The sequence below is a fragment of the Pseudomonas sp. TREG-RG-20F-10-E-6-01 genome, from assembly GCF_022662455.1.
Taxonomy (GTDB): domain Bacteria; phylum Pseudomonadota; class Gammaproteobacteria; order Pseudomonadales; family Pseudomonadaceae; genus Aquipseudomonas.
The window spans coordinates 1-114110 of the sequence record NZ_JAKNQP010000013.1; the positions used below are offsets into that span (position 1 = coordinate 1).

The 114110-nt window shown below is 59.6% G+C and carries 102 protein-coding genes, 1 tRNA gene and 7 pseudogenes; 44 read left to right on the plus strand and 66 right to left on the minus strand.

From position 1 onward, the window contains the following. Window positions 1-111 precede the first annotated feature (111 nt). From L8K08_RS25610 to L8K08_RS25635, 6 genes are all read left to right on the plus strand, one after another. Window positions 112-762: a response regulator transcription factor gene (locus L8K08_RS25610; RefSeq protein ID WP_242200756.1), complete on the plus strand. Its 651-nt coding sequence runs from the start codon at window positions 112-114 to the stop codon at window positions 760-762. Continuing rightward, on the plus strand, window positions 759-4472 hold the full coding sequence (locus L8K08_RS25615; protein ID WP_003419140.1) for a transporter substrate-binding domain-containing protein: 3714 nt from the start codon (window positions 759-761) through the stop codon (window positions 4470-4472). The genes L8K08_RS25610 and L8K08_RS25615 overlap by 4 nt, the downstream gene beginning before the upstream one ends. Before the next feature lie 185 nt (window positions 4473-4657). Then, the gene (locus L8K08_RS25620; RefSeq protein WP_242200759.1) at window positions 4658-5353 is read left to right on the plus strand and encodes a DUF1120 domain-containing protein; all 696 of its coding nucleotides are present in this window, start codon (window positions 4658-4660) and stop codon (window positions 5351-5353) included. Between the two features lie 52 nt (window positions 5354-5405). After that, entirely contained in the window at window positions 5406-7808 is a 2403-nt protein-coding gene (locus L8K08_RS25625) for a fimbria/pilus outer membrane usher protein (RefSeq protein ID WP_242200762.1), read from the plus strand. After that, entirely contained in the window at window positions 7744-8454 is a 711-nt protein-coding gene (locus L8K08_RS25630) for a fimbria/pilus periplasmic chaperone (protein ID WP_242200764.1), read from the plus strand. Before L8K08_RS25625 ends, L8K08_RS25630 begins: the two co-directional genes overlap by 65 nt. 200 nt (window positions 8455-8654) lie before the next feature. After that, window positions 8655-8801, plus strand: coding sequence for a hypothetical protein (locus L8K08_RS25635; RefSeq protein WP_242201038.1), 147 nt, complete (start codon window positions 8655-8657; stop codon window positions 8799-8801). Between the two features lie 218 nt (window positions 8802-9019). On the opposite strand, the pseudogene L8K08_RS25640 reads toward L8K08_RS25635, so the two are convergent. Both L8K08_RS25640 and L8K08_RS25645 read right to left on the minus strand, forming a co-directional pair. Continuing rightward, a pseudogene (locus tag L8K08_RS25640) lies at window positions 9020-9166 on the minus strand (IS3 family transposase); the annotation flags it as partial. Between the two features lie 61 nt (window positions 9167-9227). After that, complete coding sequence (locus tag L8K08_RS25645) at window positions 9228-9446, minus strand: hypothetical protein (RefSeq protein ID WP_242200766.1); 219 nt, start codon at window positions 9444-9446, stop codon at window positions 9228-9230. Between the two features lie 11 nt (window positions 9447-9457). On the opposite strand from L8K08_RS25645, the pseudogene L8K08_RS25650 reads away from it, so the two are divergent. Both L8K08_RS25650 and istB read left to right on the plus strand, forming a co-directional pair. Continuing rightward, a pseudogene (locus L8K08_RS25650) lies at window positions 9458-10024 on the plus strand (IS21 family transposase); the annotation flags it as partial. Window positions 10025-10044: 20 nt separating this feature from the next. Beyond that, window positions 10045-10800, plus strand: a complete 756-nt coding sequence (gene istB, locus L8K08_RS25655; RefSeq protein WP_242200767.1) for an IS21-like element ISPsy14 family helper ATPase IstB — start codon at window positions 10045-10047, stop codon at window positions 10798-10800. A 375-nt stretch (window positions 10801-11175) separates the two neighbouring features. On the opposite strand, the gene L8K08_RS25660 is transcribed toward istB, so the two are convergent. The 6 genes from L8K08_RS25660 to L8K08_RS25685 all read right to left on the minus strand — a co-directional run bounded on the left by L8K08_RS25660 (window position 11176) and on the right by L8K08_RS25685 (window position 16955). Further along, window positions 11176-13017: an integrase arm-type DNA-binding domain-containing protein gene (locus tag L8K08_RS25660; protein WP_242200769.1), complete on the minus strand. Its 1842-nt coding sequence runs from the start codon at window positions 13015-13017 to the stop codon at window positions 11176-11178. Window positions 13018-13239: 222 nt separating this feature from the next. Beyond that, window positions 13240-13315: transfer RNA gene (locus L8K08_RS25665), tRNA-Gly, on the minus strand. Between the two features lie 63 nt (window positions 13316-13378). Next, window positions 13379-13939, minus strand: a complete 561-nt coding sequence (gene pgsA / locus L8K08_RS25670; protein WP_003232771.1) for a CDP-diacylglycerol--glycerol-3-phosphate 3-phosphatidyltransferase — start codon at window positions 13937-13939, stop codon at window positions 13379-13381. A gap of 32 nt (window positions 13940-13971) precedes the next feature. After that, entirely contained in the window at window positions 13972-15795 is a 1824-nt protein-coding gene (gene uvrC, locus L8K08_RS25675) for an excinuclease ABC subunit UvrC (RefSeq protein ID WP_145163457.1), read from the minus strand. A gap of 1 nt (window position 15796) precedes the next feature. Continuing rightward, entirely contained in the window at window positions 15797-16438 is a 642-nt protein-coding gene (gene uvrY / locus L8K08_RS25680; protein ID WP_003190387.1) for a UvrY/SirA/GacA family response regulator transcription factor, read from the minus strand. A gap of 151 nt (window positions 16439-16589) precedes the next feature. Then, entirely contained in the window at window positions 16590-16955 is a 366-nt protein-coding gene (locus L8K08_RS25685; protein WP_242200771.1) for a helix-turn-helix transcriptional regulator, read from the minus strand. Window positions 16956-17036: 81 nt separating this feature from the next. On the opposite strand from L8K08_RS25685, the gene L8K08_RS25690 reads away from it, so the two are divergent. Then, on the plus strand, window positions 17037-17276 hold the full coding sequence (locus L8K08_RS25690; protein ID WP_106579986.1) for a DNA-binding protein: 240 nt from the start codon (window positions 17037-17039) through the stop codon (window positions 17274-17276). Window positions 17277-17310: 34 nt separating this feature from the next. On the opposite strand, the gene L8K08_RS25695 is transcribed toward L8K08_RS25690, so the two are convergent. Both L8K08_RS25695 and L8K08_RS25700 read right to left on the minus strand, forming a co-directional pair. Further along, complete coding sequence (locus tag L8K08_RS25695) at window positions 17311-17757, minus strand: GNAT family N-acetyltransferase (RefSeq protein ID WP_242200773.1); 447 nt, start codon at window positions 17755-17757, stop codon at window positions 17311-17313. Continuing rightward, window positions 17758-18507, minus strand: coding sequence for a carbon-nitrogen hydrolase family protein (locus L8K08_RS25700; protein WP_242200774.1), 750 nt, complete (start codon window positions 18505-18507; stop codon window positions 17758-17760). 619 nt (window positions 18508-19126) lie between these two features. On the opposite strand from L8K08_RS25700, the gene L8K08_RS25705 reads away from it, so the two are divergent. After that, a complete protein-coding gene (locus L8K08_RS25705) occupies window positions 19127-20206 on the plus strand; it encodes a 3-deoxy-7-phosphoheptulonate synthase (RefSeq protein WP_242200776.1) in 1080 nt (359 codons plus the stop codon). 53 nt (window positions 20207-20259) lie between these two features. Here the strand turns inward: L8K08_RS25705 and L8K08_RS25710 are convergent. From L8K08_RS25710 to L8K08_RS25725, 4 genes and pseudogenes are all read right to left on the minus strand, one after another. Then, a pseudogene (locus L8K08_RS25710) lies at window positions 20260-20569 on the minus strand (hypothetical protein); the annotation flags it as partial. Then, window positions 20536-20769, minus strand: a pseudogene (locus tag L8K08_RS25715) (ABC transporter); the annotation flags it as partial. The pseudogenes L8K08_RS25710 and L8K08_RS25715, both read right to left, overlap by 34 nt. Before the next feature lie 23 nt (window positions 20770-20792). Next, window positions 20793-21680: pseudogene (locus L8K08_RS25720) on the minus strand (ABC transporter substrate-binding protein). 30 nt (window positions 21681-21710) lie between these two features. Next, on the minus strand, window positions 21711-22106 hold the full coding sequence (locus L8K08_RS25725) for a carboxymuconolactone decarboxylase family protein (RefSeq protein WP_106579962.1): 396 nt from the start codon (window positions 22104-22106) through the stop codon (window positions 21711-21713). A 195-nt stretch (window positions 22107-22301) separates the two neighbouring features. Between L8K08_RS25725 and dkgB the strand changes: the two genes are divergently transcribed. Next, window positions 22302-23120 (plus strand): 2,5-didehydrogluconate reductase DkgB, encoded by an 819-nt coding sequence (dkgB, locus tag L8K08_RS25730; protein ID WP_242200779.1) that lies wholly within the window; start codon window positions 22302-22304, stop codon window positions 23118-23120. On the opposite strand, the gene L8K08_RS25735 is transcribed toward dkgB, so the two are convergent. The 11 genes from L8K08_RS25735 to L8K08_RS25785 form a co-directional block, all read right to left on the minus strand. After that, window positions 23117-23539, minus strand: coding sequence for a chemotaxis protein CheY (locus L8K08_RS25735; protein ID WP_242200782.1), 423 nt, complete (start codon window positions 23537-23539; stop codon window positions 23117-23119). The two genes, dkgB and L8K08_RS25735, sit on opposite strands and share 4 nt — an antisense overlap. Before the next feature lie 124 nt (window positions 23540-23663). Further along, window positions 23664-27293 carry a transporter substrate-binding domain-containing protein gene (locus L8K08_RS25740; RefSeq protein ID WP_242200785.1) on the minus strand — a complete coding sequence of 1210 codons (3630 nt, stop codon included), beginning with the start codon at window positions 27291-27293 and terminating at the stop codon, window positions 23664-23666. 6 nt (window positions 27294-27299) lie between these two features. Then, complete coding sequence (locus L8K08_RS25745) at window positions 27300-27926, minus strand: response regulator transcription factor (protein WP_106579958.1); 627 nt, start codon at window positions 27924-27926, stop codon at window positions 27300-27302. Between the two features lie 301 nt (window positions 27927-28227). After that, entirely contained in the window at window positions 28228-28944 is a 717-nt protein-coding gene (locus L8K08_RS25750) for an MgtC/SapB family protein (RefSeq protein WP_119735498.1), read from the minus strand. A gap of 472 nt (window positions 28945-29416) precedes the next feature. Continuing rightward, window positions 29417-30019: a GNAT family N-acetyltransferase gene (locus L8K08_RS25755; RefSeq protein WP_242200786.1), complete on the minus strand. Its 603-nt coding sequence runs from the start codon at window positions 30017-30019 to the stop codon at window positions 29417-29419. Window positions 30020-30031: 12 nt separating this feature from the next. Beyond that, a complete protein-coding gene (locus L8K08_RS25760) occupies window positions 30032-30376 on the minus strand; it encodes an FKBP-type peptidyl-prolyl cis-trans isomerase (RefSeq protein WP_145163437.1) in 345 nt (114 codons plus the stop codon). A 120-nt stretch (window positions 30377-30496) separates the two neighbouring features. Further along, on the minus strand, window positions 30497-36196 hold the full coding sequence (locus L8K08_RS25765; RefSeq protein ID WP_242200788.1) for a membrane-targeted effector domain-containing toxin: 5700 nt from the start codon (window positions 36194-36196) through the stop codon (window positions 30497-30499). Window positions 36197-36342: 146 nt separating this feature from the next. Beyond that, the gene (locus tag L8K08_RS25770; RefSeq protein ID WP_242200790.1) at window positions 36343-36963 is read right to left on the minus strand and encodes a hypothetical protein; all 621 of its coding nucleotides are present in this window, start codon (window positions 36961-36963) and stop codon (window positions 36343-36345) included. Window positions 36964-37287: 324 nt separating this feature from the next. Beyond that, window positions 37288-37398 carry an AraC family transcriptional regulator gene (locus L8K08_RS25775; protein WP_242200792.1) on the minus strand — a complete coding sequence of 37 codons (111 nt, stop codon included), beginning with the start codon at window positions 37396-37398 and terminating at the stop codon, window positions 37288-37290. After that, entirely contained in the window at window positions 37361-37564 is a 204-nt protein-coding gene (locus L8K08_RS25780) for a hypothetical protein (protein WP_242201039.1), read from the minus strand. The genes L8K08_RS25775 and L8K08_RS25780 overlap by 38 nt, the downstream gene beginning before the upstream one ends. A 42-nt stretch (window positions 37565-37606) precedes the next feature. Beyond that, window positions 37607-38575: a hypothetical protein gene (locus L8K08_RS25785; protein ID WP_106579945.1), complete on the minus strand. Its 969-nt coding sequence runs from the start codon at window positions 38573-38575 to the stop codon at window positions 37607-37609. A 172-nt stretch (window positions 38576-38747) separates the two neighbouring features. Between L8K08_RS25785 and L8K08_RS25790 the strand changes: the two genes are divergently transcribed. The 3 genes from L8K08_RS25790 to L8K08_RS25800 all read left to right on the plus strand — a co-directional run bounded on the left by L8K08_RS25790 (window position 38748) and on the right by L8K08_RS25800 (window position 40914). Further along, on the plus strand, window positions 38748-40244 hold the full coding sequence (locus tag L8K08_RS25790; RefSeq protein WP_242200794.1) for a helix-turn-helix transcriptional regulator: 1497 nt from the start codon (window positions 38748-38750) through the stop codon (window positions 40242-40244). A gap of 131 nt (window positions 40245-40375) precedes the next feature. Beyond that, window positions 40376-40627, plus strand: a complete 252-nt coding sequence (locus L8K08_RS25795) for a CsbD family protein (protein WP_242200796.1) — start codon at window positions 40376-40378, stop codon at window positions 40625-40627. A gap of 14 nt (window positions 40628-40641) precedes the next feature. Beyond that, a complete protein-coding gene (locus tag L8K08_RS25800; RefSeq protein ID WP_145163427.1) occupies window positions 40642-40914 on the plus strand; it encodes a DUF1652 domain-containing protein in 273 nt (90 codons plus the stop codon). Here the strand turns inward: L8K08_RS25800 and L8K08_RS25805 are convergent. The 3 genes from L8K08_RS25805 to L8K08_RS25815 form a co-directional block, all read right to left on the minus strand. After that, a complete protein-coding gene (locus tag L8K08_RS25805) occupies window positions 40877-42070 on the minus strand; it encodes an MFS transporter (RefSeq protein ID WP_242200798.1) in 1194 nt (397 codons plus the stop codon). The genes L8K08_RS25800 and L8K08_RS25805 overlap by 38 nt on opposite strands. 76 nt (window positions 42071-42146) lie before the next feature. Further along, window positions 42147-42455: an RcnB family protein gene (locus L8K08_RS25810; RefSeq protein ID WP_106579940.1), complete on the minus strand. Its 309-nt coding sequence runs from the start codon at window positions 42453-42455 to the stop codon at window positions 42147-42149. A gap of 90 nt (window positions 42456-42545) precedes the next feature. Continuing rightward, on the minus strand, window positions 42546-42953 hold the full coding sequence (locus tag L8K08_RS25815) for a DUF4440 domain-containing protein (protein WP_242200800.1): 408 nt from the start codon (window positions 42951-42953) through the stop codon (window positions 42546-42548). Between L8K08_RS25815 and L8K08_RS25820 the strand changes: the two genes are divergently transcribed. The 4 genes from L8K08_RS25820 (at window position 42952) to L8K08_RS25835 (ending at window position 47991) form a co-directional block, all read left to right on the plus strand. Next, window positions 42952-43509 carry an XRE family transcriptional regulator gene (locus tag L8K08_RS25820; RefSeq protein WP_242200801.1) on the plus strand — a complete coding sequence of 186 codons (558 nt, stop codon included), beginning with the start codon at window positions 42952-42954 and terminating at the stop codon, window positions 43507-43509. The genes L8K08_RS25815 and L8K08_RS25820 overlap by 2 nt on opposite strands. An 11-nt stretch (window positions 43510-43520) precedes the next feature. Beyond that, window positions 43521-44867, plus strand: coding sequence for a glutamine synthetase family protein (locus tag L8K08_RS25825; RefSeq protein WP_242200804.1), 1347 nt, complete (start codon window positions 43521-43523; stop codon window positions 44865-44867). A gap of 16 nt (window positions 44868-44883) precedes the next feature. Beyond that, complete coding sequence (locus tag L8K08_RS25830; RefSeq protein WP_242200806.1) at window positions 44884-45984, plus strand: DNA alkylation repair protein; 1101 nt, start codon at window positions 44884-44886, stop codon at window positions 45982-45984. A gap of 147 nt (window positions 45985-46131) precedes the next feature. Next, window positions 46132-47991 (plus strand): DUF3857 domain-containing transglutaminase family protein, encoded by a 1860-nt coding sequence (locus tag L8K08_RS25835; RefSeq protein ID WP_242200809.1) that lies wholly within the window; start codon window positions 46132-46134, stop codon window positions 47989-47991. Window positions 47992-48169: 178 nt separating this feature from the next. Here L8K08_RS25835 and L8K08_RS25840 read toward each other — a convergent pair whose 3' ends face one another. Beyond that, window positions 48170-49063, minus strand: coding sequence for a LysR family transcriptional regulator (locus L8K08_RS25840; protein ID WP_145163415.1), 894 nt, complete (start codon window positions 49061-49063; stop codon window positions 48170-48172). Between the two features lie 155 nt (window positions 49064-49218). Here L8K08_RS25840 and L8K08_RS25845 point away from each other — a divergent pair, with 155 nt between their 5' ends. From L8K08_RS25845 to L8K08_RS25870, 6 genes are all read left to right on the plus strand, one after another. Further along, on the plus strand, window positions 49219-50865 hold the full coding sequence (locus L8K08_RS25845) for a GMC family oxidoreductase N-terminal domain-containing protein (protein ID WP_242200812.1): 1647 nt from the start codon (window positions 49219-49221) through the stop codon (window positions 50863-50865). A 102-nt stretch (window positions 50866-50967) separates the two neighbouring features. Beyond that, complete coding sequence (locus tag L8K08_RS25850; protein WP_242200813.1) at window positions 50968-52590, plus strand: MFS transporter; 1623 nt, start codon at window positions 50968-50970, stop codon at window positions 52588-52590. A 224-nt stretch (window positions 52591-52814) separates the two neighbouring features. Continuing rightward, entirely contained in the window at window positions 52815-54764 is a 1950-nt protein-coding gene (locus L8K08_RS25855) for a DNA topoisomerase III (RefSeq protein WP_242200815.1), read from the plus strand. A 132-nt stretch (window positions 54765-54896) separates the two neighbouring features. Continuing rightward, complete coding sequence (locus L8K08_RS25860; protein ID WP_145163407.1) at window positions 54897-55337, plus strand: CBS domain-containing protein; 441 nt, start codon at window positions 54897-54899, stop codon at window positions 55335-55337. Window positions 55338-55345: 8 nt separating this feature from the next. Continuing rightward, entirely contained in the window at window positions 55346-56194 is an 849-nt protein-coding gene (locus tag L8K08_RS25865) for an NAD-dependent protein deacetylase (RefSeq protein WP_242200817.1), read from the plus strand. Window positions 56195-56805: 611 nt separating this feature from the next. Next, a complete protein-coding gene (locus L8K08_RS25870) occupies window positions 56806-57135 on the plus strand; it encodes a hypothetical protein (protein ID WP_242200819.1) in 330 nt (109 codons plus the stop codon). A 122-nt stretch (window positions 57136-57257) separates the two neighbouring features. On the opposite strand, the gene L8K08_RS25875 is transcribed toward L8K08_RS25870, so the two are convergent. Beyond that, window positions 57258-58160 carry a LysR family transcriptional regulator gene (locus L8K08_RS25875; protein ID WP_242200821.1) on the minus strand — a complete coding sequence of 301 codons (903 nt, stop codon included), beginning with the start codon at window positions 58158-58160 and terminating at the stop codon, window positions 57258-57260. Window positions 58161-58348: 188 nt separating this feature from the next. Here L8K08_RS25875 and L8K08_RS25880 point away from each other — a divergent pair, with 188 nt between their 5' ends. The 3 genes from L8K08_RS25880 to L8K08_RS25890 are packed head-to-tail and all read left to right on the plus strand — an operon-like array spanning window position 58349 to window position 60931. Beyond that, window positions 58349-59047, plus strand: a complete 699-nt coding sequence (locus tag L8K08_RS25880) for a CoA transferase subunit A (RefSeq protein ID WP_058425579.1) — start codon at window positions 58349-58351, stop codon at window positions 59045-59047. Between the two features lie 31 nt (window positions 59048-59078). Further along, the gene (locus L8K08_RS25885) at window positions 59079-59738 is read left to right on the plus strand and encodes a CoA transferase subunit B (protein WP_017135011.1); all 660 of its coding nucleotides are present in this window, start codon (window positions 59079-59081) and stop codon (window positions 59736-59738) included. Window positions 59739-59749: 11 nt separating this feature from the next. Further along, the gene (locus tag L8K08_RS25890) at window positions 59750-60931 is read left to right on the plus strand and encodes an acetyl-CoA C-acetyltransferase (protein WP_242200825.1); all 1182 of its coding nucleotides are present in this window, start codon (window positions 59750-59752) and stop codon (window positions 60929-60931) included. Between the two features lie 239 nt (window positions 60932-61170). Here the strand turns inward: L8K08_RS25890 and L8K08_RS25895 are convergent, their stop codons facing one another. Beyond that, entirely contained in the window at window positions 61171-62256 is a 1086-nt protein-coding gene (locus L8K08_RS25895; protein ID WP_242200827.1) for a DUF1615 domain-containing protein, read from the minus strand. Window positions 62257-62402: 146 nt separating this feature from the next. Between L8K08_RS25895 and L8K08_RS25900 the strand changes: the two genes are divergently transcribed. From L8K08_RS25900 to L8K08_RS25910, 3 genes are all read left to right on the plus strand, one after another. Continuing rightward, a complete protein-coding gene (locus tag L8K08_RS25900; protein WP_242200829.1) occupies window positions 62403-63017 on the plus strand; it encodes a LysE family translocator in 615 nt (204 codons plus the stop codon). Window positions 63018-63201: 184 nt separating this feature from the next. Continuing rightward, complete coding sequence (locus tag L8K08_RS25905; RefSeq protein WP_242200831.1) at window positions 63202-67992, plus strand: RHS repeat-associated core domain-containing protein; 4791 nt, start codon at window positions 63202-63204, stop codon at window positions 67990-67992. A gap of 16 nt (window positions 67993-68008) precedes the next feature. Continuing rightward, window positions 68009-68356 carry a hypothetical protein gene (locus tag L8K08_RS25910; protein WP_242201031.1) on the plus strand — a complete coding sequence of 116 codons (348 nt, stop codon included), beginning with the start codon at window positions 68009-68011 and terminating at the stop codon, window positions 68354-68356. 127 nt (window positions 68357-68483) lie between these two features. On the opposite strand, the gene hemB is transcribed toward L8K08_RS25910, so the two are convergent. The 3 genes from hemB to L8K08_RS25925 form a co-directional block, all read right to left on the minus strand. Beyond that, window positions 68484-69458 (minus strand): porphobilinogen synthase, encoded by a 975-nt coding sequence (gene hemB / locus L8K08_RS25915; RefSeq protein WP_242200833.1) that lies wholly within the window; start codon window positions 69456-69458, stop codon window positions 68484-68486. A 116-nt stretch (window positions 69459-69574) separates the two neighbouring features. Then, window positions 69575-70417: a PhzF family phenazine biosynthesis protein gene (locus L8K08_RS25920; RefSeq protein WP_242200911.1), complete on the minus strand. Its 843-nt coding sequence runs from the start codon at window positions 70415-70417 to the stop codon at window positions 69575-69577. A gap of 17 nt (window positions 70418-70434) precedes the next feature. Beyond that, window positions 70435-71133 carry a glutathione S-transferase N-terminal domain-containing protein gene (locus tag L8K08_RS25925; protein ID WP_242200913.1) on the minus strand — a complete coding sequence of 233 codons (699 nt, stop codon included), beginning with the start codon at window positions 71131-71133 and terminating at the stop codon, window positions 70435-70437. A 251-nt stretch (window positions 71134-71384) separates the two neighbouring features. On the opposite strand from L8K08_RS25925, the gene L8K08_RS25930 reads away from it, so the two are divergent. Beyond that, entirely contained in the window at window positions 71385-72086 is a 702-nt protein-coding gene (locus L8K08_RS25930) for a histidine phosphatase family protein (protein WP_242200915.1), read from the plus strand. Between the two features lie 58 nt (window positions 72087-72144). Further along, window positions 72145-73200 (plus strand): permease, encoded by a 1056-nt coding sequence (locus L8K08_RS25935; protein ID WP_106580111.1) that lies wholly within the window; start codon window positions 72145-72147, stop codon window positions 73198-73200. Between the two features lie 129 nt (window positions 73201-73329). Here the strand turns inward: L8K08_RS25935 and mnmH are convergent, their stop codons facing one another. The 4 genes from mnmH to L8K08_RS25955 form a co-directional block, all read right to left on the minus strand. Beyond that, window positions 73330-74433 carry a tRNA 2-selenouridine(34) synthase MnmH gene (gene mnmH / locus L8K08_RS25940; protein ID WP_242200917.1) on the minus strand — a complete coding sequence of 368 codons (1104 nt, stop codon included), beginning with the start codon at window positions 74431-74433 and terminating at the stop codon, window positions 73330-73332. Continuing rightward, window positions 74433-75467, minus strand: coding sequence for a selenide, water dikinase SelD (gene selD, locus L8K08_RS25945; protein ID WP_242200920.1), 1035 nt, complete (start codon window positions 75465-75467; stop codon window positions 74433-74435). Before selD ends, mnmH begins: the two co-directional genes overlap by 1 nt. A 95-nt stretch (window positions 75468-75562) precedes the next feature. After that, window positions 75563-76312: a TerC family protein gene (locus L8K08_RS25950; RefSeq protein WP_242200921.1), complete on the minus strand. Its 750-nt coding sequence runs from the start codon at window positions 76310-76312 to the stop codon at window positions 75563-75565. A 27-nt stretch (window positions 76313-76339) separates the two neighbouring features. Continuing rightward, on the minus strand, window positions 76340-76591 hold the full coding sequence (locus tag L8K08_RS25955) for a hypothetical protein (RefSeq protein ID WP_145163375.1): 252 nt from the start codon (window positions 76589-76591) through the stop codon (window positions 76340-76342). Between the two features lie 134 nt (window positions 76592-76725). Between L8K08_RS25955 and nhaR the strand changes: the two genes are divergently transcribed. Continuing rightward, window positions 76726-77628: a transcriptional activator NhaR gene (gene nhaR, locus L8K08_RS25960; RefSeq protein WP_145163373.1), complete on the plus strand. Its 903-nt coding sequence runs from the start codon at window positions 76726-76728 to the stop codon at window positions 77626-77628. Window positions 77629-77632: 4 nt separating this feature from the next. On the opposite strand, the gene L8K08_RS25965 is transcribed toward nhaR, so the two are convergent. Continuing rightward, complete coding sequence (locus L8K08_RS25965; RefSeq protein ID WP_242200924.1) at window positions 77633-78790, minus strand: MFS transporter; 1158 nt, start codon at window positions 78788-78790, stop codon at window positions 77633-77635. Window positions 78791-79029: 239 nt separating this feature from the next. Here L8K08_RS25965 and sstT point away from each other — a divergent pair, with 239 nt between their 5' ends. Then, window positions 79030-80250, plus strand: a complete 1221-nt coding sequence (sstT, locus tag L8K08_RS25970; protein WP_242200926.1) for a serine/threonine transporter SstT — start codon at window positions 79030-79032, stop codon at window positions 80248-80250. 63 nt (window positions 80251-80313) lie between these two features. Here sstT and L8K08_RS25975 read toward each other — a convergent pair whose 3' ends face one another. Continuing rightward, entirely contained in the window at window positions 80314-80823 is a 510-nt protein-coding gene (locus L8K08_RS25975; protein ID WP_053255427.1) for a DUF1993 domain-containing protein, read from the minus strand. A 125-nt stretch (window positions 80824-80948) separates the two neighbouring features. Here L8K08_RS25975 and L8K08_RS25980 point away from each other — a divergent pair, with 125 nt between their 5' ends. Next, window positions 80949-81599, plus strand: coding sequence for a DUF480 domain-containing protein (locus L8K08_RS25980; RefSeq protein ID WP_145163367.1), 651 nt, complete (start codon window positions 80949-80951; stop codon window positions 81597-81599). Between the two features lie 28 nt (window positions 81600-81627). On the opposite strand, the gene L8K08_RS25985 is transcribed toward L8K08_RS25980, so the two are convergent. Beyond that, complete coding sequence (locus L8K08_RS25985) at window positions 81628-82446, minus strand: shikimate 5-dehydrogenase (protein WP_145163365.1); 819 nt, start codon at window positions 82444-82446, stop codon at window positions 81628-81630. Window positions 82447-82602: 156 nt separating this feature from the next. On the opposite strand from L8K08_RS25985, the gene L8K08_RS25990 reads away from it, so the two are divergent. The 3 genes from L8K08_RS25990 (at window position 82603) to L8K08_RS26000 (ending at window position 83659) form a co-directional block, all read left to right on the plus strand. After that, a complete protein-coding gene (locus L8K08_RS25990; protein ID WP_053255424.1) occupies window positions 82603-82956 on the plus strand; it encodes a hypothetical protein in 354 nt (117 codons plus the stop codon). A 234-nt stretch (window positions 82957-83190) separates the two neighbouring features. Then, entirely contained in the window at window positions 83191-83385 is a 195-nt protein-coding gene (locus L8K08_RS25995) for a hypothetical protein (RefSeq protein ID WP_145163363.1), read from the plus strand. Window positions 83386-83476: 91 nt separating this feature from the next. Continuing rightward, window positions 83477-83659, plus strand: a complete 183-nt coding sequence (locus L8K08_RS26000; protein WP_106580093.1) for a hypothetical protein — start codon at window positions 83477-83479, stop codon at window positions 83657-83659. 19 nt (window positions 83660-83678) lie between these two features. Here the strand turns inward: L8K08_RS26000 and L8K08_RS26005 are convergent, their stop codons facing one another. Further along, window positions 83679-84746, minus strand: coding sequence for an AI-2E family transporter (locus L8K08_RS26005; protein ID WP_145163361.1), 1068 nt, complete (start codon window positions 84744-84746; stop codon window positions 83679-83681). Window positions 84747-85097: 351 nt separating this feature from the next. Here L8K08_RS26005 and yegQ point away from each other — a divergent pair, with 351 nt between their 5' ends. Further along, a complete protein-coding gene (yegQ, locus tag L8K08_RS26010) occupies window positions 85098-86411 on the plus strand; it encodes a tRNA 5-hydroxyuridine modification protein YegQ (protein WP_242200929.1) in 1314 nt (437 codons plus the stop codon). A gap of 18 nt (window positions 86412-86429) precedes the next feature. Here the strand turns inward: yegQ and L8K08_RS30375 are convergent. The 3 genes and pseudogenes from L8K08_RS30375 to L8K08_RS26025 all read right to left on the minus strand — a co-directional run. Next, window positions 86430-86588 (minus strand): annotated as a pseudogene (locus L8K08_RS30375) (hypothetical protein); the annotation flags it as partial. Beyond that, window positions 86585-88264, minus strand: coding sequence for a methyl-accepting chemotaxis protein (locus tag L8K08_RS26020; RefSeq protein ID WP_145163356.1), 1680 nt, complete (start codon window positions 88262-88264; stop codon window positions 86585-86587). The gene L8K08_RS26020 and the pseudogene L8K08_RS30375, both read right to left, overlap by 4 nt. 102 nt (window positions 88265-88366) lie before the next feature. After that, on the minus strand, window positions 88367-89686 hold the full coding sequence (locus L8K08_RS26025) for a Na+/H+ antiporter NhaC family protein (RefSeq protein WP_242201034.1): 1320 nt from the start codon (window positions 89684-89686) through the stop codon (window positions 88367-88369). A 245-nt stretch (window positions 89687-89931) separates the two neighbouring features. On the opposite strand from L8K08_RS26025, the gene L8K08_RS26030 reads away from it, so the two are divergent. Beyond that, window positions 89932-92079, plus strand: a complete 2148-nt coding sequence (locus L8K08_RS26030; protein WP_242200932.1) for a methyl-accepting chemotaxis protein — start codon at window positions 89932-89934, stop codon at window positions 92077-92079. A 146-nt stretch (window positions 92080-92225) separates the two neighbouring features. Here the strand turns inward: L8K08_RS26030 and L8K08_RS26035 are convergent, their stop codons facing one another. From L8K08_RS26035 to L8K08_RS26050, 4 genes are read right to left on the minus strand one after another with little or no spacing between them, the layout of a single operon-like run. Beyond that, window positions 92226-93545 (minus strand): sensor histidine kinase, encoded by a 1320-nt coding sequence (locus tag L8K08_RS26035; protein ID WP_242200933.1) that lies wholly within the window; start codon window positions 93543-93545, stop codon window positions 92226-92228. Then, complete coding sequence (locus L8K08_RS26040; protein ID WP_106580083.1) at window positions 93542-94210, minus strand: response regulator transcription factor; 669 nt, start codon at window positions 94208-94210, stop codon at window positions 93542-93544. Before L8K08_RS26040 ends, L8K08_RS26035 begins: the two co-directional genes overlap by 4 nt. Further along, window positions 94210-94524, minus strand: coding sequence for a PepSY domain-containing protein (locus L8K08_RS26045; RefSeq protein ID WP_242200936.1), 315 nt, complete (start codon window positions 94522-94524; stop codon window positions 94210-94212). Before L8K08_RS26045 ends, L8K08_RS26040 begins: the two co-directional genes overlap by 1 nt. Then, window positions 94524-94826: a PepSY domain-containing protein gene (locus tag L8K08_RS26050; protein ID WP_145163346.1), complete on the minus strand. Its 303-nt coding sequence runs from the start codon at window positions 94824-94826 to the stop codon at window positions 94524-94526. The genes L8K08_RS26045 and L8K08_RS26050 overlap by 1 nt, the downstream gene beginning before the upstream one ends. Window positions 94827-94985: 159 nt before the next feature. Between L8K08_RS26050 and L8K08_RS26055 the strand changes: the two genes are divergently transcribed. The 3 genes from L8K08_RS26055 to L8K08_RS26065 all read left to right on the plus strand — a co-directional run bounded on the left by L8K08_RS26055 (window position 94986) and on the right by L8K08_RS26065 (window position 97966). Beyond that, complete coding sequence (locus L8K08_RS26055) at window positions 94986-96065, plus strand: patatin-like phospholipase family protein (RefSeq protein WP_242200939.1); 1080 nt, start codon at window positions 94986-94988, stop codon at window positions 96063-96065. A 258-nt stretch (window positions 96066-96323) separates the two neighbouring features. Beyond that, a complete protein-coding gene (locus tag L8K08_RS26060) occupies window positions 96324-97508 on the plus strand; it encodes an integrase arm-type DNA-binding domain-containing protein (protein ID WP_242200941.1) in 1185 nt (394 codons plus the stop codon). Window positions 97509-97588: 80 nt separating this feature from the next. Next, complete coding sequence (locus tag L8K08_RS26065; RefSeq protein WP_242200943.1) at window positions 97589-97966, plus strand: hypothetical protein; 378 nt, start codon at window positions 97589-97591, stop codon at window positions 97964-97966. Here L8K08_RS26065 and L8K08_RS26070 read toward each other — a convergent pair. Both L8K08_RS26070 and L8K08_RS26075 read right to left on the minus strand, forming a co-directional pair. Then, complete coding sequence (locus L8K08_RS26070) at window positions 97947-98174, minus strand: hypothetical protein (RefSeq protein WP_242200945.1); 228 nt, start codon at window positions 98172-98174, stop codon at window positions 97947-97949. The genes L8K08_RS26065 and L8K08_RS26070 overlap by 20 nt on opposite strands. A gap of 36 nt (window positions 98175-98210) precedes the next feature. Beyond that, window positions 98211-98420, minus strand: coding sequence for a hypothetical protein (locus tag L8K08_RS26075; RefSeq protein ID WP_242200947.1), 210 nt, complete (start codon window positions 98418-98420; stop codon window positions 98211-98213). 83 nt (window positions 98421-98503) lie between these two features. Between L8K08_RS26075 and L8K08_RS26080 the strand changes: the two genes are divergently transcribed. Beyond that, window positions 98504-99181, plus strand: coding sequence for an SOS response-associated peptidase family protein (locus L8K08_RS26080; protein ID WP_242200950.1), 678 nt, complete (start codon window positions 98504-98506; stop codon window positions 99179-99181). 187 nt (window positions 99182-99368) lie between these two features. Here L8K08_RS26080 and L8K08_RS26085 read toward each other — a convergent pair whose 3' ends face one another. The 15 genes and pseudogenes from L8K08_RS26085 to L8K08_RS26155 all read right to left on the minus strand — a co-directional run bounded on the left by L8K08_RS26085 (window position 99369) and on the right by L8K08_RS26155 (window position 114081). Next, window positions 99369-99884: a lysis system i-spanin subunit Rz gene (locus L8K08_RS26085; protein ID WP_242200953.1), complete on the minus strand. Its 516-nt coding sequence runs from the start codon at window positions 99882-99884 to the stop codon at window positions 99369-99371. Continuing rightward, window positions 99881-100168 (minus strand): hypothetical protein, encoded by a 288-nt coding sequence (locus L8K08_RS26090; RefSeq protein ID WP_242200955.1) that lies wholly within the window; start codon window positions 100166-100168, stop codon window positions 99881-99883. Before L8K08_RS26090 ends, L8K08_RS26085 begins: the two co-directional genes overlap by 4 nt. 68 nt (window positions 100169-100236) lie before the next feature. Further along, window positions 100237-100938: pseudogene (locus tag L8K08_RS26095) on the minus strand (tail fiber domain-containing protein); the annotation flags it as partial. A 237-nt stretch (window positions 100939-101175) separates the two neighbouring features. After that, complete coding sequence (locus L8K08_RS26100) at window positions 101176-101865, minus strand: hypothetical protein (RefSeq protein ID WP_242200958.1); 690 nt, start codon at window positions 101863-101865, stop codon at window positions 101176-101178. Beyond that, window positions 101866-102201: a hypothetical protein gene (locus tag L8K08_RS26105; protein WP_242200960.1), complete on the minus strand. Its 336-nt coding sequence runs from the start codon at window positions 102199-102201 to the stop codon at window positions 101866-101868. Then, on the minus strand, window positions 102198-105896 hold the full coding sequence (locus tag L8K08_RS26110) for a phage tail protein (RefSeq protein ID WP_242200962.1): 3699 nt from the start codon (window positions 105894-105896) through the stop codon (window positions 102198-102200). Before L8K08_RS26110 ends, L8K08_RS26105 begins: the two co-directional genes overlap by 4 nt. A 57-nt stretch (window positions 105897-105953) precedes the next feature. Next, complete coding sequence (locus tag L8K08_RS26115) at window positions 105954-106532, minus strand: tail assembly protein (protein ID WP_242200964.1); 579 nt, start codon at window positions 106530-106532, stop codon at window positions 105954-105956. Further along, on the minus strand, window positions 106529-107284 hold the full coding sequence (locus tag L8K08_RS26120) for a C40 family peptidase (protein WP_242200966.1): 756 nt from the start codon (window positions 107282-107284) through the stop codon (window positions 106529-106531). The genes L8K08_RS26115 and L8K08_RS26120 overlap by 4 nt, the downstream gene beginning before the upstream one ends. Before the next feature lie 2 nt (window positions 107285-107286). Further along, on the minus strand, window positions 107287-108036 hold the full coding sequence (locus tag L8K08_RS26125) for a phage minor tail protein L (RefSeq protein ID WP_242200968.1): 750 nt from the start codon (window positions 108034-108036) through the stop codon (window positions 107287-107289). Between the two features lie 10 nt (window positions 108037-108046). Continuing rightward, window positions 108047-108385: a phage tail protein gene (locus L8K08_RS26130; RefSeq protein ID WP_242200969.1), complete on the minus strand. Its 339-nt coding sequence runs from the start codon at window positions 108383-108385 to the stop codon at window positions 108047-108049. 2 nt (window positions 108386-108387) lie between these two features. Beyond that, window positions 108388-111639, minus strand: a complete 3252-nt coding sequence (locus L8K08_RS26135) for a phage tail tape measure protein (protein WP_242200972.1) — start codon at window positions 111637-111639, stop codon at window positions 108388-108390. A gap of 105 nt (window positions 111640-111744) precedes the next feature. Further along, window positions 111745-112185 (minus strand): superinfection immunity protein, encoded by a 441-nt coding sequence (locus L8K08_RS26140; protein ID WP_242200974.1) that lies wholly within the window; start codon window positions 112183-112185, stop codon window positions 111745-111747. A 117-nt stretch (window positions 112186-112302) separates the two neighbouring features. Continuing rightward, window positions 112303-113028, minus strand: a complete 726-nt coding sequence (locus L8K08_RS26145; RefSeq protein WP_242200976.1) for a phage antirepressor N-terminal domain-containing protein — start codon at window positions 113026-113028, stop codon at window positions 112303-112305. After that, complete coding sequence (locus tag L8K08_RS26150; protein WP_242200978.1) at window positions 113025-113942, minus strand: Bro-N domain-containing protein; 918 nt, start codon at window positions 113940-113942, stop codon at window positions 113025-113027. Before L8K08_RS26150 ends, L8K08_RS26145 begins: the two co-directional genes overlap by 4 nt. After that, window positions 113920-114081 carry a hypothetical protein gene (locus tag L8K08_RS26155; RefSeq protein ID WP_242200980.1) on the minus strand — a complete coding sequence of 54 codons (162 nt, stop codon included), beginning with the start codon at window positions 114079-114081 and terminating at the stop codon, window positions 113920-113922. The genes L8K08_RS26150 and L8K08_RS26155 overlap by 23 nt, the downstream gene beginning before the upstream one ends. Between the last annotated feature and the right edge of the window lie 29 nt (window positions 114082-114110).

Consider the following 114110-nt stretch of genomic DNA (forward strand, 5'->3'; position numbering starts at 1 on the left):
GGCACTCAAGACGGTGGCGCTCAGGACGGTACTCAAGCTAAACTTTTTGAGTACTGAGAAGTCGGGCGCCAGTGATAGGCCAATTTGGACAGTTCCTCAGGAGCAGCGCTTATGATTCCTCGTATCATCATCGCCGACGATCACCCTGCCATCCTGCACGGTTGCCAGGTTGTACTGTTGAATGAAAGCGGTTTTGCCAAAATCCAGGCAACCGCCACCAGCGTTCCGGAGCTCTTCACTGCGCTGGAAAACCATGAATGCGACGTACTGATCGTCGACTATTCGATGCCCGGCGCCGACTTGGATGGCCTACACATGCTGGGTTTACTCAACAGACGCTACCCGAATCTGCCGGTGCTGGTGCTGACGGGTGAAGAGAACCTCGGCATTCTGAGGCTGATTCTTGAGGCGAAAGTGCGTGGCATCATTCAAAAAAACAGCGACATTCTCTGCCTGCCAAAAGCCGTGCGCACCGTGCTGCGTCGGGGCATCTATTTGAATGAAGCCTTGAAAAAGGCGCTGGCTGAATCGCCCCGCTGCCCGGCAGGAGAAGCGCAGCTGAGCCCCAGAGAGCTGGAAATTGTGCGGCTGCTGGCGTCAGGCAAGTCGCCCGAAGATATTGCAGAGACCCTGCATCGCAGCGTCAAGACGGTAAGCTGGGGCAAGAACTCGGCCAAGCGCAAGTTGGGTATACAGTCCGACGCGCAGCTGTATCAGTATTACGCCTCACTGACTAAATCCACCGTCGAGCACACCGAGTGATAAACGCCCTGCGCAGGCTGTTGTGGCTGACGCTGCTGGTGTCGAGCCTGTGCACGGCGTCAACACAAGCCCCGGCGGCGTCGGGTAACCCTGTGGTAGTGGTCGGCCTGCCCGCGCAGACCACCCCTCCCCTCGGCTACTGGGTCGGCGACAGCGCTGCCGGGTTCAGTATCGACTACCTGCGTTACCTGGCAGACCAATTGAATCTGAAACTGGAGTTTCGCCCATTCGCCACATTTGAAGAAGCCACCACCGCTCTGTGCGAAGGCCGCATCGACGTAGTGCCGGATTTGCAGACCAACGCCGAGCGGCAACGCTGCATGGACTTTTCCAGCCCCTATCTGCTCTCCCCGCTTGTGTTGGTTGTACGTCACGGCAGCGCGGCGATCACATCTGCCGACTTATCGTCACATTCATTCGTTGCAGAGCAAGGCTATACAACCGCTCAATGGCTGAGCCAACGCCTGCCGCCCTCTCATTTGCGAATCTACGCAGACACCAAGTCAGCCCTGGACGCCTTGCAGAATGGCGAAGGTGACGCGTACCTGGGCGAGCCTTACCAGCTCGAAGCTCTGTTCAGCAGCGGACACTACAAGTCCCTTGAGGTCAGGCAGCAGGATCTGTACGACAACGCCGGTCTGCACTTCGGTATCAGTTCACTGCGGCCCGACTTGCGCGACGTCCTTGCCGCGACCATGGCCCGCACGCCGTCCGACTTTCTCAACGACCTGCAACTGCGCTGGCTGGACAAGCATTCGATCAATCAACGCATGCAGCCCTCCTCCCACCTGACTACCGCGCAGCGCCAATGGGTGGATGACTTGCCGATGCTGCGCGTGAGCTATGAAACTACCTTTCGTCCCATGTCGTTCCTCGACGAAAACGGTCGCCCCAATGGCCTGAGCTACAGCTATCTGAAATACCTGGTAAATGCGCTACGGCTCAAAGTGATTGAAATACCCGCGCCAAGCGGCACAGCTGCGCCTTCCGACGAGATTGACCTGCGTATTCCGGTGGACGCGTCCACCGAACACTTGCCCGGTTGGCGCTACACGCAGCCCTTCGTGAAAATTCCAAACGTGTTGGTGACACGCCTCGGAGAACCCGCGAAAACCTCCATCGAAGAACTCAATGGCGCAACCCTGGTCGTGCCGGATAATCCGAACTTCGCGCAACGCCTCCAGCAACGGGTGCCCGACAGCTTGCTGCTGCGGGTAACCGACCCGGCAGATGGCTTTGAGCTGGTGCGCACCGGCAAGGCCGATGGTTACGTGGGCAACCTGATAACCGTGGACCGCTTACTGGAGAAAGGCTGGTCGGACAGCCTCAAGATTGCCGCAGCCACTGATCTGCCGCTGGAGTTGTCTATCGCGGTGACCGAGCGTCATGCGCAACTGGCGGCCCTGCTGGATCAGTTGATCCAGAGCATTCCGATAGAACAGCGCGACCTGTTTGCCCAACAATGGCTGCGCAATACCTATGAAATCGGCGTCTCCCCGCAACGCCTCTGGCGTATCGTCGGCAGCATAGGGTCCGCAGCCCTGCTGATCATTGGCGTATTGCTCTACGCACACCTGTCGCTCAAAACCCGTCAGCGCGCCTTGAGGGAAACGCAACAGCGGCTGTCCGCGCAATTGCGCTTCAGCCGCGAACTGCTTGAATCGTATCCGTACCCGGTGGCAATCAAGGACCGTCAGCGCCGATACCTGATGCTCAATAAAGCCTATGAGCGAACCTTCAACGTCGAAGCGGCCCAGGTGCTGGGGCGCTCCGTTGACGAAATCAGATACTACCCTGCGCAAGTGCGCCAGCGCATCTCGAAGATGGTCGACACGGCGCTGCGCGACGATGAACGCCAACAAGGCGAACATATCCTGGTGGGCGAGGATGGCAGCGACCAGCACTGGCTGTACATCGTCACACCCTATCGGCTTGACGGCGCCGAACCCCAGGGCGTGCTCACCACGTTTATCGACGTCACCAGCATTCGCGCCGCCGAACAGTTGGCTGAACAGGCGGCCGAGGCCAAGGCGGCGTTTCTGGCCACCATGAGCCATGAAATTCGCACGCCGATGAATGGCATTCTCGGCCTGCTCGAATTGATGAGCGACCTGCACCTGCCCACCGATGCGCAGGAAATGCTGACGATGGTCAACGAATCGACCCGCTCGCTCCTGCAGGTACTTGACGACACCCTGGATTTTTCACGCATCGACTCCGGCATGCTCGTCGTGGCGCCCGAGCCTACCGATCTGCGTCAATTGCTCGACGGGGTGCTGCGCCTGATCGGTCATCAGGCTCACGGGAAGGGCCTCGGGCTGCACAGCCTGATTGATCATCGCATCGCCAGGCTGCTGGAGGTCGACGGCAGCCGCCTGCGCCAGGTGCTGCTCAACCTGCTCAGCAACGCCACCAAGTTCACACAAAGCGGTCATGTGCGGCTAGAGCTGAGCCTCAAGCACGATGATGGCGAGCAGCACTTGGAATTCCTGGTCGCGGACACCGGCATCGGCATCAGTCAGGAGCAGCAGGAGCGTCTATTTCAACCCTTCATGCAGGCGGACAGCTCCATTACCCGCCGCTACGGAGGCTCGGGCCTGGGCCTGATGATTTCGCGTCGACTCGTGCAATTGATGGGCGGTGAACTGTACCTGCACAGCTGCCTCAATGAAGGCACGCGCATCACTTTCACCCTCAGCCTGCCCGTCGCCGCCGCTCTTGAAAAACCTTTCGCATCACGCTCGGTAAAGCTCGCGTCCGATCTCGCGTCCTACCGGAAAGCATTGGCACAGCACCTGCTGGCGCTTGGGTTTCACTTCACGTCGGATCAGCAGGACCTGCTGATCACCACCGACGAGGCATCCGCCGGCAATCCCGGGACGCTGCTGATTACCGCCGAAGACTTGCCTGCCGGCTATGCGGTCGGCCCCTCGTCCACCCGGCTGAGTGTTAACCCGCTGACCTGGAGCGGTTTGCAGGCGGCGCTTGAGCAACTGCTGCTGGGGCGCAACAGCAGCCGCCGAGTTCCGTTGCCCCGTTCCAGTTACCCCAAGGGCCATAAAGTGCTGATCGTGGAGGATCACCCCACCAATCGACTGCTGCTGAAAAGGCAGATGGAGCATTTGCATTGCGCCTTCGACCTAGTGGAAAACGGCCTGCAGGCGATCGAGCGTCTGCAAACGCAGCAGTACACGCTGATCCTGACCGATTGCTATATGCCGGAACTCGACGGCTACGCCATGACCCGCCAGGTACGCGACTCACAGCTCGAGGCCGCGACGATCCCCATCATCGGCATGACGGCGAGCATTCACCCGCAGGAACAGCAGCGTGCCCGAGCGGCCGGCATGGACGAACTCATCCTCAAGCCCATCGTCCTCAGTGCGTTGATTACCCTGTTCGAGCGTTATCTGTGCGCATCGCCTGGAGACTCGGCAGTCACCAGCATGGGCGATCTGAAGGCCGTGATGTGGGACAGTTTTTGCGCAGAGAGTCGCAAGGACCTGCAGGCCATAGAGGCCGCACTGATCAGTGACGATGCCGAAATCCTCGGCCATCTGCTGCACAAACTCTCCGGAGCGCTGCAACTGGTCGAACTGACCGAACTGTCCCGTCAGGCGCAGCATTTGCACCGTGAAGCACAGCGCCACTCGGTGGTGCACGCGGCGGTACGCGACTTCATTTACCAAGTTCGCGCAGCCGGTGTTTGACGGTTCGCATATAATTACAGTACGCACGTCCAGTTCGAACTTTCCTCGCCAACAACAGAACTAGAATATTCTAGGCAATCATCACTTTTTACACTCCTATAATTTCGCCGCTCTTGAATGGTGCCGATTTCACTATCGACCTTCCAATCTCGACGCGTCTTTTTATCATTCATAGGAGTATGACCGTGAAATTTTTAAAACTGGGTGCCACGTTATCCGTTGCGGGCTTTGCTGCCCTCGCCCCCTTTATTGCGCACGCCGCCAGCGACATCAACGTTAAAGGCGTGATTGGCCCGAGCGCCTGTGTTGTTGATATTCCAAGTGGTAATGACCTGGACTGGGGTACCATCAACTGGGATTCACTTAACAAAACTGACTTCACCACACTCAGCGCAAAAACAGCCACGATCACTATCAACTGCCCGGAAGGTACCACTACGAAAACCGCCATGTGGATTGTGGACGCAGACCCTTCCAGCGCCTTGACCGGCAAGAACAACAGCGGGCGCATTGACCACGGTGATACGGGCCGTATCTTCGGCATCGGTATTGATCCGGTGACTAAGAACAAGATTGGTAACTTTGTACTCAATCCAGTCAGCACCACTGTCGACGGCACTACCAACACCACCAACTTCGGTTATAACCGCGACGCGGCCACCCACTCGACGACGCCGAGCAGTGTTGCGGCGATGTCCAAATGGGCTTATTACACTGCAGAAGAATGGAGCCCGCTAGATGCCAGCAATAAGCCGGCCTCCGGTACGTCGTTTACCTGGACCTTTGATGTTGAGCCGCAAATAAACAAAGCCAGCCAAATCAGCGCGACTACGCAAGTTCCATGGAACGGAACGGCGCAAGTCAACGTTCGTTACTTCTAATTTATTGTGGGTTCGCAAATGTCCTGCCTGAGGGTGGGACATTTCTATTGCCATGAAGCCTGTTCACTTACTACTGCTGATTTTTTTCATTTCCATGAACGCTCAAGCACAGCTCAAGTTTGATAACAAGTTGCTCGGTATCAGTGGTATCAGTGATCAGCAAGTTGAGGACGCCCTTCACGACAAGGAACTTTATGCCGGCGAGAACTCGGTACATCTCTACGTCAATGATCGCTTCATTGCCAAAACCGTGGTTTATAGCACGACGGAAGGACAGGTGGCCTATACGGCCCATGACCTGCAAACGTTCGGACTGAAGAAAGAAGCCTGGGGTCAGCGCATTAAAAACGGCGCTGCGGCCTACGTGCAACTGACTGATCGGATCAAGCTCAATTTTAGCCGCAGCGACCGCAGCCTGAAGCTCACTGTACCGCGCGCGCTGCTGGAAAACCCCGACTTCATTCAACAACAAAAAGGCGGCACCGGCGCCTTCGTCAACTACAACACTTACTATTCGACGTTCACATCCACCGGTTCGAGCAGCAACTCACTGAGCACAACCTATCAAGTGGGCGCCAATGCCGATAACGCTTTGCTGCGTGCCAACGGCACCTTCAGCAGCTTCACCTCAAAGACCCAGCGCTACTCCAACAACAACGTCCAGTCGTTTTATCTGGATCGCGATTTCGACTTTGGCCGCCTCAAAGCCGGTCGCCTGAACTCGCCCGACGGCGGTTTCGGCGTGGGTTATGTGGATGGCGTGGTATACAGCACCAAAGACGCACCCTCAGGCATCGGCAGCGTTGCCTTCACATACGACAGCGATGCGCCGGCGGTGATTGAATTCTACCAGCGAGACCAACTTGTCTACACCTTAAACGTCAACCGAGGCCACAACAACCTTGCCGCAATACCCGTGACATCACTCACGTCGGATGTGGTGGTGGTGATCAAACGCGATGGACGGGTCATCGATACCCGTCAAATTTCCCGTGCCCGCATCAGCCGAGCTACCACTCAAAGCAGTGGGCTTTACGCCTTTGCGGGGCGCTCGAACACAGACGCGCACGCTGTGACTGCAGGCGCGGGTTATTCAAAACGCTACAGCGATGCCGTGAACCCCACCGTCGCGGTCGTCACCCAACAACGCTATCAAGGCGTTTCTCTGAGCAACACCTTCGATAAAGGCGGCCTGCAGATGACCACGTACGGCCTGTTATCGAGGAATGAGCGCAATCAACTGGGTGTCAACTTTAACGCCACGATCAGTTATGGCGGCACTGATCTTACGTACCAGGCTATCAGCCGCAATTTCTCCTACGTCGGCCAGGCTCTTTATGATAATCAGGCGGATATAAAAAGTACCTTGGGGATCACACACAGTTTTGTGGTGGGTGACCATAATGCGCTCAGCCTCTCGCTCAACCGTTATAATCTTTATAACCGTAGCAGTTATTCGACCTGGTCGGCAGGTTACTCCACAAACATCAAACAAGCCTTGTTCACCCTGAGTGCCGGGTATGCCCCGCAAGCGCCCGGAGACACCTCCCGCGATAAAATGACCTTGAATGCCAGCCTGTCGATTCCATTTGAAGTCGGCGGCCGCCATGTTTACTACCGATCGCAATACAACGCTTACAGTAATAGCCAACGCTTGGATAACTATCTGACCACTCGGGTCAACAGCGATTACAGCGTGACTGCTGGCCATGTTCAGCGAACTGCCAAACGCACCGAGACCACGGAAAACTATATAAGTAACGACTTCAATACACCGTATACCCATGCCGGCCTGACTGTATCCAGATCCGAAAGCGACAGCCGCAGCGCAGCGTCAAACAGCCTGAGTCTGTCGGGTTCAATAGCTGCCAATCGCAAAGGCGTGGTATTTACACCCGAACAACTCAAAGAAACCTATGCCATTGTCGACACTCACCTCAAGGGCTTCGTCAAGGTCAGCAGCCAGCGCAGCTCGGCTAGAACAAATTATAACGGCAAAGTAGTGCTCGCCAATATTTCCGATAACAAGCCTGACTTTGTGAAAGTCAATCCCAAGGGGCTAAACGATGGCGTCTATTTCCAAAACAACCAGGTGGACTTTATCAGTGACCGTGGCGCGGTTTCCTATTTCGACTTCGAGCCCACCAGTAACAAGAACGTGCTGCTGCATTGGACAAACAGGCCTGAAGCGCTAAGCGCTCGCACAGTTTTTTATGACAAAGACGGGAATTTGATTGCTAACTTCATCGACCAAGACGTATTACTGGTTAAACAGGACAACGTTAAGCAACTGCAAACGTTAGGCATGTTCGATGCGAACGACAGCACCTTGATGTGCAAACTTCCCACTCAACTAGAGATCTCCAATGAACAGATTATCGATACAACCTTTGACTGCTCTCGGCAAAAAATGCCTTTGGCTGGCCTGCCTGGCAGCCATGCCCCTGCTGGCTGAAGCCCAGGTGCAACCCAGCGCCTCTGCGGTGCTTATTGAAAAAGGACAGAAAGAAGCCACTATCGACCTTAAAAACAACAGTGACGAGGCCGTGCTGCTCTATAGCAAAGTAAGCAAACTGCCGGATGACGACCTGGACGGAGGCGTGCTTTACACCGTGCCGCAAACCGTGGTGGTCGCGCCCGGAAAGAACCAGACCGTGCGGGTGATCTACCGTGGCAACAAGCCCCTCGACAGAGAACATATCGCACGAGTGCTGTTTTCAGGGCTGCCCCCACAAGAGCAAGCCGCAGGCAAGGTGAAATTCGTCATAGGCCAGGATCTGCCTGTGGTCATCGGCGTCGACCCCAACGTGTCCGAAGTCGATACCTGGAAGCTGATCACCTTCAAGCAAGCGCAGGGCAAGCTCTGTATGAGCAACCCGTCACGCAAGGTATTTCGTTTTGATCCGAACATGTCGAGCGCGCAGACCAAGACGGACATTACCTTCAACAAGGCTTACGTCTTACCGGGCGAAACGCTGTGCCAAGCGCTGAAATCACCGCTGGCCGCCAACGCTTCGTTGACTTTCAACAGCGTGTCCAGCTTCAACTTCATGCTGCAAACCCATGTCATCCAGTTATCCAGTCAGGCATCAAACAATTGACTATCCAACTGAGCGAGCCGCCCCAGGCGTATCCACTTTTCAGCGCTCGCAACTGTTTGCGCAGGGTGCGAGCCCACCGTCTCGGCGTTCGGTTCCACAAGACGATATTGCAAGAGTTTTACCGGATCGCGTAACGGAAAAAGGTCTACCAAAGCCTGGACAGTTAGAGGCCGATCTTGACTGCTGGATGATCCACTATAATGATGAGCGAATCCATCAAGGAAAAGCCCGCTTACACCAGCAAGCTGTATTCAAAAGAGTGCTATCTCCACGACCATGCCTCCTCAGCCCGCAAGGCTCGCATCATCGCCGAAGCGCAGCAGCGCAGCAGCGCAGCAGCGCGGTGAGGTTCGGCCTGGCGGCCCGAGCCTGTACGCTTTTTCAGTGCTGGGCCCAATTGTTGCCAGCGGACTATTTCAAGAGATGTTCGGTTTATCCAGTCCTTATGCCCACGACCTCCAGGCGCTTGCAAAGCAGCATGGGGATACAGTTGTCGGAGGAATGCTGGTATCAGTCGACTGAAGCTAATAGTCGCTGATACGCAATGTGTATTCAGCGGACGCTTACGAGCATCTTGTCGCGAGGTGTAGATTTTCCGCCTGATCTGTGCCCGTTTCAGAAGCTGGAAAAAGCTCGCGGCCACGGCGTTGTTATGACAGTTGCCTCGGCGACTCATGCTGACAACCAAATTGTTTGCCTTCAAAAAACTGCGTAACCGTCCGGCCACACACCTTCCTGACATCGTCGCATGAGGCGATGGTGTCCACCTGCATTTAAGTGCACACCATGTCTTGGCTTTGCGGGGCCAGGTAGATGACTGGGCCGGCCGCATACAAATAGGGGATAGATTGTACCTTTTCGTCGCCGGTGAACGCACCAAGACTGGATTTTGAGGCAGGTGTCCTCTCCAGATGCTTACGGAAAAGAACCATGGCAACCACCTTCAAAAAGAACCTCCGCAAGAGCAGGAGCGGACTTTTCAGCGAGGTCATAAAATAGGCATCCTTATGTCTACGCCGAATGGAAAAAGGTACGAGTACACATCGACTATCACGTCGAGGTCGACGGCCATTACTACTCGGTGCCGTATCAGTTGGTGAAGCACCAACTCGAAGTGCGGCTGACTGCGCAGACCGGCGAGTGCTTCCACGCCAACCAGCGCGTGGCCAGCCATCTGCGCTCGGCACATAAAGGCCGCCACACGACTCAAACCGAGCACATGCCCAAGAGCCACCGCGAACATGCCGAGTGGACGCCGCAACGGCTGATCCGCTGGGCCGAGCAGACAGGGCCGAACACCGCTGGCGTTATAGCCTACATCCTCGAACGCCGAATCCATCCGCAGCACGGCTTCCGTGCCTGCCTGGGCATCCTGCGCCTGAGCAAGCAGCACGGCGAAGAGCGGCTGGAAGCCGCTTGCCAGCGTGCGCTGGCACTGGGCGCGTGCAGCTACAAAAGCCTCGAATCGATCCTACGCCAAGGACTGGAACGGCTACCGCTGGCCCAGCAAAACCTGCCGTTACTGCCCGACGGGCACATCAACCTACGTGGCCCCGGCTACTACCACTGACCTGAAAAAGGAGCACGAACATGCTGCCCAACCCGACACTCGACAAGCTACAAACCCTGCGCCTGCACGGCATGATCAAGGCGCTTGGCGAACAACACGCAACGCCTGACATCAACGATCTCAGCTTCGACGAACGCCTCGGTCTGATGATCGACCGCGAGCTGACCGAGCGCGAAGATGCACGCCTGACGACTCGCCTCAAAGCCGCACGACTGCGCCATAACGCCTGCCTGGAAGACATCGACTATCGCAGCCCGCGTGGCCTGGACAAGGCGCTGATCCTGCAACTGGGCAGCGGCCAGTGGCTGCGCGACGGCCTGAACCTGATCATCGGCGGCCCAACTGGCGTAGGCAAAACCTGGCTCGCCTGCGCGCTCGCTCACAAGGCCTGCCGCGACGGTTACAGCGTGCGTTATCTGCGCCTGCCGCGCTTGATGGAGGAACTGGGCCTGGCCCACGGCGACGGCCGCTTCGCCAAGCTGATGGCGGGTTATGCCAAGACCGACTTGCTGATCCTGGACGACTGGGGGCTGGCACCGTTTACCGCTGCGCAACGGCGCGACATGCTTGAACTGCTGGACGACCGTTACGGCAACCGCTCGACGCTAGTGACCAGCCAAATGCCGGTGGACAAATGGCATGCGCTGATCGGCGATCCAACCTTGGGCGATGCGATCCTCGACCGGCGGGTGCACAACGCTTATCGGATCGAACTGAAGGGCGAATCGATGCGCAGGCGCGCAATGAAATTGACGGCGGCAGAGACTTCAGACTAACAATGCAAACCTGCGTCGCTGCGCTCCGACTGCCTGTCCGAATGAGCGTGGAATAGGTGTCCGGATGTTGGTGGGCTGAGTGTCCGGATGCCGTGGAATCCGCAGCCTGCCGAACGAATAAAAAACCCGGCACGAGGCCGGGTGGTTACCCGCCGTCCCCAAGACGCAGCCCCCAAATGAGAGGGATGGAGAGCTGACAAGAGAGGGCGGGAGCGAGATGATGCCAAAGGGTGTCTTCCTGTGCAATAGAAGCCTCTTGCCGAACATCTCCGCCGCACCTCAGGCAACGCGTGAAGTTCACGCATTTACGGCAGCCCGAGCTAGATGGACCCAAGCAAGCAGCGACATCCATTATCACAGCAAAACGACAGTACCTCAGCTTGAACCCAGCGCACTGCAAAAGATTTGTGCGGTCACATCGAAATTCTCCGTAGTAAGCACATCGATTGGCGCGCGACCTTTAAATCGCTCATGAGGTTTACAAAGGGCGCCATAAAGCCTCCATGCATCGACATCCGGAAACCGCGCTAACGCAGCAAGTACCAACTTGTGCCGCAGTGGATCAAGCTGCCAATCGGGAATACGCTGACCGCGATTCCCCAGACTCAGGGATAGCAGGCGCCGAGCCTTGATATCTCGGTTGATCTGATCTCTGGATTTGCCTGCCAGTTTGGCGAAGACAAACAGTGCCAAATTACTCGAAGCTTCATAGGTAGCTAGCATCTCGGCGCGCTGGCGTTGTATTTCAGATACTTGGGGGTCGCGCAGCTGTTCAGTCTGCGTAGGAGCAGGTAGGACTGGTGAATACTGAGCAGCGTTAAGGACCGGTTCGTTGCTGACGGACGTTTTGGAGGCTGGGACAGTCGTCTCTGGGAAGCCACCGCTGTACAGAACGGCGTTTGCATTCGCGCTTTCCAACGAAGGTAATGAAGCTGCGCCCTCTAAACGAATGGTCAGCGGAGAACTTGCCGCTTTCAGCTGTCCCTGCCCCCAAAGGTCCAGACGATTCGCCCAGTCCTGCATCATGGTCCGGCGCTGCTCGACATATTCCGCGTGATTGTAGGCCGCACTCACCTTGTCCGGATCCGCATGAGAAAGCTGAGCATCCACCCACACCTTCGGGTATCCGATCTCGTTCAGCGCCGTCGAGATCGTCGCCCTCATGCCATGACCGGTGAGTTGATCGGCGTACCCCATTCGGCGTAGCGCGCCATTCAGAGTGTTCTCACTGATGCGCTTGCTCAGGTCGCTTCGATGCGCAAACAAGTAGCGTTGCGCAGGGACAACCTGATCCAGCAAGTGACGCACGATCTCCAGCGCCTGAACCGACAGCGGCACTATATAAGGCGGTACATTTTGAGTCTGCTTACCAGGCTTCCGCATCGCTAGCTGAAGTTGTTTCACCACTTCCGCCGGTATGACCCACAAGCGCTTCTCCAGATCGAACTGGTCGGGTGTCGCCAACCGCAACTCGCCCGTGCGGACACCGGTCAGCAACAACAACAGAAGGCCAAGCCGAGTTTGGTTGGCGCCACCGTAATTTCGAAGAGCAACCATCAATCCCGGGAGCTCGTCCATTCGGAGAAATGGATTGTGCGTAACAGGAGGTTTGGGTAGCGCGACGACATCAAGGTCTGATGCTGGGTTGTGTTCCAACCCCTCAATCTTCACCAGCGCATAGCGGAACAATTGGTTGAACCAGGTCCGGCATTTTTCGGCGGTAGTTAAGGCTTTGCGCTGTTCGATCCTGCTCAGTAAATCCAGCAGATCGTGACGATTGATGTCGTAGATAGACCTCCCACCCAGTACGGGCAAGACGTCTTTGTTAAAGATTCGCAAGATCTGCGAGAGCGTGCTCTGGCGCCCTTCCTTCAGGCTTAGCCTGCGGAACTCCACCCACTGATTGAACACGGCCTCGAAGGTGTGCTCCTTCGCAGCATGAACAGCAAGTCGCTGTTGTTTGCGATGCTCATAGGGATTGATGCCTTGCGCAACCAAGGCGCGCGCATCGTCACGTCGTGTACGCGCTTCTTTGAGGGAGATTTGTGGGTAACAACCCAAGGACATGCGCTTCTGCTTGCCTGCCCAGTAGTAACGGAAGAGCCAGACTTTTCCGCCTCTGGCCGTCACATTGAGTGTGAGACCATCACTGTCGCCGAGGGTGTAGTCATTACCGGTGATTCGGGCATGCCGAACTGTCATTTCTGAGAGTGCCATCGCGAGCTCCTGAACAGAGTCAGGGCCAGATGCTCATCTCGCTACGCAAACTGCTCCAGCATCAAACCGATTCGGTACGCGTCAGGATTCTGGACTTAATCCTGGACTTAAACGCACCGGATAGTGCTGGATTTCAGTGGTTCCCGCTGGAACGAAAAAAGGGCCTAAAGGCCCTGATTTCAATCACTTACAGAGTTCAGTGGAACTCTGTAGCGCAATATTTGGAGCGGGAAACGAGACTCGAACTCGCGACCCCGACCTTGGCAAGGTCGTGCTCTACCAACTGAGCTATTCCCGCGTCTTGGTGGTGTGCATTCTATAGAATCCAGAACCCCCGTCAACCCCTTGATTCAAAAAAGTTTTATTTCTTTTCAACGGTGGTGCGCAGATGCGGCCAGGCAGCACGCAAATACTGAAGCATGGACCACAACGTCAGGCCCGCGGCGATCAGCAGCAAGGCGTAGCCGGTGAGCACCCAGAAGGAGAAGTCCGACGGATTGGCCAGCAGGATCACCAACGCGAGCATTTGCGCAGCGGTTTTCCATTTGCCCATGTTGGAGACCGCCACGTGGGCGCGCGCGCCGATTTCGGCCATCCATTCGCGCAGGGCCGAGACGACGATCTCGCGGCCGATGATCACGGCGGCCGGCAGCGTCAGCCACAGGTTGCCGTGCTCCTGCACCAACAGGACCAAGGCCACGGCCACCATCAGTTTGTCGGCCACCGGATCAAGGAATGCGCCAAAGGGCGTGCTCTGTTCCAGGCGACGCGCCAGGTAGCCGTCAAGCCAGTCGGTTGCGGCTGCAAACGCAAACACTGAACTAGAGGCGGCATAGCTCCATTCGTACGGCAAATAGAACAACAAAATGAAAATCGGAATGAGCAGGACGCGTAGAACGGTAATCAGATTAGGGATATTCATCGGCACAACTGGCTACGAGGTGAGAAGGCATTCTATTCGCTGTGCAGGTTTGCATAAATCAACTCAGCGAGCTTTTTACTGATACCGGGTGCTTTGGCTATTTCGTCAATGCTGGCACGGGACAGCTCCTGCAAGCCACCAAAATGTTTAAGCAGGTCGCGCCGGCGTGTCGGGCCAACGCCCGCCACCCCTTCCAGGGTTGAGGTTCGACGGGTTTTGCCGCGACGGGCACGGTGGCCAGTAATGGCAAAACGGTGGGCCTCGTCACGGATCTGTTGAATCAGGTGCAGCGCGGGTGAGTCGCCCTTCAAAGTGAACTCATGGGCGGCATCATTCAAGTACAACGTCTCGAAACCGGCCTTGCGCGTGGCGCCCTTGGCCACGCCGAGCAGGATCAGGTCGGGCACGGCCAGTTCGTTGAGCACGTCACGGGCCATGGACAACTGGCCCTTGCCGCCGTCCACCAGAAGGATATCCGGCAGTTTGCCCTCGCCGTCCTTCAACTTGCTGAAGCGTCGCGTCAGGGCTTGGTGCATCGCGGCGTAGTCATCGCCGGCGGTAACGCCTTCGATGTTGTAGCGCCGGTAATCGGATTTGATCGGCCCTTCCGGCCCGAACACCACACAGGACGCCACGGTGGCTTCGCCGCTGGAGTGGCTGATGTCGTAGCACTCCAGCCGTTGCGGCGGCTCGTCCAGGTTAAGCACTTCAGCCAAGGCATCGAAGCGTGCGGCCACATGCTGCCGATTGGCCAGACGCGCACTCAGGGCTTGCTCGGCGTTTGTGACTGCCAATTGCTGCCAACGGGCACGGGTACCGCGCACGCGGTGGCTGATGTCCAGCTCACGGCCACGCAGCTCGTGGATGGCCTCGATCAGTGTGGGGAAGTCTTCATGCACCACGTTGACGATCAACTCCGAGGGCAAATCGCGCTCGGGGCTGCTGACGTAGTACTGACCAAGAAAGGCGGCCATGACTTCAGCCACTTCCTCGTCGATCCCGGTTTGCGGGAAGAAGTTCTTGCTGCCCAGCACTCGCCCGCCACGCACGCTGATCAGGTGCACACAGGCGCCGCCCGGGTTGACGAACGCGGCGATGACATCGACGTCGCCGTTGCCGCCCTCCATGCTTTGCTGGTCCTGAACACGGCGCAACAGAGAGATCTGGTCGCGCAATTCAGCGGCCCGCTCGAAATCCAGCGTGCTGGCAGCCTGCTCCATGGCGCCGGAGAGCTCATCGGTGAGCGCATTGCTGCGCCCTTCGAGGAACATCACCGAATGGCGCACATCTTCGGCGTACTCCGCCGGATCAACCAGGCCGACACAGGGCGCCTTGCAGCGCTTGATCTGGTACTGCAGGCAAGGCCGTGTGCGGTTCTTGTAGAAGCTGTCTTCGCACTGGCGCACAAAAAAGGTCTTTTGCAGCAGGCTCAGGCTTTCGCGGATTGCACCGGCGCTGGGGTACGGCCCGAAATACTTGCCCTTTTGCTTCTTCGCGCCGCGGTGAATGCTCAGCCGCGGGAAGTCGCCGTCGGATAAAAACACGTAGGGGTAGGATTTATCGTCGCGCAGCAGAATGTTGTAGGGCGGCCGCCACTCCTTGATCAGCGTCTGCTCAAGCAGCAGCGCTTCGGTTTCATTGGCGGTGATGGTGGTTTCAACCTGGGCGATGCGCGCCACCAAGGCAGCGGTTTTCGTCGCCAGGCCGGTCTTGCGAAAGTAGCTCGCCAGACGGTTTTTCAGGTTCTTGGCTTTGCCCACATAAAGCAGGCGCGCCTCGCTGTCGAACATGCGGTACACGCCGGGGCGGCCACTGCAGGTTGAGAGAAAGGCACTTGGATCAAACGGTGTGGTCATGTCAGGCGCTGGCGTCCACCATGCCGTGGCGCACCGCGAGCAGGGTCAATTCAACATCACTGCTGATGGCGAGCTTCTCGAAAATGCGATAGCGGTAGGTGTTAACGGTTTTGGGCGACAGGCAGAGCTTGTCGGAAATCGTCTGCACTTTCTGGCAGCCGACGATCATCAAGGCAATCTGGATTTCCCGCTCCGACAGCGCATCAAACGGCGAGTCGCTGGTGGGCTGGAACGATTTGATAGCCAACTGTTGGGCAATCTGCGGGCTGATATAACGCTGGCCGGCAAATACCAGGCGAATGGCTTGCACCATCTCCGCCAGGCCTGCGCCTTTGGTCAGGTAACCGGCCGCGCCGGCCTGTAGCAGACGTGTAGGAAAAGGGTCTTCCTCGCACACGGTCACCACCACGACTTTAATGTCCGGATGGCTGCGCAACAATTTGGTAGTGGCACCAAGACCGCCGATCCCAGGCATCTTGACGTCCATCAAAACCACATCGGGTTTCAACTCCCGGGCCTTGATCAGGGACTCCTCCCCTGACTCGGCCTGACCGACTACTTGCAGGCCATCGATGTCAGCCAGCATTCGTGTAATGCCTGTACGAACGAGATCATGGTCATCGACTACTAGCACCCTAATCAAGCAGACACCTCGCGATATGGTCTTATAGGTTGCTGAACACCTTAGCAAAAAACCATGGCGCAGACCTAGCTGCAAGCGTCATATATATAGAGTTTACGCACGCTATCGGTGCCCGACTTGCGCCGGACAGCCGATTTTACTGAGCAAAAGGTCAGCTTTGCGTGAGAGCCGACTTGTGTTTTCCGTTCTGCGACACGGAGTGTTCCGCCAGTGTGGCGGTCAGTCGGCGGATAGCGTCCTGATCTTCCTTGAGCATGACCCGGTAGTTTTCCAGGATTTTTTCTTCCAGCTGACTGAGGTTTTCCAGCTGCATAGGCGTCGGGCTTCCCGTCAGCACATATAAAACATCTACACCACGCTGAGCCACGCGTGACAGGTAGTCCGCCTTGGGTGCGCGGCCGCCGCTTTCGTATTTGCCTTGGGCATTTGCCTCGACGCCGCCGATTTCACCAAAAACTTTCTGCGACAGGCCAAGACGTTCTCTTTCCTGTCTTAAACGCGAACCGATTCCACTCATTTGGATGTATGATCCTGTCTGGCACACCCCAAGAGGTGACACACTCATCTCGTTTTAAACAAACTTGAACGGTTTTGAACTATGCCCGGTATTCGCACTGCTGCACAAGCCAAGGCCTGGCTGGAACATCAAGGGAAGTCAGTTCAAGCGTTTGCCCGTGAGCACGGCGTTGATCCGGCCACAACCTATCAAGTGCTCGCCGGGCGTAAAAAAGGACGGCGTGGGGAAGCCCACAAGGTGGCGGTCCTGTTGGGCATGAAAGAAGGGATTATCGTGGATGAGCCGGTAGCCCTGAACCGCGACCCGGAAATCGTTTCCTGACCGCAGTCTGCGCCTAGTGGCAAGACGTGCCTGTTTAGTCCGATGGACCTGCCCGACACTCGCGCTCCATGCGCCAGAAGCAACCCTCTTCCCCAACGATGCTCAACCCCAGGCGCTGATACAACCTGCGCGCCGGATTGGTTTTGAACACCGTCAAGCGTAAAAGACCCAGCCCCTGCGCGCGCGCCTTGAGCGCCATCTGCTCGAGTACCCAGCTGCCTGCGCCCTGCTTGCGGTAGTTTTCGGATAAGTGCAATTCGCGAATGTACAGAGCACTGTTGTCACGGCTCAGGCTGATAAACCCCAACACCGCGTCGCCCTTGCAGATCATCCAGTTCTCGCGGCTGCCCCAGCCCACGTCAAAGCCATGGTCAGACCACACAAGACCGTATTGCAGGTAGTAACCCCCCATGGCTTGGTGGGTCAGCCTCCGCGCGAATGGCAAGTCATCGACAGTCGCGGTGCGCAAGTGAAACGTCACTTACAGCGCAACCACGTGGCCAGACCAGTGGCCGCCATCGCGGCGGGCAAGCACCAACGCGTCGCCAGTGCCCGGTGCGGCGGCCAGCACGCTGCCGTCCGCGGCCCAGATGGCGCTGCGCCCTGCGCAGGCCCAGCCGCCTGAAGGCCCGCCATAGTTGGCCATCAACACCAGCATGCGATGCTCGGCGGCATAACCCTGGAGCAGCGCGCTGTCCGCGGCGTAGCCACCCTCGCTGATCAATACGCCGGCGGCGTACACATTGGCGCCGGCCTGCGCGGCCTCACGTGGATGGCTGGCGTGGGAAAAGTCTGCGCAAACCGCCAGCGCAATACGGTCATCCGCCCATTCGAGGGCGGCCCCGCCCTGCCCTGCGACAAACGCCACGTCTTCACCCGGATGCAAATGCTGCTTGGTGTACACCGCCAGCGACCCGTCCGCCGCCAACACCAGCGCGGCGATCAACACGCCCGCCTCGGGCGCCAAACGGATCGGCATCCCCACCACCGCCGTCAACTGCAGCGCCTGCGCCTTCTCACGCAGTGGCGCCAGCCGTGCATCCTCTGGCGCAATCGCCAGTTCAGCGGCCAGCGCCGGCTCATAGCCGGTCAGTGACAGCTCTGGAAACACCAGCAACTGCACACCGTGCTCCGCCGCCGCCTGCATAAACGCCAGGTGCCGCTGGATATTGGCCGGCACATCGCCTGCGATTGAAGTGGTCTGAGCAGCAGCAAGGGTCAAGGCAGTCATGGTCGCGTCCAAGCCATCAATATCTAAGTGTCAGCAGCATATCGACACTCACCCCATAGCCGTAAGTACCTCAAGCGATAGAAATTACTGATTGAATCCACCCGCGTGCCTCTAGTAAGCTCCCCGCATCATTTGGAGACACACCATGTTGCAACTCACCCACACTCAGGTTTGCCCTGTTGCCAGCGCCTCGCGCTCGGTGTCGGCTACCCGCGTGAACGGTTTGAGCGCACTGGTCAGCTTTTATTTTGGGTATTGGTTTAGCCACTGGCGCGCCTGATACCTGAAATCGGCGCCCACTACTCAAGGGGTCGCCTGCCAGAGAAATCTAACCCCCGGTCGGCTCCCCGACCGGGGGTTTTGTTTTTTCAGCCCTTACTCATTTTGCTTCACACCGAACACTAAAAGGACTCACGACATGAACTACGCCACCTATTACCGCTACGACACCTCCACTGCATGGCGATTTAGCAAGCTCCGTTCGGGACAGCCTGCCGCCTCCGATCGGTCACCTATTGGTGGCAAGCCAACACACGTAGCCAATACGGCCAATTGTCGAACACCCCAGTAGGGCAGAGCGCGCGGGAATCGCCCGCCGCTTGCCCAGGAAGCCTTGAATATGAACTCTGCCACCGCCGCCTTGCCTGTTGCCAACCTGTCCAGCGCCAATGAAGCCCTGACCCAGCGCCTGCCCAGCTCGCTTGAACTCAAGCACCAGTTGCCCCTCAGCCCGTTCCTCAACGAACAGATCCACGCCCATCGCCAAGCCGTGCGCGCCATCCTCAACGGTGAAGACACCCGTTTGCTGGTGATTGTCGGCCCGTGCTCGATCCACGACCCCGAATCGGCCATGGAATACGCACGCAACCTGAAGAAGCTCGCGCTTGAAGTCAGCGACCAGATGCTGCTGGTGATCCGCGCCTACGTGGAAAAACCGCGCACCACCATCGGCTGGAAAGGCCTGGCCTACGACCCGCACCTGGACGGCAGCGATGACATGGCCGCAGGCCTGACCCTGTCGCGCGAACTGATGCGTGAAATGCTGCGTCTGGGCCTGCCGGTCGCCACCGAGCTGCTGCAACCCATGGCCGCCGGCTACTTCGATGACCTGCTCAGCTGGGTCGCCATTGGCGCTCGCACTACCGAATCGCAGATCCACCGCGAAATGGCCAGCGGCCTGGGCATGCCGGTCGGCTTCAAGAACGGCACCGACGGCGGCGTCGCGATTGCCTGTGACGCGATGCGCTCGGCGTCACACCCGCACCGCCACTTCGGCGTCGACAGCCAGGGCCATCCGGCAATCATCCAGACCCCAGGCAACCCCGACACGCACCTGGTGCTGCGCGGCGGCCACCGTGGGCCAAACTACGATGCGCAAAGTGTGGCGCAGGTAAAACACGATTTGGCCAAGTCCAAAGTCGCGGCGCGGATCATGGTCGATTGCAGCCACGCCAACAGCGGCAAAGACCCGTTGCGTCAGCCGGCAGTGTTCAACGACGTGCTGGAACAACGCCTGCAAGGCGACACCTCGCTGATCGGCATGATGCTCGAAAGCCATCTGTTCGAAGGTTGCCAGCCGTTGAGCGCGTCGATGAAATACGGCGTATCGGTGACCGATGGTTGCCTGGGCTGGAGTGGCACCGAGCAGCTGTTGCGTGGTGCGGCTGAGCGGTTGCGGGAACACCACAAAGCTGACTGACGGATGGAGATCAAAATGTGGGAGCTGGCTTGCCTGCGATAGCGGTGGATCAGTCAGAAAACCTGGCGCTGATAGACCGCATTCGGGGGCAAGCCCCCTCCCACATGTGTACGGTGTTTGGGTCGGGAAAGTGGATACAACGCCTCATCAAACTGCGCCAGTTTCGCAAACACCAAGGGCTGCTCACTCGCCAGCCGTTGCAGTTTCTGCGCATACCCCAGCAGAAAATCCCGCCGCTGCAATCGATTGCTTCTTCACCCCCAGCCGTTGCTCCAGGGCATACACCAGATAGTCAGGGTTCTCCCGCGTGGAAAAATCCGCCGCCGACGCTACCGGGTTCCACTGCATGGCGTACAAGTCACTGAAATGATCGAGCCGTCCGGGTCCATTTCCGGTTCCGATGAAAACAGCAGGCCGGTGTAGTCGTGGAGGCTGGGTAAAAATCGCGCTGCGGCGGCCCTGGTCAACCACCCTGCCCCGCTGCATCACCACCACCTCATCGGCAATCGCGCGCACCGTGGCGACGTCGTGGGTGATGAACAGGCAAGCCAGCTCCCACACTGGATGTTCATTGGCTGGTCGATCCCTAGGCCTGCCACCACCGCTCGATCAGCCGCAGCCCATCCAACTCACCATAAGGCGCGGTCAGCGGCCCGTGGCTGACGCGGTTCGAACGCGCCGCCACAGAGCTGGCGAACAGCGGCACAATCGCGCCGCCATCGTCCCGGCACAGGGCCTGCATTGCGTTGTACATCTCTTGGCGCAGCGGCGCGTTCATCTCGCCACTGGCCGCCGTGAGCAGTTGGTTAAAGCGCGCGTTGTCCCAGAGGGTTTCGTTCCAGGCTTTGGCGTAGCCGATGCTGAACATGCGGTCGGCGGTCAGGCTGCTGTACCAGAACGAGGTGGTGAACGGCTGCTTCATCCACACATTGGAGAAGTAGCCGTCGGCCGGCTCGCGCACCACGTCAATGTCGATACCGGCCTGGCGCGCCTGTTCCTTGAACAGTACCGAGGCGTCCACCGCGCCGGTGTAAGCAGCGTCGCAAGCTTGCAGGCGCACCTTGAACGACTCCACCCCGGCCTCGCGCAAGTAGAAGCGCGACTTGTCCGGGTCGTAGCGGCGCTGCTCCAGCGCAGCGTTGATAAAGCGGCTGCCCGGCTGGATAGGGTGGTCGTTGCCCACCAGGCCATAACCGTGCAGCACCTACGCCAGCAGGGTTTCGCGGTTGATCGCGTGCTTCATGGCCATGCGAATGTCGTTGTCGTTGAACTCGTTGCTGTCGCACAGCATCGGGAAGGTGTAGTGCTGGGCGCCCTTGGCTTCTTCAATCACCAAGCCTGGGTTGCGCTTGAGCAACGCCACGGTTTTCAGGTCGACTTTATCGATCACATCGACTTGCCCGAACCCGGGCAAGGTAGAGACGCGAGTCATCTGGGTGATTACGCCGCCAACGTTTTGAGCCGCTTGCGCCAGTGGATGGCGTGGTTCGACCGCTGAGCGATGTCACGGCCACTTGAATACCTCATCGACCGGCACGCGATAACCGGTGGCCAGGCGGTTGGTTTGATTGGCCATGCCGACCACCGCCTGCAACTCGCCGAACATCGCATCAGTCATACCGGCCTTGCGCGCGGCGGCCGTGTGGGAGGCGATGCAATACGGGCAATTGTTGGTCACGCTGACGGCCACGTAGAGCAACTCCTTGGTCAGCGGATCCAGTGCGCCGGGGGCCATGATTTCCTTGAGGCTTTCCCAGGTGCGGCGCAGGGTCGGCGGGTGGGCGGCCAGGCATTTCCAGAAGTTATTCACCTGGTCAACCTTGCGCGTCTGCATGATGTCGTCATACACCGCGCGCACCTCGGGGCTGGCGTCGGCGTATTCGGTCAAGTGTTGGGTCATGGCATGTTCCGGGCTGACAGTGGGTGTTCTGGAATACCGTGCGGCAGCTGTCTGTGGCAAGTGAAGCCGCATTTTTTATTGCGGGCGAGACTCGTGACTTCTGGTAATAGAGTCCTTTTCGGGTTCGACGGTTTTTCCGAAGGAACGTCGAGGGGATACTCGACTCCATTGTTCACACCCCTTCAGGAGTTACAGATGTCTATCCCTACGCAAAACGTTCCCGCCTTCGGCCTTGGCACCTTCCGCCTGCAAGGCCAAGTGGTAATCGACTCAGTGAGCACGGGCCTGGAACTGGGCTACCGCGTCATCGATACCGCGCAGATCTACGAGAACGAAGCGGATGTCGGCCAAGCCATTGCCGACAGCGGCGTGCCGCGTGACGAACTGTTCATCACCAGCAAGATCTGGATTGCCAATTTCGCCGAAGGCCAGTTGATTCCCAGCCTGCGTGAAAGCCTGCGCAAACTGAAGACCGACTACCTGGACCTGACCCTGATCCACTGGCCGTCGCCGGAAGACCAGGTGCCCGTCGCCCAATTCATGGGCCAGTTGCTGGAAGCCAAGCGCCTGGGCCTGACGCGCCAAATCGGTATTTCCAACTTCACCATCGACCTGATGAAGCAGGCGATTGCCGCGGTGGGCGCCGAAAACATCGCCACCAACCAGGTAGAACTGCACCCCTACCTGCAAAACCAGAAGGTGGTGGATTTCGCCACCGCCCACGGTATTCAGATTACGTCGTACATGACCCTGGCCTACGGCGAAGTGCTCAAAGACCCGGTAATCCAGCAGATCGCCGAACGCCACCAGGCCACGGCGGCGCAAGTGACCCTCGCGTGGGCCATGCAATTGGGCTATGCGGTGATTCCGTCGTCCACCAAACGTGCCAATCTGGACAGCAACCTCAAGGCCCTGCAACTCACTTTGAGCGCTGCCGACATGGCGCAGATCGCCGACCTGGAGCGCGGCCATCGCCTGACCAGCCCTAAAGGCATCGCCCCGAAGTGGGACTAAACCCCGGCCGCCGGCGTGCGGGATAACTCCCGCAGCCACGGCAATACCCGCAGGCCCCGGTGGGCCTCGGGTGGGTCGATGATGTCCATGAAGTGCTCGAGGTTGACGGTGTCCGGCATGCCGGGCAGCCTGACCAGCAGCGTCGGCGGTACACCGCCTGGAATATCCAGGTCCTGGTGGTCATAGACCAGTACATGATGCACCTCGGGCTGCGGCCCGTCGGCCTGGGCGGCCAACCCCGCATTAATGATCAGTACGTCGAATGGCTCGGCCGGGATGGCGGTAAGAATCTGGACTTCTTCAAGGGTTTGCACCGGAACAATCCGGTGGTACCCCAGCTGGTTGAGCATTTTTTCGATGTACAGCCGCTGCAGGTGCTGTTCATCGGCAATCAGGATGGTCAGTGCTTTGTTCGGCATGGCAAACCCCTGGGCAGGCTGTGCTCGTCAGTGAGCGTGGCCCATTTTCCAGACATATCCCGAAGACAAAATCAGGTATGTTCCTCCTTCATGTAGGAGTTCTCCCAAATCCACTGAACGGCGCTCAACCGCGCTCAGCACCGAGCGTAAAGCTGCTCAAGCGCCGATGCAGATCGTCGAGGGCTTCGATTACCGCTTCAATCGCCGTGCCCAGTGCGTCGCGCTCCTGGCGCTGACACACCTCCTCAAGCCTTTCACAACGGGTTATCAGCGTCTGCGCCTTGACCAGCCGTGCGCCGCCCTTGGCGCGGTGGGCGAGGTCATGCAGTTCGTGAAAATTCAACTGGCGGTGCAGCACCGGCAGCAGCGCGCGGTCTGCCTCAAGGCTTTCAAGCAACGGTATCAACAGTTCATTGAGCGCCACGTCATCGTCACCCGTCAGCGTGATCAGGGCGCTCACATCAAATGTCTGCTCAACCTCAGATACCCCAGGGCTGGTCGCAAGCGCGGCCAGTGCCGAGCGCAAGTCCTCAAGGCCGGCAGGTTTGAACAAACAGGTATCCATGCCTGCCTGTCGGCAGCGCTCGGTTTCCTCCGGTTGCGCGTTAGCGGTAAAGCCCAGCAGCAAGCACGGTACCAAGCCTTGCGCACGCTCCTGCGCGCGGATATCACGCGCCAGGGCGTAGCCATTCTTGAGGGGCATGTTGCAATCGGTGATCACCACATCCGGTTGCTCGGCTTGCCAGCATTCAAGCCCTTGCACACCGTCTTCGGCCAGCGTGATGCGATGCCCCAGAAAGCGCAGTTGGCGCGCCAGCAGCAAGCGATTGGCCGGGTAGTCGTCCACCACCAAAATGCTCAATACACGGCCCGGCCGGACCACAGGCGCCGGCCCAGCACGCTCGACCGGCACTGCGGTGGCCCTGGCCAACGTCAACGTCATGTCCACTCGCGTGCCCTGCCCGGGCGCACTGCTCAACTGCAGCGTGCCGCCCAGCATTTCACACAGACTGCGGCTGATCACCAGCCCCAGCCCCGAGCCGCTGCGCGCTGATTGTTCGGTGTTGCTGCCCTGGAAAAACGGGTTGAACAGACGCTGCTGGTCTTCACTGCTGATGCCGATGCCGGTGTCTTCCACCCACAACACCAGTTCCAGATGGCCAGTGTCAGACCCCGGTGCACTGCGCCCGCCCAGACGTACCTGGCCCTGGGCCGTGAACTTGATTGCATTGCTCAGCAGGTTGGACACCACCTGCTTGAACCGCAAGGAGTCGATCAGCACCGGATAATCAATCAGCGGGTCGAGTTCCACCTGCAACGCCAGGCCTTTGGTCCGCGCCAGCCCCTCGAACACCCGCGCCACCGAGGTGAGCAATTCATGCAGATTGGCCGGCGCCAGGGTCAGGGACAAGTGACCGGATTCGATCCGGGAAATATCCAGAATATCGCCAATCAGCTCGAGCATGCCGCGCGACGCAACCGAGGCGACCTCCAGGGCATCGCGGTCGACGCGCCCCTGCTCGGCATTGGCGAGCGCCAGTTCAATCATGCCGATCACCGCGTTCATCGGCGTGCGAATCTCATGGCTCATGGTGGCCAGAAACGTGGTCTTGGCGCGGTTGGCGGCATCGGCGTCTTCCTTGGCTTCCTGCAACTGGCCCAATAACCGTTGGCGTTCGCTCACATCCACCCAACCGGCAATCATGCCCACCACGTTTTCGTCCCCATCGCGGTAGGGCAGCATCCAGTGGTAAATGGTCAGCACCTTGCCACCCGGCAACGTGAGTAGCCGGTCATTGATCTGCGGCTCGCCGCGTTCCATCAACCGCAGGTAATCCTCATGGAAGGACCGCGACTGCACAGGGTTGCCGCTGTCGGCTTCTATCACGGTCTTGCCGATCACTGCCTCGGACTTGAAGCCGAACACGTCCAGATAAGCGCTGTTGCACGCCATCAGCCGGCCCTGGCGGTCGCGCACGTAAATCGGATAAGGCGTGCCGTCGATCAATACACCCATAAAACGCATCTGGTCGCTCAAGGCCCGTTCCGCCTGCGCGCGTTTGCGGATCAGGCTGCGCAGGTAAATAGCCCAGCCGGAAGTGATCAACAGCAACAACGCCGCCAGCCCAAAGCCTTGAATGATCGCACTGCGGTGACGCAACCAATGGTCCTCAATGATCACATCCGTGCGCCATTGGCTGACCAGCTCATCCATCTCCTGCGGAGGGATACTCAGCAACGCTTTGTCGAGTATCGAGTACAACTCCAACTGGCCGCGATTGACCCCGAACGTCATGCGTGCCGGCTCGGCGCCGACGGTACTGGTCACGCGCAAGCGGTCGCGGTACTGCTGGGCGATCAGGTAACGCGCATTGATCAATGAGTTGACTGCTCCTTCGGCAGCCCCGCTGGCCACCAGCGCCATGGCTTCGGTGGGGTTGCGCGCCGCCACAAAGTTAATCCCTGGGTAATCGCGGTGGATGACGTCGCGCACGGCATTGCCACTGCTGATCGCGAGGCGCTTGCCGACCATGTCCTCCAGGGTCATCGTGCCGGGGTCGTCATTGCGGGTGACCAGCACCACCGGGTTGGTCAGGTAAGGTCGAGTAAAGCGCACCTGATCAGAGCCTTCGATACTGGGGGTCACCACCGCCATCATGTCGGCCCGGCCTGTACTGACCGCGTCAATTTGCTGAGGCATCGAGCCGCCGGAAACGACATCGAACTTCAAGCCGGTACGCAAGCTGATCCGCGACAGAACATCGGCACTCAAGCCCTCCAGTCGCCCTTGCGCCGTAAAGGACGCCAACGGCAGCATCTGCTCGGACGCCACCACCCTGACCCGCGGGTGTTTCTCCAGCCAACGCTGCTCACTGGTGCTCAAGTGCAACCGCTCGGCACCGAGCAGGCCCAGGTTGTCACCGTTCCAACGACGCAATATTTCCATCTGTTCGTTCGCCGGGATCGCCCTCAGCGCAGTGTTGATGATGCGCAGCAAGCGGGTGTTGTCCCTGAGCACGGCAAAGGCGAAGGAATTGGATTCCAACGTGGAAAAATCCGCCATTTGCACATTGTTCAAGTGGTTGCGGTTGATCTGGTAATTGGCAGAGATGGCGTCGCCCAGGTAGACATCGGCGCGACCGAACGCGACGGCGCCAATGGCTTCGAAAATAGACGGAAACAACTCCACGTGAGCCTTGGGGTAAAAAGCCTCTACCACGTCGGGCGGCATGTAGTGATAGAGCATGGCGATGCGTTTGCCAGCGAGGCCGACACTCAACGATTGGCTGTCGCCGGTGCGGGTAACCAGCACCGGCTGGTCATTGGCGTAGGAACGCGAAAGCACCAATTGCGGGTCGCCCGCCTCAAAACCATTGGACGTCCCAAGCAGGTCAATGGCGCCTTGCTTGAGGGCTTCGAGCACTTCATCGCGGGTATCGTAGCGCCGCACCTCAACGCTGATGTTCAGCGCTTGGGCGAGCAACCCGGCATAGTCCGCCGTGATGCCTTCGATTTCGTCGTTGTTGTTGGTCAGTTCGAAGGGCCCGTAGTCGGGCGCGGAAACCCCCATCAGCAACACACGCCGCCCCCGCAACCACTGCCAGTCAGCCTCGCCCAGCGTTACGGAGTGACCATTGAGGCTGGAGTGCCCCAGCAGGCGCAGATTTTGCGGCTGATCAAGGGCACTGGCCATCATCGGCAGCAAGCCCATCAACAGCGTGATGATGAACCGTCGCATCGGCGCAAGGATCATGTCTGATCAGATCAGATGATTACGCTGTGCAAACTTGGCCATGTGGACCACAGACGACATGCGCAGCTTCTCCTTGAGTCGCGTCTTGTAGGTGCTGATGGTCTTGTGGCTGAGTAACATCTGATTGGCAATTTCGTTATTGCCCAAGCCCAGGGCCAGCATCTGCAACACTGCCAACTCGCGATCTGACAGGGCTTGCACCAGTTCCTGCTCCGTGGACTGCAGATCGTCACGGCGCACCGAACTGCTCGGCAAGCTGGGAAAGCAACTGTAGTTGGACATCACCGCTTTGATAGCCTTTTGCAGCTCATCCAGCTCACCGGTCTTGGCCACGAACCCCATGGCGCCGGCACGCATGCAACGCGCCGAAAAAAACTCCGGAAGGTACGAGGTCAGTACCAGAATCTTGCACGGCAGGCCCAACGCCTTGACCCGGCTGATCACCTCAAGCCCCCCCAGCTTCGGGATCGCCAAATCAAGAATAATCAACGCCGGACGCCCCTCTCTGGCCTTCTGCACAGCGTCCGCACCGTTGCCCGCTTCATCGATTTCGGTGAAACCTTCCAGCGTCAGCAGATGCCGGACGGTTTTACGGATAAACGGATGATCATCAACTATTAGCGCTTTAGTCATAAAACTCCCCTGAGAGGATAAGTACCCTTACACATCACACGGGACACAGGTACCTGTGAGAAATGACAGTGCCGACCAGCGGTGCTGCACCTACTCAGGACAATAACCAGGCTGTTCCTGGTCCCTTCGATTGAAACCGGCCGAACACGTACAGCCAAACCGATGCCGCCGGCTAGCTGCAAGCGCGCAACCTTAGCAACGAAATGACGTTTCATCCGAAGGGATAGTCCCAAGCGTATGTAGGACTTTTCCTCACAAAACATGACCAAGCCAGCGCCTGGTCATGCGTGAGGCGCGCCGGTTAATCAGTGGTGCTCGGGCTCCAGAAGGCCTGCACCACCAGGGTCGATGTGGAAATACGCGCTACCAGCGCATCCAGTTCATCGCCGTCTACCGAGGTCGCGACCAGGGTGGCCTCGATCTCCACCTCTTCACTGCCAAACGGCCGGACGTCAACGTCGCTCGCCGGGTAGTTGCAGCGCGCCAGCTCGGCTTCGAGCAACACCATCACCGCCTGTTGCTGGCTGCGCCGCGCGATGACATAGAGGATGTTGGTCACCTCCGCCGACACCACGTCCAGAGGCTGGCGGTTGATGTTGTTGACGATCGGCCGCAGCAGCGTGTTGGCCGCCAGTACAAACAGCGTGCCCAGCAGCGCTTCGAGGATCAGGTCGGCGCCCGCACAAGCGCCCACGGCTGCCGAGGCCCACAGGGTGGCGGCAGTGTTGAGCCCGCGCACGTTGCCCTCTTCGCGCATGATCACGCCAGCCCCCAGAAAGCCGATGCCCGAGACCACGTACGCGACCACCCGAACCGCGCCTTCAGCGCCGCCCAGCCGGTTGGCCATGTCGACAAAAATCGCCGCGCCCACGGCCACCAGCACATTGGTGCGCAAACCCGCCGTGCGCTGGCGGTACTGACGCTCGAAGCCGATCAAGCCGCCGAGGATAAACGCCGCGCTGAGGCTGACGACAGTATCGACCAAAGAATTGAGGTTGATGTTGTTGATTGCTTGCATAGGAAATCCTCCCTGTTTATTGCCAGCCAAACTGACGGATATAGATACCCTTGGCCCGCCCACCGTAAAAGGCAGGCGCGTCCGTAGCAGCCTGAATGCTTTCAGGTGCTGGTCAGCGTCGATGAGAGGGATGCAGGCAGGTGCCAGGACTGGCCGCTGCCGGAATGCCGCTTCTCGCTTTTTTCAGGCGAGACAACGGCACAGGAAGAATGCGCGTTATCTTGCCAAGGATGTGCCGGTTACTGAAACCGGCCGACAACTGTCACTCGAACAAGTACCCACTGAGGGTCTCCGCTATTGATGAAAACGCGCGGAGTTTACGCCGCGTTTTCGCGTGAGTAAACCGTAGGAAAGTTTACCGATGACCAACAGGCCGCTTCTTCAGCGCGAGTTCAGGAAGCGTTTTCCAGGCGTCATCCCGATCAAAGGTGGGAGGGAAATGGTCACTGCAGATCAGGTCTATGTACATCGGTTATGACAGCGTACCCGGCCGATCACGCTCGACCTTTTCCAGGTACTCATCCATCCGCCCACCCGCCAACGCCTTGAGCTGAATCGACACCGTATTCACCTGCCGCCCCATCGTAATTCCCTCGCGGGTGCGCACCGGCACATACCCAAGCTTGGGCCAGAACCGCTCGGCCTTGGTGTTGCCGACCACCACCGTCAGACGCAGCCATTGGGCGCCTTTGCTCGCAGCCCAGGATTCGAGATCGGCATGCAACTGTCGCGCAAGCCCGGTGCCGTGCAAACGCGTATGCACCAGCAGCAATCCGATATGCCAAACCCCGGCGGCGAGCAAATCCGCGGCAATGTTCACCACGGCGACCAACTGATCCTGCGCATCGCGGTAACCCAGCCAGTACATCCGGCTGCAGCGCCACCCTGCCGGCAAATAGCCCTGCAGTTCTTCGCGCGCTTCAGTCGGCCCGGCCGGCTCGCCATTGACCGCGATGAAATAGGCCGGCGCCTGTTCGAAAAAATGCTGCAGCTCAGCCGCATCGCTGCCATGCAATTCAACCACCCGGATGCCCGCGACGGAGCAGCCCGGCAACGCCTCAACATCAACGTCCATGTTCACTTTCCTTCAGTCATCGCGCGTCAGCACTTCCAGCAACTCGATTTCAAACCGCAGGTTGCTGTTGGGTTTGATGTGCGCGCCCATCGAACGCTCGCCATACGCCAGGTGCGCCGGTACACACAATGTGCGTACACCGCCGACGCGCATGCCCATCAAGCCCTGGTCCCAGCCTTTGATCACGCGCCCGGTGCCGATCACACACTGAAACGGCTTGCCGCGTTCCCAGGACGAATCGAACACCGTACCGTCTTCCAGGGTGCCGGTGTATTGAGTGGTGATCAGTGCGCCCTTGACCACGGTTTTACCGTCGCCCAGGCGGATGTCAGTGATCTGAAGGTCTTGGTTGCTCATGGGATGCTCGTTGAATACCAGAAGGTGGGCGTTTTCCCAGAATCACCGGCGTTTGGCAAGCACCCGCGCACGGCCCAACGGAGTGCGGACAGCAATGCCCCCCTGCCCGCTCGCAGCCATTCAAGGCGCCGGGCGCAAGCCCATGTGGAGTTGCAGCGCCTCGATCAAATGAAATTGATAGAGATAGCGCTCGTGTTGGAGCGGCTCCCACCGATCAATAAAAAAGTGCCCGCGCTCGTCCACTTGAATCGGCGTGGTGACAATGTCGCCGCTGCGCGAACGATGCACCAGCAGCGTCTGGTCGGGCGCCGGGCGCTCGATCAAAAAATGCCCGGCGTGCGTGAGGCGTGAGCGGTCGGCGGGCTTGAACGCCTCCGGCGGCTTGCGGCCGGCCACCGCCACATCAAGGGCAAAGTCACTGCGCATCGCCACCCATTCATCGGGGCGCAGGGGCCTGTTGGCCGCCTCCCATTTTCCCGCCCGCAAGCCGATAGGCTGGCCGGGCGCCACATCGTTGACATGCAGGCTGATGGCGCCCTGCAACTTTGCCAGGCCAGGCACGCCCAGGAACGTGTCGGTGTGGGTGTTGCCCATCAACGCCACCCAGCGATGCGGACCATGTGCAGCTTGATCCTGAGTGATGACCTCATTGGCAAAATAGCTGAACATCGCCGTGCGCGACGTTCCTTTATCCGGCATGCCATCGACGCAGTAACTGGCGAAGCAATCCAGCGCACGCACGCGAATCTTGTACTTGGCGGCAGTTTCGATCACCGCGGTGTAAGTGTGCGGCCCTTTATAGCCCAACATGTGCCCACGGTCCTGTATCCGCAGATAGTCCTTGAGCGCCTTGGACATCGGACTGCCTTGGTACAAGGCATCAAGGTCCGCCTGGTGCAGGTCCGTCAGCAGGTGCTCAACATAGAGCGTCTTGACCTTCATGGTCTTCAATTCCTTGATCAACAGCGCCTTGCTCGATTGCATGCTGTGCGCCTCGCCGATCAATACCCCGTTTGAATGGGCATAGGCGCGCTCGAAGAACTCACGCGCGGTGAGGCCGGGTGACAGCTGTGGCTGCGGCGCCGCAGCGGGTGGCACGTGGTCTTTGAAATGCGCGCCGGCCGCCGCGTCGAGACGTTCGCGAGTCCGCTGGAAGGCCGTGTAGGCCGGTCGAAGCGCCGGGTTGCCGGGGAAATACCGCGAATCCAGACCCTTTGGCGAATCTTTCAGCGTGCGCAATGCTTCACGCAGCGCAGAGGGCATCTCGAACACGCTGTAGCGGTGCTGCGACGGGGGCGGCAACGCCTGCGCCTGGGGTTGGGTGTAAGCGGTCTGCAGGGTGATCTTGAAATCAGCCTTGGCCAGCGCATCATCGGGAATCGAGCCGGGCGTGTCTTTCCACACCCCGACCGGCGTGCCGACGCTGACATCCTCGACACGCAGGCTCACGGCGCCGTGCAGGTCGGCCAGGCCGGGGACTTGCTCATGGGTATTCATGCGTCGGTGATCCACCAGTGCCACCCAAGCGTCGTCAGGGTTGGCCGCCACGTCGGCGGCGATCACCTTGTGGGAGTAGAAGTTGCGCAGACGGTTCTCGCGAGGCGTGAGCACCGAGGTGGTGCCCCCCGCCAATGCATCGTCCAGATAGTAGGAGGTGGACGCATCCAGCGCCCTCACCTCAATGCCGTGATCAGACGCCGCCTGCACCAGCGCCTGATAGGAATAGGCGCTGTCCTTGGGCATGCCCAACGCTTTATCGACGCTCTTGAGGTGCGTGTCGATGCTCTTCGACGCCTTGGCGGTGTGGCGTGTTTCCAGCTTGGCCCTAAACACATCGGCGGGCAGGTACTCGATGTACAGACGCCGCACGCCGTGGTCATGCAAGGCTTGCAGGGTGTCGATCAGGAACTGCTTGCTGGCAATCGAATCCACGCTCGCGCCGATCACCAGCCCTTTGCTTTCACTGAGCAGCTTATGCAGGATGACTTCATGCAGGGCGTCAGGCTCAACACTCAGTACATCGGCCCGGGGAACAATCGGGGCCAAGGCATCAAAGTAAGCGTTGGCGTCACGGGTCAGGTTGTCCACTGCCGTGCCATACGGCGCGCGCAGGTGGAACAGCTGCTTGCCCATGATGTCCCTGGCGATCTGCTCGCCATACGGGTCGGCGATGCGCGCGAAGGCCGCCTCCACGGCGCCAGGGGTCACCACATGCTCCAGGTCTTTCAACAACGCCTGCGGGGTTTCGTAACGCTCCAGCGGGCTGACGGCGACGGGCAGTTTTTCATATTTGGGTGCGCCACCCGCAACACCGGCACGCATCCACTGGCCTTGAGTATTACGATGGACCAGCCGGCCGGTGGACTGCAATTTCCCGGTTGCAGCATCCTGCCTGAGCAGCAGGAAGCGCCCCAGAGCGTCGGGCGTTTTGCGGGTCCATAACGCCTGGCCTTGGAACATCACCGCTTGCAGATCATCGAAGGCCGGCGTTGGCGCCTCCAGTTGTTTGATCAACGACAACGCTTGTTCCTGCGGCGCGGTATGCAGCAGCGGACGTATCGGCTTGCCCAACGGGCTGATCAGCGCCGGGCGCAAATCAGTGAATACCGCGCCGGCGCTATTGAGCAGGTAGCCAAGGTAGTGCCCGAAGGCTTCACCCATCTGCCCCTGGTTGTACGCGTGCAGGGCGAGCATCCCATCCTTGAAAGCCAGCGACATGCCCAGGCTCAGGCTCAGCACCGGGTAAGGCGCGGTGGCGATGGCAACGAGGGGTTCGATAACGCTCCACACCAGGTCCATGATCATGTGCGCACGGTTGACGGAGGTTGCCTCGACGTCGTCTATCTTGCGCTGCAGCTTGGCGTCGTACAGCGCCTGGCGCAGGTTGAGCACTACCGTCTCGCGACTGATCGGGTCATACCGGCCAGGGCTGGGATGGCTGCGGTCAAGGGTCTGCGGCAGCTGCTTTCTGGCGGTTTCCAGAAACCCATGCACGCGGGCCTTTGCCTGCGCGCCCACCCGCTCGGCGAGGTAACCGACCATGCCATCCACGTGTTTCAACACATAGTTGAACAGCCGCGCGTGGCGAAAGGTGACGCCATCCGGCGCATTCGGCGTGTAGAGCAGCACCGGGTCATGCCCGCGCTTGAACAGGAAGGTGTCGATCACCCATTCGCCGTCCACAAACAGCCGGTGCACCTGGTAACTTTCGCGCACCTGGTCGGAGGTATTGCCCAGGCTCTGCAGGCAGGTGTTCAGCCAGTCCAGGTCAGCCTGGGAGATGTGGCCTTGCAAGCGTGATTCGAGTGCAGCGTTGCGCATCTGCAATTGGCTGATGGCCAGCGTTGCGTTACGTCGGAACACATAGCCGGGGCTGCTGGGGCTTTGCAGGGTGTTGCGCACGTGGTCGACATAGCGCTGGCCGATCCACACGCCCCGCACCGAGCGCGACACCGCTTCAGGCGTCAAGCGGCTGAGGTCGACGCCGGCTGGGCCGGTAAAGGTCGCCGAGGTTTCAAACTTGGGGTCCAGAAACCCCACGCTGTCGTGATAACCGTCGCGCAACAATCGGGTGTACGTGACAGAGTCCGGCGTCGTAAGCCCGGGAAACGCCTGGGGGTAATGGACGTGGACCGTATTGGGGTCGACGTCCTGCGCGGCACGCCCGAGCAGCGCGTTCAGGCGAATTTTGGCCTGTTCATGCACAAAGCTCGCAAAGGTCGGGAACAGCGCCTGGCCGTGCGGATCGGCATGGTAAGTGCGCAAGGCGCCCTCGGTGTCCTGCGCCAGGCCGGTGAGCGTCTGGCGCTGCGCCTGGCTGGCCGAACTGAACCACAGCGGCGTGGCGAACGTGAGATCGTCGCCCATCGTAGCCAGCATGTGTTGCGCCAGGGCTTTGAGACCGGCGGCGTAATCGGCAACAAAGGTGAACCTGACCTCGTGGTACTCCTGCGCATGCGGTTTGAGGCTCAGGCCGGTGAGAATCCGTTGCATGGAGGGGCGAAAACGCAGCGACAGTGTACTGAGGACATACCCCTTCATGGCGGGCTGGGTGCACCAGCCAAGCAGGTGCGCCTTGCAACTGGCCTCGGTGTCAAACGCCTGGAACTGCGTCGCGCTGGGGGCCTCGGGCGTGCACAGCAACAGGCGTTTGACCTCACCCTTGGCGTCCGTCTGACGCAGCAGCCACAACCCATTGAGCTGTGCCTCATGCAGCGACACGGTAGCGGCGCTGAGGTTTTCGCCGCGGCCCTCACGCAGAGCCTGAATCAATGCGTAGTCGGCCTCGCTCAAATGGTGTTGCAACACTGCCGTGTACGCCAGGGCGTTGAGCCGGTGGTCGAACATCGATTCGATCGCCTGCTTGACCACCGGGCTGCTGTGGCTTTCGTTTAGCACCGTGGCAAACGCCAGGCGCGGTTGCAGGCGGCCCAGCAAACTCGCCAGGTAGGCCGGCGTCAGGTCCTGATACTCAGCGTCCAGCGGCGTCTGGTCATAGGTCAGCGTGGTTCTGGTGAGGAAGTCCGACCCTGGCGCCTCATCGCCCTTGTGCAACCCGCGCAAGGCCAGCAGGGTCAGGCTTTGTTGCTGCTCGTAGTCGCCCACACCCGCCACGCTACGCCCGGTGCTGACCTGCAGCAGATCGGGGTCCAGGTCGTGGATTTGCAGCTCGGCGGCCAAGTGCTCGACCACCTGATAACGCGCCAGCGCCGGCGGCGTGGCGGCCGGGCCCAGCAGGTCGAGCATCGTCGCGCGCGCCTGGTTATAGCTGGCCAGCAATTGGGCCAGCAGGGTTCGTTGCGCAGTATTGGCGCTGCGATACCAATCCGGGGCGCTGTAGCGCAAGCAGCGGTCAAGCAAGCGCTGGGCGTGCAATGCCAGGCGCGGACCGAGGTCGGGCAGCGTCGTCTGGATCGCCAGATCGAGGTCAGCCACCACCTCGCGTGCCGTGCGCCCCGGGTTCCCCACCAGGTCGAGCGCCCAGTCGATCTCCTGCTCACGCTTGGCCGTCAACGCGTCAACCGTGTGCTCGAACAGCGGCTCAGCGTCGATCGGTTCCAGCGCCAGCGACCAGATGCCGGCCGGGCCCAAGGCTTGGTAGCGTCTGGGCAGCAACGCCATGATTTCGCTGCGCCACGCCGCGTTGTCCATGGCGTTCAGCAGGTAACGGTCGAGTTCTTCCAGCGAGTTGAAGGATTCGATCCCGCGCAGCGGGTTGAACATCAGCACGTTACCCACCGATTCGCCGCCGGTCAGCGTGCTCACCTGGGGATGCTTGAGCGTGGTCAGCACAAACGCCCCGGCGAACTCAATGCGCCGCGCCTGGTAGGTAAAAGTCAGCGCATACAGGCCGGGACGAAACGCCGGACCCAGCGAGATTTGCGTGATCTGGCGCGCCATCTCCGGGTGCAGCAGCCGGTCGTTGAGGTCACGCTGTGCCTCCTGTTCCAACGCGGTAATGCCCGCTTCGTTGCTGAGGAAACTGCGCAGCCCCTTGCCGTTGATCACGCTGTGCCCTTGCATCGCTTGCACTTGAGCGTTCAACTCGCGCCGCAGACGCGCCAGCAATGCCTTGCCGTCGGCATGCTGCAGGTCGGCGGTTTCCAGGGGCTGGTACAGCGCACGCAGCGTGGCGGCGAGCGCCTCGCAGTGGCTTCGTAGCGTGCGGTGCAAACGCTGCAAATAAGCCTGCTCGGCGCCGACAGGTTGCTCGGGCAACAGCGGCGCCGGCTGCTCGAACACGTGATGGCCGATCTGGTTGAGGTAACCCTTGATCTCGCTGAAAGAAGGAACGGGTGTGGCAGAAATGGCGGTGCTCATTGGTCGTGGCTCCATGCGATGAAAGAGTCATCAGCATGGAGAACGGCCGGTACGCGCGGTGTTAGATAGATAGTGGCGAGGGCGCGTGTTCCCGCGCCACGGTTATATCGTTGAGCCTTGTCTGAGTGGCAGGGCCGCGGCAGGCTTTACAGCCAATGCCAGAACCGGCTCCAGAAGCCCCGCCCCAAATCATCCTTGCAGCCTGCATATTGCGCCGCATACATCTGCGAGCGCGCCTGCACTTTGCTGGCCACTGGCGGCAGCCAGGCTTTGGCGGCGTAAGTGCGCTGGCGGTAACCGCCCCAGCCTTCGTGATAGTTCAGGTACTGGCCGTAGGCGTCGTATTTGTACACGCCGTTGATGGTGTAGGTCTTGTCCATGTACCAGCCGACAAAATCGATAGCGTCGTCGAAGTCCTGGCGACTGGCGCCGCTGCGGCCCGTGCTTTTGCGGTAGTCGTTCCACACTTCATCCTTGGCCTGGGCATAGCCGGCGGCAGTAGAGACGCGGCCCCAGGGGATGATCCACAGCAGGTATTTGCGCGGCGCCAGGGCGTCCTGATGGAAACCGGACTCCTGGTACAGGATCGCGAACGGCACCTGGATCGGCACACCCCAGCGCTTTTGCGTGACTTTGGCGGCGTCGTACCAGTCGCCCTTTTCACGGAAGATGCCGCACAGGTCATTCGGCGTGCGTGGCGGCGAGGTGCCGCACGCCGCCAGCATTGAGGTGAGGAGTAACAGTCCGACGGCTTTGCCTGCGCTCAAGGGGCACCTTTGCGTGATTCGCGTAAAAGGCCGCTATTTTACGCATTCATTCAGGCACATAGGTTATCGGCTTCGCTCTGTGACCTGTGGGAGCGGACTACACCTGGCCCACAGCAGTGATGTTGTCGCGAATGTTCATGAATGCGCCTCGGCAAATTCCACCGGCCCACCCAGCCAGCACCCTTGAACCTACCCCGCCGCGTCCCGGCGAAACCGCAGGGAAATCTGCGACGGCCGGATCATGCGCAGAATCGGGCCATGAAAGATTGGCAATCGAACTGAAGGAACCCAATCAACTGTGGGGGCAAGTGTGACCCAGGCATGTCAGCCGCGCCGCCACTCATCCGGCGACCTACCCAGCACACACCGAAACACATGGGCCAGGTGCGACGGTGATTCATAGCCGACGCTGTTGGCGGTCTCCAGAACCGACATGCGCGTATGCCGCAGCAGTGAGTGATGAGGAAGAATGGCTGCGTTGCGGCGGCACGCACACGAACTGGCGGTCGAGCACCGACGTGCTGCGCCCGCTGTCTTCGTCCTTGAAGCCCAACACGCCATGCTCAGGCACTGCACGGGAATGGAGCGCTGACACTCGCATGTTTGGTGTCAGTGAAAAGCGGCGTCCCTGCCGCTGACACGGTTAAGCCAAAGGTACGCGGCGTGTGGTCAACGCCGTGCGGCCGACGAAGAAGCTCAGGGCCGCACCCAACAGCAGCATGGCCAGGGTGCTCCAGGCTGCACGCGAGAGCTGTTTGGCGGCGACTTCGCCCGCTTCACGGGCCTTCTGCTCGGCCTGTTGCTTGAGCTCATCGACCTTCTGCATGGCTTGCTGATAAGCCTGCGCATAGTTGTCGACGATTTGCGTGGCTTGCTCTTTGCTCTTGCCGGTACGAGCCGCAACGATGTTGACCAGCGCGTCTTTATCCGCCGCATTCAACGCAGGTTCACCGGAGGCTTTCACGCGCTCGAACCACTGCTTGAGCTGATCACCGGCCTGGGCCGGGTTGGTCGCGGCATCCGTGGCCGTTTGCTTGCCATCGGCGGCAGCCTGGTCGGTTTTCTGCTCGACATTGGCCGGGTCCAGTTCAGGCTTGCCACTTTGCTTGAGCAAGGTGTCGAGTTGGCCTTGCAGGCTGTTCCAATCCAGGTGGATGCCCTGCTCGTCCAGCTGCTGCTTGACGCTGTCGCTGATGCCTGGCGCTGCGGCGGCGATGCCGCTGCCGGCAGCCGACAGGCCTTTGCCGACAACATTGCCTGCCGTGCCCACCACACTTGACGCCAGCGCCGCCAGCAGCCAGGTGGTGAACAGCGTGGTCAGCGTCCAGGTCAGCACGCCATGCAAGCCGCCGCGATCCGGCGCGGTACGCCCCGCCACAAACGCACCGACGGCAATGGCGACCAGCGTCGACACGAACAGCCAGATCCCGGCGCCCGTGCCGAAGCCACGCAACGGGTTACCGGCTTGCATCGGGTCGACCGCGCTCGCGCCGATGGCCGTGCCCAGCACGCTGAGCACCAGGTAGGTCACCAGGGCAATTGCACTACCGGCCAGCACAGAGCTCCAGGACACGCGAAACGGTGAACGATTGGTTTCATAGACAGTGGTCATGATTAATCCTTTGAGTGGTTGACCGTTTTAGTCTGGCGAGCGCAGGGACGGCCGTCCTCGCGCAAATGCACCAGGCTTTCTGGTGCATTCGCACCCCGCACCGGGCTATTTCTCTGCACTATCCTCGAGCCCAAGTGTCGTAATTGCCATGCGCCCATACCCCGGAGAGACCATGACCCAGGACGTTCTTGCCAAAGAAACCAACCGCCGCCAATTGCAGCAGATCATCTCCGGACTGTCCGACGGCGTGATCCTGGCCGAGGTTGACCAGACCATCCTGTGGGCCAACGAAGCGGCGTTGACCATGCACGGGGTCAGCGAGGTCGAGGCGTTGGGTGTCAATACTGCGCAATACGCCAAGCGGTTCGCGCTGCGCTATCGCAACAACCATCCGCTGCCGTTGGACAGCTACCCGCTCAGCCGCGTGGCCGCCGGTGAAGAGTTCAGCGATGTGGTGGTAGAAGTCACCCCCGCCGCCGACGAAAACCGCAGCTGGGTGCACCGCTTGCGCAGCCTGGTGCTGACCGACACTCAGGGCGAACCCGAGCTGCTGGTGCTGATCCTCAGCGACGCCACCGAGTGGGCCAGCGCCGAGCAGCGCTTTGAGAAAACCTTCAACGCCAACCCGGCGCCCGCCGTGATCTGCCGCTTGAGCGACCTGCGCTATATCAAGGTCAACCAGGGTTTTCTGGAAATGACCGGCTACAGCCGCGATCAGGTCATCGGTCGCTCGGTGTATGAACTGGACGTGCTGGAGCAGGCCGAGCGCAAGGACCTGGCCGTCCAGCGCCTGGGCGAAGGTGCAACCATCCCGCAGATGCAGGCCGAGCTGCGCCTGCCCGAAGGCGGCAGCAAGCTGGTGATCGTCGCGGGCCAGCCGCTGGACATGAACGAGGAAGACTGCATGCTGTTTTCCTTCACCGACCTGGAGCCAAGGCGCAAGGCGGAAATTGCCCTGCGCCAGAGCGAGGAGCGCTTTGCCAAATCGTTCCGTCTGACGCCGGTGCCGACCCTGGTGTGCAGCGCCGCCAACCGGCAGGTGGTGGATATCAACGAAGCGTTCATGAACATCACGGGCTACACCAGTGAAGAGCTGATCGGCAAGACCATCGACGAGATTCACTTCATCGACAGTCCCCAGGCAGGCGCGCAACTGTTTGCGACGCTGGAAAAAGCCGGCAACCTCGACGGCCTGGACCTCAAGGTGCGCAAAAAAGGCAGCGAGGTGATCGATTGCGTGGTCTCCGCCGACACCGTGCTGATCCAGGATGTGCCGTGCTATTTGCTGGTGATGATGAACATCACCGAACGCAAACGCTCAGAGCTGGAGTTGGTGGCGGCCATCGAGGAAGTGATGCAGGACGCCTCCTGGTTCAGCCAGACGCTGATCGAGAAACTGGCCAACGCCAAGAGCGTCAACAGCCCCAACTTGCCGAACGTGGCCTTCACCGACCTGACGGCCCGTGAACGCGATGTGCTGGGTTTGATCTGCGAAGGCCTGGCCGACAAGGAGATTGCCTCGCGCCTGAAACTGGCGCCGAACACCGTGCGTAACCATGTGGCCACGGTGTACTCCAAGCTTGGGGTGCATAGCCGCAGTGCGGCGATCGTCTGGGCCCGTGAACGCGGGCTGTTTGCCGGGGAATTACGGGTAAAAAGCAAAAAATAAAGTGCAAATGCACTAGTACGACCGGTGCAAATTCGCCTTATTTGCGCATAACGAGGTGCTTAACCTTGAAGGGTGGGCACAGGGCTTTGAGTCCCGTGCCGTATTGGTTTGATCTCTTGAAGGAATGCACTATGAAAAGCGAACAAGTCAAAGGCGCCGTCGAGAAAGTTGCAGGCAAGGCCCAGGGTTTTCTTGGCGACCTGACCGGTGATGAGCACTTGCAAGCCGAAGGCGTTGCGCGCCAGGCCGCCGGGCAACTGCAGCAGACCTATGGCGACGCGCTGGATACAGTCAGTGATTTCGCCCGCAATAAACCGCTGGCTACCGTCGCCGTTGTCGCCGGTGCAGGCCTGCTGGTAGGCCTGTTGCTGCGCCGTCGTTGAGGAGCCTGAGCAAGATGTTCACCCTTTCTCAATTGCGTAATTGCATCGAAGAAGGCCTGTCGCCGCTGACCTGCGAGTTCACCTTGTGCCGGGACGCTTCATTGACCCTCAAGGTGTTCGACGCCCAAACCGGCCGGGTCGACCTGGTGGTGACCGGGATCAGCACCAATCGGCTGCAGACCCCGCAGGAAGTGGAAAAGATGGTGGAAGAGTTGCGCTACGAATTGCAAAGCAACAACGTCGGCAAGCTTACGTTGGATGATTTGCCTTTAGCGACGCACCCATGAAATAGAACACCCCGCCACCGACGGTAAACGCCCCCAGCATGTAAAACATGTAGTGGGCCGGCAGGCTGGCCAACACCAGCCCACACAACACCGGCCCCAGCGCGGCGCCCAGGTTGGACAGGTTCTGTGCCCCGTAATACATGCCGCGCAGGTGGTCAGGGGCAATTCGGTCGATAAACATGTACTCGGCCGGAAACACGATAATCTCCCCCACGGTAAATACCGCCATCGCCAGCACCCACCACAGCACGCTGGTGGCCAAGGCAAACCCAATCACACCCAGCATAAACATGCCCAGGCCAGCGATCAGCCACTGGCTCAGGTGGCGGTGCGAGATGCGCCGGCCAATCACATACTGCAAGGCAATCACCAGGACGGCGTTGGTGGTGAGCACGGCGCTGATCACGGTGTAGGTATATTGCGCGGTGGTAGTTGTCACCAGGTACTGCGACAGATACGCCGTGAACTGACCGAACACCACTGCACTGAGCACGCCACCCAAGGTGAAACACACCAGGCGATGGTCGCTGAGCAGCACACGGCCGACAGCGAGAAACGCCAGCGGTTTGTGCGTGGCATCGACGCTGGTCAGGCTGCGATCACCCCAGCGCCAGTACAGCAGGAAAAACCCCAGGCCCAGCAGCGCCGAGAGGACGAAAGGCAAGCTGATATCCACCTTGGCCACCATCGCGCCAAAAAACGGGCCGACGGCATAGCCGATATTGGTCAGGGTGTACTTGATGGAAAACACTTCGCTGCGCGCGTCTTCGGGCAGCAAGCTGGCGAAGCCGGCCTTGATGGCGATGTCGATGACGGCATAGGCCAGGTTGATCAGGATCAGGCAGCTGTAGAACAGCCAGATGCCCTGAGCCACGACGGTGCCGATAAACCCCAGCACAAACAGCGCGCTCAAGCCCAACAACAGCCTGTAGCTGTTCACGCGGTCCACCAGAAAGCCGCCATACACGCTGAGCAATGAGCCGACAATCAGCGAACTGCCGATCACCAACCCGACCTGAGTGATGTCGAGGCCGAAGTGACGGGTGAGGTAAATCACCAGGTAGGGAAAGGTAATGGCCTTGGCCAACGTCAGCAGTAACGTGGCGGACAGCAACAGGTTAACGGTGCGCGGGTAGTTTCTGATGGTGGCAAGCATCCTGCTCTCATCCGTTTGAGGTAACGCGACCTGTAGGGTCGGTTACCTTAACGCAAGAGCAGGCAAAAAAGACCGGTCATTTCTTGACGGGCGTGATCTCGAGAATCGTGCCGTTGGTGGTTTTGAGCAGCACGAACTTGTCACCCACGCGGGCCCATTGGCTGTCTTCTTCGGGTTGCTTGAGGCCGCGTTTCTTCCAGTCGCTGACCGCCGACTCCTTGCGCATCAGCATGTCCGGGGCGCGGTCGCCTTCTTTCAAATCGCGTGCGTTGATGCTCGAAGGCTTCACCGTTTCCTGCGGGGTATCACCGGCCTGCACGACAAAGCTGGCGGTGGACAGGCCCGCGGTCAGCAACAGGCAAGCAGCTAGGGTTTTGGACTTCATGGGTGCTCCTTCAATGAATGATGCGTACCCAGGTTCGGACCGCAGGCGCGCGGAATCATTCAGCCCGCCTTCAATCCTTGTGGCGAGGGTTTACACCGGCGTGCCTTGATGGAACACCATCCGCCACTGCCCTTCTTCCTGCCGCCACACTGAACTGCGCAACGATTCCCCGACGCCTTCGCGGTAACCGCGATAAGTCACCAGCGCCACCCCGTCACTGAGTGCTTTCACCGCAAACTCCATCATGCGGCGCGCACTGAAAGCCTCATCCTGCAACCCGGCAATCACTTCGGCCTTACTGCCCCAGACATTGCCACTGGCGCCAAATTCGACAAAGTCATCCGCCAGCAAACGTTCAAGCTGCGCGGCATCGCTGCGTGTAGTGCTCTGCTGCAGCGCCTGCTCTAACGAAAACAGATGCGCTTCAAGATCCATCAGCCTTGCCCCCATGAAATTAATCCTGTAATTTTTCATGAAATTTCTCGACATAAATTTCATGACCCAACAACAAGAACTCGCCACCCTGGCCGCGCTGATCCACGACCTGCGCAAACACAAGAAACTCACCCTGGCGCAACTTGCGCAAAAAATCGAGCGCTCGGTGGGTTTCCTGTCACAGGTCGAACGTGGCCTGTCGCGCCCCACCGTGGCGGACTTGACCGCCATCAGCCACGCCCTCGACGTGCCCACCACCTACTTCTACAGCCTGCCCAAACCCAAGGCGGTGGACTGGGTCACGCGCCCCAACGAGCGGCGCACGGTGTATTACGCCAATGGCATCACCGACATTCTGGTCTCGCCGAGCATGAACGGCGCCTTTTCGATGCTCGACAGCCTGCTCGCGCCCGGTGCCAACAGCGGTGAACACACCATGAGCGACCGCGCCGAGCAGGCCGGTTTTGTGCTGGAGGGCGAGTTGACGCTGTGGGTGGAAGGCGAGCCGGACTCGGTCACCCTTGGCGCTGGCGACAGCTTCCACCTGGCCAGTTTCGCCCATTGCCGTTACGCCAACCTGACTGACCTGCCCGCCCGCGTGCTGTGGGTTTACAACTAGGAGCAACACCTGTGAAAAACCAGTCTTCCACGTTGCTGGCCGAAGTACGGAGCTTTCGCCAGAACCACCCCGAGGTGCGTTATGTCGACCTGATCGCCCTGGACATTCCGGGGCACTTCTACGGCAAGCGCTACCCGGTGGACATGCTGGAAAAAGTCGCCGCCGGCAGCCCGCTGAAGCTGCCGCAAAACGCCGTGCTGCTCGGCGCGCAGGGCGGGCTGTTCAAGATTGGTGATTATTGCTTCCACGACGGCGATCCGGACGCCAACCGCCGTCTGGTGCCAGGCACGCTCAAGCCGGTGAGTTGGGAGTCGCAGCCGCTGGGGCAGATGCTGATCACCTCGGACGGCACCGAGGCACCGATCGAGTTCGAACCGCGCGAAGTGCTGGCCAAGGTGCTCGAACGCCTGCAGCACAAGGGCATTCATCCGGTGATGGCCTTCGAATTGGAGTTCTACCTGTTCGACAAAAAACTCGACAACGGCCTGCCGCAATTCGCCCGCGACCCGCTGAGCGAGGACGCCGATGACCAGCCCAACTTGCATATCGAGCGGCTGTCGCGCTTCAGCGAGGTGCTCGACGACATGGCGCAAACCGCCAAGGACCAGGGCATCGACATCACGGTGATCACCGCCGAAATCGGCCCGGGCCAGTTCGAAATCAATTTCGGCCACCTCGATGACGGCCTGCGCGCCGCCGACTGGGCCGCCCTGTTCTGCCGCAGCACGCGTGGCGTGGCGCTCAAGCACGGTTACCGTGCCAGCTTCATGGCCAAGCCTTACCTGCAATTTCCCGGCAGCGGCATGCATGTGCATGTCAGCCTCTACGACGCGGCGGGCAATAATCTGCTCGCCGCGCACCAGCAACAACCGCTGCGCCATGCCGTGGCCGGGTGCCTGGAATTGCTGCCGCACTGCATGCCGATCTTCTCGCCCAACCACAACGCCTTCCGCCGCCTGGGTGGCACGGTCAACGCAGCGACCCGTGCCAGCTGGGGCTTTGAAGACCGCGATGCGTGCGTGCGCATTCCCGAGTCAGACCCGCGCAACCTGCGCATCGAGCACCGCCTGGCCAGTGCGGATGCCAACCCGTATCTGGTTCTGGCGGCGATCCTGGCAGGGCTTGAGCATGGCCTTGAAGCCAGGCAAGAACCCATCGCGCCCTTGAACGAAGACCGCCTCAGCGGCACCGAATTTCCCCTTGAGATGCTCGACGCCGTGCGCGCCATGCAACATCAGCCGGTGGTGCGCGATAAGCTCGGCGCAGAATTTGTCGACGTGTATTGCGAGAACAAACGCCAGGACCATCTGGCTTTTCAACACGAGATCAACGCGCGGGAATACCGCTGGTTTCTCTAACACTCAGGAAGCACCGATGCCCGAGCAAAGTGCGCCAGCCCTCAAGGAAATCTTCAACGCCGAACGCCTGCAGCACATCGCCCGCGAGATGTCGGCGGTGTACCCGGCGTTCGACGCCAAGGGTTTTCTCAAGCACGCCAAGGCCGGGCTTGCCGAGTTGTCGGTGATGCAGCGCGTGGCGCGGGTCAGCGACAGCCTGCACGCCGTGATTGCGCTGGATTACGCGCAAACGCTCACGCTGCTTTACGCCCTTGCCCCGCGCCTGAACAGCGCGTTTGTCTGCCTGTGCCTGCCGCACTACGTGGCAACTTACGGCCAGGGTGACTTCAGGCGGTCCATGGCCGCGCTGAAGTACTTCACCACTTTTGGCTCTGCCGAATTTGCCATCCGCCCTTTCTTGCTGAACGACTGCCAGCGCACCCTGGCGGTCATGCAGCAATGGTCGCTGGATGCCAACGAACACGTGCGCCGCCTGGCCAGCGAAGGCTCGCGCCCTCGCCTGCCGTGGTCTTTTCGCCTGGCCGAGGTGCAGGCCAACCCCGAACTGTGCGCGCCGATCCTCGACAACCTCAACGCCGACAGCAGCCTGTACGTGCGCAAGTCGGTGGCCAACCACCTCAACGACATCACCAAGGACCATCCGGAATGGGTACTCGGCCTGATCGAAGGCTGGAACCTGGACAACCCGCACACCGCCTGGATCGCCCGCCACGCCTTACGCAACCTGATCAAGCAAGGCAACACCCGCGCACTGACGATCATCGGCGCCGGGGCCAAGGCCGAGGTGAAGATGCATCACCTGGCCGTCACGCCAGCCGTGATCAACATGGGGGAACGGATCACGCTGTCATTCAGCCTCGAATCCACCGCGGCCGCCCCACAAAAACTGGTGGTGGATTACGCCATCGACTATGTAAAAAGCGCCGGCCACAGTGCGGCCAAGGTGTTCAAGCTCAAGGCATTCACCTTGGACGCGGGCGAACACCACAGCATTCGGCGCGAACACCCTATTCGTGAACTGACCACGCGCAAGCACTACCCGGGCACGCATCGGGTGCGTTTGCTCGTCAACGGCGAGCAGCTCGGCAGCGCGGAGTTTGAACTGCGAAAGCCTTGACTCAAATCAAGCAAAAGGCTCTAGCACGGGCCTTTCAGCCAGATAAATTGTCGAACAATCCTGGTTTTTGTTGTTGCGATCCATTATCATCCGGCGCCTTCTCACTGCCCGTTGGGCAGTTGTTTCAATGTGTCACCCGAGGCGCCAATGCACCGTTTTCCGTTTCACCGCTCTTTGATTGTCATCAGCCTGGGGCTGGTTACCCATTCTGTTAACGCCGCCCTGCAACCCATGGCCGAAGCCCCGCTGGCCAGTGACACCGAGCTGCATTGCCACTTCAACCGCGACGCCAGCACCGACTGCACCACCACCCAGCACTACACGATCCTCACACCCAACGGCCGCGAAATGCTCTCGCGCATTGACTTCGATTACGCCGAAGGCGACACCTTCGAGGTCATAAGCGCGCAGTCCACCCAGCCTGGCGCCAAGCCGGTCGCACTGGACGCCGCACAAATCGACACCCGCACCGCGCCCAACCCGGACCAGGGTTTCAGCCGCGACAAGCAGACCTCCCTGGCCTTCCCGAACCTGCGCGTGGGCACACAGATTCGCTACACCGTGCGCGAACATCTCGCCGCCAAGCCGCTGGTGAGTCAGTTTCACTATGCCCTCACCTTCGGCCCCAGCGCGTTCCGTCGCGACCACGTCAAGGCGCGCTTTACCGCCGAACGGCCGATTCAGTGGCGCAGTGAGCTGTTCGACGGTTTCACCGTAACCCCGTCGGCCAATGGCAAGACGTTGGACGTGGTGCAAAAAGCCCCGACCTACCTCAACTACATCAACGAATCGTCCAGCGCTGCGCTACAGCGCATTCCGCGCCTGGAAGCGGGCAGCACCTTGGATCGCCAGGCGTACTTCGGTGATTTCGCTCAGCGCTACAACCAGATACTTGCCGCCAGGCTGCCTGCGCAAGCCGCCGCCGCTGTGGCCGCGGCCAGTGGCCTGGCGCCGGCGGAACAGGTCGCCGCGCTGATGCAGCACATCAACGATCACTACCGCTACCTGGGCGACTGGCGCGCGACAGAGCGTGGCTACGTGCCGTTCAACCTCGCGGAAATCGAGCAGCACGGCTACGGCGATTGCAAAGACCTCGCGATCCTGCTGACGGCGATGCTCAAGGCCAGCGGCATCAAGGCTGAAACCGCCTGGGTTAGCCGCGGCGACGTGGCGTACGCCTTGTTGATCCCCGGCACCAACGCACCGAACCACGCGATCGTGCGCGCCGAAGTGGACGGCCAGGTCTGGTGGCTCGACCCGACCAACCCGGTGTTTGCCCCAGGCCAGACCTTGCCCGACATCCAGGACCGCTGGGTGCTGGTCAACAACGCTCAGGGGCTGGTGCGCGAAGAACAGATCCCGCTGGAGCGCCCCGAAACTACTCTGCGTCTGGACAAAGAGGTGCACTTTGACAAACAGGGCAATGGTGCCACCCAGGCGACCATCACCTTCGGCCGCCTGCCGCTGATGCAAATGAGCGTGGCTGACCGCCAACAAGGCACCACCGCCACCGACCAGAACCTCTGCGCGCATTTTGGCAACGAGACCAGCGACTGCCAGATCACCCGCCAACCCACGACCTTTGTGGTGCACGACGGCTACACCGTCCGCGCCACCCTGAACGACCAGCGTGCCCTGGAAAAACTCGCGAATGACTACGTCTATACCGATGAGTCACTCAAAGGGCGCTGGGATGGCTTCATCAACTACCGCCGTCACCATCAACAGGCCGACCTGTACCTGGGCAACCCGCAGACCTACGACTACAGCTTCACGCTGACCGGCGGCAAGATGGAAAAAGCCATCCCCGGCTGCCAGGTGCGCTCGCCTTGGTACGACCTGGACCTGGACGGCAAGCGTACGGACGACGGGCTGCGGTATCACTATCGCCTGAGCCAGAAAACGCGTTGGCTGACTCACGCCGAGGTCGCCAGCGAAGCGTTTGGCAAAATGATTGACGAGGCGCGGGCGTGTGCCGAGCAGGTGCATCAGGTGGTGAAGCTCTGAAGGCAGCGTCAACGCAATTCAATGTGGAAACTGGCTTGTGTGGGAGCTGGCTTGCCTGCGATGGCAGCAACTGGTTATGCCTGATCTACCGAGGCGTCTGCATCGCAGGCAAGCCAGCGCCCACATTTGGATCTCATGCCATCTGAGGGATGCCGTGTTGCAGGCTGATCCGGTTTCTTCAGCTGGATTCGCCGAGCAGCAACCCCTGCTCCCTTGCGCACAACTCCACCACGTAATCCCACAACACCCGCAGCCGCACTGACTTGTGCAGCTCCCGGCGCGAGCTGATCCAGTAGCTGCGCTGAATGCCCTCCGCCGGCAGCAGCGCCACCAGGTCCGGGTCACCCGCCGCCATAAAGCACGGCAACACAGCGATGCCCAACCCCGAGCGCGCCGCCTGGTGCTGGGCGATCACGCTGGTGCTGTGGAACACCACTTTGGGGTTGCGGCAGAAGCTGCTGAGAAATTTGAGTTCCTGGCTGAACAGCAGGTCATCGACGTAATCGATCCATGCATGCACGGCGAGGTCTTCGCGCTTTTCAATCGGCGGGTTGCGGTCCAGATACGCGCGGCTGGCGTACAGCGCGAGGCGGTAGTCGGTGAGTTTGCGCGTGACAAGTTGGTCGACGCTGGGGCGTTCGAGGTGAATGCTGATTTCCGCTTCCCGGTTAAGAATGCTGACGAAGCGCGGCACGGCCACCAGTTCGACTTCCAAACCTGGGTAGCGGTCAAACAGCCCACCCATGCGGCTGGCAAGAAACATCACGCCCAACCCTTCGGCCACGCCGAGGCGGATCTTGCCCAGGGGCGCGGCGGAATGGGTGAGTTCGTCTTCGGCCAGCAACGCGACGTTTTCCATGGCCTCGGCGTGTTTGAGCAAGGCTTCACCGGACGGCGTCAGCTCGTAGCCCTGCGCGTGCTGCACAAAAAGCGCAGTCCCCAGGCTCTTTTCGATGGCCTCGATATGCCGGGCGACGGTGGCGTGCGTGGTTTTCAGGCGCTGGGCCGCGGTGAGCAAGCGGCCGCTGCGTTGCAATTCGAGAAAAAACCGCAGGTCATTCCAGTCGAACATATCGCCTCCCTTGCGTGGACAGTCAGCAGCTGCGCTCATCGCAGCGGCTATAGGCACTGTTTAAAAACGCACAGCAGCTGGGTAAAAACTAACATTTTTAAGACGAAAACTAACAACTAGGATGGAGCCAATAAGAAAAACAAGCGAGACCTCAGATGCCCATTGCAGCTGCTGAATACGATTACGTGGTAGTAGGCGCCGGCCCCGCAGGCTGCCTGCTGGCCAATCGACTGTCCGCCAACCCCGCCCACCGCGTGCTGCTGCTCGAAGCTGGCGGCCGCGACAATTACCCCTGGATCCATATTCCCGTCGGCTACCTGTTCTGCATCGGTAACCCGCGCACCGACTGGTGCTTCAAGACCGAAGCCCAGGAAGGCCTGCAAGGCCGTGCGTTGAGTTACCCGCGCGGCAAGGTGCTGGGCGGCTGCTCGTCGATCAACGGCATGATCTACATGCGCGGTCAGGCCCAGGATTACGACCGCTGGGCCGCCGAGGGCAACCCGGGCTGGGCCTGGAAAGACGTGCTGCCACTGTTCAAGCAAAGCGAAAACCACTTCGCCGGCAGTTCGGAATTTCACAGCGACGGCGGTGAGTGGCGCGTTGAGCAACAGCGCCTGCACTGGCCGATCCTGGATGCCTTTCGCGATGCTGCGGCGCAAAGCGGCATCGCGCCGATCAGCGATTTCAACCGGGGCGATAACGAGGGCTGCGGCTACTTCCAGGTCAATCAGAAGGCTGGCGTGCGCTGGAATGCGGCCAAGGCGTTTCTCAAGCCGATCCGCCAGCGGCCCAATCTCACCGTGCTGACCGAGGTCGAAGTGGACCGCGTGGTGCTGGAAAACGGCCGAGCCTCCCAGGTGCTCGGGCGTCAGAACGGCCAGCAGATGAGCTGGAAAGCGCGCAAGGAAATCGTGCTGTGCGCCGGCTCCGTGGGCTCGCCGGGCATCCTGCAACGCTCGGGGATCGGCCCTTCCAATGTGCTCAAACCATTGGGCATCGACGTGGTACATGAACTGCCCGGCGTGGGCGGCAACCTGCAGGATCACCTGCAACTGCGCCTGATCTACAAACTGGAAAACGCGCGCACCCTGAACCAGATCGCGGGCACCCTGTTGGGCAAAATGGGCATGGGCCTGCGCTACCTGTATGACCGCAGCGGCCCGCTGTCGATGGCGCCCAGCCAGCTCGGCGCGTTTGCCCGCTCCGGCCCGGAACAGACCTCGGCCAACCTTGAATACCATGTGCAGCCGCTGTCACTGGAGCGTTTTGGCGAACCGTTGCATGCGTTCCCGGCGTTTACCGCTTCGGTCTGCGACCTGCGCCCGCAAAGCCGCGGCCGTATTGACATCCGTTCGGCCAACCCGGCAGATGCGCCGTTGATTCGGCCCAACTACCTCAGCCATCCGCAGGATTTGCGCGTGGCCGCCGACGCGATTCGCCTGACCCGCCGCATCGTCGCCGCGCCAGCCTTGAGCCAGTTCAAGCCGGTGGAATACCTGCCCGGCGATTCATTGCAGACCGAAGCGGAACTGCACGAAGCCGCCGCGCGTATCGGCACGACGATTTTCCATCCGGTAGGCACCTGCCGCATGGGCGGCGACAAAGACGCCGTGGTCGATGCCCAACTGCGCGTACATGGCGTGCCGGGTTTGCGCATCGCCGATGCCTCGGTGATGCCACGCATCACGTCGGGTAACACCTGCTCACCTACACTGATGATTGCGGAGAAGGCTGCGCAGTTGATCCTTTCGCCGAACACAAGGAATCTTGCCCCGGAAAGAGAAATGACCACACCCGCGTGACCTGCAGGCGTCCGGCTGGCCGGCGCCTGCACAGAGACAACCGGCGCCGAGGTTGGCGCCGACAGTGGAACAACAATAAATAATCACTGTGAGGGTTACCCGATGTCAGAACATGCTCAACCCCTGGGCTCGGCCGTTCGTGCGAGCACCGGCAGCGAATCAAGAAAAGTCATCTTCGCCTCGTCTCTGGGGACGGTGTTCGAGTGGTATGACTTTTTCCTCTACGGCGCTCTGGCGGCCGTGATCAGCAAACAGTTCTTTGCCGGGGTCAATGACACCACGGCGTTCATCTTTGCCTTGATGGCCTTTGCGGCCGGCTTCGTGGTGCGGCCGTTCGGCGCGCTGGTATTTGGTCGCCTGGGTGACATGATCGGACGCAAGTACACCTTTCTCGTCACCATCATCCTGATGGGCGTGGCCACATTTTGTGTCGGGCTGCTGCCGACCTACGCCAGCATCGGCATTGCCGCGCCGGTCATCCTGATCGTACTGCGCATGTTGCAAGGCCTGGCGTTGGGCGGTGAGTACGGCGGCGCAGCCACCTATGTGGCCGAGCACGCGCCGGCCGGCAAACGCGGCCTGCACACCAGCTGGATTCAATCCACCGCCACCCTCGGCCTGCTGCTGTCGCTGCTGGTGGTGCTGGCTTGCCGTTACTTCACCGGCGACCAGTTTGAAGTGTGGGGCTGGCGGATTCCGTTCCTGTTTTCCATCGTGCTGCTGGGCATTTCCACCTGGATCCGCATGAGCCTGCACGAGTCGCCGGCGTTTTTGAAAATGAAAGAGGAAGGCAAGGCCAGCAAATCGCCGATCCGCGAGTCCTTCGGCAAATGGGAAAACCTCAAAGTGGTGCTGATCGCGCTGTTCAGCATCAACGGCGGGCAAGCAGTGACGTTCTACGCGGCGCAGTTCTATGTGCTGTTCTTCCTCACCCAATTCCTGAAAATGGACCCGGCGCTGGCCAACATGCTGCTGATTATCAGCGTGGTGATCGGCGCGCCGTTCTTTATTCTGTTTGGCTGGCTGTCTGACAAAATCGGGCGCAAACCGGTGCTGATGCTCGGTCTGCTGCTGGCTACCGCCCTGTACTTCCCGATCTTCAAGGGCCTGGCGCATTACACCAACCCGGCGATGGACCAGGCCAGCCATCAGGCGCCGATTATCGTGCTGGCCGACCCGGCCACGTGCACCTTTCAGTTCGACCCGGTGGGCAAGGCGCGCTTTGACAGCCCGTGCGACAAGGTCAAGACCTTCCTGGTCAAGCAAGGCTTGCCGTACAGCAGTTCTGCGGCCCCGGCCGGCAGCCCGGTGCAGGTAAGCGTGGGTGACGTGCGCATCGACGGTTTCGACGAAGCGGCCCTGCGCGGTGCGGTGACACTCGCCGGCTACCCGTCTTCAGCGGATGTGGCTCAGGTCAACAAGGTCATGGTGGTGGTGCTGATCGTGGTGCTGATCCTGATCGCCGCCATGTGCTACGGCCCACTGGCAGCGTTGATGGTGGAACTGTTCCCGACGCGTATCCGCTACACCTCGATGTCGCTGCCCTATCACATCGGTAACGGCTGGTTTGGCGGCTTCCTGCCGACTGTGTCATTTGCCCTGGTGGTGTACACCGGCGACATTTTCTATGGCCTGTGGTACCCGGTGGTGGTGACTGGCGTGAGTCTGATCGTGGGGTTGTTCTGCCTCAAAGAAACCCGAAACGTGGACATCAATAGCAACTGATCTTCAAGACGCCTAAGACCCCTTGTGGGAGCGGGCTTGCCCGCGAAGGCGGTGTGCCAGTCGACACATTCGTTGACTGATCCACCGCTTTCGCGAGCAAGCCCGCTCCCACTTTTGATTTGTGGCACTCACACACTTTGCTGTACATCCATACAGATAATGGTTGCTCAAATCCCTCTGACTCAGCATCCTGCAAGGCATCAACCCGATCTGACGTGATGACCATGCGGCTGTACCTCTGTGAAAAACCCTCCCAGGCCAAAGATATCGCGGCCGTGCTCGGCGCCAGCCGGCGCGGCGACGGTTGCTGGCTGGGCAATGGGGTCACGGTCACCTGGTGCATCGGCCACCTGCTGGAAACCGCCCCGCCCGATGCCTACGACGCCAAATACAAGCGCTGGGTGCTGGCCGATCTGCCGATCGTCCCGGAAAAATGGAAGATGCAGGTCAAGCCCAAGACCGCCAGCCAGTACAAGGCGGTCAAGCGTTTGCTGGGAGAAGCCCAGGACCTGGTGATCGCCACCGACGCCGACCGTGAGGGCGAGATGATCGCCCGGGAGCTGGTCGAGCATTGCCGTTATCGCGGGCCGATCCAGCGGCTATGGCTGTCGGCGCTGGATGACGCCTCCATTCGCAAAGCCCTGGCCGCGCTCAAGCCGGGCGCCGAAACTTTCAGCCTGTATCACTCGGCCTTGGGCCGCTCGCGCGCCGACTGGCTGATCGGTATGAACATGAGCCGTCTGTTTACCTTGCTCGGGCGCCAATCCGGCTATCAAGGCGTGTTGCCGGTGGGCCGGGTGCAGACGCCAACCTTGCGCCTGGTAGTGGACCGCGACCGCAGCATCGCCGACTTTGTGCCGGTGGCTTATTGGGCCATCGATGTCGATCTGCGCCATGAGCGCATGACCTTCACCGCCCAATGGCGCGCCACGGATGATGCGTGTGACGACCAGGGCCGCTGCCTTAACCCGCAGTTGGCCCGCGACGCTGCCGATGCCATGCGCAACGCCGCCACTGCGCGGCTGGTGAAGTTGCGCACCGAGCGCATGCGCGAGGTGGCGCCCCTGCCCTTCGATCTGGGTACCCTGCAGGAAATCTGTTCCAAAAAACTGGGGCTCGGTGCCCAGGAAACCCTGGATATCGCCCAGTCACTCTACGAAACCCACAAGGTCATCACCTACCCACGCAGTGATTGCGGCTACCTGCCGTTGAGCCAGCACAGCGAGGCGCCGAAGATTTTAGCTGCGTTGGGGCGTGCGGACCCGGCAGTGAACGAGCTGATGCCGCACATCGATCCCCAGCGCCGTTCGCGGGCCTGGAACGACGCCAAGGTCAGCGCGCACCACGGCATCATTCCTACCGGGGCCGGTAAGGATGTGGGGCAGCTCACTGGTAAATACCGTGCGGTCTACACCCTGATTCGCGCACGTTACCTGGCGCAGTTCCTGCCTAACCATGAATACGATCGCACCCAGGCGGATTTCGACTGCGCAGGCCAAGCGTTGCGCGCAGTCGGCAAGGTTGTCATCGAGCCAGGCTGGAAACGCGCGTTGCCCGAAGCACTGGTCCCGGCAAAGGGGCGCGAGGCACCCGCGCCGCAAGCCTTGCCGACGCTGGTGCAGGGCCAGGACTACGCGGTGGCCAAGGTCAATCTCAAAGACCTGTGGACCCAGCCGCCCAAACTCTTCACCGAAGGCGACCTGATCAAGGCAATGAAAAACGTCGCCAAGCTGGTGGAAGACCCGCTGCTCAAGCAAAAACTCAAGGACACCACCGGCATCGGCACCGAGGCCACCCGCGCCGGAATTATCCAGGGGCTGCTGGACCGTGGTTACCTGGTCAAAAACGGTAAGGCACTCTCGGCCACTCCGGCCGCATTCAGCCTGATCGACGCCGTACCTCGAGCCATTGCCGACCCAGGCACCACTGCGATCTGGGAACAGGCGCTGGACATGGTGCAAAGCGGTGAAATGAGCCTGGAAGAATTCGTCGCCAAGCAAGCGGCGTGGATGAGCAAGCAAGTGGCGCGCTGCAATGGTATGCGCATGACCATCACCGGCCCAGCCAGCCCGGCAGGCCGAGGCGCCACGCCATGGAAAAAGAAGCGCAAGACGGCGCCACGCAAGACAACGGCCGGTACCAAGCGGGGGAAAAAGCCGACAAATGCCGGGTGAAAGAGGAAAAAATCCAGCGAATGACGTTTTTCGACGGGTTTAACGCCGCTTTGGACCTTGCAGCCCCGTAGCCCGTCTAGGATTCTGTAAGGGACCTGCTGACTTCCTAACAACAACACCGGAGTGGCCGCCATGAAAACCGTCGCACAAGTGCTCAAAGCCAAGGACCAGAAGAACCAGGAGGTCCACACCATCAAGTCGCACCAGACGGTGATGGAGGCATTGATCCAGATGGCTGCCAAAAACGTCGGCGCCTTGCCGGTTGTGGACGAAGGCAAAGTCGTGGGGGTGATCAGTGAACGGGATTACGCACGTAAGCTGATCCTCAAGGGCCGCTCCTCCGCGACCACTGCCGTGAGTGAAATCATGAGCTCGCCAGTGATTACCGTCGATACTCACCAGAGCGTCGACAAGTGCATGAACATCATGACGGACGGTCACCTGCGCCACCTGCCCGTGGTCGAAGATGGCAAGCTGATCGGCCTGTTGTCCATCGGTGACCTGGTCAAGGAAGCCATTGCCGAGCAGGCTGATCTGATCAAACAACTGGAGCAGTACATCCGCGGCGAATAGGGGACCCCATGCTCGACACGCTGGAACATCAAGAAGACCACCTCGATACCCTGCACCGGGCGATGGCCGAACGGCGCTTTGTGGTGCTGACCGGTGCGGGCATCAGCACGTCGTCGGGCATTCCTGATTATCGCGACAGCGAAGGCGTACGCCGGGGCAAGTCACCGATGATGTACCAGGAATTCCTGGCCACGCCGAAAGCGCGGCGCCGCTACTGGGCGCGGGCGATGCTGGGTTGGCCACGGGTGCGGGTCGCGCAGCCGAACAAGGCTCACCTGGCGCTGGCCACGCTGCAACAACGCGAACGCATCAGCGGGCTGATCACGCAGAACGTCGATATCTTGCATGACCAGGCCGGTAGCCATGATGTGATCGAGCTGCATGGCAGTTTGCATCGAGTGCTGTGCCTGGATTGCCAGCAGCGCAGCGAGCGCGATGTGATCCAGCGGGTGATGGAAGATCAGAACCCCTACCTGGCCGGCGTCGATGCCGTGCAGGCGCCCGACGGCGATACGCTGCTCGATCCTGCCTTTGAAGAACGCTTTCAAGTCCCTCACTGCCCGCACTGCAACGGCCAACGGCTGAAGCCCGATGTGGTGTTTTTTGGTGAGAACGTCGCCCAGGCCACGGCGGCCAAAGCAATGGCCGCGGTACAGCAGGCTGAGGGGTTACTGGTGGTGGGCTCTTCGCTGATGGCCTATTCGGCGTTTCGCCTGTGCAAGGCGACGGTGGAGCAAGGCAAGCCGGTGATTGCCATCAACCTGGGCAAGACACGCGGGGATGAGCTGTTGCAGGTGAAGATCGAGGCGTCCTGCGAGCGGTTGCTGCCGTTGTTGGTCGAGCGATTGAGCCAGTAGCACCAACAATGTGAACAGGGCTGCGTGTGGGAGCGGGCTTGCTCGCGAAGACGGTGCGTCAGTCAAAAGCGTTCCGGCTGACCCACCGCCTTCGCGAGCAAGCCCGCTCCCACAGGTTTCCATACTGAATTGATGACCTCGCCCCCTTCGACCAACCGCACAAAAAATGACGCCCAAGTCACGTTTTTCCGCATTCCCCCGTCCCTACAACGATTTATGTAGTGCTCGAAAAAAATCACTACATAACCGTTGACGTAACCTTTTTACCCTTGCATTATCGAGACGTCTCCCGGATCGGGAGCGTTGGTAACACGTGTTTTGAACAAGCTCGTCTGACCGCCGAGCTGTTTTTTCCGGATGTGCACTGCCCACAAGGCAGATTGATGAAGCTGACCGGCCCGCAAGGATCGGTACAAGAAGCTAAAACGCTGCTTGTCTTCGCTATGAAACCATTGCGTAGCCGCTCATCAGCAAAACTACATGCATCAGGTTCAAGACCCTGCCCGTATTCGGCAGACAGTCACTGACGCCCGGCTTTCTGAGCCGGAGACAACTAAGCAGTTTTAACGGAATCAACTGATAGATCGCCAACTGGTCAAGGGGCTTACATTATGAATCTGAACAACCAACCAACTATCGATGAATTGGCTGAGATGTTCGCAGCGCAGAAAGACACACTCGACGACCATATCCTGTGGGTCGAAAAATCGGGTCAAGTCCATATCGACTGCGTGGCGCCCCACACCCTTGAGGAAGAGTTCGATAAAAATAACCGTAACCTGGCGGCGCGCCTGAAAATGTACCGCCGCGGCCAGGGTTATGTCGGCAAGAAGGCGGCTGCGGATCAAAACTTTATCGAACAGGTATTCGACACACTTAACACTGCCTGGGCATCTTTCAAAGACAGCTCGAACGTTAAAGTAATCGACCGCTACTACTAAGTAATACTCGACCACTGTGGGCGCTGGCCCGTCGGCAATAGCGGTTTAATATTCAACGTTAATGTTGAGTTTTAAATAGCCATTGCCGATGAGCCAGCGCCCACATTTGTTTTGCGTCGTAATCAAAACGATGGGAATCGGCCTTTAGCGGCTTCATCGCGAAAGATATCGAACAAGACCTGCGCAGCTGCCGACAATTCATGGCCCGGCTTGGTCAACACACCAATCGGTCGCTCGATCACCGGATCGCTCAACGTGATGCAATGGGCGCCCGCCTCTTCCATCTGTTTCGCGCACAACGCGGGTACGGCGCTGACGCCAAGGCCATCGGCAACCATCTTGCCCACCGTCGCCAATTGATGGCTCTCCAGCGCCACCGGCAATTTCATTTGCAGCGCGCCCAGGTGCTCCTCGAGCATCACCCGTACCGTGGAAGGCCGCTGCAGGGTAATGAACGGCTGCTCCAACAAGGTTTGCCAGTCGATTTCGCTTCGCTGGGCCAACGGTGAATCTCCGGGCACTACCGCAATAAACCGGTCCAGGTACAACGGGGTGAACGCCAGCGACGAGCCCTCGGACGGCTCGAACGCCACCCCCAGTTCCACCTGACGGTCACGCACCATCTCCAGCACCTGCTCGTTGATCAGGTCATGCACCGTCACGTTCACCTGCGGGTAACGAGCACGGAATATCTTCAGGATCGGTGGCAGCAAGTTGCCCGCAAACGACGGCATCGCCGCCACGGTGACCCGGCCACGCTGGAGGGTGAAACGCTGGCGCAGCTCGTCCTCGGCGTTGTCCCAATCGGCGATCAAGCGACGCGCCAGAGGTAGCAACGACTCACCCTCAGGCGTCAGCGCGACATTGCGCGTATTGCGGCTGAACAAGCGCCCACCTAAACCCTCCTCCAGCCCTTTGATGGTCAGGCTCAGCGCCGATTGAGAGAGGTGCAGGCGCTCGCAAGCAGCGGCGAAACTCAGGCTCTGGGCCACGGCGAGAAAGGCACGCATCTGTTTAACGGTCATAGGAAGCTCCACGCTGCCAGTCAAATGCTGCAAGTGAGGTTGCCGCATGTCTATGCTTTAAGTATGCGGCTTAACGCCGATTATGCTGTTTTTCAAACCAATCAACCTTAAAAAACAACTTAACAAATCAATCCGTCGGCGCAACACTCGTGTCATTGGCTGGCCCACACACAATAAAAGAGGTGCATATGGCAGGTTTCGATAAACGCGTGGCGTCCTATGAAGAAGCACTGGCGGGCCTGGAAGACGGCATGACCGTGCTCTCCGGTGGTTTTGGTCTGTGCGGCATTCCGGAAAACCTCATCGCCGAGATCAAGCGCAAAGGCACCCGCGACTTGACGGTGGTCTCCAATAACTGCGGCGTCGATGGTTTCGGCCTCGGCGTGCTGCTGGAGCAAAAGCAGATCAGCAAAGTGATCGCCTCCTACGTCGGTGAAAACGCCCTGTTCGAGAAGCAACTGCTCAGCGGCGAAATCGAAGTGGTATTGACGCCCCAAGGCACCCTGGCAGAAAAAATGCGCGCAGGCGGTGCCGGCATCCCGGCCTTCTTCACCGCCACCGGCGTCGGCACCCCCGTAGCTGAAGGCAAGGAAACCCGCGAATTCAATGGCCGCCCCTACCTGATGGAAGAGTCCATCACCGGTGACTTCGCCATCGTCAAAGGCTGGAAAGCCGACCATTTCGGCAACGTCATCTACCGCCACACCGCCCAGAACTTCAACCCGCTGGCCGCCACCGCCGGCAAGATCACCGTGGTCGAAGTTGAAGAAATCGTCGAACCGGGCGAGCTGGACCCGGCGCAGATCCACACCCCAGGCATCTACGTCGACCGGATCATCTGCGGCACCTTCGAGAAGCGCATCGAACAGCGCACTGTCCGCAAATAATCCGCCAGCCCAAATAATAAGGAGACAAACAATGGCTCTTACCCGCGAACAAATGGCTCAACGCGTCGCACGCGAAATGCAGGACGGTTTCTACGTCAACCTCGGCATCGGCATTCCGACCCTGGTGGCCAACTACATTCCCGAAGGCATGGAAGTGATGCTGCAATCGGAAAACGGCCTGCTCGGCATGGGCCCTTTTCCGACCGAAGAAACCATCGATGCCGACATGATCAACGCCGGCAAGCAGACCGTGACGGCACGCATTGGCGCCTCGATCTTCTCCTCTGCCGAGTCCTTCGCGATGATTCGCGGCGGCCACGTCGACCTCACCGTGCTCGGCGCGTTTGAAGTGGACGTCCAAGGCAACATCGCCTCGTGGATGATTCCCGGCAAATTGGTCAAAGGCATGGGCGGCGCCATGGACCTGGTGGCCGGTGCAGAAAACATCATCGTGATCATGACCCACGCGTCCAAGGACGGTGAGTCCAAGTTGCTCAGCCAGTGCAGCCTGCCGCTGACCGGCGCCAAGTGCATCAAGCGTGTATTGACGGACCTGGCTTACCTCGAGATCGAAAATGGCGCTTTTGTCCTCAAGGAACGCGCACCTGGCGTCAGCGTTGAAGAGATTGTGAGCAAGACCGCCGGTAAACTGATCGTCCCGGACCACGTTCCAGAAATGCACTTCCAGTGAGGACAGATTCCATGCAAGACGTCGTGATTGTTGCTGCCACCCGCACCGCCGTGGGCAGCTTTCAAGGTTCGCTGGCCAGTATCCCGGCACCGGAACTGGGCGCCGCCGTGATCCGTCGCCTGCTGGAGCAGACCGGCCTCGACCCGGCGCAAGTGGACGAAGTGATCCTCGGCCAGGTACTCACCGCCGGCAGTGGTCAGAACCCTGCGCGCCAGGCCTCGATCCTCGCCGGGCTGCCCCACGCAGTACCAGCGCTGACCCTGAACAAGGTCTGCGGCTCGGGCCTCAAGGCCCTGCACCTGGGCGCCCAGGCGATTCGTTGCGGCGACGCCGAGGTCATCATTGCCGGCGGCATGGAGAATATGAGCCTGGCGCCGTACGTATTGCCTGCTGCGCGCACCGGTTTGCGCATGGGTCACGCCAAGATGATCGACAGCATGATCACCGACGGCCTGTGGGATGCGTTCAACGACTACCACATGGGCATCACCGCCGAGAACCTGGTGGACAAGTACGGCATCAGCCGTGAAGCCCAGGACGCGTTCGCCGCCGCTTCCCAGCAGAAAGCCGCTGCGGCTATTGAAGCCGGTCGGTTCGTGGATGAGATCACCCCGATCCTGATCCCCCAGCGCAAAGGCGACCCAGTGGCCTTCGCCGTGGATGAACAACCGCGCCCCGGTACCACCACCGAATCCCTGGCCAAACTCAAACCTGCATTCAAGAAAGACGGCAGCGTCACTGCCGGCAACGCGTCCAGCCTCAACGACGGCGCCGCTGCAGTGTTGTTGATGAGTGCAGATAAGGCCAAAGCCCTCGGCCTGCCTGTGTTGGCGCGTATCGCCAGCTACGCCAACGCCGGCGTCGATCCAGCCATCATGGGCATCGGCCCGGTGTCAGCCACTCGCCGCTGCCTGGACAAAGCCGGCTGGAGCCTGGGCGACCTTGACTTGATCGAAGCCAACGAAGCCTTCGCCGCGCAATCTTTGGCGGTGGGCAAAGAGCTGGAGTGGGACGCAGAGAAGGTCAACGTCAATGGCGGTGCCATCGCCATCGGCCATCCGATCGGTGCCTCGGGTTGCCGCGTGCTGGTGACCTTGCTGCATGAAATGATCAAGCGCGACGCCAAGAAAGGCCTGGCGACGCTGTGCATCGGTGGCGGCCAGGGCGTAGCCCTTGCACTAGAACGCAACTGATTCAAAGAGCAACATGAGCAAAGGCCCGTTGTGGCGAGCGGGCTTGCCCCGCGTTGGGCTGCGAAGCGGCCCCAGAACCAGGCACCGAGTGATGACTGACATACCGCGTTCTGCTGACTGAGGGCTGCTTCGCAGCCCAACGCGGGGCAAGCCCGCTCGCCACAGAAAGCCCGATCGCCACAACAAGCCCGATCGCCACAACAAGCCGCTCGCCACGACACGCCCGCCAGCGACAATAATCAGCGCTTCATGCAGCGCTGATACCGGTCATCCACGCGCTTGGCGAACCACGCGGTGGTCAGGTTGCGGGTGATCTTCGGGCTTTTCAGCACGATGCCCGGCAGTATCGCCCGTGGCATTGGCTTGCCGGCCGCTTTATCAGCCAGCGCGAATACGCGTTTGTAGAGGGTGGTCTCCTCAAAGTCCAATTGCTCACCCTTCTCCAACTGGCTACGGATGGTCGGATTGCGCATGTCCAACTTGGCCCCCAGGGAGCGCACCGCCAACTCAGTGGTGCCCGGCAACAATGAGCCATAGCGAATCAAGTCGCCATCCAACGCCAGCTCGGTGCCAGTAATGCGGCTGACGGCGGCCTGGAACGCGGCATTGCGGCTGGCGTACCAACCGGCGTTGAAGTCAGCAAAGCGGTACAGCGGCTGGTCATAACTGACCGGGTAGCCCAGCAAGTGGGCGATGCCGAAATACATGCCGCCGCGCCGCGTGAAGACTTCACGGCGAATCGTGCCGTCCACCGTGTAGGGATAACCCCGCGCCTGTTTCTGTGCAAAGTCGATGCTGACTTGCATCGGGCCTGCGGTATGCACCGGGTTGAAACCGCCAAATAAGGTATTACCCAGAGGCACCACGCTGATGAAATCGTCAAAGATTCCACTCAGGTCCTTCTCCGTGCGTGCAGCACTCAAACGCTCGGCGTAGGACTTGCCGGTAGGCGAGCGCAATTGCAGTGCGCTGCGCACCACAAAGGCCGGCACATGGACCTTGCCGGCACGGCGCAGGATTTCATCCTGGGCGATCTTGCCCATGTTTGGCACCGGCGGGTCGACCTGATAGGTGGACTCTTGCTCGGTGACTGCCAGCACAGCACAGATATTTTCGGTGCTGGGGTAGATTTTCTGAGTGTCTAAGGCGGTGTAGATGTCTTGTGCCCAGCCACCACGGTCCGGCACCGTCGCCGGCAGCAGGCGCACGATCTGCGCTTTCACCTCGGCCTCGCTACGCTCCGGCTGTTGCGGACTGCGTGAAGTGGAGCAACCGGCCAGCACCAGCAACGTGGTGAGGCACAGGATCAGGCGGCTTGAATACATGGGGCTTCCTTGGGTAACGACGGGCCGGGCATTGCGGATATCGACAGGTAAGTCTAACCGGGGTTCGCCGACCTGCCGTACTCGCCAATCACAAACTAACGTGACAGGATCTGTCATCGACCATTCCTACAAGGAGTTTGAATGCCATGCTCAGTGTGAACTTCCTCGTCACCTGCCTGATCGTCGTGCTGATCCCCGGCACCGGTGTGATCTTTACCGTCTCCACCGGCCTCACCGCCGGCAAGCGCGCCAGCGTATTTGCTGCGCTGGGTTGTACCGCTGGCATCCTGCCCCACTTGCTGGCATCGGTGCTCGGCCTCTCCGCCCTGCTGCACACCAGCGCGTTGGCGTTTGAAGTGCTCAGGTATGCGGGCGTTGCCTACTTGCTCTACCTGGCCCACGCCACCTGGCGTGATCGCTCGGCCTTCGCGATGAATGACGCACCGACTGCAACCACAGCGCGCGGCCTGATGATCCGTGGTTTCCTGTTGAACATCCTCAACCCCAAACTGACAATTTTCTTCCTGGCCTTTCTGCCCCAGTTCGTTACCCCAGGCAACATCTCGCCCGCCGTGCAAATGCTGGTACTGAGCGCAGCATTCATGGCGATGACGTTTGCGGTTTTCGTCATCTATGGCTTGTTGGCCAATGGCTTTCGCCGCGCCGTGATCGAATCGCCGCGCGTGCAGAACTGGCTGCGCCGAAGTTTTGCGGCAGCCTTTGCAGGGTTGGGCTTGAACCTGGCATTTGCGCAGCGCTGACAAGGACTACCGAAACATCCCACGCAACACCCGGATAAGCTCTACAGATACCACCTGAAAACCTCGGCAAAGTCCTTCGCCTGATCACACAGCGCGAGGGATTGCAGATGGTTTTTTGTGTTGGAACACGTATTGACGGGGCTGTCGCTTGAACCCGGCTATTGGCCGGCTGGCCCTGAGGCCCATGGACGTCAAAGCGCCGGATGTTGAAGGCGTCTTACGTGATTTCCGGGGCTGCCTGAACACCTTTGACGACTGGGCTTTAAGCTTCTGGAGCTTTTCGGCGCTGGATGTCGAGCAGGTGTTCAAGGTTGGCGATGAAGTGACGCTGGTCGCGCCCATAGCCCCCTCCATTTTTCCCAGCAGCACCGTCGCCACCTGCCAGGCCAACGGCACGTTGACCCTGGTGCACATGTTCCAAAGCACGCAGTTTGTGCCCATCGGCGATACGCCGGTGATACTGCAACGCGTCAACCCCAACGGTGGCCCGCTGGGCGAGCCGATCCACAAAACCATCGGCCCCAGCGGCATTCTTGAAATCACCGAGTGTGATCGCAACCAGCAGTACCGAATCAGTTTTTATCCCAACGTTTCCAAGGATCACGTCAAGGCGCTGTATGCGTCTTATCAGTCGGTGATCGCGGAACTGGAAGCGCGCCTGCGCGACGAATGGAACAGCACGCTTGAGGCACGTTGGAAAGACTTTACGGACGCTATCGCGCAAGACCAGCGCAGGATGGTGGAAACGGCGTTTCTAAGTGGCATGGGCAAAGCGCTTCACAGCCTGTGGGACAACATAACTCAACTGGTTGATTTACTGGCGGACATCAAGCCCAGCAGCGAGAAGTTGCTGCAATACATCTCCCAAACTGAACTTGATGAACTGCTGAAGCTCGGCAACGACGCAATCGCCAACGGCCTGCTGGTGCTCAGCGATGAGCCATTGTTGTTCATTTACGTGTCGGCAATGGTCAGCTGGATGCGCATGCTGCCGCCGAAAGAAATGCATGAATTGATGGGGGAAATCACTGGCGAGGTGTTGATCAACCTGCTGCTGATTTGGGCGACAGCAGGCGTGGGTGTGGCGGTGCGCCTGGGTACGAAGGTGCTGGGGCATATCAAGTCTGAGCGGACGTCGGAGTTGTTGGAGTTGCTGGCTAAAAAGCTGGTGATGCCCCGGTTGGAGCCGCATGCCAAGGTGGTTAAGCCGTTGCTGGGACGGAGTGCCGCAACCCCAATCAAGACGGTGCCGGTTGCACCGTTGAAGGCTGGGGATCAGTTGGTTTCCAACCCAGTGCCGGCGGTTCGTACCAAGAAACAGCAGACCGCGTTGGTGCGCCAGGAACACGTCGATGATGTGCCTGTTGCTGCGAAGAATCCCCAGGGAGATGCGGCGGCGCCTGCCGACAAAACCGCCACCAATGGCTGCCCGGTGTCGATGGTCACCGGCGAAGAATTGCTGACCCTCACTGATGGCGCTCTAGACGGGATTTTGCCGTTTGAGTGGACGCGGTTGTATCGCACCAGTGCGGTGGAAGTGGATTGCGGGTTGGGGTTTGGCTGGAGTCATGCGCTGGCGCAAAGGCTGGTGGTGACGGGTGATTCGGTGGTTTGGACGGATCATGAGAATCGCTCTACTGCCCTGCCCTTGCCTACTGCTGACCGACCGGCAATCACCAACAGCTTGGCCGAGGCCGCGATCTATTTGGGCGCCCTGCCCGATGAGTTGGTGCTGGCTCAGGCGTCACGTTTCTACCATTTCCGCGACGGTGTGCTGACGGCGATCAGCGATGCGTATGACAACCGGCTGCGGATTTCTCGTGATCGTTTGGGCCGGATTGAGCGGCTGGATAACGGCGCGGGCCGGTCGCTTTTTTTGCGCTATGAACTCGGTCGCATTGTGGCGGTGGACTATCAGGTTCATCGCGCCAAAGGGCATGAGCCGTATGTGTGGGTGACGGAGCAAAACGTCGTTTCCTACGCCTATGACGACGCTGGGCGACTGGTTTCCGCGACCAATGCTGTAGGTGAAAGTGAGGTTTATCGGTACGACGATCAGCACGTCATTCTTGAGCGGCAACTGGCCGGTGGGGCGAGTTTCTTTTGGGCGTGGGAACGGGCTGGCAAGGCCGCGCGCTGTGTTCGGCATTGGGCCAGTTTTTCGCAGATGGACACGCGCTATGCCTGGGATGACAACGGCAGGGTTACGGTTCACAACGTCGATGACAGCCAGGAAGTGTATGTCCACGACCAGCGCGCGCGGCTGGTGCAGCGGATTGATCCGGACGGTGCGGAGCATTTCAAATCCTACGACGACAAGGGTCGGCTGACGGTCGAGCAGGATCCGCTGGGGGCGGTGACGGCGTATCAGTACGACGAAGCCGGACGTTTGGTGGCGTTGTTTCCGGGGGAGGATGAACCGACATCCTACGAGCATGACAACGGGTTCGTACGGGTTGTACGGCGGGGTGAGGCGGTTTGGAAGTATGAGCGTAATGACCAAGGCGATGTTACGCGTCAGACAGATCCTGACGGCCACATTACGGACTACACGTACGACAAATACGGGCAGCTGATTGGGGTTTGGTATCCGGATAACGGGTGTCATCGGCTGGTTTGGAATGAGCGTGGGCAGCTTGTTGAGGAACAGCTGCCAAATGGTGGGGTTAAGCGTTATCGCTATGACGATCTAGGGCGGCAAGTTGCGCGCGAGGATGAGCATGGCGCGCTGACGCAGTATCAATGGGACGCTGTGGGCCGGTTGGTTCGTGTCGTACTTCCAGGCGGTGCAGCGCGAGAATACAGCTACAACCCCTACGGAAAGATCACCTCCGAACGTGACGAATTGGGGCATGTCACCCGCTACGAATATGCCGACGGTTTGCACCTGGTCAGCCGCCGCCTCAACGCCGATGGCACCCAAGTTAACTACCGCTACGACAACGTGCGGTTATTGCTGACCGAGATCGAAAATGAAGTCGGCGAGACCTACCGGCTGGATTACCACCCCAACGGTCTGATCCAGCAGGAAATCGGCTTTGACGGTCAGCGCACGGCCTACGTCTACGACCTCAACGGCAACCTGCTGGAGAAAACCGAGCACGGCGACGATGGCAGTCAGTTAGTCACCCGCTATGAGCGAGATCCTTCCGGCCGCCTCGTACGAAAAACCCTCCCAGACGGTGGAGTGATCGATTACGCCTACGACCGCCAAGGCAACCTCCTCAGCGTCGACGACGGCCACTGGGCGTTAGCCTACGAGTACGACAGCCAAAACCGCCTCATCGCCGACCACCAAGGCTGGGGCACCTTACGCTACGGCTACGACGCCTGCGGCCAGCTGAAAAACCTGCGCCTGCCGGACAACAACCGCGTCACCTTCAACCACGACAAAAGCGGCCACCTCGCCACCGTCGAACTGAACGGCAAAACCTTAACGTCCCACCTGTTCAAAACCGGCCGCGAACGCCAGCGCCAACAAAGCCAACTGCTCAGCCACTACCACTACGACAAGCAACACCGCCTCCACGCCCACGCGGTAACTCAAGAAAACCATGACCTCTACCGCCGCCACTACGACTACGACAAATCCGGCAACCTGACCCGCCTGCTAGATACGCGCAAAGGCGATCACCATTACCACTACGACCCCCTCGCCCGCCTGACTCGAGCCGATCACTCGCAAGACGTGCAAGAGCGATTCGGCCATGACCCGGCGGGCAACCTGCTGATGCAAGACCGCCCCAGTCCGGACATCGTGGCGGGAAATCGGTTGGTGATGCGGGGCGATCATCATTACGACTATGACGCGTTCGGCAATCTGATCCGACAAAGGCGCGGTAAGGGCCACCAGCTCGTTACCGAGTACCGCTACGACTGCCAGCATCGGTTGATTGGTATCACTCAACCCAATGGCCAAACCGCGAGCTACTGCTACGACCCGTTTGGTCGGCGCATCAGCAAAACCGTCGACGACATAACGACGGAGTTTTTCTGGCAAGGCGACAAGCTGGTTGCGGAGCATCACGCGGATCGTCATCGCAGTTATATCTACGAGCCGGACAGTTTCCGTCCGCTGGTCCTGCTGGAGGGCTTTGGTCCGAAAAACATCCAGCCGTTCCACTACCAACTCGACCACCTTGGCACCCCGCAGGAACTCACCGCCCCGGACGGCGAAATCATCTGGTCTGCGCACTACCGCGCCTATGGCCAGATCAGCCGCCTAGACATCAACAAAATCGATAACCCGCTACGTTTCCAGGGTCAATACTTCGACCCGGAAAGCGGACTGCACTACAACCGCCATCGCTACTACAATCCAGATATTGGTCGTTACCTGACGCCCGACCCGGTGAAGCTGGCGGGTGGGATCAACGCGTACCGGTACGCGCCGAACCCTACGGGGTGGGTCGATCCACTGGGATTGAATACATGCCCCGGCGGGGATGGCTGCGCGCCAAGTATTATCGACAAAAAGCCGCCGGTAGGCGTTAACCACGCAGAGCCAGCAACACCACAAATGTCGCGTGCAGAGCGACAGGCGAGGATTGATGAACTTACAGAGGCAAACGCGTACAGGCGATTGGATGAGCTAGAGAAATTGACACCAGGCGCGCATTTCTTGGAAAAACACGGCGCCCAGACAACACTCGAATCTCAACTGGAAAGACTCCAAACAGCAAGAAACCCGACAACAGGAATTATCGAAGTCTATACATCAGGTCCGAATATAGGTCAGCCTAAATATCCACCTGCCGCGACTCGATATCTCAGTCATAAGGATCAATTGAACGCTATATTTAGAGCACAGCTCATTTTCAGAAGAAACGGTCATGCCGCATCATTGAGACCCATGAACATGGGGAGGGTAATTGGCGATGGATATTCCGCCGATGGCATGCAGTATGGCCAAAAGCGCAACGCCCGAGTAATACTCAACAGCCAAGGCAACCCTAAAACAGCATATACGGAGTGAGAAAACCATGAAAAGTGTGAAAAAAGAACCCAGCATGTCAATAATTCGCGGCTTATTATTTACCTATGATATTGAAAATACTGACGATCTAGAAAGAGAAAAGCTTATTGCATCAAAAGATATAAATAATGAAAAGGAGCTTTCAGAGCTATTTGATGAGTTGACCAAACCTGAGTTTTTGTCATATACAAAGATTGAACAGGAGTGGTTTATCGATTCGATCGACCACTACTTATCTATCAACGACAGCTTCGATTCTGTATTTAAAACGATGGCAACTTACTTCAGCAAACCTGTATACGATCAAAGAGCGTTCATGCAGATACTCTTGAACCGTCTTACGGATTACAGAAGCACACATTGAAAGCCTCGATTGTTTTTTATAACCTCAACATCATCTCGCAACGCTCATTGTTTGCCAGCGCGGTGCTTTACAGCAATCCCAGGCCCGTGACGAACAAACCCGCTCGCCACAGGGTCACCGACCGGAATTAAATCCCCGCCAACGCCAAATCCATCGCAAAGTAAGTAAAAATCAAATCCGCCCCCGCGCGCTTGATGGACCCCAACGTCTCGCGCACCACCCGCGCCTCATCAATCGCCCCTGCCTGGGCACCAAACTTGATCATCGCGTACTCACCACTCACCTGATACGCCGCCACCGGCAAACGCGAGGCTTCGCGGATGTCGCGGATGATGTCGAGGTAGGCGCCGGCTGGCTTGACCATCAGCGCGTCTGCGCCTTCCTGCTCATCGAGCAGCGATTCGCGCACGGCTTCGCGGCGGTTCATGGGGTTCATCTGGTAGCTTTTGCGGTCGCCTTTGAGCGCGCTGCCGCCGGCTTCGCGGAACGGGCCGTAGAGGGCCGAGGCGAATTTGGTGGAGTAGGCCATGATCGGAATATGCGTGAAGCCAGCGTCGTCCAGGGCGCGGCGAATTGCCTGGACCTGGCCGTCCATCGCGGCAGACGGTGCGATCACATCAGCACCGGCGCGGGCGGCGGCCACGGCTTGTTTGCCGAGGTTGACCAGGGTCGCGTCGTTGTCGACGTGGGCGCCGTGCATCACGCCGCAGTGGCCGTGGTCGGTGTATTCGCAGAAGCAGGTGTCGGACATCACGATCATTTCCGGCACGGCGTCCTTGATGATCGAGGACATGCGCGAGACCAGGCCGCGTTCTTTCCAAGTGTCGCTGCCGTTGGCGTCCAGGTGGTGGGACACGCCGAACGTCATCACTGACTTGATCCCGGCGCGGGCATAGCGCTCGATCTCAGCGGCCAGTTTCTTTTCAGGAATACGCTGCACACCCGGCATGCTGGTGATCGGCACAAAGTCGTCGATTTCTTCTTCGACGAAAATCGGCAGTACCAAATCGTTGAGGGTGAATTCGGTTTCCTGGAACAAGCCACGCAGCTCCGCAGAGCGGCGCAGGCGGCGTGGACGGGCTTGGGGGAACTGGCTGGTCATGGCTGTCCTGAATAGCGGCAGAAATAGTTGGGGCGAAAGCTTATGCCCCTTGGCCCCGGCAGCACAAACGCCAAGGGGCCAATAGTGTATTGCGCAGCCCGTAACAATTCATTGATCTAGAGCTGTACTCGCCCGTCGATGCACACTGCAACGGCACCACCGACCCAGATTTCATCGCCGTGGCGCTCGACGCGTATACGCCCGGCGCGCCCCATGGCCGTGCCTTGGCTGACCACGTAACAGTCGGGCGCCAGCCCCTCACTCAACAACCATTGGGCAATGCCGGCATTCAGGCTGCCAGTGGCGGGGTCTTCCTGAGCGCCGTCGCCGGCGATAAAGCCGCGGACTTCGAAGTGCGTGTCCACGGCGTCGCGCACCGGGTCGCAAGCTGCGATGACGCCAATCGCCAGACCATGCAATTGCGAGTAGTCCGGCTGCAAAGCAAGCACTTGGTCACGATCAGCCAACATCACCGCCAGCCAGCCCGCGCCATTGTCGACCCATTGACTGCTCACGATGGCTTCGGGCGCCAGGCCCAGCCCCAGGCGCACGCGCTCAAGCAGAGGTGCATCCACCGGGCCGGTGCGCAACAACGGTGGCGCAATGAACGCCAACTCGCCGCCTTCACGACGGACACGCACCAGGCCGATTTCGCACTCCTGGATGATCTCGTCGCCCTTCGGTACGCCGCCCGCCCGCAGCCAGGCATGGCAACTGCCCAGCGTCGGGTGCCCGGCGAACGGCAGCTCTTTGAGCGTGGTGAAAATTCTTACCCGATAGTCAGCCCGAGGATCACGCGGCGTCAGCAAAAACGTGGTCTCGCTCAGGTTGGTCCAGTTAGCAAAATCGGCCATCTGCTGGTCAGTGAGGCTGTCAGCGCCCAGCACCACCGCCAGTGGGTTGCCTTTGAGCGAAACGCTGCTGAATACATCCAGTTGCTTGAAATCAAAGGTCGGCATACTTCGACGCTCTAGGGTCACGCAGGTACGTTCAAACCACGAATTACCGCCGGACGTGCGACAAAGCCGTCCAGCGCGCGCAGCACATTAGGAAAGTCGGCGATGCCGACCAGATCGCCGGACTCATAGAAGCCGATCAGGTTGCGAATCCACGGAAAGGTGGCGATGTCGGCGATGCTGTACTCGTCACCCATGATCCAGGTGCGGCCCAGCAGGCGTTTTTCCAGCACTTCCAGTAATCGCCGGGACTCGGCGACGTAGCGATCACGCGGACGTTTATCGTCGTAGGCCTTGCCGGCAAATTTGTTGAAGAAACCGACCTGGCCGAACATCGGGCCGATACCGGCCATCTGGAACATCAGCCATTGAAGGGTTTCATAGCGAGTGGCCGGGTCTTCGGAAAGCAGCTGGCTGGTTTTTTCCGCCAGATAAATCAGGATCGCACCGGATTCGAACAACGCCAGCGGCTGACCGCTCGGGCCATTGGGGTCGATGATCGCGGGAATCTTGTTATTGGGGTTCAGGGACAGAAATTCCGGGGACAACTGGTCCTGGGTTTCGAAACTGACCTTGTGCGCTTCGTAGGGCAGGCCCAGCTCCTCAAGCATGATCGACACTTTGACGCCGTTGGGCGTGGGCAGCGAATACAGCTGCAAACGCTCCGGATGCTGGGCGGGCCATTTGCTGTTGATCGGGAAAGCGGCGAGTGCATTCATCGGGAAATCCCCAGGCGGAAAGCCCCCATGATAGCCACCCCAACGCCGTCCTGCATGGGTCATCATTGCGCAACATAACCACGCTATCGTGCGCGCAGGCGAACCAAAATGCCGATACGCACTCTTAAGTGCGCCATTACGGTGAAAGGAGACACCCTGTTACAACGACACGGAAAAACCGCAGGACGCCGGATGCGTCGCTGGGTCCCGGCTTGTCCGCCTTAATCCGATGCACTGAAGACTCGAACCTAATGACAATCAAGCCTCTGTGCCTTGCGCAACGCCTTAAACGTTATTCGTACATCATGCTGCCGCTGCTGTTGGCAGGCGGCGCCATCGGCCTGAGCCTGGAGTCGCGCATCAGCAGCGCCGGCCCGGTGGATGGCGTGCAAACCCTGGTATTCCTGCGCCACGGCGAAAAACCCGTCGGCGGCCTCGGCCAGCTCAATTGCCAGGGCCTGAACCGCGCGATGAACCTGGCCACCGTGCTGCCGGAGAAATTCGGCAAAGCCAACTTCGTGTTTGCGCCTAACCCGACGCGTAATGTCGAGGAAGGCGAGCACGATAATTCCTACAGCTACATTCGGCCGCTGATGACCATCAGCCCCAGCGCGATCAAGCTGGGCCTGCCAGTGAACATCAAGTTCTCGGCCAACGACACCAGCGCACTCGCCGACGAACTGGTGGAAGACAAATATCACAACGCGATCATCTACACCGCCTGGTCGCACGGCTACCTGCCGGAGCTGATCAACAAAGTGGCCAGTGAGGCTTCGGGCGAAAAACACACCATCACCGAAGACTGGTCGGGCAGTGACTTCGACACGCTGTATGTACTGACGTTGACCTGGCACAACGGCAAGGCGTCGCTGCTGAGCCGCAACTACAAGCAAGGCCTGGATAACGGCCTGCAGACATGCCCGGATGCAACTCAGGTCAGCGCAGATATCTGAAGCCGGCGCGGCACAAGCGTATGATGCGTCGCTATTGAATCATCTGCGGATCAGCACCATGCCCAACCTCCTCTCCACCCAGCCTAACCGGGGCTGGTCATTCTGGTGGAAACCAGCGCTGTTCCTGCTGGTGGCCTGCATTGGCCTCTACTACGTGAAGTGGTCGCCCTACTACCTCAAGGCATTCGTCGCGGCGGATAACCACAGCATCGGCGCCTCGATTCTCAATGACCAGCAAACCGCGCCCCTGACGGCCGCGCTGGCCTACGCCCAGGTGTATTTCCTGGCGATCTGGAAAGCTGCCGTGCTGGCGGTAATTCTGGGTTCGCTGCTGCAAGTGTTGATTCCCCGTGACTGGCTGCTGCGCCTGTTTGGCCGCGCCGGGCTGGGTTCGACCCTGCGCGGTGGGCTGTTCGCCCTGCCGGGGATGATGTGCAGTTGCTGCGCAGCACCTGTGGCGGCGGGCATGCGCCGTCAAAACGTGTCGGTGGGTGCAGCGTTGGCGTTCTGGATCGCTAACCCGGTGTTGAACCCGGCGACGCTGGTGTTCATGGGCTTTGTATTGGGCTGGGGCTTTACCGCATTGCGGCTGGTGGCGGGGATTGTGCTGGTGGTCGGGGTGTCGTTGGTGGCACAGCGGATTGCCCGGCCCGATCAAGTGCCCGAAGCCGCATTGAACGCGGTCGCCGACGCCAGCCTGAGCGAATCGCAACCGTTCCTGAGCCGTTGGTTGCGTACCCTGTGGCAGCTGTTCTGGAGCACGATCCCGATCTACATCATTGCCGTGCTGGTACTGGGCGCCGCGCGGGTCTGGCTGTTTCCCCATGTCGATGGGGCCATGGCCAACAGCCTGATGTGGCTGGTGCCACTGGCAATCGTCGGCACGCTGTTCGTGATTCCTACGGCCGCCGAAATCCCTATCGTACAAACCATGATGACCCTGGGCATGGGCACCGGCCCGGCCGTCGCCTTACTGATGACACTGCCGAGCGTGAGCCTGCCGTCCCTGTTGATGCTGCGCAAGGATTTCGATGCGCGGGTGCTGGTAACGGTGGCCGTGCTGACCATGGTGGTGGGCGTGGTATGCGGGTTGATCGGGGCGGTCATCCTGTAGAGTTCGGGTGAGGTTCAGGGCGCTTTCGCGAGCAAGCCCGCTCCCACATCTCGACCACGTTCCTACAGGATAAACACGGTCAAATGTGGGAGCGGGCTTGCTCGCGAAGAGGCCCTTAACCGCCGCTGATTATTCTGACTTGCCACTGCGCTCGCGCAAGTACTCCACCACGGCGCCCTGCTCGCCCGCAAACTCGATCCGCGCGCCTTTGCGTTCTCGCTGGAAGGCATACATCGGGTCGTAATACTCGCGCAGCAAACCCTCGATCCACACCTGGTGCAGGTCCACGGCACCACTGCGGGCCTGTTCCGCCAGGGCATCCTGCAAGATCGCCTGCAGCCGCTGGAAGCGCTCGCCACCCAGGCGTTTATGGATATTGGCCAGGCTCTGGGTCAGGCGCTCGGCGAACAGTGCCTGACCGTTTTCGCCAAATACTTGAATGAATTCGGCGCAGAGGTCGACCACATAATCACGCAGGATTCTTTCTACGCGGCCTTCAACGCTGTCTTCCAACCACACCATCGAAAACGTCTGCATGCTCTGGTGCAAGGGTAACGGCAGCGCACAACTGCCGATCATGCGGCTTTCGTCTTCGACCACGAATTGCTCGATACCCCTCGCGCGCTTTTTCAGCAGGTCCACAGCCAAGCGGTTTTCGAAGTCGATGTTGGACGGCTGCGCGGTGGCGCGCTTGCCAAAGCTGGAGCCGCGATGGTTGGCGTGGCCTTCCAGGTCCAATGCGTTGCGCAATTGGCCGAGCACTTCGGTCTTGCCGGTGCCGGTCATGCCGCCAAGCAGTACAAAATCACACTGCGCAGTCGCCTGCTCCAGCGTTTCCAGCAGGAAAGTACGCATGGCCTTGTAGCCACCGCCGACTCGCGGGTACTCGATACCGGCTTCGGTCTTCAACCATTGCTGCACGATCTGCGAACGCAGCCCACCGCGAAAGCAGTACAAATAGCCCTCAGGGTTGGCCTTGGCAAACTGCGCCCACTGTTCAATACGCTCGGCCTTGATCGCCCCGGACACCAGTTCATGCCCCAGCACGATAGCGGCTTGCTGGCCTTGCTGTTTGTAACAGGTACCGACCCGCTGGCGCTCGTCGTCGGTCATCAGCGGCAGGTTGACCACACCGGGGAATGCGCCTTTGGTGAACTCGATCGGCGCGCGGGTATCCATCATTGGCCGGTCGTTGAGGAAGATGTCGCGGTAGTCGATGATGTCAGTTGCCATCAAAACACCTCTACCGCGTGGGTCTGTCGCTCAACCAGTTCGCCGATGGGCTCAAGGCTCAGGCCCAGTTCGGCGGCCACGGTGTGGAATTCGGCGTCGCCTTCAGGGCTAACGGCAATCAGCAAGCCGCCGCTGGTTTGCGGATCGCACAGCACGCGCTTGTGCAGTTCCTGCAGGCGCCCGAGCTTGCTCGAATAACTGTCGAAGTTGCGCAAGGTGCCACCGGGCATGCAGCCTTGGTCGAGGTAGTCCTCGATCCCGGCCAGGCGTGGGACCTTTTGGTATTCGATGCGCGCCGTGAGACCACTGCCGCCAGCCATTTCCACCAGGTGACCCAACAGACCGAAACCGGTGACATCGGTCATCGCGGTTACGCCGGCCAACTTGCCGAACTGGCTGCCAGGTTTGTTGAGCGTGCACATCCAGTCACGGGCCAGGCCGATATCCGCTTCGCGCAGCTTGCCCTTCTTTTCGGCGGTGGTCAGGATACCGATGCCCAGAGGCTTGGTCAGGTACAGCTTGCAGCCGGCAGTGGCAGTGTCGTTACGCTTCATGTGGCGTTTTTGCACGATGCCGGTGACGGCCAGGCCAAAGATCGGCTCCGGCGCATCGATGGAGTGCCCACCGGCCAACGGAATACCGGCGGCGTCGCACACCGAACGGCCGCCACGGATGACTTCGCGGGCAACTTCCGGCGCCAGTACATTCACCGGCCAACCCAGAATGGCGATGGCCATCAACGGGTCGCCGCCCATGGCGTAGATGTCGCTGATCGCGTTGGTGGCGGCGATACGGCCGAAGTCGAAGGGATCATCGACAATCGGCATGAAAAAATCAGTGGTGGAGACCACGCCGCGCTCGTCGTCGATGGCGTACACCGCCGCGTCGTCGCGCGAGGCGTTGCCGACCCACAGGTTGGGGTCGAGGTTCTGCGCGCCGCTGCCGGCAAGGATCACTTCCAGCACCTGCGGTGAAATCTTGCAGCCGCAACCCGCGCCGTGGCTGTACTGGGTAAGGCGAATCGGCTCGTTCATGGTGGACCTCAAGGTAACAAGTGCGCGGATTCTATCAGACAGCAAAAAGCCGGCTGGGCGCTTGTGCGCTCAGCCGGCTTTGTGTGTTTCTGGCGTTACTGCCTCGCGGCGAGCAAACGCTGGTGGCGATTGCGTCGTGCGATGTTCAAGCACTCAATCGCTGCCGAGAACGCCATGGCCGCATACACGTAGCCTTTTGGCACATGGGCGCCGAAGCCTTCGGCGATCAGCGTCATGCCGATCATGATCAAAAAGCCCAGGGCCAGCATGACCACAGTCGGGTTGTCGTTGATGAACTTGGCCAGCGGTTCGGCCGCCACCAGCATCACGATCACCGAAACCACCACCGCAATGATCATGATCGGCAAGTGCTCGGTCATGCCCACGGCGGTGATGATGCTGTCGATGGAGAACACCAGGTCGAGCAGCAGGATCTGGCCGATGGCCGCGGCAAAGCCAATGGTCACGGCATTGCTGACGGTTTCTTTCGCCTCCGGCTCCGGGTCCATGCTGTGATGGATTTCGGTGGTCGCCTTCCACACCAGAAACAGGCCACCGGCGATCAGGATCATGTCCTTCCACGAAAACGCCTGGCCGAAGATTTCGAACACCGGCGCCGTCAACTGCACGATAAACGCGATGGTACTCAACAAGCCCAGGCGCAGTACCAACGCCATGCTGATACCGATACGGCGTGCCTTGGCCCGATGCTTCTCGGGTAATTTGTTGGTGAGAATCGAGATAAAGATCAGGTTATCGATGCCCAGCACGATTTCCATCACGATCAAGGTAGCCAGTGCGATCCAGGCGGTGGGGCTGGAGGCCAGTTGTAAGAGGTAATCCATAGGTCAGTCCTGACGTTGTGCGGGAAATTAGGCTTCTTTGCTGCCCGATTCAGATTCTTTTTCGTTCTGTTCCTGGTTTTTTTCCGGGCTGATCAAGCCTTGCGTCGCTTCACTCAATGCCTGTTCGGCAGCCTTGTGGGTTTCATCGATGGCTTGCTTGGCAGATTCGGTGGCCTTGCCCAGCACTTGCTGGGCGCTCTTTTCAACCTGATCACAACCGCTGACCACTACCAATGAAAGCGCAAGCAACGATGCGGCGCCCAGGGAATTGAGTTTCATCATGTATTCCTCGTTAGAACCAGCGGGTCCAAATGGTGGCCCCTCGATAGCGAGGCATTCTATGCAGGCGGACAGTTCAGGAAAATTCGTATTTTTTTGACATATACTTCGTTTTTTACGAAGTGTAGACCGTGATGCTCAATTACCGACAACTGCATTACTTCTGGGTGGTGGCCAAGACCGGCAGCATCGTGCGCGCCTGTGAGCAATTGAACCTCACGCCGCAGACCATCAGCGGTCAGATCAGTCTGCTTGAGCAAACCTTCGGTATCGCGCTGTTTCAGCGCGTCGGGCGTCAGCTCGAACTCACTGAAGCCGGGCGCCGCGCCCTGCCCTACGCCGAGCAAATGTTCCAGACCGGTAATGAGCTGGAGGCGCTGTTGCGCGCAGAGCCCAACGAACAGCAGATCCTGTTCCGGGTCGGAGTCGCGGACGTGGTGCCTAAATCCATCGTGTACCGGCTGATCGCGCCGACCATGGAGCTGAGCGAGCCAATCCGCATCACCTGCCGCGAAGACAAACTCGACCGCCTGCTGGCCGACCTGGCGATCCAGCGCCTGGACCTGGTGATTTCCGACAGCCCCATGCCCACACACCTGGACATCAAGGGCTACAGCCAGAAGCTGGGCGAATGCGGTATCAGTTTTTTCGCCACCCAGGCATTGGCTGACAGGTATGGCGGCGACTTTCCACAAAGCTTGCAGGGCGCGCCGCTGTTGATTCCGGGAGCCGAGACGGTGGTGCGCAGCCGTTTGCAGCGCTGGTTTGCCGAGCAGCAGATCCAACCGAAGATCATCGGCGAGTTCGACGACAGCGCCTTGATGCAGGCATTCGGGCAATCCGGCAGCGGCATTTTTATTGCCCCCAGCGTGATTGCCGATGAGGTGGTGCGCCAGTATGGCGTGGCGCTGATCGGCCAGACCGATGCGGTCACCGAGTCGTTTTACGCGATCTCGGTGGAGCGTAAAATCAAGCACCCCGGCATTGTGGCGATTACCGAAGGGGCGAGACGCGAGCTGTTTACCGCCCTGCCCTGAGGGTTCAGGCGTTGGATGCGAGCGGCTGCTTGACGGTCATCAGCCACAGCGCCAGCAAGATCGACACCAGGATAAAACCGGACGCCGCAAAACCCAGGCTGCCAAGGCCAAAGGTGTCGATCACATGCCCGCCGACCATCGCGCCCATGCCGATCCCAAGGTTGGCGCCAGCGATATTCAACGACGCGGCAAACGCCGGGGCATGGGGCGCGGCCTTCATCAACCGCACATGGCTGACCAGGAACATCGCCGCCTGGGTCACGCCCCACACGGCCATCGCCGCCGCCAGGCCAATCGTTGAATGAATCGCCGGAACCAAGGCCACCATGCCGGCGATCATGAACCCGCAGAACACCATGGAGGCGATCAATGGGTGGCGATCCACCGCGCGCCCGCCCAGGGAGTTGCCGAGCAGGCCGACCGCGCCAAAGCCCATCAGGCACCAGCCCACCAGGGTGCCGTCGAACCCGGCCAGGCGCTCGAGGATATCGGCCAAGTAGGTGTAAGCAGTGAACATGCCGCTGAACACCAGGATCGACAACAAAATATGGCCCTGCATCACCGGGTTGCGCAGGATCTTGAACTGCGAGCGCAGGGTGACTTGATCGTTTTTCGGCTTAGTCACCGGCAAGTAGATAAACAGCAGCAAAGCCTTGGCCAACGCCACCACGGCGAGGATCGCGAACGCGGTGCGCCAGCCGAACATGTCCGAAATCAACGTGCCCACTGGAATGCCGAACACGGTGGCGCAGACGATGCCAAAGCCAATCTTTTCGATGGCGCGCCCGGCGTATTCCGGGCCGACGATATCCACTGCGGTTTCACTGGCCAGGGCCCAGAACACCGGCAGCCCCAACGCGGGGATCAACCGTGCCACTGCCATTACCCAAATATTCGGCGCCAGCGCGGCCACCGTATTGGCCACGCCAAACATGATCAGAATGCTGATGAACAGACGCTTGCGCCCAAAGCGCGCGAAGTACGCCGTAAGAAACGGACCAAACGCCGCCACGGTAAAGGCAAACAAGGTCACCAGCAGCCCGGCCTGGGAGACACTGACATCCAAGTCCCGGGCAATGGACGGCAACAGGCCGACGATAATGAATTCTGTGGTCAGCACGGTAAAGCCGGCGGCCGACAGCAGCAGGATGGGAAACAGCATGAAAACTCCAGAAACGACGACATCAACGACAGCCCGAAGGGCTCGCTGACGGATAGGAAAGGTGAGAGGCGGGAATGTTAACAGAGTATGTCGGGATTTAGCCAAGCCCCGCCGCCGCGGGTGACCGAATGCCGCATCGCACGGAACACTTTGTACAGCGTGCTAGACTCCGCGCCCCGCGTCCTACAGCCCGTTCTGCGTGCGCCGCTGTGCCTTCAAAAAAATAGAGACATGTGTTTATGACTGCTGCCCCTTCCCTGCTGCAACGACTGGCTCGCGTCAGCCTGGTCACGCAAATCATCCTCGGCCTGGTCGCCGGTATCCTTCTGGCGTTGTTCGCGCCAGAGGCGGCCAAGGCCACCGGTTTTATCGGCAAGGTGTTTGTCGCCGCGCTCAAGGCCGTGGCGCCGATTCTGGTCTTCGTGTTGGTGATGGCATCGATTGCCAGTCATAAACACGGCCAGGAAACCCATATCAAGCCGATCCTGTTTCTGTACCTGCTGGGCACGTTCGCTGCCGCCGTGGTCGCAGTGATTGCCAGCACGTTGTTCCCCTCGATGCTGGTGCTCGCCACTCACGATGCCAGCGTCAGTGCGCCCGGCGGCATCGGCGAGGTGCTGCAAAGCCTGCTGCTCAGTGTGGTGGATAACCCGGTCAGCGCACTGATGAACGCCAACTTCATCGGCATTTTGGCCTGGGCCATCGGCATGGGCATCGCAATTCGTCACGCGGGTGAAACCACCCGCACCGTGCTGGAGGATTTGTCCAACGGCGTGACGCTGATCGTGCGCATGGTGATTCGCTTCGCACCGCTTGGCATCTTCGGCCTGGTGGCCTCAACCCTGGCCACCTCCGGCTTCGGCGCCCTGCTCGGCTACGTCCACCTGCTGATGGTGCTGATCGGCTGCATGGCGTTCGTGGCGCTGGTGGTCAACCCGGCCATCGTGTTCTGGAAACTGCGCCGCAACCCCTACCCGCTGGTGCTGATGTGCCTGCGTGAGAGCGGCATCACCGCTTTCTTCACGCGCAGTTCGGCGGCGAATATTCCGGTGAACCTGGCGCTGAGTAAACGCCTGGGCTTGCATGAAGACACTTACTCGGTGTCGATTCCGCTGGGCGCCACCATCAATATGGCCGGTGCGGCAATCACTATCACCGTGCTGACACTCGCAGCGGTTCACACCCTCGGCATTGCCGTCGACCTGCCGACCGCCGTGCTGCTCAGCGTGGTCGCGGCGATCTGTGCCTGTGGTGCGTCGGGTGTGGCCGGCGGCTCGCTGCTATTGATTCCACTGGCGTGCAGCCTGTTTGGTATTCCCAGCGAAGTTGCCATGCAGGTGGTGGCCGTCGGTTTCATCATCGGCGTGCTGCAGGATTCGGCGGAAACCGCGCTCAACTCGTCCACCGATGTGCTGTTTACTGCTGCGGCGTGCCTGGGCAAGGATAAGCAATTGGCTTAACTGTCAGGCATGAAAAAGCCCGGGGCGTTCGATCAAGAACAACCCCGGGCTTTTTTTATGGGCTTAGAAAGCGCCCATGTAATCACGCTTGCCCACTTCCACACCGTTATGACGCAGCAGAGCGTAAGCGGTAGTGACGTGGAAGAAGAACTGCGGCAGGCCGTAGGTCAGCAGGTAGGACTGGCCGCTGAAGCGCTTCTCTTTCGGCGTGCCTGGGCGGGTGATGATCTCGATGCCTTCCTTGCCGTCGATTTGCTCAGGCTTGATGGTGTCGACAAATGCCAGCACCTTGGCGATCAGTGCTTGCAGATCGGCAAAGGTCACTTCGCTGTCTTCGTACTTCGGCACTTCGATCTCGGCCAGACGCGCGGAAACGCCTTTGGCGAAGTCGACAGCGATCTGGACCTGGCGCACCAGCTGGAACATGTCCGGAAACAGGCGCGCTTGCAGCAAGGCGTTTGGCTCGATGTTCTTGGCGGTGGCGTGGGCTTCGGCTTTGTTCAGCACATCGCTCAGGGCGTTGAGCATTTGCTTGAAGACCGGGATGGAGGCGGCGTACAGGGAAATAGTCATGACAGTCTCACGGTAATGGCAGGGTTTGGAACCAGCGGCGATTATAGACATGCCAGCCGCGCGTGCCGCTTGTCTTTTATTTTTTCAGGATTAGGCTAGTGGGTTCACTGCATAGGGAAAGCGCGATGACCGCCGAGCACGACACCGAGACCCCTGAGCCGCGCCTGAACAGCACGGAAATCCGCATCCTGGGCTGCCTGATCGAAAAACAGGCGACCAACCCGGAAACCTACCCGCTGACCCTTAACGCCCTGGTGCTGGCGTGCAACCAGAAGACCAGCCGTGAACCGGTGACGAACCTCAGCCAGGGCCAGGTCGGCCAAAGCCTGCGCGCGCTGGAAGGCCAGGGTTTTACCCGCCTGGTGATGGGCAGCCGTGCCGACCGCTGGGAGCATCGCGTGGACAAGGCACTGGAGCTGGTGCCGGCCCAGGTGATCCTGATCGGGCTGCTGTTTCTGCGCGGGCCGCAGACGGTCAATGAACTGCTGACTCGCAGCGGGCGCATGCATGACTTTGAAGACGCCGAGCAAGTCGTGCACCAGCTGGAGCGTTTGATTGCGCGCGGGCTGGCGGTGCTGGTGCCGCGTCAGGCCGGGCAGCGGGAAGACCGTTATACCCATGCGCTGGGGGATCCGGCGGATATCGAGGTGATTCTGGCGGCACGGGGGACTCCGGTGGAGCGGTCGACGGGGGCGGTTTCTCTGGATCGTATCGAAGAGCTTGAATCCAGAATCGCAGCGCTTGAAGAACGCCTGGCACAACTGGAACAGGCATAACTCGCTCCCACATTAGCTCCAGTGGTTTTCAGGCTCGGGCGAAGGCCACTGCGGCTTGAAACTGTTCATCCGTGGGCCGCACGCCGGTGTACAGCACAAATTGCTCCAACGCCTGGATCGCGATCACTTCGAGCCCGGTAATCACTCGCTTGCCTTTGGCCCGACCGCGCACGATCAGCGGCGTTTCGGCGGGAATCGCCACGACATCGAAGACGGTATCGGCGGCATCCACAGCTTCAGCCTCAAACGCCAGTTGATCCGCCTCTGCCCCACCGGTCATGCCGATCGGTGTCACGTTGACCAACATCTGCGGGCGCAAGTCACCCAGCTCTGCCTGCCATTCATACCCCAGGCTTTGGGCCAGGGCCCGACCGGCCGCTTCGTTACGCGCCACAATCACGCCATGGGCGTAACCACCGTCGCGCAAGGCACTGGCCACGGCCTTGGCCATTCCGCCGCTGCCGCGCAGGGCAAAGGTGGATTCCTTCGGTACCGCGTGCTTTTTCAGCAGTTGTTCGACGGCGATGTAGTCGGTGTTGTAGGCCTTGAGATGGCCGTCGGTGTTGACGATGGTGTTGAGAGAAGCAATGGCTTTGACCGAGTCGTCGAGCTCATCGACCAACGCAAGGCTGGCCTCCTTGAATGGCATGGAAACGCCGCAACCGCGAACGCCCAGTGCGCGTATACCGCCGATCGCGCCGGGTAAATCCTGGCTGCTGAAGGCTTTATAGTAGAAGTTCAGACCCAGCTGTTCATACAGATGGTTATGGAAACGCAAGCCAAAATTCCCGGGACGCGCCGACAATGACATGCACAGTTGGGTGTCCTTGTTGGGGTGCATCTGCATGGAAAACTCCTTTGAGTAAGCAATTGGGTACAGACCTTACACAACCTTTACCTATCGGCTGTGCTGTTTTTCAGAAATACGTTGTCTTAAAAGTATCCCCGCGACAATCCTTGAGTCTATTGATTGCAGACCACAAGCGCAGGGGCTAACCGAGGAATGACCATGATCCGTAAAATCCCCAAAATCGCCTTGCTTATCGGCGCACTCGCTATGGCAGGCCAAGCCTCCGCCCACGGTGGTGGTTGGGGTGGCCCGGCCGTATTGGGTGCTTTAGTCGGCGCAGCTGTTGTCGGCTCGGTGGTTGCCAGCCAATCCCAGCCGGTCTATGTGCAGCAACCGGTCTACGTTCAGCCGCAACCGGTGTATGCCGCGCCTCCTCCGGTCTACTACGCTCCGCCGCCACCGGTGTATGTGCAACAGCAGGTTTATTATCGCCCGGCGCCGGTTTATTACGGCCCACCACGCGGTTACTACGGCCCTCCCCATGGCTATTACGGCCGCGGCTGGTAACACGCAATTGACATCACAGGATCAGGCCCCGCTTACACGCGGGGCCTTTTTTTTGCCTCAAAGGTCCGGATTTACCCTGCAAAGGTCGCTGTGAGGACAATGCTCGAGGCGTAATCGCACATCATTATGGCTAATGTCTACTTGCTCGAACCTGGCTTGCGCTGTCATGTTTGTGTCACCAAGCCCTCTCACTATTGATTCTGTCCAGCCAATAACAATTAAGGACGACTGACCATGCCCACGCAAAACCCGCACCGCACCGCCGGCCTGTGCACGTCCAGCAAGGTCTACAGCGCACTCACAGAGCTCAAGCACCTTGAAGGCCATCGCAGCGCGAAGTTCCTGGCGTTGTTGGCGGAAAACCTGGTGCACAAGGGGCTGCTCAGCGAGCAGGAAGTGGTGATCATGCTCGATCAAGTGGTGGATTGACGTCTTGTGTTGATGACGACTATCGAGCCGGTTGATTTTTCCTTCGGCCCGCAGCGCCGTAAGGTGGCCTCCATAGCAATTGGAGGTCTCTATGCCCACTGTTCAGATCATGTCCGTTATCGGCAGCGCCGTTCCCGCCCCCCTTCGCAAGCTGGGGCTGCTGGCTTGCTGGTACCTGGTGCGCGATGGCGAGCCCATCAGCGGCCCGCTCACGTCGTTATCGGCCGCCGAAAAGCAGCTTCAGCAAGCGTCGAGCTTCAGGCTGCACGCCTGAAGCTCGCTGTCTGTAACCGCTAAGGCAGCGGCAGCTTGACCCGCGGTTTGCTTTCGACAAACAGCGCCCAGCTCGACATAAACAACGCCGCCACCAGCGGCCCGATCACAAACCCGTTCAGGCCAAACACCGACAGCCCGCCCAGGGTCGAGATCAGGATCAGGTAATCCGGCATCTTGGTGTCCTTGCCCACCAAGATCGGGCGCAGCACGTTGTCCACCAAGCCGATCACGAAGACGCCGAACACCGCCAGCACCACGCCCTGCCAGATCGAACCGCTCAACAGGAAGTAGATGGCCACCGGGCCCCACACAATCCCCGCCCCCACGGCTGGCAGCAGCGACAGAAACGCCATCAACACCGCCCAGAGCAACGCACTGGGAATATCCAGAAACCAGAAAATCAAACCGCCCAGCGCGCCTTGGGTCACGGCCACCAGCACGTTGCCTTTGACCGTGGCCCGCACCACGCGATTGAACTTGAGCTGCAAACGGCGCTTTTGCGGCTCGGCCAGCGGCACCGCCGTGCGCACTTTGCGCACCAGCTCCGGACCGTCGCGCAACAGAAAAAACAGCAGATACAGCATGATGAAAAAGCTCACCAGGAAATCAAACGTGCCCTGGCCAAAGCTGAACGCCTGGGTCGCAAAGAACTGGCTGCCCTGCATTGCACTCTTGACGATCTTTTCGCGCAGGCCTTCAAGGTTGCCCATGCCAAAACGGTCCAGCAGGTGCTGGAAGTATGGCGGCAGGACGTTTTTGAATTGCTCGATATACCCGGCCACGTCCAACTTGCCGCTTTCGATATTTTTGTACAGGGTCGCGCCCTCTTGCACCAGCAGCACACTGGTAATGATCACCGGCAAAATCGCGATGATCAGGCACACCGTCAGCGTCGCCAGGGACGTCAGGTTGCGGTTCCAGCTGAACCGCTGTTGCAGGCGCCGCTGCATCGGGGCAAAGATAATGCCGAGGATCACCGCCCAGAACACCGCACCGTAGAACGGCAGCAATATCCAGATAAAAGCGATGGTCACCAGGGCCAGCAGCAACAGCAGGGTTTTGAATTGCAGGTTGGTTTGATTCATGTCCGGTCCATGTCAGAAAAGCCAAGGCCCCGTGCAGGCCCTGTTGCTTAGTCCGCTGCGAATGCTGGGAGTGCCATCGTTTATCGCACAAGCATAGACCGCATCACTCATTGCCCGAGAGACTGCGCCTTTGCCTCGCTCAACAGCGTCTGAATCATCTGCTCCTGAGCGTCATAGCGGCCTTCGCCGAAGTGGCTGTGGGGATGCACCATTGGAATCCCCCGACGTATCGCGCCTATGTCGAAACCCACCTGCCGATACACCACGATACAAAATCAACAAAGGGCGATCTGGATCAATAAATCCCAGATCAAGCTCCACTACCCTCGCGACCTTTTGCGACGCGAACCCATGCCATCTGTCATCGCCCCCGAACTGCTCGCCCCCGCCGGCACCCTGAAAAACATGCGCTATGCCTTCGCTTACGGCGCCGATGCGGTCTACGCCGGCCAACCGCGTTACAGCCTGCGTGTGCGCAACAATGAATTCGACCACGCCAACCTGGCGCTCGGCATCCAGGAAGCCCACACGCAGGGCAAACGCTTCTACGTAGTGGTGAACATCGCGCCGCACAACGCCAAGCTGAAAACCTTCCTCAAGGACCTGGCCCCCGTGATCGGCATGGGCCCGGATGCGCTGATCATGTCCGACCCCGGGCTGATCATGCTGGTACGCCGCCATTTTCCGCAGATGCCCATTCATCTGTCGGTGCAGGCCAACACGGTGAACTGGGCAAGCGTCGAGTTCTGGCAGCAACAAGGCATCAGCCGGGTGATTCTGTCGCGCGAGCTGTCACTGGAAGAGATCGACGAAATCCGCCAACACGTGCCGACCATGGAGCTGGAAGTGTTCGTGCACGGCGCCCTGTGCATGGCCTATTCCGGACGCTGCCTGCTGTCGGGCTACATGAACAAGCGCGACGCCAACCAAGGCACATGCACCAACGCGTGTCGCTGGAAGTATCAGGCCACGCCGGCGGTGGAAAACGCTACGGGCGACATCGTCCAGACATTCCAGCCAACCCTGGGCATCGGCGCGCCCACCGATCAAGTGTTCCTGCTGCAGGAAGCTAATCGCCCGGATGAGCAAATGCCCGCGTTCGAGGATGAACACGGCACGTACATCATGAACGCCAAGGACCTGCGCGCGGTGCAGCACGTGGAGTGCCTGACCCACATGGGCGTGCATTCGCTGAAGATTGAAGGCCGCACCAAATCGCACTTCTACTGCGCACGCACCACCCAGGTGTATCGCCAGGCCATCGACGATGCGGTGGCCGGTCGCGCCTTTGACCGGCGGCTGATGACCAATTTGGAATCACTCGCCCAGCGCGGCTACACCGAAGGTTTCCTGCGCCGCCACGTGCATGACGAGTACCAGAATTACCAGCACGGCAGCTCGGTGTCGGAACGGCAGCAGTTTGTCGGGGAGTTGACCGGCGAGCGCCGTGGCGAGCTGGCCGAGGTCAAGGTGAAGAACCGCTTTGCCGTGGGCAATCATCTGGAATTGATGACGCCCGCCGGGAATTTTCACTTCGACCTGGCCGTGCTGCACAACGCCAAGGGTGAAGCCATTGAGGTCGCGCCGGGCGACGGGCACACCGTGTACGTGCCGCTCCCGGCCGCAATGGACCTGCGTTTCGGCCTGCTGATGCGCGACCTCTAACACGTCGCCACGCAGAATACGCATCCAGCGGCCTTTGGTGAACATCGGATAACCATCGCCCAACGCTTGGCTGACGTCCCGGCACATGCCATCGATCACCGTGGCGGCGGCCCCGCGTGTGAGAGGTATATTCGTATGTACGTCAGTTAAACATAGGTTAAACCCATGAAAGATCAGATCCTGAACTGACCGACCAACTGCCCCAGGCGCTGGCCCAAATCCGCCAGGCTGCGAGAGGTCTGGGCGCCCAACTGGGTTTCATCAGCCACACTGTCGACCGCCACGGCGATCTGATGCACGCTGCGGTTGATCTCTTCGGCCACGGCAGTTTGCTCTTCGGCGGCGCTGGCAATCTGCGCGTTCATCGAGTTGATAGTGCCAATCAGCTGCGCCATGGTATCCAGTGAGGCGCCGGCCTGATTCGCCTGGGCCGAGGTGCCGTCGCCGGCATCGCTGGAACGGCGCATCGCGTCCACGGCGGCTTCGGTACCTTTTTGCAGGCGGTCGATCATGCCCTGGATTTCCTGGGTGCTGGTTTGAGTGCGGCTGGCCAACGCTCGCACTTCATCGGCGACCACCGCAAAACCACGCCCGGCCTCACCTGCCCGCGCGGCTTCGATGGCGGCGTTGAGTGCCAGCAGGTTGGTCTGTTCGGCGATCGAACGGATCACGCCCAGCACGCTGACAATCGACGACACGTCCTGTTGCAAGCTGTCGAGGGACACACCACTGCTGCGGATGTCATTCACCAGCGCATGAATCTGCGCGATGCTGCCGTCCACCACGCGCTTGGCGGCCTGGCCCTCGGCGTCGGTCTGTTGCGCGGCGACGGCGGCGCCCTGAGCGCTGCGCGCAACTTCATGGGCGGCGGAGGACATCTGATTAATAGCGGTGGCCACTTGATCCGTTTCGTGACGCTGGCGCTCCATCGCGGTTTCCGAGCGCTGGGCTTGCTCGGACACCTGCCCGACCAACCCGGTGAGTTGCGAGGTCATCTCGGTGATCTGGCGCACCAGGCCGTGGATCTTGTCGACAAAGCGGTTGAACGCACCCGCCAGATCGCCCAGTTCATCCTGGCTGGTGATGGCCAGGCGGCGGGTCAAGTCGCCCTCGCCCGCCGCGATATCGTCGAGGTTGGCTTTCATCAAGTTCAACGGCCGCAGGATGGTATTGGCGGTCACCATGCCCACGGCGGCAATCACCAGCAACACCACCACGGCCACACCGAGGATGCTCAGCAACACGCCTTCCATGCGTTTCTCAACCTTGGCCTCGACCACGGCCACCTGGGCTTCGATACCGTCGAGGTTGACCGAGGTACCAATCACCATGTCCCACTTGGGCAGGTATTCGGTGTAGCCAAGCTTGGGCACCAACTCGGTCTGCCCCGGCTGGGTCGAGCTGTATTGCAGGTAGTGGGTGCCGTCCTTGCCGACCTTGACCAGGTCGCGGTTGACGTAGACGCCGTTGGGGTCGCGGTTGTCCTTGAAGCTTTTGCCCACGCCGTCGGGGCTGTTGCCCTTGAACAGGCGGATGGTCTCGGAGTCGTAGCCGAAGAAGTAGCCGTCCTTGCCGTAGCGGGTGTTGGACAGCAACTTGACCACCTCGGCCCGCGCGGCGGTGTCGCCAGGGGCGGCGGCGTCGTAGAGCGGTTTGATGGTGGTCATGGCCACCTCAACATAACTTTGCAGGGTGGCCTTGGCGTCGTTGAGCAGGCGCTGGCGGGTTTCATCCACCTCGTTGCGTGCCTGGCCCTGGAGGATCCACACGGTGGTCAGGCTGATGACCACGGCAAACAGCAATACCGGCACTACGGCGAGGGACAGGACTTTGGCCTTCAGACTCAGACGCATGGCTTTTCTCTCTTATTAGTGGCGACCTGGAGAGGCTATCGGCCAATTGCAACGGATCTGTAGGCCACTGGAAACCCGTGGCGCGGGAGGTGTTTCAAATCATCAAAGGGTCATCGCAGCGAGCCAGCCGAATGCCAGCAACGGGATGTTGTAGTGCAGGAACGTCGGCACCACGGTGTCCCAGATATGGTGGTGCTGGCCGTCGATGTTCAGGCCGGAAGTCGGGCCGAGGGTCGAGTCCGAAGCCGGTGAGCCGGCGTCGCCCAGGGCGCCTGCGGTGCCGACGATGCACACAATCGCCAACGGGCTGAAGCCCAGCTGCACACACAGCGGCACAAAAATCGCGGCGAGGATCGGCACCGTGGAAAACGACGAGCCGATGCCCATGGTCACCAGCAGCCCCACCAGCAACATCAGCAGCGCGCCCACGCCACGGCTATGGCCGATGAAGGCCGCCGAGGTTTCTACCAGCGAACGCACGTCACCCGTGGCTTTGAGCACTTCGGCAAACCCCGAGGAGGCGATCATGATGAAGCCGATCATGGCCATCATCTTCATGCCTTCGGTGAACAGGTCGTCGGTTTCGCGCCAGCGCACGATGCCCGACACCGAAAAGATCAGGAACCCGGCCAGGGCGCCAATGATCATCGAGTCCAGCCACAGCTGAATGATGAACGCCGAGGCAATCGCCAGCCCGGCCACCAACAGGGTCAGCGGGTTGTACTGCACGGCCACTTGCTCGACGCGCTCGATTTTTTCCAGGTCGTACACGCGCTTTTTGCGATAGCTGACAAACACTGCCACCAGCAGGCCAACCACCATGCCCAGCGCCGGCAAGCCCATGGCGTGGGTGACGTTGACCTGGCTGATGTCGACGCCGCTCTTGGCCACGTTGGCCAGCAGGATCTGGTTGAGGAAGATGTTGCCAAAACCCACCGGCAGGAACATATACGGCGTGATCAGGCCGAAGGTCATCACACAGGCGATCAGGCGGCGGTCCAATTGCAGCTTGGTCAGCACGTACAACAGCGGCGGCACCAGCAGCGGAATAAACGCGATGTGGATTGGCAGGATGTTCTGCGAAGCAATCGCCACGACCCACAACAGACCGATCAGCAACCATTTGACGTGGCTGCCGCCGGTGGCTTCCTGACGATCGACCAGCATCAGCGCCTTGTCTGCCAGAGCATGGGCCAGGCCGGACTTGGCAATCGCCACAGCGAAAGCGCCGAGCAAGGCGTAGGACAACGCCACGGTCGCCCCGCCGCCCAAGCCGCCGTTGAAGGTCTTGAGCGTGGCTTCGATGCCCAGGCCACCGGTCAAGCCACCCACCAGGGCGCCGACGATGATGGCGATGACCACATGCACGCGGGACAAGCTGAGCACCAGCATGGTGCCGACCGCGGCGATGACTGCGTTAATCATGGTTACCTCAAGACAGAAACATAAAAAACAGGCATGCCCGCGCCCGGACGGCCATGGGGTTGGCTGCCAGCGTGCAGGCTTGAAGAGGTCTTATTAGAGGGCGCGCACTTTGCAGCAGGCGGGCGCGCATGTCAAAAAACGGCGTCGTTTTCAGCGCTCAATTGAACGTTTAAATAATAAAGAAGCATCAAAAGCGGCCGATACAGAGGCTCTCTGTGTTTTCAGGTTAAGGATGCTCCTCGATGTTCCTCAGACAGCTGTCCATTCAATGGAAAATCACCCTGCTCGCCGGCCTGTGCCTGCTGGGGATCGTGACCCTGCTGGTGGGTCTGTCGCTGTATCGCATGGAGCACAGCTCGCAGCAGGTCAAAGCCTCGAGCATGCAGATGCTCGACGAGTCCGCCCAGGCGCGCATCGAGGCTCAGGGTGAAGTGCAGGCGCTGGGCATTCGCCAGCAATTCATGGACGCCTACCAGTACGGCCATGGTTTTGCCCGTCAGGTACTGTTTTTGCGCGAACAGGCAGAGAAACGCTTCCTCGACGCCTTCGACACCCGCGAAGACCTGACCCGCCAGGTCAAGGCCGCGCTGCAGGCCAACCCGGACCTGCTCGGGTTGTCGCTGGTGTTTGAAGCCAACGCGCTGGACGGCAAGGATGAGCTGTTCGCCAATCAGGCGGAACTGGGCAGCAATGACAAAGGCCGTTTTGCCCTGTACTGGTCGCAACCGACGCCAGGCAAATTGACCTCCATGTCACTGCCCGAAAGCGACATGTCCGACACCAGCGTCGGCCCCAGCGGCGAGAAAGCCAACGCCTGGTTCACCTGCCCGCGCACCACCCTGAAACCTTGCGTGATCGAGCCGTACTTTTATGTGATCGACGGGCAAAACGTGCTGATGACCAGCATCGTGTTTCCGCTGATGGTCAACGGCAAAGTCATCGCCTCGCTGTCGGTGGACATCAACCTCAACAGCCTGCAGGCCGTGAGCCAGCAGGCCAGCCAGAAGTTGTATGACGGCCAGACGCAAGTCAGCATCCTCAGCCCCACCGGTTTGCTCGCCGGCTACAGCCCGGATGCGAGCAAACTCAGCCAGCGCCTGGATAAAGTCGACACGGCCAGCGGCGCGCAATTGATCAACGCGCTGGCGGCCAGCACGCAAATCCGCAGCGTGCGCAACAACCATCAACTCAAGGTATTGGCGCCCTTCGCACCGATTCCCGGCGGCAAGCCATGGGGTGTGTTGCTGGATGTGCCGGAAAAAGTCCTGGTGGGCCCCGCCGAAGCGCTCAAGGCGCAACTGGATGCCGACAACACCCGCGGCACCCTGCTGGAACTGAGCCTGGGCCTGCTCGCCGCCGTGGTCGGCTTGATTCTGGTGTGGCTGATGGCGCGCAGCGTGACCCGGCCGATCCTTGGCGTGGCGCGCATGCTGGAAGACATCGCCAGCGGCGAAGGCGACCTGACCCGTCGCCTGGCCTACGACAAGCAGGATGAACTGGGCCAACTGGCCGGCTGGTTCAACCGCTTCCTCGACAAACTGCAACCGATCATTGCCCAGGTCAAACGCTCAGTGCAGGACGCCCGCGGCACGGCCGACCAGTCCGCCGCAATTGCCACTGAGACCAGCGCCGGCATGGAACAGCAATACCGCCAGGTGGACCAGGTGGCCACCGCCTCCCACGAAATGAGCGCCACCGCCCAGGACGTTGCCCGCAGCGCCGCCCAAGCCGCACAAGCCGCGCGCGACGCCGACCAGGCCACCCGCGAAGGCTTGACCGTGATCGACCGCACCACCACCAACATCGGGCACTTGGCGGCGGACATGAGCACCGCCATGGCTCAGGTCGAAGGCTTGGCGGCCAATAGCGAGAAAATCGGCTCGGTGCTGGAAGTGATTCGAGGCATTGCCGAGCAAACCAACCTGCTGGCACTCAACGCCGCCATCGAAGCCGCGCGCGCGGGTGAGGCCGGCCGTGGATTTGCCGTGGTTGCCGACGAAGTACGCAACCTGGCACGGCGCACCCAGGAATCGGTGGAAGAAACCCGTGTGGTGATCGAACTGCTGCAAAACGGCACCACCGATGTGGTCGGCTCCATGGGCAACAGCTATCGCCAGGCCCAGGGCAGTGTCGAGCAGGTCGGCCAGGCGGTCACCGCCCTGCGCCAGATTGGCGAGGCCGTCACGGTGATCAGCGACATGAACCTGCAAATCGCCAGCGCCGCCGAAGAGCAAAGCGCGGTGGCCGAAGAGATCAACAGCAACGTGGCGACGATCCGGGATGTGACCGAGTCGCTGTCGGAGCAGGCAAATGAATCGGCGCGAGTGAGCCAAGCGCTGAACAGCCTGGCGAATCAGCAGCAGGGGTTGATGGATCAGTTTCGGGTGTAACTGAGTTGCACAGATTCTGACCCTTGAGCAGGTCCAATGTGGGAGCGGGCTTGCTCGCGAATGCAGTGTGTCAGTTGCCAAGTCAGCTGGCTGACACACCGCTTTCGCGAGCAAGCCCGCTCCCACATTTTATATTTTGTGGTCTATCAGGCCTGGCGTTTGGGCAATTCGATCAGCACCCTTAAGCCACCCAGCTCACTCTCCTGCAACTGCAACACCCCGCCCCACACCTCGACGATATCCCGCACGATCCCCAGCCCCAAACCATGGCCGTCGATCTGCTCATCCAGGCGCGTGCCCCGGCTGAACACTTGGTCGCGCTGACTCTGCGGAATGCCCGGCCCGTCATCTTCAACGGCCAGCAAATAGCTGTGCGGCGTTTCGCTGATGCTCAAGCGTATTTCCGCATCCGCCCATTTGCAGGCGTTGTCCAGCAGGTTGCCAAGCAGTTCCAGCAGGTCTTCGCGGTCCCAGGGCAATTGCAGGCCGGGCGTGACGTGGTAACTCAAGTCCAGGTGTTCACCGTGGATCATGTTCAATGTGGCGAGCAGGCCCGGCAGCTCCTTTTCGCAGTCGAACAAGGCACCCGGCAAGGTTTCACCGGCAAGGCGTGCGCGGTTGAGTTCGCGATTCAGGCGTTGCTGCACTTGCTCCAGTTGTTCGCGCAAGAGCTTGCCCAGTTCGGGATGGGCCTTGAGCTGTTCACTGGAAGCCACGCTTAAAAGCACGGCCAACGGTGTTTTCAGCGCATGCCCCAAGTTGCCCAACGCGTTGCGCGAGCGCTTGAGGCTGTCTTCGGTGTGAGCCAGCAGGTGGTTGATCTGCGCCACCAGTGGTTCCAGTTCCAGCGGCACTTGAGTGTCGAGCTGTGAGCGCTGGCCTTGTTGCAGTTGAGCGATCTGTTCGCGGGCGGTTTCCAGCGGGCGCAAGGCGCGGCGAACCGTGACCCGTTGCAGGACCAGCACCAGCAGCAATGCCGCAAGGCCCATCACCAGGCCGATCTGACGCATCAGACGGAAACTTTCCCGCACCGGCGTATAGTCCTGGGCCACGCTGATGGAAATCGACTGGCCAAAACGCTTGTAGTCCGCGCGCAACACCAGCAGTTGCTGGCCTTCCGGGCCCAGCTGCAGGTTGCCCTTGAGCCCGGCTTCCGGCAGCCGGGGCAACTCCTGGTCCCACAACGAACGGGAACGCCAGTGAATGTCGGCAAAATCGATACGGAAATAATGCCCGGAAAACGGCCGCTGATAGGCCGGCGACAAACGTTGTTCATCCAGTTGCACACCGTTCGGCCCGCGCACCAACGCCACCAGCAGGTTTTCGCTGTCGTTGCGCAAGCCCGCTTCCAGGTAGCGCTGCAAGCCGGCCTCGAACAACCACAGGCTGGTTTGCGCCAATACCACGCCGACAACCACCATCACGCTGATCAGCCCCAGGCTCAGGCGCCGCTGAATCGACCTCATGCAGGACTGGCGCCAAAGCGGTAACCCTGGCCGCGCCGGGTCTCAATCACGCTACGGCCCAGCTTGCGACGCAGGTGGTTGACGTGAACTTCCAGCACGTTGGAGTCGCGCTCGGTCTCGCCGTCATAAAGATGCTCGGCCAAGTGGCTTTTCGACAGGATCTGTTCCGGGTGCAGCATGAAGTAGCGCAGCAGGCGGAATTCAGCGGCGGTCAGCTGGATTTCTTCGCCGTCGCGCAGTACACACTGGCGGCCTTCATCCAGGTGCAACCCGGCGGCTTGCAAGGTGGGCTGGTTGGCGTGGCCATGGGAGCGGCGCAACAACGCCTGGACACGCAAGTGCAGTTCTTCTGGGTGAAAGGGTTTGCTCAGGTAATCGTCGGCACCGGCCTTGAGCCCCTCGATGCGTTCGGCCCAGGAGTCGCGGGCGGTGAGAACCAGCACTGGCGTGGCCAGGGCGGCTGCGCGCCATTGCGCCAACACGTCCAACCCCGGCAGGCCGGGCAAGCCCAGGTCGAGAATGATCAGGTCATAGGGTTCGCTGCGGCCCTGATAGGCGGCATCGCGACCATCGGCCAGCCAGTCGACGGCATAGCCCTGGCGCTGCAGGCCGGCCAGCAGCTCATCGGCCAAGGGAACGTTGTCTTCCACCAGAAGCAGGCGCATCAGTCGTCTTCCTTATCTTTGAGCAGCACGCCGGTGGTGGCATCCAGCTTGATCTCGCGCACCACGCCTTCGGTGGTCACCAGCTCCACTTCATAAGCATATTGGCCGTGTTTTTTTTCAAGCTCGGCTTCCAGCAACCGGGAGCCGGGGTAACGCGCCATGGCCTGTTGCAACAGTTGCTCCAGCGGCAGGATCACGCCCTGCTGGCGCAGAGCCAAGGCTTCATCCTGGTTGAGGTCGCGGGCCGCCAGACTGGAACAAAAAGCCAGGAGCGCCAGCACCATCAAACCGCTGGCGCGTCGATATACCTTCATTACGTTTCCTGATGATTCTTGAGCACGTGCCCGCTGAGCGCGTCCAATTCGACTTCCCACTCGATGCCGTCGGCATCTTCCAGTTCGACTTGGTACAAGTACTTGCCGTAGGCCTCGTCCAGGTCGGTGTCCAGCAGGGTCGACCCCGGGTGCAGTGCCAGGGCCGTGGCTTCCAGCTGATCAAAGGCGACAATTGTAACAGTGCCAGGCACTGTCAGTGGCTTGTCAGGGTCCACTGCCCGGGCCTGCGCCGAGGTGCAGGCGATGATACCGGCGGCGACCAGCGCTGTGAGGCGCTTCATGGCAAATCTCCGTTTCAGGATGTTTTTCCTACGCAGGCCAACGTACCCGCTGCAACTTAACTGAAACTGAATTGCCACCATGGCATTTTTCAATCGTCCTCTTTACCCATCACCCGCGAGTTTTCCTATACTGCCCCGCTCGCTTGAAAAGAGACTGGTATGACAGCCATCCACATCAAATTCCCCGCGTTGACGCTCAAGGCCGGTAAACGCGCCTTTGCGCGCATTCGCGAACAAGGCCTCAAACCTGCGGACGTCGGTATCCTGCCCGGCGCGGCCGGCGGCCCCAAGGCACTGGGCATTCAGGGCCTGGACCTGGCCTTGTTCGGCGACTGGCTGCCGCGCGCGCCACGCGAGCGTGCGCTGATCGGCGCCTCCATCGGCTCCTGGCGGTTTGCCAGCGCCTGCCTGCCCGACCCGGTGCAAGGCCTGCTCGACCTCGGCCGCCTGTACAACGAACAACGCTTTGCCAAGGGCGTGACCATGGCCGAGGTCAGCCGCAGCTGCCAGCGCATGCTCGATGACCTGCTCGCAGGCCGCGACGCGCGGGTGCTGGACAACCCCGACTATCGCCTGAACATCATGGTGGTCAAAAGCCACGGCCTGCTCGCCGATGACCATCGCGGTCGGCTCGGTCTGGGCCTGTCGTCGGTCATTGCCGACAACCTGCGCGGCCGTGCGCGGCTGGCGCGGCACTTCGAACGGCTGATCATCCACGACCCGCGCCAGGCGCCGCCGGTGCATCCGCTGAAGGACTTCCCGTCGCGTTTCCTCGACCTGGACCTGCGCAACTTGCGCCAGGCACTGCTGGCGTCCGGCTCGATCCCCATGGTGATGCAAGGCGTACGCGACCTGCCCGGCGCGGGCGCCGGCACTTACCGCGATGGCGGCCTGCTCGACTATCACCTCGACCTGCCCTACCACGGCGATGACATCGTGCTGTACCCGCACTTCACCGACCGGGTCATCCCCGGCTGGTTCGACAAGGGCCTGCCGTGGCGGCGCAGTAATCAACAGGGTTTGCAGGATGTGTTGCTGCTGGCCCCGTCCAGGGACTACCTCGCCCGCCTGCCCCACGGCAAACTGCCGGACCGCAGCGACTTCAAGCGCTTCATGGGCGATGACCCGAGCCGCAACAAGTACTGGCAAACCGCGATGAGCGAGAGCCGACGGTTAGGCGATGAGTTCCTCGACCTGGCGGATAAAGGCACATTGGGCGAGCACTTGCTGGCGCTATGACCAAGCGGTATGCGCGGCGAAGGATCAAGCTGTTAAACTCGCCGCCTGCCAGATACCTGACCGAGCTGAAAATACTGTGGAAATCTTCAAAGATTCCACGGTAGCCTCCCACCTGAAACCGTCCCTTCCCAACTCCCTCCGAACTACCCAACAAACAAAAGCATTTCAGTATCACCGCGTACCACGCGATACCTTCCCATTGCCATTTAGTTAGTACATCATCCAGTACATCAGAAATAATTTTGAGAGGATGTACTAGTGGCACTCACGGACACAGCAGCCAGACAGGCCAAGCCTAAGGAAAAGGCGTACACCCTCCCCGATTCTTTGGGTCTTTCGCTTTACGTCGCAAATAGCGGGATAAAAAGCTGGCACTTCCGCTTCACATGGCTTGGAAAACAGGCAAGGATTTCTTTTGGAACATACCCGGAAACGGGCCTGAAGGACGCACGCTCTCGAAGAGACGAGGCGCGGGAAGATATTGCGAGGGGTGTGGATCCGCGCGAATCGAGGAAGGAGAAGAAGGCAGGACTGATTGAGGCTGGCGGGCGAACTTTCCGCCGAGTGTATGACGAGTGGCTGGCATTCAGGAAAGGCAGCATATCGCCGGGAACCTATCGCATCATCAGCAACTTGATGGAGCTGGACGTACTTCCAACATTTGGTGGGCGTCAGATCGACACCATCAAGCGCGCAGACGTGATCGGTCTGATACGGCGTATAGAAAAGCGCGGGTCCATAGTCACGGCGGTAAAAGTCCGGCAGAGGATGGGCCAAGTGTTCAGCTATGCGATCGCCACCGGACTGATCGAATCGAACCCTACGGCTGAGATGCACGCCGTTACCGAGAAAGGCGCCCAGAATCGGCCGCATCCATTCTTGCCTTTCAGCGAACTACCCAAGACTATCGCCACCATTCAGCAGTGCGTGTCAGGCCACCAGTTACGGTCGGCAATTATGCTGATGATCTACACCGCATCGCGCCCGGGCGAAGTAAGGCATGCCGAATGGTCTGAAATTGATCTCGATGCGGCGATCTGGACGACCCCGGCGGCGAAGATGAAGGCTCGACGCGAGCATGCCGTGCCATTGCCGACCCAGGCAGTAGATTTGCTAAAAAGCATGCTACCGGTCACCGGCGGACTTCGCTACGTGTTCACCAATCGCAGTGACCCGACAGCACCGATCGGCACAAACTACGCCAATAACGTTATGGAGTTGTGCGGTCTCACTGGAAAGCAGTCGCCTCATGGCTTCCGGCACTTGTTCTCGACCGAGATGAACGGTCGTGGCTACAACCGTGATTGGGTTGAAAGGCAGCTCGCCCACGCTGACAGCAGCTTTATCCGTGACGTGTACAACCATGCCGCATACCTCGAGCAGCGTCGCGAAATGATGCAGGAGTGGGCAAACCTCGTATCGGCGGGCCTATCTGACAAATAGCCTACAGCTCGTCGCCTAAAATCGCGCCAAGCTCAAACCTCGATTACTGTACGCACATACAGTATTTGAGTTTCCTAACCATGAACATCGACGAAGACACCTCAACGTGGCTCGGCTGCCCCACGCCTCTAGAAATGTATAAGCATCAGTGCGCCCTGCTCGAGGACGAGCTGAACGAAACCTTGAACCGGCTGAGTGATGCACGCCGGAATATTGCCGGGCTGGTCCAGATGAGCGATGGATTGGCCACACGTTTAGCCGAAGCATTGGCATGCCTTGACGTTGCCCGAACCGAAATCGGTGATCTCAGAGAGCGATGCTCAGAGCCGTCAATCCTCGGCATCAAGCTGGTAACCGAACAGCGCGACTATTTGCTGAGGGAGAATCAGCGGCTGCTGGCGGAACTGAGGGCGCCTCAAGAGCGCCCAGATATGGACCTTACTTCGAAAGCGCTTTAAGGCGCTCTTCAGTTGCGGTGCCGAAGATGATGTAGAGCTGTTCGATGGCTTCGTCTGCGACCGCGCGCGCCGACTCCAGGCCCAAAACGAAACCCTCGGCGCGAGCGCCTGCTTTGGCCGCTACAATCATTGAGTCCGCCCTTTCAATCTGTGCCAGCAGCTTATCCGCGTCTCGTTCGATCCCGGCGCTCAGAATTACACCCTCCATATCAAATTCTCTGAGAAATATCTGGCAGTAGGCGCGTCAGCCCAGCTCGTCTGCATACGCGGCCTGCGCCTCCTCTACCAGCTCACGCCACTCGCCGCTGTCGATAAGGCCTTTCTGTTGCAGATCATCTGCCAGTGAGAGCCGCGCTTCATAGCGATCCTCTGGAGTGGCTGAGATGAATTCAGAATCAGTGCGCAAGGCGAACCATGCTTTTATCGCGTTGACTTGCTCAATGTTGACCGTCATGACGAATATTCAAGGCCAGTGTCTACAGTGTAGAGATTGGCCAGCGCCCAGCTGTTCAGCAGGTCCGACAAGCGGAGAGCATCATGTGCGGAAGACTCACCCAGTATCGCGGAATTCACGACTTCGTGGCAGCGTTGAATATGCCTAACGCCCTGGCGAACTCTGTCGGTGAATTGCCCCTCGAGCGTTACAACGTAGCCCCGACAACCCAAGTCGCCCTGCTCCACCTACAGGGTGACCTGCTGCACGCCGACATGGTGCGCTGGGGATGGCGGCCACACTGGGCCAAGGACAGAACCGCGCCGATCAATGCCCGCGTAGAGAAAGTAGCCCATGGCCCGTTCTTTCGCGCGATCTGGCCGCACCGGGCAATAACGCCCATCGATAGCTGGTTTGAATGGGTTGATGAAGGTGGACCAAGAAAGCAGCCTTACCTGATACGGCGGCGCGATGGAGCGCCGATCTTCTGCGCGGCCATCGGCCAACTGCCTGACGCTGATGAAGGCCCAGGCGAGCATGACGGGTTCGTGATCATCACCGCCGACAGCGCAGGCGGAATGGTGGACATCCACGACCGGCGGCCGGTGGTGCTGACGCCCGACCTGGCTCGTGAATGGCTTGACCCGGCCACGCCCAAGGAGCGCGCCGAGCAGATGGTGCTGCATCAGGGAGAGCCGCCCGAGGTATTTGAATGGTTCAAAGTAGACCCGGCCGTGGGCAACGTGCGAAACAAGGGCCCTGGGCTGATCAATCCAGCGTAAACGCAAGCACGACCATCAACTTATCGATCAGATTTTTCCCATAAGTAGTGCTACAAACAACAACCAACAGGTCACCAATAACACTGTAGACGCAATCCATCGTAGCCCCATCAACTCAACCCCAGATGTATTCTGCTTCTTCTACCATCTGGGGATGGATTGGTATGTAGGAAATGTCCTAAATTTGTTACTTAACCGTGACAGATCTGACATATCCCTGGCACGCCCGCAGCGCGATCACGGCGTTATCCCCGTCGTCGGTGATGGCGATAATTCGTTGCGCATGCGCTGGGTCAAGTTGGGCTCGACGGGCTGCATGAACCACGCCGACGGCGCCGGGGGTGGCAGGCACGCTGCAGCCACTGGCTGGATCCTTGAGGAGGACTGACAGCCGCACATCAGCAGTAGCAAGACGGTCACGCAGGAGAGCCTGGTTGCGCTGGGCATCGGATAATTCCTTGGTGTGTTGTTGGTCGGAGGCAGCGAGTTTCTGCTCGGTGGCCAGGCGCTTGTCCTGCTCGGCGCGGGCCTGGGCGGCGGCGGCATTACTGATCGCTGCAAGGTCATCCTTGTGCAGGCCGGCCTGCTCCTCGAGTTTCTTGCCCATCCGCCAATCCTGCACCTGCCAGGCGGTGCCGGCAGCAGCAGCCATAAGCACCAGGGTCAGCAGCACCAGGCTCGCCAGCTTCTGCACCGGCGTCATGCCAGCGCCCGCCGCACGCCTTCCGCCAGCACAGCATCCGGATATGCATACCCGGCATTTTCATGGTGGATGATCGCCTTCACTGTCTTCAGCCCATGCTTTCGCTGGTAGGTCAGCAGCACTTTGCCCAGGGCGCGGATGCCATTCTCGGGCGTATCGAACCGGGCGAACCGCTTCTCAATCTGCGGATCGGGCTTGAGCTGGCCTTGCCACTGGTTGGCTGGGTTGTAGTCGATGTTGCCGGGGTTGCGGTTGCGCACGCCGCGGGTTTCAGTGATGGGCATAGCTTTTCTCCAGACGAAAAAAAACCGCTCAAGGCGGTATCGGTAGGGTTCTTTGTGGCGGGCTTCGCTTAAGCCTGTGCAGCCTTCAACGCAGCGAGCTCTGCGCGCAATTCTTTGACGGCTCCCATTAAGTCCGTGATCAGCGCCATCGGTTCGAGTTGCTGAACGCGGGGTTGTCCATCGTCGCCAAGGCCATCTTTTTCGCCGGTAACGGCAAGCGGATTGACCGCCTGCGCTTCGTGCGCGATCAGCCCTTGATAAACGACGTCATCCCCTTTGAACACATCGCCAAACGCTTTGCGCTGGTAGGTGACGATCCGGTAAGCGTCGATACGGTCCAAGTAAGATGCCTCGGGCGCGTCCTTGATATACTTTTTGAAGCGGTAGTCAGAGCCGAACAGTGTCATGGTGCCCACGTAAGTTGCGCCGATGTACACGTCAACGTTGGAGCCGGTCCAGTTGAAGTTGTAAGATGTTGCACCATATACACCACCAACACCTGTACGCGTACGGTATCCACGAGCAGCGATTGGTGTATTAACCTCGTTCGACACTGTTAAAATACTGACATTGGCATATGGGGTTACTACACTTGTAGGGACATTAAGTGTCCCTCCATATGAATAACTCATAGAAGGTCCACCAGCTGTGTTATCTGCATTAACAGATCGCCAAGTGAACCCACCGTCACCATTACCCCTGTTTACGATGAAGTGCCCCTCCCCCAGCCCGCCAGCATTCCAGCCCATATACAAACCTTGGATGTTGTACCGGCCTGATGCTTCCCGAACGCCTACCTCCGCGAATATAGCGCGGCCGTCAGTCACGCCAGTGCCACCCTTAGCAACTGGTAAGGCGGAAGGGAGAGTTCCACCCGTTCCGCCGAGGGCCGCATAAAGCTCCGTCGACATAGCGTTGATCTTCGTGCTCGCAGTCCGAGGTGGATCACCACCTAGACCTTGTGGCGGAGTACCGAGGATAATTTCTTGCCTAGCCATAAGTTCTCCCTATACCACCATCTTGGCGGTCATCGTCGATATACCTAAAGAGGTCGTGTTGTATCCTGGAATGTAAATAACGGCCGCAATCATGCGCTTATTCGGGTAATCCCAAATAAACTGAAGGTCGCTTTGTTGTTGAAGCGACCTAGTTACAGGCATGCTCATTGTATTTATAAGCACGTATTCATTATCTGAAAGGACAAAAGGAGATGAGAAGAAGTTAATACTCTGACCCTGAGCCGTTGAGCCGCTCCCCGTGAAAGTCCAAGTAGAATTTGAGTTTGAGAAAAGCGCTGTGGGCGTGCCTGTGTCGAAAATAATCTTTCTGGAACCATCTCGAAGCCTTATTCCATAATCGCTCAGGATTTCAGCACCAAACCCAGCCGCGAAATATTGACCATTGGGCCGTACACTTGAGTTGTCGTAAGCCCTAATCTGAAACCCCGTCCATGCGCCAGCGCTTCCGAGAACTTCGGCGCGAGACATGCCTATTCGGCCCGATACAGGATCTGGCCGAATGAAAACAAAGGGCGGCAAGATCGACGTGATGGTGAATGGAAACGAGGTTATTGCAAATAGTCCAGAGTTATTGTTGTATCTCCCCTCGCAAATAACAGAAAGCCTTGTTCGCTCAGAATCGATAATCACCCTGTTATCGACTGACCCCTTAAACATTAGTCCGTAGGAATCTGCCATTTATTTGAACCTCACTACCACTAAGGTCATTGCCGTCAATGAAATCCAGCTTGCTGTTGTCGTATATCCTTTCATGCGCCTCCATACCCGAGCAGCGCCATTTATCACTTCAGGCTCAAGCTGACGATCACTGTTGTAGTTTATTGGTCCAAGGGGGACGCAGAAGGCAATAGAGTTCTGGGGCGTAATGTCAGCAATGGGCACGTCGATATATGAAGTGCCCGGAGCCCAGGTATTGGGGCTTACAGTTTCGGCGTAGACAATTCGACAAGTGAACACGCTATCGTCGAGCTGGACCTGTCCATCGCCCCCCTTTACACGCATGCCATTATTCATGGCATAAGCCTCCCTACCGTGACTCGATCAACATCATTAGGGTCGTACACCGTGATGCCGTCATTGTTGAGCACCGTTGACGCACCAGCGCCAGCACTACGCAGCGTGAAGGTCCCGGCCTTGACGTTGATCTCCAACAGTGGCCGCCCCTTGGGGTCGACAGCTTCAGACCTCAGTGTCATACCCAGAATGATTTCCTGGATGAAAGCCTTGCTGATAATTGCTTGGTTGAGGACGACCTGATTGTTCTGTACCACGAACATCGGCACCAACTGACCGCTTACCTCATCGACCACCGCGAATCGCTGCGCGAATATGAGGAACTCCGACTGCTCTCCATCCGATCCAAACGCAAACCCGGAAGTTACCGTCTTACCGCCAACTATTGTCTGAGCCTTGAGAGTGACCATTGCCGACACTTTTCCATTGGTGGTGGCGACAACCTGGTTCGTCTCCTGAATGGCCGCTGTATTTCGCCCCGAGCTAGCCTGCACGGTGTCGATCCTCTCGCTAAGCGCCTGATCCGTGGCAGCAAGCGTGGTTGTTGTGGATTTGAACGCAGCTTCATTGCTGTCGACCTTTGCTCCTAGCGTCGTTACTCGCTCTGCGACTGCGGTCGTAGCCGTAGCCGCTGCCCTAGACACATCCAGAATGCTCGCCGCGTTATTCGCGACATTGGCCTCAACAATGTCTGTGCGTACAGATTGCGCAAAATCACGCTCTGCGATCACAGACATCAAAGACCATGCTCCCGCGGAGGAAGTGCTGTCGCCAGCGCTCCCCTCCTCTGAGCCTGCTGAGTCGGACTTCACAAGCGCGTACACCCCGTCCAGGCGCTCGGCGGTGGCCGTGACCTTCCCGTCCACGTCCCCGATAGCTGCCTTGTTCTTGCTGATCTCCAGGGCCATAGCTGCATTGGTTTCGGCGATGGTGCCCAAGTTGAACCAGTAGTTGGCGTTCGGCGGCGTCGTATTGACAGGGACTGCGGTTGTCGCCTGGAATAGCTGCTGACCCACGCGAACCATATCGCCCTTGACGTAGGTTTTGCTCGGCACGTATTCCAGAGCGTCGACCACTTCAGATATAAGTTCTTCCAACTCCTGCCTGGCCTTATCCAATCGGTCATTGACCGAGCCAGGGCCGTCGCCAGTGATCAGATCGATCTCCTCACGCAGGCTCTGGTACAGCGCCCCCTTGCCGATCTTCTCGGCGAAGTACTTGTCGTACTCGGTCTGATCAGAGCTAGCACGGCCATTCACTGCGCCCGGGATCGGCCAGAACGGCCCAACGTTGCCGGTGCGGTCCACCAGGCGCGCCCAAAAGAACAAGCTCGCACCGGCCAGCAAGCTGTGCATCTCATGTTTGGCCTGCGGGTAGCTGAAGTCGCTCAGCTTGGTCGCGGTGCTCAGGTCAGGCGCCTGGCTATACCAAAGCTCAGACCGCTGAGTGTCTTCGGCGCCCGGCGGGAATCCCCACTGAATGCCGATGCCGTAGACCAGGCTGGTGGTGGTCAGGAACGACACCGCCGGCGGCAGGCCGGTTTTGCCTTGGAGGTTGGTGAGGTTCGAACTCTTCCAGACTGAGGAGATTTCAAAGGCGCTCACCGAGCGCACGCGGGCCAGGTAGGCGCCCGAGTAGATGCCGGTGATGTCGACGCTGGTCGAACCAGTGCGCGGCACCCTGATCCAGTTGCCGCTGTCCTTGCGCCACTCCACGTCGTACGCGACGGCGCCGGTGACGGCTGGCCACGAGATGTTCATGGTGCTGATCGCAATGCCCTGATTCACGGCGTAGCTTGATGTCAGGGTGACGCTGGCCGGCGCCGGAACAACGGTGATCGGGATAACGCTGATCGGCCGTTCTTCCAGGCGCGCGCCGGTGTCGATGCTGGCGAACTTGCCAGGCTCATATTGCAAGGCGCTGATGTCGTAGTCGCCTTCAGGCGTCCGTGCGGTCCGCATTACTCGATACAGAGGGATCGCCAGGTCGTCAGCGTCGATTGCCCACTGAAGCTGTGCAGCCGGCGCCTCGCTGTAGGCAACGGTCACGGTTACGTTGCGGCCGCTCACGCTTTCCACGGTGCGCCCTTCCGCTCGCCCGCCGGGAAGGTTGATAACTAGCCGGTCACCGGCCTTGACCAGAGTGTCGCGGTCCAAGGTGATGACCTTCCCCGCCGCCGCCGCGATGCGCCCACCGATTTCCCGGCCAGCCAGGAGCGAGTCAGCCACGGGAATGATGAAGCCTGGCAGCGGGATTCGGCCCTCCATGCCGGTCCGGAAACTGATGGTGCGGTCTTGGTTGTTGCTCAGCACCAGCCATTTAGCTCGGCGCTGGGCCTCGGATGCCCGAGTGCAGCCGATGGCGCTGATTTCCGTCGGTTTGTCGCCTAGGCGGCGCTGGAGCGGCAGGTCTGAATAAACTGTGACGTCTGTGTCGTAATTGTTCAGTGGGTTGTCGTAGCTGACCAGGCAGCGGGTAAAGCGAGTCTTCGCCGATGCGCTGCCGTACGAGATTTTGCCGTCGATGACGTTGGACCGGGTGAAGACGTAGTCGATGTCCTGCGCCCGAGGCATATCGGCCTGGATGACCAGTTGGCCCTGGGCCCAGTAAGTCATGCCGCGGTAGATCCCGGCGATATCCCGCAGTAACGACCAGGCGTCGGCTTTACCCTGCAGGTTCATGTCGCATAGAAAGCGCGGCTCCACGCCGTCGGCACCATTCGGCACCATCTGGTCGCAGTACTGCGCGATCCGGTACAACTCCCATTTGTCCACCATCCACGGTTTGATACGGCGGCCCAGGCCAAAACGGTCCTGGGTGCAGATGCCATAGGTGACCCATGCAGGATTGTTCGTCCATGCCTCCTTCATGGTGCCGTCCCAGGCGCCGGAGTAGGTGCGGGCCACCGGGTCGTAGTTGCTCGGAACCTGCCACCGGCGGGCTTTGCACTTTACCGTAACAGCCGGAATGTTGGTGAACTGCTCGGCATCGAATTCAACGAACAGCAATGCAGTGTTCGGATAGCGTAGCTTTGCGTCGATCACCTGGGTGTAGCCGGCGATGAACAGGGTGTCCGCGACTTTGTCGGTGTTCTGAGTGTTTGGCGTGAGGCGCCGGACGCGGATAAGCCAGCCGCTGGTAGCCGGTGGCAGATCGATGCGCAGAGACCGCTCGTAACGGGTCGTGGTCTTTCCGTCCATGGCACCCAGCAGAACCTGCTGATATGCACCGCCATCGGTTGCCACATCGACCGCATACTCAATACGGTAGCCGTTGATGTTATTCTCTGCGTCCTGGCTCGCCAGGCGTGGAGTGGCCAGTCGGATGCGCGCTGCCGAAAGCTGAAGGTTGGTCAGTGACTGAACCCACGGCGCGCCGCTGCGCAGCTCGATATTCAGCGAGGTCTCATTGTCGACAGACGGAATACCCGGGATGTACGTCTGCTCAACAGAGCCCGGCCGCCAGTCCCACTTGACGTTGGTGAAGTTGAAATTGCCGCTGGCATCCTGAATAGGCGTGTTGTCGAGGAAGATGTCGCGCGCGGTGGGCGTGCCGTCGAATTCGCCCTCGCCCACGGCGATCAGGATCTTGGCCACGTTGGTGGAGCGCAGGCTGTCGGGCGCCTCTACTGGCGACTTAGGTTTGCTCTCGCCACCTTTGGCGCCGTGAATATCCAGCTTCTGTGCTGCGCCCATGCTTTCCTCCAGGCAATAAAAAACCGCCTCTTGGGCGGCCTGCTCGCTGCGTCGTGGTTATGTCTTGTCTTCGGCGTAGATTGATGCCGAGATGATCGCCCCGCCCCACCGGCGCTCGCCGATGCAGATAGGGACGGGGTTACCGCTGGCCGTGGTGTTCTTGGCGCTGCCGAATGCGTAGCTGGGCATATTTTCTGGCGAAGCGCTCTGCTTGAGGCCTGCCGCCTGCGGGCTGAGCATCTGGATCACGCCCCCGGCCAGCAGCGCTATACCCGCAGGCGCAGTAGGCGCGCCGAAGTAGCTGGCTGCGATCAGCACGACACCCAGCACAATCTGCAAAATGCCGCCGCGCTTGCTGCCCTCGATCACCGGAACAATCCTGATCTCCCTGGCCCCGCCCATGCCGAACTCAGCGGCACCGACGTTCTTCCGGTTGCGGAAGATGGCAAAGCGAAGTCCGAGCCGGTCAAGTCGCCTGATCTCGGCTTCGAACCCATCAATGGTTGCCTTTAGCGCCCTGAACACCTCCCAGGTATCGCCCGAGCCAACCTGGCGCCGGTGCAGCCTGCCGAACTTCTGGGCCAGCGAGCCGGACAGTTTGATGGTGGTCATCGGCGCATAAACGATGGCGCTCATCTGGCCTCCTTGTGTCGAAGAATTAAACGGGTGCGCTGCAGCCAAGGGCCGCCGTAGACGATCACTTCTGACGGCCGGCCGTACAGGTGATGCAGGACAAAGGGTCCAGGGCCGAACACACCGGAGTCCTCGCCCGGCAGCGACGGGTCAGTGCCAAGGTATATCCCGGCGTGGTTCGGGTGAGCCGTGCGGCCAACCTCCATTACGATCATGTCGCCGCGCTGCGGGGTGTCCACTTGCTCGAAGCCGGCGGCGGCGTAGTTCGCCTCATACAGGCTGGTGTTGTCCGCACTCTCCCACCAGCCTTCGGTGCGCTGGAAGGCTTCGAATTCAAGCCCCCACTCGCGCTGATACCAATCGGCGCAGACCTGCCAGCAGTCCCAAGCACCATGCACAAAAGGACGCTTCAGCAGCGGTGTGCTGCCGCTCGGAGTGATAGTTCGGAGGTCGCCCTCGGGCCACGACAGAATGTGCCAGGGCAAGGCAGTGGCCTCGCACATCGCCAGGTCGCGCGATGACGGCCTGCTGGTTGCATCTGGATGCGAGTGAACGATGCCAATCACCTGGCCCTGGTCTTCCGCCGCAGCATAGTCCTCAGGCTCAAGCCGAAACTCCTTGTTCGGCTCCGTGGCGATATTCCGGCACGGGAAGTACTTCTGCGCTCTGCCGACGGACAGCACCAGGCCGCAGCACTCTTTCGGATACTCAGCTGCAGCGTGCGCCTGAATGGCCGCAATGATGTGTTTGCGCATGGTCAGCTCCTGGCGATCAAGGAAACGGCGGGGAATCCACCGAATGGCAAGGGGTTGCCCTCGCCAAAACGCGGGATACAGCCCTTACCCAGGGTGGCGTCGCACACGTCCAATTCAGGGTTGTCGGTAACGACCCCATCCTTCGTCACGTAAAGGCCGGTGTAACCGCAGTTAGGGCCACGGTAGCCACCAGTGAGGCACCAGTGACACAGAGTGGTCATCTGTCTGCCGATCGTCTCGCCGCCGACATCGCCCGGGCTGGCCAAGTCCCAACTGACCGTCTCGCCGTCTTCGTTGGTCTTCTGGTCGACATACCAGACCTCGATCGATTCCTGAGTGGGATCGGCCGCGGGGTTGCCGCCTTCAAAGTTCACCGCGTCGAGAAACTCGGCCAGCGTGTTGCGAATTGTCAATTTGAACTCGAGCAGATCCTCGAAGGCCAGGCACAGCGCAGTGATGCGCCCGTTGACGTTGCCCACTGACAGCTTGGGCCTTACCGCAGTGCCGTCGCCGTTCGCCTCGCTGCCCTCGTACTGCATGGGCCAGGCGCCGTACTCTTCGCCCTTCCACCAGATCGACTTCGCCGGCAACTGATCGGCGTCACCGCCGGCGGCGATCAGTTCCGCAGGGGTATGCGGTATTGCATGCCCGTGGAAGCGCAGAAAATCGGCGCCGTAGTCGCTGCCATCCAGTTCGAACAGCATGACTTCGTTGCCAGGCTCAAGAGTCTGGATAGCATTGATCAGCGACATGGATTGACCTTTATGGGTGGAAAGCGCGGTCGAACGTCGCTGTCACTTTGAATACGCCCCCGCCCATGGGCGTAGGGGTTGGGTTCTTGCAGGTGAACAGGCCGAGTTGGCCAAGTGGGGTTGTCCATAGGAATGCCTTGGCGCCCTTGTGGCGATCGAAGAACTCCATCATGGCCAGCGCTGTCGCTGTGTTGCCCGTGTGAGTGATCGGATAGGCATCGACTTTATTGTTGATCCCATCCCCGACCTCTTGCTTATAGCCGTCCCCAAACTGCGAGGTGCGCACCCGATAGGTAATATCGGGCGCCTCCCCGCTCTGGGTGGCCCAGGTGAACGTTTCAATCGCCATGGTTACCTTCCGTTGATAGCTCGCCAGATTGCGCCGCCAGGCTGTACACCGCGCGCAATGGCTGCCTCGGCTTCGGCTTTGGTGGCCTGCTGGATATTCCTTCCGGCCTGGGAGGTGTCTTCCTGCGTGGCATTGCCGCCATCGCCCGCCGTCTGCACGGAAACCGAGACAGGGAAGTTGTAGTTGTTGCCAGCGCCTCCCCCGCCGCCACCGCCCAGTGCGCGGACACCAAGCTCACCGCCGGCTGTCCTGGTCAGCGGCATGATCGCCTCCGGCCCGGCCTCGGCGAAGATGCCCGCACCCTTAGCGAATGCGAACATCTGCGGCTTGTCGTGCACCTGGTTGCTGAAGCTGGACAAGCTTGGCGAGTCGTACACACCGCCCTTGGCATTGGCAGTGATTGCACCACCAATGTCTGACCCGAAGCTGGTAGCGCCAGCAGCCGCACCGCCACCGAAGTACGCCCCAAGCGCACTACCGGCGATGCTCGAAAGCAAACCAGAAGCAGCTTGTCGAGTCGCGATCCGCGCCATATCGGCGATGATCGATTTGGTGAAGTCGGAGAACGACAATTTGCCGGTGACAGCAAAATTCGCGACCGCGTCCTCCATGCTGGAAAAGGCATTGGTGAACAGGCTCTTCGTCTGGCCAGCCACGTCATTGGCAGACTGCAGGTAGTTCTGGAAAGCCGATGAGGCCCCGCTACGCCAGTCGCCCTGGGCCTCCGACATCTTGTCGTAGTTGTCGACCACCGTGTCGCGGTACTTCCTTTCCGCATCTTCCAGGCTGGCCAGGTCGCGCATGTAGTCTTCCTGACTGTACTTATCAGGCGCTGTCTTGCGACGATCCAGAAGCTTGGCACGCTCGTCGTTGAACTTGTCCGTGGTTGCGTCGAGGCTCGCTTGCAGTGCTGCTTGCCGGTCCCCAAGGCCCAGCCCATTTGCTGCGCGGGAGCCAGCGGCTTCCAGTGCGGCTCGCTGGCGTTCCAGCTGGTTGACGTACGCCTCTGAGGCGGCCGTCAGTTGCTCCAGTCGGCCCTTCTCGTTGGTGGCAATGACCGTCAACTGGCTGTCGGCATCCTTCTGCGCCTTGACCATCCCCTGACGTGCATCGGCAATCTTCAGGTCAAGCTGGATGCTTTGAGCCGCCGTTGTGCCTTTCTTGGCCTTGGCCGCTTCCAGTGCATCAATCTCGGCCTGGTACGCCGCGGTAACATCGTCTTTTTCCTGATTGATCATGGCCGAGCGTTGCTTGGCATAGTCCGACAGAGAAACCACGCCGGCCTTCTGCTGGGCCTCCAGTTCCTTCTGGGCGTTCCGGTAGTCCGTGACGATGTCGGACAGGTTGTTTTTGGCGTTGTTGAAGCTGGTCAGATCGACCTGAGAGCCTGCGGCCTTCGGGTCTTTGTACTTGTCGTTGACGTCCTTTATCTGCTCGGCTACGTACTTCGGATCTACGCGTTTGTCGTTGGGGTTCGCCGCGCGGATCTTGGCAGTGTCCTCGTTGATCTTTTTGATTTCGAGGGCGCGCTTTCCTTCATTTGACAGGTTGGCCAAGTGCCTGGCATCAGCACGTGCAGTTGCACCCACCGCGTCGTCTTCGATTTTTCTGCGATCGCCTACGTACTTGCTTTGACGCTTTTCAATCTCGACATATATTTCTTTTAGACGGATAGACTCTTCAAGCTGCTTGCGCTCCTCAATTACCGAGGCGCTACCAGCAACAATTTTGTTTCCGGACGTTTTTTTATCCAAGTCGGCAAGCTTGGCTCGTTCGCTATCCAACTGCTCCGCCAGAGTTTTTTCGCGACCCAGCGATAGCGGGATATCGAGTGCTTTCTTGGCAGCATCCCCAATGTCATTCCATCCACGCTCGATGAGCCCAAGGTTTTGGGTGATCTGGCCGGCTCTTGTTTCAATAGTCGCGGCGTAACTGTCGGTAAGTATCTTTGCGGCGCCGACCGTATCTCCTTGCTCTTGGAGGGCGACGATTTGCGAGTACACACTCGCCGTCAAAAAATGATATTGCTCATTTAGAGACTTCGCCGCAGCGACGGGATCCTCAGCAATTTTCACGAACTCTGCGACGGTTGCATCAACCGACTTGCCGGTCGCCTTCTCCATGGCAAGAGCAGCTTCTGATATCTCAACAAAGCTCCCGCTAGCGAGCTTACCGCTACCTGCCAAGGATGCCAGAACCTCGGCAGCTTGCCCTGTCGTGCCGATTGTTGCGCTTACCTGGCGAGCCATATCACTAAGCTGGGCGGCACTTACCCCGGCGCGATCACCAGTCAAAATCAGTGATTTACTGAAGTTTTCCTGTTCCTCGCTGCCTTTGTTGTAGGCATATGCAAGGCCGCCTATGGCGGCGACTACGATCCCTATAGGTGCAGCGATGGCGAGCATGCTTGTCATGGTCGCGCCAGCGCCAACGCCCAGTTGGGTCACAGCACGAACCCCGCTACCCCAGTCCCCAGACTGAAGCGCGTTACTGAGCTGCATCACGTTTTCTTGCGCCTGGCGGGTTCCTAGCTTCAGCTTGTCGAATGCGCTGGCGGTCTCGGTCAGTCCGGCGCGATCCTTGCCGATCTTTGCCAGAGCCTCGTTGTAACGAAGCGCATCATACTCACCTGATTTATGCAGCTCGTTGAGAGCCCGTTCACGAGCCTCCAACTCAGCCAGTTTCTTAGTGAGTGGATCTATGCCATTAACAGTTCGCTTGAGCGCCTCTATGCGACGGCTCTCTGACTCAATCAGTTTCTGCTTTTGAGCATTCTCTTTCTCAGCGGCGGCGATCTGCCGCATCCGCGACGATTCGACTTTCAGCTCTGCCTTATCGAGAAGCCCCTCAAGTCGAATTTCATCCTCAGTCAGCAGCAGACCACGTTCCTGGGCCTTGACGTAAAGTTCATTTGCCCGAGAAAGATTCTCTCTGGAGCCCGCGGCGGCCGCGACTGCAGCTTCAAGCTGCCGAGTAATGGTCATCTCGTACGCGGCACTGTCGCTGCGTTTTTTGCCAGCAGTTGCCTGACGATCAATCGCGCCAGTTGTCTTTTCGACCCCTTGCGCTACTTCCGCCTCGGTCTGAGAGATTTTTTTGCCCGTGTTCGCGAGACCTTCACCAGTTTTTCCAAGCTCATTGATGGCCTTTTCGGCATCCACCGCCGAGTCGACAAGCTTGTCCAGATCATCGGAAGCTTTAGCTGCCTGCGAAGACTCCACCGAAATGCCCAGGGAGGCAAAATTTATGCTCATTGGCTTCTCTCTTCTAGCACGGTTGACCTGCAATCCGATGCTTTGCTTTGGGCAATAAAAAACCGCCCGTAGGCGGTTTGTTTTGTGTGCTTGTTTCGGCGGAGGCTAGGAAGCCTGCTGTAAATCACTGCCGCAGTGCTTGCACTTAATAGCAATCGCGAGGATTTCCTCTCCGCAGAATTTGCAGTTTTTCTTTGGTTTATCCTCCGCATAGAGATTCGGATTTCCTCCCGCAGCCCCAGATACGACAACAGGCGACGGCTGCTTAAACGCCCATACCAAAGCGGCAACCCACCCCAGCAGACTCCAGCCGAGAAAAAAATTAACAGCCGCTATCGCTGGCAGATTATTGCTTTCGCGCAACCAGGCCTCAATCGTTGGGAGCATGTAAAAAGCGGGAATGAATACTATCCCGCTGTACACCACTAGCTGGCCAAACGCATTCAGACCGCCGCGCTCCATTCCCATGGAGTAGCTATAAAAAGCGAGGAACCCCAAAACTACCAGTCTGACTACGAACATCTGAAGTCCCTGTCCAGTGGCCATGGGTTGTCCATGGCTGATAATGCGATGCTATCAGTCAGTACTGGAAAAACGCCAACACGAAAGCCCCGCATGGGAGGGGTTCTTCGCGCTAGGAGGATGCCGTCCTTGGCTGGACGCTTAGTCTTTCCCGAGAATTTCCCGGAATCGCTCTACCGCCGCACCGTTGTAGAAGAAGGTTTCGCACTGACGGTCGCTGTACTTCGACTTATCGAGGCGGATCTCGCCATACTGATCCGTCTTCAAGCCATGCTGATTCGCGAGCCTGCCGATTTTCTGCGCGCTGACTCCGAACAGCTCACCAACCTCCCCTGCTAACTTCAGGCTTTCTTCGACCTTCGGCAATGGAATCAAACGCTGACCGAATGCGAGTTCCGAAATATGGCTGAGCAAGGCTTGCTTGCTCGTATCCCCCAAGTTGGGCAGATGAGTAAGCACAAGCTTTCCGAACTCAACAGCCGAATCATTAGCCGCTGGTTGCTGCGAGCGCGGATTTACCGCATGACCGTCGTTCCAATATTGCCAGAGGGCATCGTCGCACTCGTTTTGGTACTCAATCAGCCGGTCACGCACCAGCGCAGAAACTTTTGCGACACTTACTGACTGCATCCAGCCTGGAAGTTTTCGAAGCGGCAAGCAGCCAGCATCCTGTTCACCGCCTTGCGAAGGTATAGGGATAAGCCTATACCCCCAGCGAGCTTCGTTGCTCTTCAGCTTGGCCTGTTGAGTTGCCCAGTCCAGGCCAATACCGTTAACAATAGATTTCATCGGCACATACGGCTGTCCGTCGTGCTCAACCAATGAAAGGTTCACGCCGTGAAAAGGAACCGTCATCAAAGCGCTCATGCTGCCATCCTCCACTTCACTTTCTGCATCGCTGCTAGGGCGAAGTCGAACAGCACCGCCGGCGGGACATGAACACCGTTCGATCCAGTGAAGGCCGCCAAGAACTGAGTCGGCGACATCACGCACGCATCGAACGGAATAGGCTGAACCTGACGCTTGCCAGAGCCATCAGTGAAAACCAAATAACGCTGGTTTTCCGAAAGGTCGGTCGGGATGTCGACAGATTGGTTGCCGCCCTTCGGCAGATACTCGCCTTCAATCGCATAGCTCGCGATGAAGTTGCAGGCCGCATCCATCTGGTCAGCAGGGATCAGCTCCATGCGCGGAACATCGAATCTGGCATGAAGCGCAGAGGCCAGCTTGGCGGTGGCGCTACGCTGATGCTCAGCATCCAATTTGGCGACTCGGCAGCGCATGACATTGCTGAGTCGCATGGCGCCGACCTTACCCAAAAGCTCGTCAACCATCGGTGCCATCACGCCTTGAGTATCTTCGTAACTACCATGCTTACGGATCGCTGGAAGAACCTCGGCGGTCACCCACTTCTTGAAGCGTTTTGCTTCAGCCTTGCGGCTGCGCAGGATTGCCGAGTAAAGGCCTGACTCGTTAATGACTAGCATTTCCTGATCGCCGCCGAGGGTCTGCACAATCGACAGACCCTTTTCATCATCATCCAGGTGCCGAGTCATCGCCGACGCTTCGCTGTACTGAAGCGCAGCAGAAACATCGTTGGCCACGAACCAAGGCTGATCATTAATCAGCAGTGTGCGTACCTGCTGCTTGCCGAAATTGAACGGGATTACGTTTGTGCTATTATTCGCCATGACGTTGTTTTCCTGATCGTTGATGACGTTACCTGAAACCCCTTGCGCTCGAACGCTTGGGGTTTTTTTATGTCCGTTTACTTTGTTCATCTCGCTGCATCGCCTCCCTTAGCGCCTTTCCCACAAGCCAGTTCTGGCTGCGCTCTTCTTGCTGCGCCTTCCTTTCAAGCCAGGCCTTAATATCCGGCTCTGCTCTAAACACAACCTGCGCCATTTCTCTTACTTTCATCTCGAACACTCCATACCAAGCACCGTGCT

What these genes read in the sequence shown, in the direction of transcription:
- L8K08_RS25610 (WP_242200756.1), top strand. Translation starts at nt 112, where the DNA reads ATGATTCCTCGTATCATCATCGCCGACGATCACCCTGCCATCCTGCAC.
- L8K08_RS25625 (WP_242200762.1), top strand. Translation starts at nt 5,406, where the DNA reads ATGAAGCCTGTTCACTTACTACTGCTGATTTTTTTCATTTCCATGAAC.
- L8K08_RS25635 (WP_242201038.1), top strand. Translation starts at nt 8,655, where the DNA reads ATGATGAGCGAATCCATCAAGGAAAAGCCCGCTTACACCAGCAAGCTG.
- L8K08_RS25645 (WP_242200766.1), bottom strand. Translation starts at nt 9,446, where the DNA reads ATGACCTCGCTGAAAAGTCCGCTCCTGCTCTTGCGGAGGTTCTTTTTG.
- istB (WP_242200767.1), top strand. Translation starts at nt 10,045, where the DNA reads ATGCTGCCCAACCCGACACTCGACAAGCTACAAACCCTGCGCCTGCAC.
- L8K08_RS25660 (WP_242200769.1), bottom strand. Translation starts at nt 13,017, where the DNA reads ATGGCACTCTCAGAAATGACAGTTCGGCATGCCCGAATCACCGGTAAT.
- pgsA (WP_003232771.1), bottom strand. Translation starts at nt 13,939, where the DNA reads ATGAATATCCCTAATCTGATTACCGTTCTACGCGTCCTGCTCATTCCG.
- uvrC (WP_145163457.1), bottom strand. Translation starts at nt 15,795, where the DNA reads ATGACCACACCGTTTGATCCAAGTGCCTTTCTCTCAACCTGCAGTGGC.
- L8K08_RS25685 (WP_242200771.1), bottom strand. Translation starts at nt 16,955, where the DNA reads ATGAGTGGAATCGGTTCGCGTTTAAGACAGGAAAGAGAACGTCTTGGC.
- L8K08_RS25690 (WP_106579986.1), top strand. Translation starts at nt 17,037, where the DNA reads ATGCCCGGTATTCGCACTGCTGCACAAGCCAAGGCCTGGCTGGAACAT.
- L8K08_RS25700 (WP_242200774.1), bottom strand. Translation starts at nt 18,507, where the DNA reads ATGACTGCCTTGACCCTTGCTGCTGCTCAGACCACTTCAATCGCAGGC.
- L8K08_RS25705 (WP_242200776.1), top strand. Translation starts at nt 19,127, where the DNA reads ATGAACTCTGCCACCGCCGCCTTGCCTGTTGCCAACCTGTCCAGCGCC.
- L8K08_RS25725 (WP_106579962.1), bottom strand. Translation starts at nt 22,106, where the DNA reads ATGACCCAACACTTGACCGAATACGCCGACGCCAGCCCCGAGGTGCGC.
- dkgB (WP_242200779.1), top strand. Translation starts at nt 22,302, where the DNA reads ATGTCTATCCCTACGCAAAACGTTCCCGCCTTCGGCCTTGGCACCTTC.
- L8K08_RS25735 (WP_242200782.1), bottom strand. Translation starts at nt 23,539, where the DNA reads ATGCCGAACAAAGCACTGACCATCCTGATTGCCGATGAACAGCACCTG.
- L8K08_RS25740 (WP_242200785.1), bottom strand. Translation starts at nt 27,293, where the DNA reads ATGATCCTTGCGCCGATGCGACGGTTCATCATCACGCTGTTGATGGGC.
- L8K08_RS25745 (WP_106579958.1), bottom strand. Translation starts at nt 27,926, where the DNA reads ATGACTAAAGCGCTAATAGTTGATGATCATCCGTTTATCCGTAAAACC.
- L8K08_RS25750 (WP_119735498.1), bottom strand. Translation starts at nt 28,944, where the DNA reads ATGCAAGCAATCAACAACATCAACCTCAATTCTTTGGTCGATACTGTC.
- L8K08_RS25755 (WP_242200786.1), bottom strand. Translation starts at nt 30,019, where the DNA reads ATGGACGTTGATGTTGAGGCGTTGCCGGGCTGCTCCGTCGCGGGCATC.
- L8K08_RS25760 (WP_145163437.1), bottom strand. Translation starts at nt 30,376, where the DNA reads ATGAGCAACCAAGACCTTCAGATCACTGACATCCGCCTGGGCGACGGT.
- L8K08_RS25765 (WP_242200788.1), bottom strand. Translation starts at nt 36,196, where the DNA reads ATGAGCACCGCCATTTCTGCCACACCCGTTCCTTCTTTCAGCGAGATC.
- L8K08_RS25775 (WP_242200792.1), bottom strand. Translation starts at nt 37,398, where the DNA reads ATGTCGGTTCTGGAGACCGCCAACAGCGTCGGCTATGAATCACCGTCG.
- L8K08_RS25780 (WP_242201039.1), bottom strand. Translation starts at nt 37,564, where the DNA reads ATGCGAGTGTCAGCGCTCCATTCCCGTGCAGTGCCTGAGCATGGCGTG.
- L8K08_RS25785 (WP_106579945.1), bottom strand. Translation starts at nt 38,575, where the DNA reads ATGACCACTGTCTATGAAACCAATCGTTCACCGTTTCGCGTGTCCTGG.
- L8K08_RS25790 (WP_242200794.1), top strand. Translation starts at nt 38,748, where the DNA reads ATGACCCAGGACGTTCTTGCCAAAGAAACCAACCGCCGCCAATTGCAG.
- L8K08_RS25795 (WP_242200796.1), top strand. Translation starts at nt 40,376, where the DNA reads ATGAAAAGCGAACAAGTCAAAGGCGCCGTCGAGAAAGTTGCAGGCAAG.
- L8K08_RS25800 (WP_145163427.1), top strand. Translation starts at nt 40,642, where the DNA reads ATGTTCACCCTTTCTCAATTGCGTAATTGCATCGAAGAAGGCCTGTCG.
- L8K08_RS25805 (WP_242200798.1), bottom strand. Translation starts at nt 42,070, where the DNA reads ATGCTTGCCACCATCAGAAACTACCCGCGCACCGTTAACCTGTTGCTG.
- L8K08_RS25810 (WP_106579940.1), bottom strand. Translation starts at nt 42,455, where the DNA reads ATGAAGTCCAAAACCCTAGCTGCTTGCCTGTTGCTGACCGCGGGCCTG.
- L8K08_RS25820 (WP_242200801.1), top strand. Translation starts at nt 42,952, where the DNA reads ATGACCCAACAACAAGAACTCGCCACCCTGGCCGCGCTGATCCACGAC.
- L8K08_RS25815 (WP_242200800.1), bottom strand. Translation starts at nt 42,953, where the DNA reads ATGAAATTTATGTCGAGAAATTTCATGAAAAATTACAGGATTAATTTC.
- L8K08_RS25830 (WP_242200806.1), top strand. Translation starts at nt 44,884, where the DNA reads ATGCCCGAGCAAAGTGCGCCAGCCCTCAAGGAAATCTTCAACGCCGAA.
- L8K08_RS25835 (WP_242200809.1), top strand. Translation starts at nt 46,132, where the DNA reads ATGCACCGTTTTCCGTTTCACCGCTCTTTGATTGTCATCAGCCTGGGG.
- L8K08_RS25840 (WP_145163415.1), bottom strand. Translation starts at nt 49,063, where the DNA reads ATGTTCGACTGGAATGACCTGCGGTTTTTTCTCGAATTGCAACGCAGC.
- L8K08_RS25845 (WP_242200812.1), top strand. Translation starts at nt 49,219, where the DNA reads ATGCCCATTGCAGCTGCTGAATACGATTACGTGGTAGTAGGCGCCGGC.
- L8K08_RS25850 (WP_242200813.1), top strand. Translation starts at nt 50,968, where the DNA reads ATGTCAGAACATGCTCAACCCCTGGGCTCGGCCGTTCGTGCGAGCACC.
- L8K08_RS25855 (WP_242200815.1), top strand. Translation starts at nt 52,815, where the DNA reads ATGCGGCTGTACCTCTGTGAAAAACCCTCCCAGGCCAAAGATATCGCG.
- L8K08_RS25860 (WP_145163407.1), top strand. Translation starts at nt 54,897, where the DNA reads ATGAAAACCGTCGCACAAGTGCTCAAAGCCAAGGACCAGAAGAACCAG.
- L8K08_RS25865 (WP_242200817.1), top strand. Translation starts at nt 55,346, where the DNA reads ATGCTCGACACGCTGGAACATCAAGAAGACCACCTCGATACCCTGCAC.
- L8K08_RS25870 (WP_242200819.1), top strand. Translation starts at nt 56,806, where the DNA reads ATGAATCTGAACAACCAACCAACTATCGATGAATTGGCTGAGATGTTC.
- L8K08_RS25875 (WP_242200821.1), bottom strand. Translation starts at nt 58,160, where the DNA reads ATGACCGTTAAACAGATGCGTGCCTTTCTCGCCGTGGCCCAGAGCCTG.
- L8K08_RS25880 (WP_058425579.1), top strand. Translation starts at nt 58,349, where the DNA reads ATGGCAGGTTTCGATAAACGCGTGGCGTCCTATGAAGAAGCACTGGCG.
- L8K08_RS25885 (WP_017135011.1), top strand. Translation starts at nt 59,079, where the DNA reads ATGGCTCTTACCCGCGAACAAATGGCTCAACGCGTCGCACGCGAAATG.
- L8K08_RS25890 (WP_242200825.1), top strand. Translation starts at nt 59,750, where the DNA reads ATGCAAGACGTCGTGATTGTTGCTGCCACCCGCACCGCCGTGGGCAGC.
- L8K08_RS25895 (WP_242200827.1), bottom strand. Translation starts at nt 62,256, where the DNA reads ATGTATTCAAGCCGCCTGATCCTGTGCCTCACCACGTTGCTGGTGCTG.
- L8K08_RS25900 (WP_242200829.1), top strand. Translation starts at nt 62,403, where the DNA reads ATGCTCAGTGTGAACTTCCTCGTCACCTGCCTGATCGTCGTGCTGATC.
- L8K08_RS25905 (WP_242200831.1), top strand. Translation starts at nt 63,202, where the DNA reads ATGGACGTCAAAGCGCCGGATGTTGAAGGCGTCTTACGTGATTTCCGG.
- hemB (WP_242200833.1), bottom strand. Translation starts at nt 69,458, where the DNA reads ATGACCAGCCAGTTCCCCCAAGCCCGTCCACGCCGCCTGCGCCGCTCT.
- L8K08_RS25920 (WP_242200911.1), bottom strand. Translation starts at nt 70,417, where the DNA reads ATGCCGACCTTTGATTTCAAGCAACTGGATGTATTCAGCAGCGTTTCG.
- L8K08_RS25925 (WP_242200913.1), bottom strand. Translation starts at nt 71,133, where the DNA reads ATGAATGCACTCGCCGCTTTCCCGATCAACAGCAAATGGCCCGCCCAG.
- L8K08_RS25930 (WP_242200915.1), top strand. Translation starts at nt 71,385, where the DNA reads ATGACAATCAAGCCTCTGTGCCTTGCGCAACGCCTTAAACGTTATTCG.
- L8K08_RS25935 (WP_106580111.1), top strand. Translation starts at nt 72,145, where the DNA reads ATGCCCAACCTCCTCTCCACCCAGCCTAACCGGGGCTGGTCATTCTGG.
- mnmH (WP_242200917.1), bottom strand. Translation starts at nt 74,433, where the DNA reads ATGGCAACTGACATCATCGACTACCGCGACATCTTCCTCAACGACCGG.
- selD (WP_242200920.1), bottom strand. Translation starts at nt 75,467, where the DNA reads ATGAACGAGCCGATTCGCCTTACCCAGTACAGCCACGGCGCGGGTTGC.
- L8K08_RS25950 (WP_242200921.1), bottom strand. Translation starts at nt 76,312, where the DNA reads ATGGATTACCTCTTACAACTGGCCTCCAGCCCCACCGCCTGGATCGCA.
- L8K08_RS25955 (WP_145163375.1), bottom strand. Translation starts at nt 76,591, where the DNA reads ATGAAACTCAATTCCCTGGGCGCCGCATCGTTGCTTGCGCTTTCATTG.
- nhaR (WP_145163373.1), top strand. Translation starts at nt 76,726, where the DNA reads ATGCTCAATTACCGACAACTGCATTACTTCTGGGTGGTGGCCAAGACC.
- L8K08_RS25965 (WP_242200924.1), bottom strand. Translation starts at nt 78,790, where the DNA reads ATGCTGTTTCCCATCCTGCTGCTGTCGGCCGCCGGCTTTACCGTGCTG.
- sstT (WP_242200926.1), top strand. Translation starts at nt 79,030, where the DNA reads ATGACTGCTGCCCCTTCCCTGCTGCAACGACTGGCTCGCGTCAGCCTG.
- L8K08_RS25975 (WP_053255427.1), bottom strand. Translation starts at nt 80,823, where the DNA reads ATGACTATTTCCCTGTACGCCGCCTCCATCCCGGTCTTCAAGCAAATG.
- L8K08_RS25980 (WP_145163367.1), top strand. Translation starts at nt 80,949, where the DNA reads ATGACCGCCGAGCACGACACCGAGACCCCTGAGCCGCGCCTGAACAGC.
- L8K08_RS25985 (WP_145163365.1), bottom strand. Translation starts at nt 82,446, where the DNA reads ATGCAGATGCACCCCAACAAGGACACCCAACTGTGCATGTCATTGTCG.
- L8K08_RS25990 (WP_053255424.1), top strand. Translation starts at nt 82,603, where the DNA reads ATGACCATGATCCGTAAAATCCCCAAAATCGCCTTGCTTATCGGCGCA.
- L8K08_RS25995 (WP_145163363.1), top strand. Translation starts at nt 83,191, where the DNA reads ATGCCCACGCAAAACCCGCACCGCACCGCCGGCCTGTGCACGTCCAGC.
- L8K08_RS26000 (WP_106580093.1), top strand. Translation starts at nt 83,477, where the DNA reads ATGCCCACTGTTCAGATCATGTCCGTTATCGGCAGCGCCGTTCCCGCC.
- L8K08_RS26005 (WP_145163361.1), bottom strand. Translation starts at nt 84,746, where the DNA reads ATGAATCAAACCAACCTGCAATTCAAAACCCTGCTGTTGCTGCTGGCC.
- yegQ (WP_242200929.1), top strand. Translation starts at nt 85,098, where the DNA reads ATGCCATCTGTCATCGCCCCCGAACTGCTCGCCCCCGCCGGCACCCTG.
- L8K08_RS26020 (WP_145163356.1), bottom strand. Translation starts at nt 88,264, where the DNA reads ATGCGTCTGAGTCTGAAGGCCAAAGTCCTGTCCCTCGCCGTAGTGCCG.
- L8K08_RS26030 (WP_242200932.1), top strand. Translation starts at nt 89,932, where the DNA reads ATGTTCCTCAGACAGCTGTCCATTCAATGGAAAATCACCCTGCTCGCC.
- L8K08_RS26035 (WP_242200933.1), bottom strand. Translation starts at nt 93,545, where the DNA reads ATGAGGTCGATTCAGCGGCGCCTGAGCCTGGGGCTGATCAGCGTGATG.
- L8K08_RS26040 (WP_106580083.1), bottom strand. Translation starts at nt 94,210, where the DNA reads ATGCGCCTGCTTCTGGTGGAAGACAACGTTCCCTTGGCCGATGAGCTG.
- L8K08_RS26045 (WP_242200936.1), bottom strand. Translation starts at nt 94,524, where the DNA reads ATGAAGGTATATCGACGCGCCAGCGGTTTGATGGTGCTGGCGCTCCTG.
- L8K08_RS26050 (WP_145163346.1), bottom strand. Translation starts at nt 94,826, where the DNA reads ATGAAGCGCCTCACAGCGCTGGTCGCCGCCGGTATCATCGCCTGCACC.
- L8K08_RS26055 (WP_242200939.1), top strand. Translation starts at nt 94,986, where the DNA reads ATGACAGCCATCCACATCAAATTCCCCGCGTTGACGCTCAAGGCCGGT.
- L8K08_RS26065 (WP_242200943.1), top strand. Translation starts at nt 97,589, where the DNA reads ATGAACATCGACGAAGACACCTCAACGTGGCTCGGCTGCCCCACGCCT.
- L8K08_RS26070 (WP_242200945.1), bottom strand. Translation starts at nt 98,174, where the DNA reads ATGGAGGGTGTAATTCTGAGCGCCGGGATCGAACGAGACGCGGATAAG.
- L8K08_RS26075 (WP_242200947.1), bottom strand. Translation starts at nt 98,420, where the DNA reads ATGACGGTCAACATTGAGCAAGTCAACGCGATAAAAGCATGGTTCGCC.
- L8K08_RS26080 (WP_242200950.1), top strand. Translation starts at nt 98,504, where the DNA reads ATGTGCGGAAGACTCACCCAGTATCGCGGAATTCACGACTTCGTGGCA.
- L8K08_RS26085 (WP_242200953.1), bottom strand. Translation starts at nt 99,884, where the DNA reads ATGACGCCGGTGCAGAAGCTGGCGAGCCTGGTGCTGCTGACCCTGGTG.
- L8K08_RS26090 (WP_242200955.1), bottom strand. Translation starts at nt 100,168, where the DNA reads ATGCCCATCACTGAAACCCGCGGCGTGCGCAACCGCAACCCCGGCAAC.
- L8K08_RS26100 (WP_242200958.1), bottom strand. Translation starts at nt 101,865, where the DNA reads ATGGCAGATTCCTACGGACTAATGTTTAAGGGGTCAGTCGATAACAGG.
- L8K08_RS26105 (WP_242200960.1), bottom strand. Translation starts at nt 102,201, where the DNA reads ATGAATAATGGCATGCGTGTAAAGGGGGGCGATGGACAGGTCCAGCTC.
- L8K08_RS26110 (WP_242200962.1), bottom strand. Translation starts at nt 105,896, where the DNA reads ATGGGCGCAGCACAGAAGCTGGATATTCACGGCGCCAAAGGTGGCGAG.
- L8K08_RS26115 (WP_242200964.1), bottom strand. Translation starts at nt 106,532, where the DNA reads ATGAGCGCCATCGTTTATGCGCCGATGACCACCATCAAACTGTCCGGC.
- L8K08_RS26120 (WP_242200966.1), bottom strand. Translation starts at nt 107,284, where the DNA reads ATGCGCAAACACATCATTGCGGCCATTCAGGCGCACGCTGCAGCTGAG.
- L8K08_RS26125 (WP_242200968.1), bottom strand. Translation starts at nt 108,036, where the DNA reads ATGTCGCTGATCAATGCTATCCAGACTCTTGAGCCTGGCAACGAAGTC.
- L8K08_RS26130 (WP_242200969.1), bottom strand. Translation starts at nt 108,385, where the DNA reads ATGGCGATTGAAACGTTCACCTGGGCCACCCAGAGCGGGGAGGCGCCC.
- L8K08_RS26135 (WP_242200972.1), bottom strand. Translation starts at nt 111,639, where the DNA reads ATGAGCATAAATTTTGCCTCCCTGGGCATTTCGGTGGAGTCTTCGCAG.
- L8K08_RS26140 (WP_242200974.1), bottom strand. Translation starts at nt 112,185, where the DNA reads ATGGCCACTGGACAGGGACTTCAGATGTTCGTAGTCAGACTGGTAGTT.
- L8K08_RS26145 (WP_242200976.1), bottom strand. Translation starts at nt 113,028, where the DNA reads ATGAGCGCTTTGATGACGGTTCCTTTTCACGGCGTGAACCTTTCATTG.
- L8K08_RS26150 (WP_242200978.1), bottom strand. Translation starts at nt 113,942, where the DNA reads ATGAACAAAGTAAACGGACATAAAAAAACCCCAAGCGTTCGAGCGCAA.
- L8K08_RS26155 (WP_242200980.1), bottom strand. Translation starts at nt 114,081, where the DNA reads ATGAAAGTAAGAGAAATGGCGCAGGTTGTGTTTAGAGCAGAGCCGGAT.